The organism is Aureimonas mangrovi (assembly GCF_014058705.1).
GTDB classification, from domain to species: Bacteria; Pseudomonadota; Alphaproteobacteria; order Rhizobiales; family Rhizobiaceae; genus Aureimonas; species Aureimonas mangrovi.
On sequence record NZ_CP059692.1, the window covers coordinates 169,990 to 283,689 of the forward strand.

Below are 113,700 nucleotides of genomic sequence, written 5' to 3' on the forward strand. Positions count from 1 at the left end.
TGCTTCATATCGATGTTGACCACCAACTTACCAACCAACCAGACGACAGGAGAAACATGACCACAGAGAACGACGCCGCGCAGCCTGACGAGGGCTCGACGCAGGCGGCGGGAGGGAAGCCGAGCGTTGATGCCTTCGTGGCGTACGCCGATGGCTCCTCGCTCTTCAATCCCGGCCCCTCGGGGTGGGCCGCAACGATCCTCACGGAAGACGGCACGCGCACGACGCTGGCAGGATCAGAACCCTACGCGACCAACAACCAGATGGAATTGACGGCGGCCATCAAGGTGCTTGAGGCCGTCCCCGAGACCGCATGTGGGGAGGTTCGATGCGACAGCCAGTATGTCGTCCTCGGCGTGAACCAATGGCGGAAGTCGTGGGAGGCGAAGGGCTGGCGCACCAGCGGCCGGAAAGCCGTTGCCAACAAGGAGCTTTGGGTCCGGCTCTACGCCCTCGCGGATGCTCGGCCGGGGGTGTCCTTCGAGTGGGTGCGCGGTCACGCCGATGACCCCGAGAATTGCGCCGTGGATGCCCTCGCGCAGGCGGAGGCGAAGAGGGAGCACGCGAAGCAGCGTAATGCCCGAGCGGGCGTGAAGGCGGCGTGATGGCGGACAAGGAAGACTTCGCACCCGCTGCCTTGATGGCTGGCCTTGCGGCGGAGATGGAGAAGGAGGCGGGCCCGTGCGGTCCGCTTCCCCCGGCCCTGCCCTTGGCGGACATCGAGACCATGCCGGCACTGTTCCAGGTGCGAGAGCTTTACGACCAGCATGCGGAGGACATAGCGCGGGCGCTGCGGGATGGCGCGGAGGTTCCCCCGTTGCTGGTGCTGCGGGCCGGGCGGCGGGTGATTGTGATCGATGGCCACCACCGCCTTGAGGCGCATCGCTTGGCGGGGAAGCTGGCGGCCGTGCCTGTGGTTGGCTTCGAGGGGACTTTGCGGGAGGCGGTCCTGGAGGCGTGCGCCCGAAACTCCGTCACCAAGCTGCCCATGACGGCGGGCGAAAGGCAGGACGCAGCGTGGCGTTATGTTTGCTTGGGGGTGGGCTCGAAGGCGCAGATCGCGAAGGCTTCGGGTAGCTCCACAGCAACGGTTGCGAGGATGCGGGAGGTTGCTAAGCGGCTTGGCCCGGAGGCATTCGAGACGCGGTCTTGGTGGCACGCGATGCGGCTCGACAGGGAAGCCGAGCGGGGAGACCAAACGGAGGAGGATCGGCTGGTGTGGATCGAGGCCACCGCCCAGCGCTACGCCGACACCATGGCGCGGACCTTCGGGAAGAAGCTGACGGGTAACGCCGAGATTGCTGCGAGGGCCATGGCGATCCACTTCGGGCGGCGGCTGGAGAGCGTGGTCCAGCACCTTGGAGAGTGGCTCCCGGACGAGCGCGAAGGGGACTATTGAGGCGGCGGGCTGTGTCACCACTAGGGTGTGTCAATGATACAGGCAGAAGGGTGGGCGCCCTCCTGTCTCGCGCCTGCACTCGCGGGGTCGAACCTCGGGAACCTCTCGAAAGCCGCCGCCTGCGCCTTCAAGCTGACAGACCCGTAGCTCCCCCCGATTGATCCAGGCGCGTGCCCACAGATCGCATCAAGCACGCTATCCTCTATGCCGGCCTCGCGGCCCAGCGTCTTGAAAAGATGCCGCCACCCGTGGTTCGGGGCCACTCCGGGGTCCGTCACAGTCTCTCGGGCGAAAACGGCAAGGCGGTTCTTCGTGGCCCGGCGTTTGCCCTCTGTGTCTTCGCCAGCCTTCGCGGAGAAGAACAGATGGCCAGCCTTGGAGCCGGTCACGAAGTCCGGGAAGCCCATCTCCACTAGATGAGCGTGAAGCACCACCTCCCGTAGCTCCTTGTCCTTCACAGTGCCGGCCTCGGGGGTGATCGTGATAACCCATAGACCCCCTTCCTTCCGAACGTCTTGACGGCGCAACTGGACAAGCTCGCCTACGCGGGCTCCGGTGTAGGCGCATAGCCACGGCACCCAACGCTTCGCCGCCGCCGTCTGTGCGTTTTCCCACGGGGTCCTACGATGTGCGGACGCGGCGGAGAGGAGCGCGGCGGCTTCCTTTGCGGTGAAGCCCTTCGGGCGCGTCTTGATGGCCTTCGCTCGGATGACCTTGATTCCATCGGCGGGGTTGGTGGGGAGGACCCGATTGGCGACCGCGACCGCGAAGACGGACTTGAGGCCGGCAATATCGCTGTCCTTCACCGTCTTCGTGCTCACGCCGCTAGCGAGCCGATGAGCCTTAAAGCTGACGATGTCCTCGGCCGTCACCGCCCGCGCGTCGTCGTGCCCGAGGAGAGCAGAGAGGCGCTTGAAGATCGCCTCATAGGTGGTGCGCGTCTTGTCCGTCCGGCCTGCCGGTTTCGCCTCCTCCCACCACGAGCCTACAAGGCCCACCAGCGAGAGCTTCGCGCCGGGAGCGGGATTGGCAGGGCTCGGAGCTTCTCGTGCTTCCGGGACCTCCCATTTCGGAAAGCGGTCCTGTTCGTCAGCGGGGGAATAGTCTCCTGCAGCTTGCCTCCTACGAACTGCAATGGCGTCTAGCTGGGCTCGGCGGAACTCCCGAAGGATCATAGCGCGGCTTTCGGCGTCGATGGCTCCAAGCCCACGGCGCCGCAGAACACTATCTATCAGCGGTCCAAATGCCGGCTCCAGGCGCTCCAAGTCCTCTTCGTCGGCAATGGCTTCGAGGTGCTCGGCAACCGACTGCCAGCCCTCGGGCGGAATGAAGGTATCCTCCACTAGCTCCATCTTGCCTGTCGCTGGCTGGAACTCAACTGCAAGCGTTCGCCCGCCTCCCGAAGTGCCTGCCCGGAAGAGGTCTCCCGCAAGCGCTACACATTGGCGATGAGTGAGGGACACCGGCTCTACCGCTCGGAGCGATTGCCAGACGGTCTCAACGTAGGCGGCAACCTCCGCCAACCGGACCTTTGCGGTGCTGGGGTCAGATGTTCGGAGCGAGACACGGACGGTCTCCATCGCCTCCGTAATTTGCAGCGTGACCGCCTCCGAGCCGACCGGGATGGCCAGCCGCAGGCCAACCGCACGCTCGCGGACAGCCTTCGGGATGCGTTGCTGAAAGTAGGCTTGGGTTGAGCCGGATCGCTTCACGGAGGCTACCAGTCGAAAGGCCATTGTGTGCCACCTTTGTAGCACAGGCTTTCGGCCTCAATCGACTGTCACGGCTTAACTATCGGGCTTCCCTGAACAATCAGGGGAATTGGTGCCCAGGAAAGGACTCGAACCTTCACGCCTCGCGGCACACGGACCTGAACCGTGCGCGTCTACCAATTCCGCCACCTGGGCACGGGCGCGACCTTTATGGGGGCGTCATCGACCTGTCAACGATTCCCTTGGGCTGGGACCCAGCAATCTTCACCATGCGCCTTTCCGAGTCATCATCGAGCCGCTAAATCGGTGCGATCGGTTCGAACGGTTCCAAAGGCCCCGGCGGCGGAACACCGCCCGCGGGCTCGGCAGGCACGAGAAGGCTCCATCATGAAGATCGACAACAGGAAGCTCGTCACGGTCTTCGGCGGTTCGGGCTTTCTCGGCCGCTACGTGGTGCAGGCGCTGACCGACCGCGGCCACCGCGTGCGCGTCGCCTGCCGCCGGCCGGACCTTGCCTATCACCTGCAGATCGCCGGCCGCATGGGCCAGGTTCACGCGGTGCAGGCCAATCTGCGCTATCCGTGGTCGGTCGAGCGCGCCGTCGATGGCGTCGATCACGTCGTCAATCTCGTCGGCATCCTCGCCGAGAGCGGCCGGCAGCGCTTCAACGCGATCCAGGCCGAGGGCGCGGCCACGGTCGCGCGCGCGGCGGCCGCGCAGGGCGCCGGCCTCGTGCAGATGTCGGCGATCGGCGCGGACGAGAATTCCGCCAGCCGCTACGCGCGCACCAAGGCGCTCGGCGAGCGCGCCGCGCTCGAATCGGTGCCGGACGCGGTCGTCCTGCGCCCCTCCGTCGTCTTCGGCGCCGAGGACCAGTTCTTCAACCGCTTCGCCGGCATGGCGCGGTTCTCGCCCGCGCTCCCGCTGATCGGCGGCGGCCACACCCTGTTCCAGCCGGTCTTCGTCAACGACGTCGCCCAGGCCGTCGGCGAGGCGGTGGACGGCAAGGTCGCGGGCGGGCGCGCCTACGAGCTGGGCGGGCCCGAAGTGCTCTCGTTCCGTCGCCTGATGGAGGAGATGCTCATCGTCATCGACCGCAAGCGCGCGCTCGTGCCGATCCCGTTCTCGATCGCGGACCGCATGGCGGGGCTGATGGGCCGCCTGCCCGGCGCGCCGCTGACGCGCGACCAGGTGGAACAGCTGCGCCACGACAACGTCGTCTCGCAGGAGGCGATCTCCGAGGGCCGCTCCTTCGAAGGGCTCGGCATCGTGCCGCGTTCGCTCGAGGCGATCCTGCCGACCTATCTCGTGCGCTTCCGCCCGCAGGGGCAGTTCACGCGCGGTGCGCCGACGAGCGACAAGACCGTGGACGAGGAGATTGCGCCCCGCGCCTGAGCTCGCGCGCTTCGGCTTCGAAGCCGGTGCGCCGATCCGAAGGGTTCGAGCGCTCTCTCAGCCGAAGGCGATGATCGCGATGAGCCCGATCGTGCCGACGCCGATGCGCCAGTAGGCGAAGGGCGCGAAGCCGTGCCGGGACACGAAGTCCAGAAGGTAGCGCACGACGAAGATGCCCGAGACGAGCGCCGCGACGAAGCCGACGGCGATGATCACCGCGTCGTTGGCCGAGAGGATGTCGCGGTTCCTGAAGAGGTCGTAGGCGAAGGCGCCGGCCATCGTCGGCATGGCGAGGAAGAACGAGAACTCCGCCGCCGCGCGCTTCTCCGCGCCCAGAAGCAGCGCACCCGCGATCGTCGCGCCCGAGCGCGAGGTGCCGGGGATCATCGCCAGGCACTGGATGAAGCCGATCTTCAGGCAAAGAGCGGGCGGAAAGGTCATCGCGTCGTCGTAGCGCTTCTCGATCGCCATGCGGTCGACGGCCAGCAGTATGAAGCCGCCGACGATCAGCGCGATGCAGATGATGGCCGGTGATTCGAACAGGACGCTCTTGATGAAGTCGTGCGCCAGCGCCCCGATCACCGCCGCCGGCAGGAAGGCGAGAAGGATCGACAGGACGAAGCGCCGGCTCTCGGCGCTCGATGGCAGCGTGACGAAGAGATGCCAGAGCTTGGCGAAATAGACCGAGACGACGGCGATCACCGCGCCGAGCTGGATCAGCACCTCGAAGCTGTTTCCGGTGGATTCGAAGCCGATCGCGCGCCCCACCAGGATGAGATGGGCGGTCGAGGAGACCGGTATGAATTCGGTCAGCCCCTCGATCACCCCGAGCAGCGTCGCTGAAAAGATTTCCGGCATCGTCCACACTCTCCTTTCGCTCCCGCAATATGCGTGTTGCCTTGCGGGAGAATGAAGGCAAGCGCACGTCCAGCGGAGATCGCGGCCGCCAATCTCTTTCGCGGTGTCGCCCTCGTGCATCGCCGCCCGTGGACGAGGCCGGGGCTTGCGAAAGACGGCTGTTCGGCTATCTCCGAGAGACGCGCCCGGGCGGCCCCGCATCGCCGGGTGCGCGCAATTCATACGGGAAAGGCGCCGCGTCCCTTCATGCTGAGGCTTCACCACCATCCGATGTCGGCTTCCTCGCGCTTCGTGCGGCTGGTGCTCGGCGAATATGGCGAGCGCGTCGAACTGATCGAGGAGCGTCCCTGGGAGCGGCGGCGTGAGCTTCTGGCGCTGAACCCGGCCGCCACGGTGCCGATCCTCGTCGAGGACAACGGCCCCCCGGTCGTGGGCGGCATCGTGGCCGGCGAGTATCTCGACGAGACGCGCGGCGCCTTCCAGCGCGAGCGCCGGCTCTTCGCCGACAAGCCGGCCGAGCGCGCCGAGATCCGGCGCCTGGTCGAATGGTTCCTCGGCAAGATGGACGCGGAGGTCACGCGCTATCTCGTGCGCGAGCGTGTCTTCAAGCGGGAGATGCACGCCGATCACGGCGGCGGGGCTCCCGATTCGTCCGCCATCCGTGCGGCGCGCACCAACCTCAAGAACCACATGCGCTATCTCGGCTGGCTGGCCGAAAGCCGCAACTGGCTGTCGGGGCCGCGTCTGTCCTATGCCGATCTCGCGGGCGCCGCGAGCTTCTCGGTGCTCGACTATCTGGGCGAGGTCGCCTGGGAGGAGGAGCCGGGCGCGAAGGACTGGTACATGCGTCTGAAGTCGCGCCCGTCCTTCCGCCCGCTTCTGGCCGAGCGCATTCGCGGCGTCTCGCCGGCCGGGCACTACGCCGAACTCGACTTTTAGAGCCTTTCAGGCTGGTTCCGTATCAGTCTGAGAGGCTTTCATTGCCCAAGCACGGTGCGCCGTCTATCTGACGGGCGATGAGCCAGAGCCTTCGACGCTTCCTCGACGACGACGCGCGCCGTCTCGGCTTCTCGGCCGTGGGCGTCGCGCTGGCGGCCGAGAATGCGGCGGCGGCGAGCGGGCTCGACGACTTCATCGCCGCCGGCCACCACGGGACGATGGGCTGGATGCCCGAGACGGCCGAGCGCCGGCGCTCTGTCCCGGCGCTGTGGTCGGACGCGCGGACCGTCATCGCGCTCGGCCTCAATTACGGCCCCTCCGGCGACGCGCTCGCCAATCTCGCACGGCCGCAGATCGGCAACATCTCCGTCTACGCCCGGCACCGCGACTATCATGACGTCGTCAAGGGCAAGCTGAAGGAGCTTGCCGGCCGGCTGATCGCGCGGGCGCGTCAGTCGGGCCTCGGCGAGCACGACGCCAGGGTCTTCGTCGACACCGCGCCGCTGATGGAAAAGCCGATGGGGCAGGCCGCCGGTCTCGGCTGGCAGGGGAAGCACACCAACCTCGTCAGCCGCGACTACGGCTCGTGGCTCTTCCTCGGCTCGATCCTGACGACGCTGGAATTGTCGCCAGATGTCCCCGGCCGCGACGCGTGCGGCTCCTGCCGCGCCTGCCAGGACGCCTGCCCAACCAACGCCTTTCCGGCCCCCTACAAGCTCGATGCGCGGCGTTGCATCTCCTACCTCACCATCGAGACCAAGGCCGTCGTCCCGCGGACGATGCGCCCGGCCATGGGCAACCGCATCTATGGCTGCGACGATTGCCTTGCCGTCTGCCCCTGGAACAAGTTCGCCGCCGAGGCCCGCGAGGCCAAGCTGCGCGCACGCGAAGACCTGATGGCACCGCCGCTCGAAGAGCTACTCGCGCTCGACGACGCCGCCTTCCGCGCGCTCTTCTCGGGCTCGCCGGTCAAGCGCGCCGGGCGCGACAAGTTCGTCTCCAACTGCCTGATCGCGGCCGGCAACAGCGGCGCGGCGCGTCTCGTCCCCGCCGTCGAGGCGCTGCTTGTCGACGAGGCGCCGCTGGTGCGCGCGATGGCGGTCTGGGCGCTGGCGCGCCTTTCGCCCGCCTCGGCCTTGGAAAGGCGCGCCAGCGCCCTCCATAGCGAGGAGGACGAAATCGTGAGGAGCGAGTGGCATGCTCTGGAAACAGAAGGCTGAAGCCGTGAAGGAGACCGCGCAGGAGAAGGGCGCGGCGGTGGCGGAGGCGTTCCGCCATGTGTCCCACGGCGATATCGAAAAGGCGCAGACCTCGCTGGCGGCGGGCGGCGTCGCCCTGCCGGATGCGCTGCGCGAGACGCGCGGGCTCGGCGCCGTGGCTGTCGGAGCGCTCGCCTTCGGGGCGGTCGCGATCGGCGCCTTCGCGATTGGCCGCCTGTCGGTCGGGCGTCTGGCGATCGGAGACGCGTCGATCCGCCGCCTGCATATCGGGCAACTCGAGGTCGATTCCTTCGACACGCCCCGGCTCGCGGCGCTTCGCGCGCGCCGCCGTGCGCTTTTCGGCGGCGAATGAAGCCGCCGGTCCCGGCCAACGACCGGCCGGCCGCCTTCTTCATCTTCGGCGGCGGCTATTCCGCCGGCGCCTTCGCGCGCGCGCAGCCCGCCGGGAGCATTGTCGGCGTGACGACACGCGGCGAGGAAAAGGCGTCGGATTTCGCCGCGCATGGCTGGAAGCCCTTCGTCTTCGACGGAGAGCGCCCCGGCGACGGCATCGATGGCGCGCTGCCGAAGGCAACGCATCTTGTTATCTCAGTGCCGCCCGGCCATGCGGCGCCCGAGGGCGTGTCGCGGGCCGGCGGCGCTGGCGCTGCGCCCGGCGACCCGGTTCTGCGCTGGTATCGCGACGAGATCGTCCACGGCATGCCCCGCCTCGAATGGATCGGCTATCTCTCCACGGTCGGCGTTTATGGCGACCATGACGGGGCGTGGATCGACGAGAGCGCGCCCTTGTCCGGCCAGTCGGAGCGCTCGCGAGAGCGCATTGCCGCCGAGGAAGCCTGGGGCGAGGCCGCGCGCGAGGCGGGCGTGCCGCTCGCCATCCTGCGCCTGCCCGGCATCTACGGGCCGGGCCGCTCGGCCTTCGACAAGCTGGAGAGCGGCAAGGCGCGGCGCACGGTGAAGCCCGGTCAGGTCTTCAACCGCGTCCATGTCGACGACATCGCCGGCGCCATCGCTCATCTCGCGGTCCGGCGCATCGGCGGGGCGTTCAACGTCACGGACGACGAGCCCGCGCCGCCGCAGGACGTGATCGAGCATGCCGCGCGCCTCGCCGGACTGCCCGTCCCGCCGGACGAGCCCTTCGATCCGGTGGCGATGAGCCCGATGGCGCGCTCCTTCTGGAGCGAGAACAAGCGCGTCTCCAACGCCGCGCTGAAGGCCACGGGCTACGCGCTGCGTTACCCGACCTATCGCGAGGGACTGGCCGCGATCACCCCTCGATCCGGTCGATGAACCAGCGCGTCAGGCGCGTCCAGACCTCGTCCTTCTCGGCCGCGTCCTCGACGCCGTGCTCCAGGTTCGGGTTGTCGTTCACCTCGATCAGGAAGACGCCGCCATCGGTCTCCTTCAGGTCGACGCCGTAGAGCCCGTCGCCGATGCAACGCGCGGCGCGCAGCCCCGCGTCCAGCACCTGCGGCGGCGCGTCGGCGAGCGCCACGGCCTCGAAGCCCCCCTCCATCGGCCGCCCGCCCGCGTCGTGGTTGATGATCTGCCAGTGCTCCTTGGCCATCAGATATTTCACCGCGAAGAGCGGCTGGCCGCCGAGAACGCCGATGCGCCAGTCGAAGGCGGTGGGCATGAACTTCTGCGCGATGAGAAGATCCGAATCCTCCAGCCAGCCGTGCGCCAAGGCCTCCAGCGCCTTCATGTCGGAGAGCTTCTTCACCCCGCGCGAGAAAGAGCCGTCGGGGATCTTCAGGACCATCGGAAAGCCGAGCGTGTCGGCGGCGCGAACGAGGTCCTCCTTGCCGCCGATCATCACCGAGGGCGGCACGCACACGCCGTTGCCGAGCATCAGCTCGTTCAGGAACACCTTGTTGGTGCAGCGGATCATCGAGACCGGATCGTCGATGACGGGCATGCCCTCCTGCACGGCGCGCCGGGCGAAGCGATAGGTGTGGTTGTTGATCGAAGTCGTCTCGCGGATGAAGAGCGCGTCGAAATTGGCGAGGCGCGGCAGATCCTTGCGGGTGATCGGCTCGACGTCGACGCTCATGCGCGAGGCGATCTTGGCCCAGTGCTTCAGGCTGTCGACGGAGGTCGGCGGCAATTCCTCGCGCGGATCGTAGAGCGTGGCGAAGGCGTATTTCGAAGGGCTCTTGGCGCGCGCGTCGCGCCATTCGCGGGCGGTGTAGCGCTCCATGGCCGCCATGAGGCGCCCGGTCTCGGCCTCGTCGAGCTTGCCCAGCGAGGCGAAGCCGATCCTGCGGATCCGCAAGCGCTCCTTCCATTCGAGGAAGACCTCCAGTGCAGGCGCGCGGAACCAGTCGAACAGGAGCTTGGCGAAACGGTCGAGGCGATGGTCCTCGGCATAGCCGAAATACACCCGCAACGGGCCGTCCGGCATCTCGGCTTCCTCGCGGAAGACCTTGGAGAGCGCCGATTCCAGTTCGGGGAGCGAATTCTCGTAGAGCTTCTTCTCCGAGAGGTCGATCATCGTCTCGACCGAGGGGATGACGCGGTGCCCGCGCGCGCCGGCGAGCAGCGAGGCGTAGTAGCCCCGACTCTGGTAGGCGTAGGAACGCGAGAGATTGATGACCTTGGGCCGCTGGCCGCCGAACAGGTTCGGGCGGGCGAGATAGTCCCGGCTCGTCATGATCTTGTGCGGCGTGGCGGCGTTGTCGATGTCGGCGCTGCGGCCGACCAGGACGACCCATTGGGACATCGGGCTCTCTCGGGAAAACGATCAGGCCGCACGCTTCTTCAGGAAGACGGCGGCGCGAAGGCCGATCTTGCCGAAACGCGCGATGCGGTCGAAGGCGGAATAGGGAATGGGCAACGAGGCAGCGTCGGCGATGGTTTCACCACGCTCGTCCTCCACCCAGGGATCGTGGACGATCAGGTGTCGCCCGTCGTCTCCGTGGACGAGAATCCAGTGCGGTACCTTCTTGCCGAACATCTGGTAGCCCGAGACGAGGACGATCGCCGTGCCTCCCTCATGGACAACATCGGCGATGTCGGCGATCGTGAAGGGGCGGATGCGCGCCTCGATCCCGTAGGCTTCCGCGCGGGTGCGGAAGTCCTCCTGCGCCAACGCCATGACATGACGCTTCTCCTCGGATCTCACACCCTCGAGGAAGAGATCGCCCGGCTCCGAGACGTGGATCTCGGCGCCGAGCCCGGCCTCGTGCGCCGCGACCGCCAGCCCATAGGGCTCGCAGCCGCCGGGGCCGGACATCATGAAGATCGTGGTCGCCTCGCGCCACAGCCGGATCTCCATCACCGGGCTCATCACCGTGCCCGGCACGTCGCGCGCCAGCGCCATCATCAGGCAGCAGGAGCCGCAGGTGAAGTCCGTCGTCTGTTCGTAATAGGGAACGCCCGTCTCCACGGGATGCTCGCCGCGCAGCGTCTTTTCGAAACGCAAAGCGGGCATGTGGTCGGCGTAATAGTCGAGGTAGCGGCCGATCGGGCGATAGCCCGCCTTGCGGTACAGGCCGATCGCCGCGTCGTTGTCCTCGCGAACCTCGAGGCGCAACGCGATCCGGTCCCGCTCGAACGCTTCGAGCTCGGCGCGCTTCAGGAGGGCGGATCCCACACCGCGACCGGAGGCATCGGCCGCGACCGCGATCGAATAGAGCCGGGCGAGTGCCGTGCCGGCGCGAAACAGGATAGCGGCATAGCCGAGGAGAGGCGCGCCGTCACCAGCTTCACCCTCGGCGACGACGATGGCCGCGCTCTTCGAGGCGAGGAGCGCGCGGAAGGAGCGGCGCGAGATGCGATCGGCGTCGAACGCGGCGTTCTCGAGCGCGACGAGGCGGTCGAGATCGTCCGCCACCGCGACGCGCAGACCTGGAGCGGGGCGCTGTGCGGATTGGGGGATGGGGGAGCGGAGGGACATGAGCATATGCCGAGTAACGCGCCACAGCATCGGCCCGAAAACCGCTTTCGGTTTTCGGAAAGCCTGATGCGTGACTTGACCTTGCCAGAGCGACCTTTGTGCGTCCGGACGGACGCACGGCGCTCTGGGTAACGCGCAGGCCGATTATCTCACATCCCGGACGGCGCGGCGAGGCCCGCCTTGGCACCGTTGGTGATGGCGGCCAGAAGCCTCGCGGCAAGCGCCGGATAGTCGCCGTCGAAATGGTGGCCGCCGTCGAGCCCGAGGATCGCGACGCTCGACAGGGCCGGGTTCGTGCAGGCCGTCCCGTCCTCGTCGCGCCCGTAGACGCACAGCACCTTGGCCGGCGGCAGCGCCTCGATCGCCGGCACCACCTCGTTCTCACCGGTGGCGAAACCCAGCCACCCGCCGACGGAAATCTCGAAGCCCGTCGCCGTGCCCGGCGCGAGAAGCCCGATCAGCGAGACGCGGTCCTGAAGATCACCTGGCAGATGCGCAAAGGCGAAGGGCAGCGTGTCCGCGCCGAAGGAATAGCCGAGAAGCGCGACAGGCATGCCCTGCGGCGGGGCGGCGCCCTGCACTATCTGCGCGATGTCGGCCGCCATCGCCTCCGGCGTCTTCTCCGACCAGAAGTAGCGCAGCGAATCGACGCCGATGACATGCACCCCGTGCGCCTGAAGCCATTCGCCGGAAATCTTGTCGAGGTCCCGCCAGCCTCCGTCGCCCGAGAAGAACACGGCGACGGCGATGGGCGGCCCGTCCGGCGGCAGGTCGACGACGGGCAGCGCGCTGGCGTCGGCCCGCGCGATCGCCGCGACCGCCTCGGCGAACCGCTGATCGGCCTCTTCGCCGGCCGGCGCGCCGGTTTCCTGCACCGCATATTGCGGGCCCGGCGCGACGGGCGGCAGATCCCCGCCGCCCGCCCCCGGCGTCACCGCCAAGAAGGGCTCGGGCAGGCCGTCCGAGGCGTCGTAGGAGAAGCCCCCCTCCCCCTGAGGCGCGGGCGTCGGCGTCGCCCCGGCGCAGACCGGCAGCGTGGTGGAGAGAAACGGCGCGGCGCCGAGCGAAACGCCGCCCGCCATCGTCGCGGCGGGCGCGTCGGCCACCGCCGCGAGCGCCAGCGCCCCGCCTTCGCCGCGCCCTGCGACGACCGGGTGGAAATAACTGTCGAGGTCGAGCGCGCGCTGGGCGTCCTTCGCCAACCCCTCGATCGCCGAGCCGAGATAGACGCAGGTGCCGCTCTGCGTGTTCAGCGCGCCGCGCCATGCCTCGAGATCAACGGGGAGCACGACGAGATTCTCGTCGAGGAGCCGGGCTGCGAGGTCGCGGTCGGCCTGCGCGATGCCGCCCCGGTCCGAGACGAGGATCACCAGCCCGTCCGGGTCGTCGCCCGGCGAGAGGATCGAGATGTTGGCGAGCGGCGGCGAGGAGGCCGTGCCGACGGGTTCGAGGCTCGGCCCGCGCGTCGCGCGGTAGACCGCAAAGCCGGCCGCGATCACCGCCAGCGCAGCCAGGCCCGCGATGAGAAGGCGCAGCCGGCGGGTCATGATGCGCGCGCCTTCACGCGGCGCGAGACGAGGGTCGTCACGTCGACCAGCGCGCGGGCCGCGTCCAGCCCCGGCGGGCAGACGAGGTAATGCGGCGTCCAGACGGGGCCGAATTTCTGCTTGAAGCCTCGCAGGCCGTCGAAGCGGTAGAAGTCTCCGCCACGCCGGTAGAGAAGGCTGCCGAAGCGGTTCCAGCGCGAGGCGCCCGGCCGGTCCGTCAAGCCCGAAAGCGGCGCCGCGCCGAGGTTGAACCAGCGATAGCCTTCTTCTCGCGCGTTCAGGATGAGCTTCACGAACAGCGTCTCCATCACCGCATGGGATGCGCTCGGAAGGTGCCGCATCAGGTCGATCGACATCTCGTTCTTCCCGCCCGAGCGCCACAGATTGGCGAAGGCGACGATCTCGCCGTGCTCCTCCAGCACCGCGACGTCGAAATAAGAGAGATAGCGCTCGTCGAAATAGCCGAGGGAGAAGCCCTTCTCGCTGCCGGACTTCGATTCCAGCCAGGCGTCGGAGATGCGCCGCAGCGTCGGCATCAGCTTCGGCACTCCATCGCGCGGCACGATGCGGAAGGTCATGCCCTCGCGCTCGGCGCGGTTGACGGCGCTGCGCAGCGACTGGCGCTTGGAGCCCTTGAGGTCGAAGGTCGCAAGGTCCACCCGCGCCACCTCGCCGAGCTTGAGCGCCGTCAGCCCCATGTCGAGGAAGAGCGGCAGGCGCGCGGCGCCGACCTCGTAGAAGACCGGGCGCAGGGCCTGCCGGTCGGCGCTGGCGCGGAAGGCCCAGGCGAGTTCCTCGGCCGCGGCCGGCGCGCCCACCGGCTCGCCGAGCGCGACGAGGCTGCCGCCCGAGCGCGCATACATCAGGAAGGCGTCTCGCTCCGGCGAGAGCATGAAGGCCTTGTCGCCCAGGAGCGCGAGCCACGCGGCCGTCTCGCTGGAGGCTTCCACCAGCGGCAGCACCTCGGGCGGGATCTCGCTCGCAGGCGCGGCGCGCGGACGCCCGTTCACCCAGAGATAGACGGCGGCGACGACGACCACGGCGACGACGAGGACACCGGCCCGCAGGAAGCGCGGCGCGTCGTCTTCCACGGCGAACTCCCACCACAGCGCGTTGGAATAGGCGACGTCCGAATAGGAGAAGAAGCCGAGCCAGACAAAGGCGACGACCACAGCCGCGATGCCCGCCAGCCAGCGCCAGCTCAGCGCGAAGGGGCCCTCCTGCGTGCGGCGGTAGAAGGCATGGCGGAAGATCGTGAGCGCCAGTGCCACGAAGGCGAGCGTCAGCGCCTCCTCCCAGTCGAGGCCCTTGGCGAGCGCGAAGACCGCGCCCGACAGAAGCAGGCACAGAGCCAGAACGAAGGCCCGGTGCAGGCGCAGCGCGAGCCCGCGCGCGATGACGAGAAGCACGACCCCGACGAGGCTCGACAGGAGATGCGAGACCTCCACGAAGGGCAGCGGCAGGATGTCCCGCAGAACCGCAAGGCGGGTGTCGATCGTCGGCGTCGAGCCCGAGATGAGGAGGACGACGCCGCCCGCGAAGGTGATCGCGGCCGAGAGCGGCGGGATCATCGGCTGCACGGCGCGCGCCGCGTCCGCCACCTTGCTGCGCTGGCGCACGAGTTCGGCTCCCGCCAGGACCACCACCGCCACCACGAGCGGCAGCGCGGTGTAGATCAGGCGATAGACGATGAGCGCGGCGATCGCGTTCGGATCGGCGCCGAGGCCGAGGCCGGCCAGGATCGTCGCCTCGAAGGCCCCGAGGCCGGCCGGCGCGTGCGAGGCCATGCCCGCGACGGTCGCCAGCGTGAAGATCAGCGCAAAGATGAAGAACGACGAGACGCTGCCCTGCGGCATCAGCACGTAGAGCGCGGCGGCGGCCGCCGTCAGGTCGACGATGCCCGCCACGATCTGCGCCAGCGCATGTCGCGAGGAGGGCAGCGGCATGACCGAGCCGCGAAAGGCGAGACGGCGCGGCGCGCGGCCGAGCCAGACGAGAAGGCCGCCGACCGCCGCGATCAGGACGATCCCGATGGCGATGTCGATCGCCGGGTCGATCCGGTCGAAGAAGGGTACGGCCCGCGGATCGGCGATGAGCGTGAGCCCGACGAGGACGGCGAAGGCGAACCACAGCGCGAAAAAGGAGGTGCCGACGATCTTCCCGATCGAGGCCGGATCGAGGTCGGCCGCACGGTAGAGACGGTAGCGCAGGGCGCCGCCGGTCAGAAGCGGAAAGCCCAGCGCGTTGGAGACCGCGTAACCGGCGGCGCCCACCAGTGCGGCGGTGGAGGGCTTCACCTTGCCTGGCACCACGGTACGCGTCGCGATGACGTCGTAGGTCGACATCGCCAGGAAGGACAGTGCCGTGAAGAGGAGGCAGGCAAGGATCGCGCCCGGCGGCATCGCGGCCACCGCGTCGCGCACCTCGTCATAGGAGACGTGCGTGACCACGATGTCGAGTGCCACGAAGGCGATGACGGTGAGCGCGAGGCCGAAGACGAGCGGCAGGATGCGCTTGATCCGGCTGGCGGGCCGGGGCCTGCCGGCCGCCTCCTGCGATGCGCTGTCCGCCACGGGTGTCACGTCTGGAAAGGCTCCGGCCTCGGAGAAGGAATCGTAGAGGGCGGAGGGAGCAAATCCAGCGCCCCCTCGCGAAAGCTTGCGTGGGGGCGCCCTCATGACACTTGCACTGTGGTCGGATCGCTTCCTAAACGCTGGCGCGAAGGGGCGGCCGGCGGGCGCCGGGCGATGCGGGACGGTGATGGATTCGGGCGGGCGACTTTTGGGCAAGGTGGCGCGGATCGCTTTCGCCGGCTTCGCCCTCGCGCTTCTGGGCGCCTGCGCCACGCCGGTCTGCGGGCCCTTCGAGGGTCGCCCCGCCCATCACGGCATCGGTGGCTTCTGCAACGAGCCCGGCGCGCCGAAGCCGGAAGCCGGCCCCGCCCTCGCCGCGATCGACGGCGTGAGGCTGGCGACCGCGCGCTATCGCGGCCCGGTGCCCCTGCAATATCTCGCCGACCCCGCCGAGACGCTCGCCGAACTGCGCCGTCCCGCCGCGCAGGACCGCGCGACCTGGCTCGGCCATGCGACGGTGCTTCTCGAGATCGACGGCAAGCGCGTCCTCGTCGATCCGGTGTGGTCCACCTACGTCACGCCGCTGCCGCCCTTCGGGCCGAAGCGCATCGTGCCGCCGCCCGTGCCGATCGCGGACCTGCCGCCGATCGACGCGATCCTCGTGACGCACGACCATTACGACCATCTCGACCGCGCGAGCCTCGACGCCATGCCCGGCAAGGACAGGATCGAGGTCGTCGTGCCGCTCGGCGTGGGCGCCAGGCTTGCCTCGATGGGCTTTTCCAGGATCGTCGAGACGGACTGGTGGCAGGAGCGGGAGGTCGCGGGGCTGAGGCTCGTCACGCTGCCGGCCTCGCACGAATCGGGGCGGACCGCCTTTCGCAAGGACGATACGCTCTGGGCCTCCTTCGCGCTGTTCGGGGCCGGCGCGTCGGGCTCGCGCGTCTATCTGACGGGAGACAGCGGCTACCACACGCATTATGCGCGGATCGGCGAGCGGTTCGGGCCGTTCGATCTCGCCGTGATGAATCTCGGCGGCTACGCGCCGCTGCCGGTGGCTAACGCCTATCACTTCACGCCGGAGCAATCGATCGCGGCCCTGCGCGACCTCAGGGCGAAGATCGCCGTCCCGGTTCACTGGGCGACTTATCCGCTGGGCTCGGAAGACCCTTTCGAACCCGGCCCCGCCTTCCTGCAGGAAGCATTTCGGCAAGGGCTCGACGCGGGCCGGGCGCGGCTGATGCGGATCGGCGAAACGCTGAGGATCAGTGCGGCACGAGGCTCATGAGCGTGAGCGGGCCGTTGCCCCTCACGTCGCTTTGCGAGGCGATCGGCCCTTCGTGCTCGCGACGGTTCACCTTCTCGTAGAAGGCGTTGCCGCCGGCGATCGTCACGTAGTTCATATTGCCGTAGCCGAAGGTCAGCCCGGCCTGGTGGAAGAACATGGCATTGTTCTCCTCCACGTCCGGGTGGCGCGCGCCGGCCAGCACGTCGGCGGCGACGTCCATCGCCAGATCCTTGCCGTTGGCCATCTCGCGGGACATGACGCCCGGCGCGAACTGGTTCCTTTGGCCGACGACGGCGCAGACGCTGTCGGGATACTGGCCCGACTCCAGCCGGTTCATCACGACGGAACCGACGGCCAGCATCCCCTCCTGGCTGGATCGGTTGCTTTCGAAATACATCGCGCGGGCGAGGCATTCCTGCTCGCGGGCATCGACCGGCGGCGCATAGGACAGCGGCATCGCGTCCTTGCTCTGCTGGCAGGCGCCGAGCGCCAGAAGCGAGACGAGACCGAGTGCGGCCTTACGCATGGATCATCCCCCGATGACAAATCCCCTGTGACGCCGTCCTAGGGGGAGTGTCGGGCGTGAAGAGGGCGAAGGCGACGCGATCTTAAGGTTAACGAGGCCGCTGTTGCCGATAGGCCACAAATCGCCTGCGGAAGCAGCCCGGATCCCTGCCGCACAGGCGTTCACGCCTTTCCGCCACGGCACACTGGCACGGCGCTCATGGGTGGGGCATCAACATCGCCCCAAGAAGGCGGAGGCCCCGCCTTTGCAGGCGTTCAAGGACGATTTCCACGTCTTAACAAGAGGTTAATCGTGCAACTGAAAGGTTCCCACCGCCTCTAAATGACCTCTTTCACGCCCCCTCGCCTCCCCATTCTCGCCCGCTCGGGCGTCGATGTGCGGGTCATCGTCAACAACGAATGCCACCAACGAATGAAGCTGACCGCAAAGATCGTCCTCGCGACGGCCGCCATCACCTGCGCCTTCAACGCACCGTTCACTACCGCCGCGCAGGCCGACCCCGTCATCGTGCGGACCATCTCCGGTCCTGCTTCCTGGTACGGCCCCGGCTTTCAGGGCCGCAAGACCGCCAATGGCGAGCGCTTCGACATGAACGAACTCACGGCCGCGCATCGCTCGCTGCCCTTCGGCACCAAGGTGCGTGTGACCTGCCGCAACACGGGCAAGTCAGTCACCGTTCGGATCAACGATCGCGGGCCGTTTCACGGCAATCGCGTGATCGATCTTTCGCGCGCGGCAGCCAGCCAGATCGGTATTACGAACGCCGGCGTCGGCGCGGTGAAGATCGACGTCCTGGCCTGAGTAACATTCGGGCGCTGGGCCCGTCAGGGCATGATGAGGGCCTTCGCCAGAACGGCGGCGCCTCCCGCCATGGCGAAGAAGGTCACGTTCACGAAGACGGTGACGAAGGTTTCGATCTTCATCGGGCTCTCCAGTCCTTAACGCTTCCTTAACGTCGCGCGCGGCGCAGCGTTCCCCTCGAACGGCTCGCTCCCACGGCCCGGCGCGCTAGTTGCACCGTCTGCGAGGCGGAAGAGGGTCGAGGATGAGCAGTGACAAGGACGCGCCGGGCGCTGACGAGGAACAGGCGCAGGTCGAGGCCGAGCCCGAACGCATGTCGTGGTTCGCTATCGGCTTCATGGCGCTCTGCGTTCTGATGACGGCTGCCCTCGTCTACTATGTCTGGATCGTCTACGAGGGTGCCGTATGAACGGGGCGACGCGAGCATCACCTGCGCGCGCAGGCAGCGACGAGGGCGAAGAGGTTCGCTTCGACAGCCTCGGCGAGCTCCTTGACGCCATCGACGCGCGATCGGACCGCGACGACGGCGTGACGCTGGACACCGTTCAGGACATGGCGGGCCGCTCGGCCTTCGGGCCGATGATCCTTCTGCCCGGCCTCATCGCCCTCTCGCCGCTCTCCGGCATTCCCACGCTTCCCACCATCCTCGGGACCATCGTCATCCTGATCGCCGCCCAGCTCGTCCTCGGTCGGCACGAGATCTGGCTGCCGCGCCGCCTTCTGAACGCGCGGCTGTCGCGCGAGCGCGTCGACAAGGGCATGCGCTTCCTGAAACCCGTCGCGCGCACCGTGGACAAGGTCATCAAGCCGCGTCTTGCCTTCGCGACGAAGGATTTCGCCCAGCGCGGGGCCGCGCTGATGTGCATCATCGTGGCAATGACCATGCCGCCGCTCGAGCTCCTGCCCTTCATGGCCACTTCGGCCGGGCTGATCCTCTCGATCTTTGGCCTCGCCATCACCGTGCGGGACGGCGTCCTGATGCTTGTCGCGCTGGCGCTCACATTCGCGGGCGCGGGCGGCCTCGTCTACTGGTTCTTCTTCTGAGGAACGCTCGCCAGCCCGCGCAACCAGGCATCGGCCACCGCATCGGAGGGCGCGCGCCAGTCTCCGCGCGGTGACAGCGCCCCGCCGGACGAGACCTTCGGCCCGTTCGGCATCGCGGTGCGCTTGAACTGGCTCGTCTGGAAGAAGCGCACGAGGAAGCGCTCCAGCCAGTGCCGGATGGTGGCGAGGTCGTAGGCGTTGCGCGCATCGGCCGGCATGTTGGCAGGCCATTGGCCGGCCTCCGCGTCGCCCCAGGCGTGCCAGGCGAGAAAGGCGATCTTGGCCGGAGACTGGCCGTAGCGCAGCGTGTGGAACAGGAAGAAGTCGTTCAGCTCGTAAGGGCCGATCTTCTCCTGCGTCGACTGGATCGTCCCATCGGCGCCCGCCGGCACGAGCTCGGGCGAGATCTCCGTGTCGAGGATCGCCGTCAGGATCTCACCCGTCGCTTCGTCGAACTGGCCGGAGGCGACCGTCCATCGGATAAGATGCTGGATCAGCGTCTTCGGCACGCCCGGATTGACCCCGTAATGGCTCATCTGGTCGCCGACGCCGTAGGTCGCCCAGCCGAGCGCGAGTTCCGAGAGATCGCCGGTGCCGATGACGAAGCCGCCGCGCTGGTTGGCGAGCCGGAAGAGATAGTCGGTGCGGAGCCCCGCCTGCACGTTCTCGAAGGTGACGTCGTAGACCGGCTCGTCCTTGGCGAACGGGTGGCCCATGTCGGCGAGCATCTGGCGGGCGGCGGGGCGGATGTCGATCTCATCGGCCGTGACGCCGAGCGCGCGCATCAGCGCCCAGGCGTTCGCCTTCGTCGCCTCGCCCGTCGCGAAACCCGGCAGCGTAAAGGCGAGGATGTTCTCGCGCGAAACGCCCATCACGTCGCAGGCCTTGGCCGCGACGATCAGCGCGTGGGTGGAATCGAGGCCGCCCGAAACACCGATCACCATCGTCTCGCCCGGCGTTGCCTCGAAGCGACGGATCAGCGCATGAACCTGGATGTTGAACGCCTCGTAGCAGTCCCGGTCGAGGCTTTCGGGCGCATTCGGCACGTAGGGGAAGCGCCGCGCCGGGCGGATCAGCCCACGATCCTGAAAATGCGGGCGATGCTCGAAGGCGATCCGGCGAAAGCGCGTCTCGGGATGGCCGGCCGCCGCCGCGCCGTCGTTGAAGGTACCGGTGCGCAGGCGCTCCAGCCGGATGCGCTGGAGGTCCACATCGGCGAGGATGTGCTGCGCCTCGCGGCGGAAGCGCTCGGATTCGGCGAGGAGATCGCCGAGTTCATGCACGGTCCCCTGCCCGTCGAAGGAGACGTCGTTCGAACTCTCGCCCGGCCCGGCCGCCGAATAGACATAGGCCGAGACCGTGCGCATCGCGTGGCTGGCGCACAGGAGGTGCCGGTCCGCCGCCTTGCCGACGGTGATTGGCGAGCCGGAGAGGTTGCACAGGATCAGCGCCCCGGCCAAGGCGCCGTTCGTGGAGGGCGGCGCCGGCGCCCAGACGTCCTCGCAGATTTCCACGTGAAACACGAAGTCGGTAAGATCGCTCGCGGCGAAGACGAGGTCCGGCCCGAAGGGCACGCGCGCGCCCAGAAGCTCCATCGAGAGGCCGGCCAGGCCGATACCGGGCGCGAACCAGCGCTTCTCGTAATATTCGCGGTAGTTCGGCAGATAGGATTTCGGAACGACGCCGAGGATCGCCCCGCGCGAGACGACGACGGCACAGTTGTAGAGCCGGCCCTCGCGCCGGACCGGGGCCCCGACGAGAAGGACGGCCGAAAGTTCACGGCTTGCCTCGACGACGCGTCCGAGCGCGGCCTCCACGTCGTCGAGCAGCGCCTCCTGCATCAGGAGATCGTCGATCGCGTAGCCCGACAGGCCGAGTTCGGGAAAGACGACGAGATCGGCGCCGTCCTCGCAGGCGCTCTTCGCCTCCGCGATCGTCCCCGCGGCGTTGGACGCGGGGTCGGCTACGAAGACGCGCGGCGTCGAGACGGCGACGCGCACGAAGCCGTGGCTGTGGAAGGCCTCGAAAGGCGCGCGCCCTTCCTGCGACATGCGATGCGTCCTTGCCCGAGCCGGCGTGCGCCGGCGCCGGCACTCCCTTAGCATCTTGTCGCGGCCTGTCCCACAGAGGGACGCGCCCCGTGGTTACTGCGCGGCCTCCATGCCGTCACCCTCGCGGCCGAGTTCACGCCGCACGATGTCCCGGATCTCGGTCTTCAGGAGCTTGCCCGTCGCCGTGTGGGGCAGCGCCTCCACCACCACGAGGTCCTCCGGCACGCTCCATCGCGCGATCTTGCCCTCGTAGAGCGCGGCCATGTCGGCGCTCGAGAGGCTGGCGCCCTGGGCCGGGACGACAACGAGAACCGGGCGCTCGCCCCATTTCTCGTCCGGTCGCGAGACCACGGCCGCCTCCTTCACGCCCGGATGGGTCATGGCGATGTTCTCGAGGTCGATCGAGGAGATCCACTCGCCGCCGGACTTGATGACGTCCTTGGAGCGATCGACGATGCGCACGTATCCGTCAGGGTCCATCGAGACGACGTCGCCCGTGTCGAACCAGCCCTCGATGGCATGGGCGGACGTTCTCTCGCTCTCGTAGTAACGCTCCACCACCCAGGGGCCGCGCACCAGCAGCGAGCCGAAGGCGACGCCGTCGCGCGCCACGTCATGGCCCTCGCCATCGACGACGCGGAACTCGACGCCGTAGATCGGCCGCCCCTGCGTCGCCTTCACGGCGAGCTGCTCGGCGAGCGGGCGGTCCCGATACTTCGCGGTCAGCGAAGCGACGGTGCCGATCGGGCTCAGCTCCGTCATGCCCCAGGCGTGGAGCACCGTGACGCCTTGCTTCTCGAAGCGCTCGATCATCACCGGCGGCATCGCCGAGCCGCCGACAGCGAGGCGCTTCAGCGTGGAGAACGACTTGCCGTTGGCTTTCGTCCATTCGAGGAGCGCGAGCCAGACGGTCGGCACGCCGGCGGTGAAGGTCACGCCCTCGGCCTCGATCAGTTCGTACAGACTTTCGCCGTCGAGCCTCGGTCCCGGCAGCACAAGCTTGGCGCCCGCCATCACCGCCGAATAGGGCAGGCCCCACGCGTTCACGTGAAACATCGGCACGACGGGCAGGACGCAATCGCCCGCCGAAAGCGCCAGCGCGTCCGGCATCGCCGAGGCCATCGCGTGCAGCACCGTCGAGCGGTGGCTATAGAGAACGCCCTTCGGGTTGCCGGTGGTGCCGGAGGTGTAGCACAGGCTCGATGCGGTCTTCTCGTCGAGGTCCGGCCAGTCGTAATCCTCGCTCTCGGCGGCCAGGAGCGTCTCGTAGCAGAGAAGGTTCGGCAGGATGTCCGAGCGCGGCATCGTGGCCTCGTCGGTCATGATGACCAGCGCGAGGCCCGTCAGCCGGTCGGCCAGCGATTCCAGCAGCGGCAGGAAGGTGCCATCGGCGAAGATGACGCGGTCCTGCGCGTGCTCGACGATATAGGCGATCTGCTCCTTGAAGAGGCGCGGATTGATCGTGTGGCAGACCCGGCCCGATCCCGAGACGCCGTAATAGAGCTCCAGATGCCGGAAGCCGTTCCAGGCGAGCGTGCCGACGCGCTCTCCAGGCTTGACGCCGAGGCGCTCCATCATATTCGCGACACGTTGGCTGCGCCGCCAGAGCTCGGCATAGGTGGTGCGGTGGATCGGCCCCTCGGCCGTGCGCGAGACGATTTCCGTTTCGCCGTGGTAGGTCGCGGCGTGCCTGAGGATCGAGGTGACGAGCAGCGGCACGTCCATCATCATTCCGAGCATGTGGTTCCTCCCTGCGGCGGTGCGAACGGCCGCTCCTCGAAGGGCGTGCCCGTTTCCTCCCGGGGCGCGCCGTTCGTCCAATGAGGGATATAGGGCCCGATCGCTTCCCGCCTGGCAAGAAGTCTTCCGCCCGATTCGCGGCCGGCGAAATCAGGCCTCCGCCGTCTTGCGGCCGGCGCGGGAGCGGCGCGCGACCTCGTAGCCGACCGCACCGAGGATTGTCACGATAATCATCACCAGCGCCAATGCGTTGACGGCCGGTGTCAGGCCGGTGCGCACCTGCGTTGCGATATAGACCGTGAGCGGCGTATCGAAGCCGCGCACGAAGAGCGTCGTGTTGTAGTTCTCGATCGACTGGAGGATCGCCAGCAGCGCCGCCGCGATCAGCGCGGGCCGAAGGAACGGCAGCAGCACGCGCCGGAACACCATGAATTTCGAGGCGCCGAGCCCGAGCGCGGCCTCCTCCTGCGTGCGGTCGAAGCGCTGGAGGCGCGCCGTGATCATCAGCATCACGTAGCAGGCGATGAAGCTCGTCTGTGCGACGACGATCAGGAAGACGCCGCCGCCGACCCCGAGGCTGCGCCACAGGATCAGGGTTGCGATCCCGATGACGACGCCGGGGGTCAGCAGCGGCGAGACCATCACCGCGTACATGAAGCCCCGCGCCCGCGCGTGGAGGCTGGTGAGGACGAGCGCGGCGGCCGTGCCGACCGGCAGCGCGACGGCGACGACGCAGAGCGCGACGAGGATCGAGGTGCGCAGCGAGGCCCACATCGCCGTGTCGGCCCAGAGCGCGTCGAACCATTGCAGCGTCGTGCCCTGCCAGGGGGTCACGGTCGGGAAGCGGCTGGTGTTGAAGGTCGCCGCGCCCATCACGGCCAGCGGCACGAAGAGATAGAGGAAGAAGGCGAGCGCGTAGAAGCCGAACAGCGCCTTGCGGATCGTCTCGGCGGCGTTCACTTGGCAACGTCCGTCAAATTGACGCGCGCGAGCTTGAGCGTGACGAGCACGACCGCGAGGCAAAGGACGAGCAGCACCAGCGCGTAGGCCGCGCCTCGGTTCCAGTCCCCGCCCTCGAAGAACCAGTTGTAGATGATCTGCGTGAACCAGCGCGAACCGGGGGCGCCGAGCAGCGAGGGCGCGACGTAGGAGCCGGCCGCCAGCATGAAGGTGAAGACGCAGCCCGTCGCGATGCCGGCCTTGGCGTGCGGAATGACGATGCGCGTGTGGATCTTCCACGTCGAGGCGCCGAGGTCCCGCGCCGCCTCCACCTGCGCCTTCTCCAGGCTCTCGATCGAATTGTAGATCGGGAAGAGCATGAACAGGATGTAGGCGTAGATCATGCCCACGAGGACGCCCGTGTCACCGTACCAGCGCACCGGTGAATCGATCAGCCCGATCTCCATCAGAAGCGCGTTCAACGGCCCCCGGAAGGCGAGGATGATGTACCAGGCGAGCGTGCGCAGCACCTCGTTGATCCAGAACGGGATCGTCAGCGCCAGGAGCACCAGCGCCGTCTGGTTCCGGCCCGCCGTCTGCGCCAGCCAGTAGGCCAGCGGGTAGCAGACGAGGAAGGTCGCGAAGGCGACGAGCGCGCTCGCCCACACCGTCTTGAAGAAGATCGCGCGGTGCGTCGCCTCGCCGGCGAGGTAGAGGACGTTGGAGAAGGTGTAGACGTCGTCCGGGCCGCCGATCGCGGCCGGCGGCAGGTTGGGCCGCAGCGCGTAGTCGATCATCATCAGGTTCGGCGCCAGCACCATGCCGGCGAGCCAGGCGCCGACGAGCGTGAGGAAGAGGGTCGACAGGCCCGCGCCGAAGCGCCCGAAGAGATCAGACATCGGGCAGGATCACCGCATGGGCCGGCGCGAAGGAAAAGCGCGCCGGGGCGCCGACGGGCGGCGCCGCCCCGAGATCGGCGTTGGCGAGTGAGGCGATCAGCGGCGCGCCGCCTTCCGTGCGGCCGTGGACGAGCGCGAAGGGGCCTTCGAAGTCGATCCGCTCGATCTGCGCCGACACGATGTTGGCTGCGCCCTCGCCGCTTGCCGGCTTCAGCGATTCCGGCCGCACGTAGAGGCGCGCGCTCATGCCGGACGACAGGCCGTGCCCGCCGCGCGCCAGCATCCGCCCGTGCGCCGTCTCGATCGCCGCCTGCCCGCCCGAAATGTCGCCCACCGTGCCGGAGATGACGTTCGTCTCGCCGACGAAGGAGGCGACGAAGGGCGTCTGCGGATTGTCGTAGAGATCGCGCGGCGCGCCGACCTGCTGCAAGACGCCCGCGCTCATCACCGCGACGCGGTCCGACATCGCCAGCGCCTCGGACTGGTCGTGCGTGATGTAGATGAAGGTGACGCCGGTGCGCTTCTGGAGCGCGCGCAGCTCGGCGCGCATGTGCTGGCGCAGCTTCAGGTCCAGCGCCGAAAGCGGCTCGTCGAGGAGGAGCACCTGCGGCTCGACGGCGAGCGCGCGGGCGATGGCGACGCGCTGGCGCTGGCCGCCGGAGAGCTCGCCCGGCATGCGATCGCCGTAGCCCTCGAGCGCGATGAGCTTCAGGAGCTCGTCGGCCTTCCGGCGACGCTCCGCCTTTGCGACGCCCTTGGCTTCGAGCCCGAAGGCGATGTTCTCCCACACCGGCATCAGCGGGAAAAGCGCGAGGCTCTGGAAGATCATCGCGGTCGGGCGCTGGTTCGGGCCGAGGCCCTTCATGTCCCGCCCGCCGATCAGGACGCGGCCCTCGCTCGGCTGCAGGAAGCCGGCGACGATGCGCAGGAGCGTGGTCTTGCCGCAGCCGGACGGGCCGAGGATCGAGAAGAACTCGCCGCCCTCGACCGTGAAGGAGACGTCGCCGACGGCGCGCGAGCCGCCGAAGCGCATGCCGACGTCATGAAGCTCGACGGAATGGGACATGGTTCCTCGTCGTCTGGAGAGAGGGGCGGCCGGCCAGCCGCCCCCGTCCGTTCGCAATCAGGCCGAGAGGAAGCGGTCCTGGTACTCGTTGCGCCGGGTGACGAACCAGTTCTCCTGGATCGGCCACCACCACAGCTTCTCCAGCGCGTCGCCCGGATAAGCGGCGGCGAAGAAGGCCTTGGCGTCATCGGAGATGAGGTCGGCCGCGCCGACCGCCGTCGAGTTGATCGAGGTCGCGTTGGTGTACATGGCGCCGGCTTCCGGCGTCAGCATCCAGTTGATGAACTCGTAGGCGCCGTCGACATTGGCGGCCTCACGCGGGATCGAGATGCCTTCCATCCAGGCAAGCGCACCCTCGACCGGGGCGAGGAAGCCGACCGGCAGGCCTTCCCTGGCGAGCGCGGCGCCCGTCGAATCCCACGTCTGGCCGACGGCGCAGCCATTGACGCGGAAGGCGCCCTGCGCCTCGTTCTCGTTCGACCAGAACTGGGCGATGTTGGCCTTGCGGGCGATCGCCTCCTCCAGGATGACGTCGTAGACCGCCGTCATGTTCTCTTCGGAGACGAAGGCCTCGCGCATCGGCATCGGCAGGCGACCCTCCGCCTCCAGCCACAGGCCGAGGCCGACGAGGCCGGAATGGCCGCGCACGGTCGCCAGACCCTCGGCCTCGGGCTTCCAGATGTCGCCGTAGGAGGCGGTGCCGTATTCGAGCGGCATCTGGTCGCGGTCGAAGGCGATGCCCTCGGTGCCCCAGTCGGTCGGCACCTGGTAGCGCTGGCCGTCGATCACCGCGCCGAGATCGCGCGAGCTTTCCCAGGCGCTCGGCAGGACGCGATCGACCTCGATGCGGCTCTCGTCGATCGGCTGGACGAGGTCGAACTCGACATAGTTCGGCACCCGGTCGACCGTCGGCCAGACGATGTCGAAGCCGCCGCCATTGTTGGCGCGAAGCTGGTTCAGGAGCTCGTCATTGGTGCCGTATGGCGTGAAGTTGGCGGTGAGGCCGGTGGCCTCGTTGAAGGCGGCCAGCATCTCTTCGTTGATGTAGCCGGCCCAGGCGAAGATGTTCACCTGGCCCGCGCTCTGCGCGAAGGCGCGGCGGGAAACGTAGGGCGCGGCGAGCGCGAGGCCGGCCACGGAGGCGGCGCCCTTCAGGACGGCGCGGCGTTTGATCATCGTCATCTCGGTTTCCCTCGCGTGAGTTGCAGGTTGGCGCGCTCGCTTAGGCGTGTTCTGTCACAATCGGATGACGCGCCACGATGTCAACGCTTCCCCGCCGGATCGCCGCCGCTTTTCGCGTGACTTACGCCGCAGCGTCGAACTCGAGGATGACGGCGTCGACCATCAGGCTGTCGCCAGGCGCGACCTCGACCTTGGCGACGGTCGCGGCCTTCTCGGCGCGCAGGATGTTCTCCATCTTCATCGCCTCGACGGTGGCGAGCGACTGGCCGGCCTCGACGCGATCGCCCTGTTTCACGTGAATCTGCGTCACGACGCCGGGCATCGGGCAGAGGAGGAAGCGCGACAGATCCGGCGGCGCGCGCTCGATCATGTGATGGGCGAGTGCGGCGACCCTCGGAGGCATCACCGTGACGGCATGCGCGGCGCCGCGCGTCGTCAGACGCCAGCGGCCCCGCTCGCGGTGAACGCGCACTGCCAGCGTCTCCTCGCCGAAGCGTGCCTCGGCCAGCCGGTCGCCCGGCCGCCAGTCGGTCACGACATCGAGTCTTTCCTCGCCGACGTACACGCCATCCTGCGAAACCGAGACGCGGTGCTCGCTCCCGCCGAGCCGCACCACCCAGTCCGCGCGCGGCGCGGGCCGCTTGCCGAGCTGCCCGTCGATCATCCCCGCGCGTTCGCTCTCGCGCGTCTGGAGAAGGGCGGCGATGGCCGCCAGCCGCGATGTCAGCGCCTCGTCCGCCGGCGCGCCGAAAAAGCCGTCGGGATATTCCTCGGCGATGAAGCCCGTCGTCAGCCGCCCGTCGCGGAAACGCTCGTGAAGCATCAGGGCCGAGAGGAAGTCGATGTTGTGGCCGATGCCGTCGATCTCGAAGCGGTCGAGCGCGTGGACCTGCGCGTCCACCGCAGCCTCGCGCGTCTCGCCATAGGTGACGAGCTTGGCGATCATCGGATCGTAGAACATCGAGATTTCCGAGCCCTCGATCACGCCGTCGTCGACGCGCACGGTCTTGGTTTCGACGGGCGGACGGTAACGCGAAAGCCGCCCGATCGAGGGCAGGAAGGAGCGGTACGGGTCCTCCGCATAGATGCGGGACTCCATCGCCCAGCCCCTCAAGGCGACATCGCCTTGCGCGATGCGCAGCTTCTCGCCGGCAGCCACCCGGATCATCTCCTCGACAAGATCGAGGCCGGTGACGAACTCGGTGACAGGGTGCTCCACCTGCAGGCGGGTGTTCATCTCCAGGAAGTAGAAGGAGCGGTCGGCCCCGGCGATGAACTCCACCGTGCCGGCCGAATGATAGCCGACGGCCTTGGCGAGCTGCACGGCCTCCTCGCCCATCGCGCGGCGCATGTCGGGTGTCACGAAGGGCGACGGCGCCTCCTCGACCACCTTCTGGTGGCGGCGCTGCACCGAGCATTCGCGCTCGCCGAGATGGAGCACCGTGCCGTGCGTGTCGCCCAGAAGCTGGATCTCGATATGGCGCGGGTGTTCCACGAACTTCTCGATGAAGATGCGGTCGTCGCCGAAGCTCGCCTTGCCCTCGCGGCGCACCGCCTCGAAGCCCTCGCGCACGTCCTTCTCGCGATAAGCGAGGCGCATGCCCTTGCCGCCGCCGCCGGCGGACGCCTTCATCATCACCGGAAAGCCGATCTCGGCGGCGATCTCGACAGCATGTTCGGTGTCGCGGATCTCGCCGATGAAGCCGGGCACCACCGAGACGCCGGCCTCGCGCGCCAGCTTCTTGGACTGGATCTTGTCGCCCATCGCGGCGATGGCGGCGGGCGGCGGGCCGATGAAGGCGATCCCCTCGTCCTTCAGGAGCTGCGCGAAGCTCTCGCGCTCCGACAGGAAGCCGTAGCCCGGATGCACGGCCTCAGCGCCCGTCTCGCGGCACGCGTCGAGGATCGCCTGCGCGTTCAGATAGCTCTCGGCCGCCGGGGCCGGGCCGATGCGCACCGCTTCGTCGGCCATCTCGACATGGGGCGCGCGCGCGTCCGCGTCGGAATAGACGGCGACGGTCGCGATCCCCATGCGGCGCGCCGTGCGCATGACCCGGCAGGCGATCTCGCCACGATTGGCGATCAGTATCTTCTTGAACATCGAGGGTCCGGTTCGGTGAGAGGTCAGGCGGCGTCGTCTTCGGCGGGCGGCATGTTGTGGCCGAGAAGGCGAAGGACGCGTCCGCCCGCGTCTACGAGATTGGTGCCCGGCCCGAAGATCTCGGCGACACCGGCCGCGCGCAGCGCCGCATAGTCCTGCGCCGGGATGACGCCGCCTGCCACGACACGGATGTCCGGCCGCCCGGCATCGCGCAGGCGCTCGAGCAGCTCGGGGATCAGCGTCGCGTGGCCGGCCGCCAGCGAGGAGGCGCCGACGACGTCGACATCCTTCTCCAGCGCCAGCGCGGCCACCTCCTCGGGCGTCTGGAACAGAGACCCCGAGGTCACCTCGAAGCCGATGTCGGCGAAAACGGAGGCGACGAGATTGGCGCCGCGGTCGTGCCCGTCCTGGCCCATCTTGGCGACGAGCATGCGCGGGCGCCGGCCGTTGCGCCGGGCCACCGCCTCGACGCCGTCGAGAAGCGACTGCCAGCGCCGGTCGTCCTTATAGGCCCCGCCATAGATGCCCTTCACCGGCGTCGGCTTCGTGCCGTAGCGCTCGAAGGCCTGTTCCATCGCACCGGAAATCTCGCCGAGCGTGGCGCGGGCGCGCGCCGCCTCGACCGCGAGTTCGAGGAGGTTCGCCGAACCCTCGGCACCTGCCTTGAGGGCGTCCAGCGCGGCGCGGCACGCCGCCTCGTCCCGGTTCGCGCGGTTGCGCTCGATGCGGGCGATCTGGCCCTGGCGGACGCGATGATTGTCGACCGCGAGGATGTGGAGCTCGTCCTCCTCGGGGCGTCGGTACTTGTTGACGCCGACGATGACGTCCTCGCCCCGGTCGACGCGCGCGGCGCGCGCGGCGGAGGCTTCCTCGATCATCGCCTTCGGCCAGCCCGCCTCGACGGCCCTGGCCATGCCGCCCTCGCGCTCGACGCGCTCGACGATCTCCCACGCCTTGTCGGCGAGTTCCTTCGTCAGAGCCTCGACATAGTAGGAGCCGCCGAGCGGATCGACGACCTTGGTGATGCCGGTCTCCTCGGCGATGACGAGCTGCGTGTTGCGCGCGATGCGGGCCGAGAAGTCGGTCGGCAGGGCGATCGCCTCGTCGAGCGCGTTGGTGTGGAGCGACTGGGTGCCGCCGAGGACGGCCGCCATCGCCTCGACCGTGGTGCGGATGACGTTGTTGTAGGGATCCTGCTCGGTGAGAGAGACGCCGCTCGTCTGGCAGTGGGTGCGCAGCATCTTGGAGCGCTCGGACTGGGCGCCGAGCTCCGTCATCGCGCGGTGCCACAACAGGCGCGCGGCGCGCAGCTTCGACACCTCCATGAAGAAGTTCATGCCGATGGCGAAGAAGAAGGACAGGCGCCCCGCGAAGGCGTCCACGTCCAGCCCCTTGGCCTTGGCTGCGCGCACATATTCCATGCCGTCGGCGATTGTGAAGGCGAGTTCCTGCACCTGCGTCGCCCCGGCCTCCTGCATGTGGTAGCCGGAGATCGAGATGGAGTTGAACTTCGGCATGTGCGCCGAGGTGTAGGCGATGATGTCCGCGACGATCCGCATCGAAGGCTCCGGCGGATAGATATACGTGTTGCGGACCATGAACTCCTTCAGGATGTCGTTCTGGATGGTGCCGTCGAGCTTCTCCTTCGGCACGCCGCTCTCCTCGGCGGCCACGATGAAGAAGGCGAGCACCGGGATGACCGCGCCGTTCATCGTCATCGACACGCTCATCGCGTCGAGAGGGATGCCATCGAAGAGGATCTTCATGTCCTCCACGGTGTCGATCGCGACGCCCGCCTTGCCGACGTCGCCCGAAACGCGCTCGTGATCCGAATCGTAGCCGCGATGGGTAGCGAGGTCGAAGGCGACCGACAGGCCCTTCTGCCCGGCCGCGAGGTTGCGGCGGTAGAAGGCGTTGGATTCCTCGGCGGTCGAGAACCCCGCATATTGCCGGATCGTCCACGGCCGGCCGGCATACATCGTGGCGCGCACGCCGCGCGTGAAGGGCGCGAGACCCGGCATGCCGGGGTCGAGGCCGGCGACGTCCTCGGCCGTGTAGAGCGGCTTGACGGCGATGCCCTCCGGCGTCTCCCAGGTGAGGTCGCGGTCCTTCGCCTCCTTGGCGGCCAGCGCCTTCCAGTCCTCAACCGTGGGCATCGGGCGCCTCCATGATTTCAGTGAGCACGCCGCCCATGTCCTTGGGGTGGACGAAGGCGACGAGCGTGCCGTGCGCGCCGGGGCGCGGCTCGCCGAGGACGCGCTTTCCCTCCGCCCGCAGTGCCGCCACGGCCTCGGCGACGCTCTCCACCTCGAAGCAGAGGTGGTGCTGGCCGCCGGCTGGCGCCTTCTGCAGAAACGCGGCGAGCGGGCTCTCGGTGCCGAGCGGCGCGATCAGCTCGATCTCGCTGTCGCCCGCGCGCACGAAACAGGCGGTGACGCCCTGCGCGGGCAGGTCGATCGGTTCGCCGACGGCACCCTCCCCGAACAGCGCCGCGTAGCGCGCGCGCGCCTCCGCCATCGCCGACACCGCGATGCCGACATGGTTCAGCCTGCCCAGACGCATCGCGCCGTTCTCCCTCACAGCGGAATGTTGTCGTGCTTCTTCCACGGGTTCTCCAACCGCTTGCCGCGCAGCTTGCGAAGCCCGGTGGCGATCCGGCGGCGCGTGGAATGCGGCATGATCACCTCGTCGATGAAGCCCATCGAGGCGGCGACGAAGGGGTTGGCGAAGCGCTCCTCGTATTCCTTCGTCAGCGCGGCGATCTTCTGAGGATCGCCCGCATCCTTCCGGAAGATGATCTCGACGGCGCCCTTGGCGCCCATCACCGCGATCTCGGCCGTCGGCCAGGCGTAGTTGAGGTCGCCGCGCAGGTGCTTGGAAGCCATCACGTCGTAGGCCCCGCCATAGGCCTTGCGGGTGATGACGGTGATCTTGGGCACCGTCGCCTCGCCATAGGCGAAGAGCAGCTTGGCGCCGTGCTTGATGATGCCGTTGTGCTCCTGCGCCACGCCCGGCAGGAAGCCCGGCACGTCGACGAAGGTGACGATCGGGATCTCGAAGGCATCGCAGAAGCGCACGAAGCGCGCCGCCTTCTTCGAGGCCGCGATGTCGAGGACGCCGGCCAGCACCATCGGCTGGTTGGCGACGAAGCCGACGGTGCGGCCCTCGATGCGCCCGAAGCCGACGATGATGTTGGCGGCATGGTCCGGCTGGAGCTCGAAGAAATCGCCCTCGTCGGCGACTTTCGCGATCAGTTCGCGCATGTCGTAGGGCTTGTTGGAGCTGTCCGGCACCAGCGTGTCGAGGCTCGGCTCCAGCCGGTCCGCCGGATCGCTCGTCTCGCGCTCGGGCACGCCGGAGCGGTTGGAGGCGGGCAGGAAGTCGAAGAAGTCGCGCGCGGCGAGAAGCGCCTCGATGTCGTTCTCGAGCGCGAGGTCCGCGACGCCCGAGCGCACTGAGTGCGTGACGGCGCCGCCGAGATCCTCCTGGCTGACCACCTCGCCCGTCACCGTCTTGACCACGTCCGGCCCGGTGACGAACATGTAGGAGGAGTGCTTCACCATGAAGATGAAGTCCGTCATGGCGGGCGAGTAGACCGCCCCGCCCGCGCAGGGGCCCATGACGAGGCTGATCTGCGGCACGACGCCCGAGGCGAGAACGTTGCGCTGGAACACCTCGGCATAGCCGCCGAGCGAGGCGACGCCCTCCTGGATGCGCGCGCCGCCCGAATCGTTCAGCCCGACGACCGGCGCGCCGACCTTCAGCGCCATGTCCATGATCTTGCAGATCTTGGCGGCGTGGCGCTCCGACAGCGAGCCGCCGAAGACCGTGAAATCCTGTGAGAACACGAAGACGAGCCGTCCGTTGATCGTGCCCGAACCCGTCACCACCCCGTCGCCCGGCACGCGCTGCTCGGCCATGCCGAAATCGGTGGCGTTGTGCTCGACATAGGTGTCGAGCTCCTCGAAGGAGCCCTCGTCGAGAAGGACGTCGAGGCGCTCGCGCGCCGTCAGCCGGCCCTTGGCGTGCTGCGCCTCGATGCGCTTCTGCCCGCCTCCGAGCCGCGCCTCAGCGCGCTTCTCCTCGAGCCTTGCCACGATTTCCAGCACCGCGGTCCTCCTCCTGCCGTACGGACGCCTGTTGTTCCAAGTCTCGTGCGCCATTGCAAACGCGAAGTTGGCGGGCGGCCCGCGACGCGATATGAGCGCGAGCCGATGCGCGGCGGACGAGGCCTTCAATCCGCCGGCTTCCGAGCCCACCCGCCCGCCCGGGGCTGGAGGGTCGCGGCATCCCCGCAGCGCGGCGCCGACGAACCGGAGGACGAAATCCTGCTGCGCATCCTGCAACGGCAGTTCGGCCGGCAACAGATAGCGCTTCTCGGTCGCGCCCTGCGGCCGGGCGGGTCCGGCGCGCGGGACGTCCTGTTCGCCGCGATCCGACGCCGGCTGGGGGGTGCCCTGCGCGCCGCCCCGCCGCCGCCCGTGCCCGAGGCGATCAACGACGAGGACCGCCGCATCCTGCGCGCGCTGCATGCGCGCGGCGACAGCCCGGCGACCTCAGCGCTGATCTTCTGCGATCGGTCCGCAGGCGCCGCCGACCTCGACCGCGCTCTGGCCGCCGCCCGCGCGCAGATCGTGCCCTTCGAGACGATCGTCCTCGCTGTGCGCGAAGGCTCGCCGCTTGCCGCCCGCGCCGCGGCTCTCGCGCAGGGCACGCCGGACGTCGTGAGCAGCCTCCAGGACAGCCGCTTCCCGACCGGCGCCTGCGTGATCCTCGACGCCTCCGTGACGCTGCGCCCGGAGGCCGGCGCCGTCCTGGCCGCGACGATGGGCGTCGCGGACGCCGAACTCGTCTATGCCGACCACGCGCTGCGCGCGCCGGACGGCTCGTGCGGCGAGCCCTTCCACAAGCCCGTCTATTCACCGCGCCTCGCCGAAGGCTCCCATTACATGGGGCCGTGCGCGCTGGTCGCGGTCCGGGCCGGGACCACGGCCGCTGCTCTTGCGGGCGAGATCGAGGCGGCGGGCGGCGTCGCGCCCTTCATCACGCGGCGCGCAGCCGCAAGCGGCACCGACAAGGTGCATCGCGCGCCCTTCGTCCTCTTCGAGGAGAGGGCGGCGCGTCAGGCGGCGCTTCTGCCGCCCGCGCCCCGCGCCCCGGCGCCTTCTGCCGCGAACGCGCCCACGGTCGCGATCATCATCCCCACGCGCAACCAGTTGGCCCTTCTTCGCCCCTGCATCGCGTCGGTCCTCGCGCGCACCGACTATCCTCGCGAGGCCATCTCGATCATCGTCGTTGACAACGGTTCGAGCGACGAGCCGACGCTGCGCTATCTGCGCGAGGGCGAGGCCTCCGGCTCCTTCGCCGTGATGCGCGATGCGGGCGCCTTCAATTACGCGCGGCTGAACAACCGCGCCGTGCGCCGGACCGAGGCCGAGATCCTCGTGCTCCTCAACAACGACACGCTGATCACCCAGCCGGACTGGCTGGCGCGCATGGTCGAGGCTGCGGCGCAGGAGGGCGTGGGCGCCGTGGGCGCCAAACTCCTCTACAGGGACGACACCGTGCAGCATGGCGGCGTGATCCTCGGCATTCAGGGCGTCGCCGCCCATGCCGACGTCAACATCGCCGCCGACGCGCCCGGCTATCACGGCCTCGCCTGGCACGACCGCGAGGTTTCGGCGGTGACGGCGGCGTGCCTCGCCACGCGCCGCGCCGTGTTCGAGGCCGTCGGCGGCTTCGACGAAACGCTGGCCGTCGCCTTCAACGACACGCTCCTGTGCATCCGAATGCTGGAGGCCGGCTACACGAACCTGCAGCTCAATTCGGTCCGCGTCACGCATCTGGAATCGAAGTCGCGCGGGCATGACGAGGCGCCGGAAAAGCGCGCCCGCTTCCTGCAGGAGACGTTGCACGCGCGCCGCGAGGGCAACGGCTTCTTCCTGGACGATCCGTTCTACAGCCCGCGCCTCTCCCTGCGCAGCCCCTACCAGGCCGCCGCCGTTCCGCGCCATCGCAAGCCATGGCGCGCGCCGCGCTTCTCGCCTGTGCCGAGCGTCCTCCTCCTCGCCGACATGCAGGACGAGGGCGTTGCCGCCGCGGTCCGCGATCAGGCCACCGCCCTCGCCGCGGGCGGGTTCACCGTGCATGTCGGCGGGATGGGCGGGCCCACGGATGGATGGGGTCAGACCGTGCTCCGCCTGCCCGATCCGCTGCACGCGGCCGCCTTTGCGGCGGCGCAGGACATCGACGTCGTCATCGCCCACACACCACCCTTCCACTCGGTGGTGCGCTGGGCCGGGGCGCGGCCGATCGTCCTGTGCGTCGACCACGCGACGCAGCCGCGCGACGAGGAGACGGCCTTCGCCTTCGCCGCCGCGCGCCGGGTCCTGCGGCCCGACGAGCCGGCCGATAGCCTTGCGGGCGACCTGATCGCGCTCTGGCAGGAAAGCTGAACGCTCAGCTTTCGCGGAAGGCGCGGCCGAAGCTGTCGAGGATCGGGCGGCTGAGATACTCGAAGAAGGTGCGCTCGCCGGTCTGGATGAAGCTCTCCACCGGCATGCCCGGATAGACCTGCTCGCGGGTGATCTCGGCCGGCAGCTCGCGGGTGATGGCGATGCGAGCGAGATAGTAGGGCTGATTGTTGGCCTCGTCGACGAGACGGTCGGCCGAGACGTAGGCCACTTCCCCGTCGACGCTCGGCGTCACCCGCGCGTTGAGCGCGCTGAACTGCAGGCGGGCCGGCTGGCCGACGCGCACCGAGTCGATGCTCTGGATCGGGATGCGCGCCTCAACCACGAGGTCGTCGGTCGTCGGCAGGATCTCGAGCAGCGTCTCGCCCGGCCGCACGACGGAGCCGACCGAATTGTGCGCGATCTGCACGACGACGCCCTTGGTCGGCGAGCGCACGCTGGTGCGCGACAGGACGTTCACAGCCGTCGTCAGCGCCTCCTCGGCCTGCTCGATTTCGCCGCGCACGGTGTTCAGCTCGGCCGAGGCGGTCTCGATGCGTTGCGTGTCGAGCCGCGCGATCTGCTCGTGCGCCTCCACCACCTGAATGTTGGTCGCCAGGATGTTGGAGCCGAGCTGGCCGGACTGGCCGACGAGATCGGCCTCCGAGCGCAGGAGCGCGGTGTACTCGGAGCGATCGGTCAGCCCGCGCTCCAGAAGCGAGAGCTTGCGTGCGCTTTCCTCGCGCACGACGACGAGCTGGCGTTCCACCGCGTCCTGCTGGGCCTTCAGCCCGACGGTCTGCTCCTGCAGCGCCTCCACGCGCTGGAACAGGATCGCACGCTCCTGGCGGAATCGCTCGAGCCGCACATCGAACTCGCGCGTCTGCTCGCGCAGATGCAGGGTCATGCCGGTGTCCTCGCCGGCCGTCTGGAGGGCCTCGCTCAGTTCCAGCCGCTCGGCGCCGTCGCGCTCGGCGACCAGGCGTTCGGCACGCGCGCGAAGCGAGACGGACTGCTTGAGAAGCCGGTTGCGGTCGGCGAGCGCGGCCGTCGGGTCGAGTTCGTAGAGGATCTGCCCGTCCTCGACGCGCTCCCCCTCATGGACGGCGATCTGCGAGACGATGCCGCCCTCCAGATGCTGCACGCGCTGGTTCTGGCCCATCGCGGAGACGAAGCCGCTGGCCACCGTCGCCCCCGCGAGCGGGGCGGTGACGCCCCATGCCGCGAAGCCGCAGAGGAAGACGCCCGTCAGCGCGAGGCCGAGGATGACGGGTCCGCGGGTGCCCGTCCTGATGTCACGGGCCCAATTGGCTTTCGGCGCGCTCACGATGCCGCCCCTCCGCTGACCACGCTGGTGAACCGCCCGCCGACGAGCGGCTGCGGCGGACGGACCTGTCCGCCCGCATTGGCGGCGGCCGCTTCCTGCGCCTGGCGCACACGCTGGGCCTGGCGCTCCAGCACCTCGGCGCGCGTGCCGTAATCCTCGATCGCGCCATCGCGCATCATCAGGATGCGATCCGCCACGTCCGCGACCTGGCGGCGCTGCGTGACCACGATCACGGTCGTCCCGTCGGCCTTGGCGGCGGCCAGAGCCCTGTCGAGCGCCTGCTCCCCGGCCATGTCGAGATTGGCGTTCGGCTCGTCGAGGACGAGAAGGCGGGGCGTGCCGAAGAAGGCGCGGGCAAGGCCGACACGCTGGCGCTGGCCGCCCGAAAGCTGGATGCCGCCCGGGCCGAGCATCGTGTCGTAGCCTTGAGGGAAGCCGAGCACGAGGTCGTGGACCTGCGCCTTGGTGGCGGCCGCGACGATATCGGCGTCGGATGCGTCGGGATCGAAACGGGCGATGTTCTGCGCAATCGTGCCGGGCAGCATCTCGACCTCCTGGGAGAGGTAGCCGACATGGCGGCCGAGCGCCTCGCTGTCCCAGTTCGCCATGTCGGCGCCGTCGATGCGCACCACGCCGCTGTTCGGTACGAGCGCGCCGGCCAGAACCCGTGCGAGCGTCGACTTGCCGGCGCCCGAGGCGCCGACGACAGCCACGCAGGCGCCCTGCGGAATCACGGCCGAAACGCCCTTGAGGATCGGGTCGCCGCGCTCGTTGCCGCGCGCGGCCACGATGACCTTCTGCACTTCGATGCGGCCGGTCGGCGTCGGGAGTTCGGTGCGCGTCTCGCCCACCTTGGCCGAGGCCAGCGCGGCCGAAAGGCGGCGCCAGGCGGCGCGGAAATCCACGAAGCCCTTCCAGCCGCCGATGACCTGGTCGATCGGCTGCAGGCCGCGCCCGGAAATCAGCGATGCGGCGAAGATCATGCCCGCCGTCATCTCGCCAGTGACGACGAGATAGCCGCCATAGCCGAGGATGGCGATCTGCAGGCCGAGCCGCACGACGCGCGAAAGCCCGCCATAGAAGGACGCGACGGAGTTGGCGCGCTCCTGCGCGGCCATCGCGCGGCCCTCCTGGCGGCCCCAGGCCTCGGTGACGTTGCCGCGCATGCCCATGGCGGAAATGCTCTCGCCGTTGCGGGTGAAGGCCTGCGCCATCAGCGAGGCGCCGATGCTCTCCTCGCCCGACGCGCCGAGTGCGCGATCACCGGCCCACTGGTTGGCGAACGCGACGGCGAAGAGGACGACGGCGCCGCCGGCCGTCAGCCAGAACAGGTGCGGGTGGATGAGATAGAGGATGCCGATGAAGAAGGGCGCGAAGGGCATGTCGAGAAAGGCCAGCAGCGTGCGCCCGCCGACGAAGCCGCGCACGGTGGACAGATCGCGCAGCGGCTGGATATCCCCGAGCGAGGCGCGCTGGCCGGCGATGGAGGCGAGAAGAGCCGAAGAACCGCCGGCGACCCCGATGCGGGCGGCGAGCCGCCCCGCCATGATGCTGCGCAGCGCGTCGATCGCGCCCAGGAGCAGGATCGCGCCGGCCGCGATCAGCGAGATGAAGGCGAGCGTCTCAAGAGAGGATGAGACGAGCACCCGGTCGTACACCTGCAGCATGTAAAGCGGCTGCACGAGCAGGAGGACGTTCGTGACGAAGGTGAAGAAGAAGAGGCCGGAGGCGCCGGACCACGCGATCTTCGCGATCTCGTCGATGGGTTTCTTCTTCACGGCGATACCTGGAAAACGGACGAAGAGCATGCCGTCGGCGGGCGTCCGGCGGCCGACGGGATACGCCGCGCAGATGACAGTTGGATTACGGACGCGACCTTCGCCCGTTCCGGCTGACGATGCGTCAGTTCGTCGTCCGCGTGTTAAAAAACCGCAACATGAAGCTGGTTAGTAGCCGTCGCGATCGCTGCGGTGAGCCGGATTCGATCGCGGAAGCCGAAACCCTTTCGCGCATCCGAGCCAGCACTGTCGACACCTCGAAACCGGCAAACGTGACAGGCCGGCGTTCGAGGCGAGTCTTTCGTGCGCGCGGATCCGCTTTCTCGTGGAGACCAAAATGCCGACGACACTGTCCGCGGGCGATATCGCCTTCGTCGACTTCGCTTCCGACAATCCGAAGAGCTTCGCCTTCGTCCTTCTGACGGACGTTGAAGCGGGCACCGCGATCAACTTCACCGACAATGGCTGGCGTGCCGACGGCAGCTTTCGCGCCAACGAGGGCGTCATCGGCTGGACCGCGGAAGCAGCGTTGACGGCCGGGACGGTCGTCCGCCTCGAGGGCGTCCAGGGAGGCTTCAACCTCTCCACCTCCGGTGACCAGATCCTCGCCTACCAGGGTGATGCCGCTTCGCCGGCCTTCATCTCCGCAATCCAGTTCAACGGCGCCGATTGGGACGCCGACGCGACCAACTCGAACTCGTCCGCTCTCCCCGCTGGCCTGACGGACGGCGTCAACGCGGTTTCGATCGCCAACGTCGACAACGGCTTCTATTCCGGCCCGACCTCCGGCGACCCTGCCGCGATCCGCGCGGCGCTGAACGACGCCGACAACTGGACCGTCAACGATAATGCGCCCGTCGCCTTCGACGGTTCCTTCGCCTTCGTCGGCTCCGACGAACCGGCCGTGTCGATCAGTGTCGATCCGGCGAGCGCGGTTGAAGCCGACGGCGCCTTCACCTTCACGATCGAGGCCACCAACCTCACGGAAGAGATCGAGGTGACGGTCAGCTTCTCCGGCACCACCGATGCCGACGACTTCGCAGGCACCTTCCCGGCCGACCGCGTCATCACTCTCGGGCCCGACAATCTGAGCGAGAGCTTCACGATCACCGCCAGCGACGACGACGTCTCCGAAACCGATGAGACGCTCGTCGGCACGATCGCCGTCACCAGCGGCACCGCGACCGTCACGCGAGCGAGCGCCACCGCGACCATTCTCAACGATGATTTCGACGATTCCGACCTGACGCTCATCTCCGCGATCCAGGGTTCGGGCGCGGCGTCTCCGATGGTCGGCCAGACGGTCACGGTCGAAGCCATCGTCGTCGGCGACTTCCAGGACGGCGACGCCGATGCCGGCCGCGACATGCGCGGCTTCTTCCTCCAGCACGAGCAGGCCGACTGGGACGATGACGCCTCGACCTCCGAAGGCATCTTCGTCTTCGAGGGCGGCAGCTTCCTCACCGACGTCGCGATCGGCGACCGCGTGCGCGTCACGGGCGTCGTCGGCGAGTATTTCGGCCAGACGCAGCTCACCGCACAGAGCGTCTCGGTCGTCGAGGCCGGAGCCGTCGAGGACATCAACACGATGGCCGTCGACGTCGACCTGTCGGCGATCACCAACACGACGGTCAACCAGGACGGCGACTTCCAGCCCGACCTCGAGGCCTACGAGGGCATGCTGATCCGCCTGCCGAACACGATGACGGTCACCGAGCAGTTCCAGCTCGACCGCTTCAACGAGATCAAGCTGTTCGACACCAACGGCTTCGAGCAGGTCGGCGCGAACGGCGAGACGATCACCGGCGAGCGCCCCTTCACCTTCAGCCAGCACAACACCCCCGACGCCGCCGCCTACCAGGCCTACCTGCAGGAGACCGGCGCGCGCACGATCACCTATGACGACGGCCTGAACTTCCAGAACCAGCCGATCGACAATCTCTTCCCCGACTACGGCACCGCGACCGCGCCGCGCATGGGCGACACGATCCAGGGCCTGACCGGCGTCCTCGACTACCAGTGGGCCGGCAACCAGGCTTCGGGCGCAACCTGGCGCGTGCGCTCCGTGGAGAACGAGGCGAACGAGTTCACCCGCGGAAACGGCAACCCCGAGCCCACCAAGGTGACGGCGGACGGCACGGGCCTGAAAGTCGCCTCCTTCAACGTCCTGAACTTCTTCACCACGCTGGACGGGGGTGGAAACACGATCGACAACGGCCAGGATCCGCGCGGCGCCAACAACGCCGTGGAGTACCAGCGCCAGCTCGACAAGCTCCTCGTTGCCCTTGAGCAGCTTGATTCCGACATCATCGGCCTGATCGAGATCGAGAACGACTTCGACCTCGAGGGCAACACGCCCGCCGTTGCGACTCTCGTCGAGGAACTGAACGCGCGCGCCGGCTCCGATGTCTGGGCATGGGTCGATCCGGGCCGCCCGACCATCGGTGACGACGCGATCGCGGTCGCGCAGATCTACCGCACCGACACGGTCCAGATCGCCGAGGGCAACGGCCCGAACGGCCAGGCCATCGCCATGCTCGAGACGGCCGGCATCTTCGATGCGACCGGCGGCAATCGCGTGCCTCTCACCGTCACCTTCGAGGAACTCGCGTCCGGTGAGGAGATCACCGTCACGGTCAACCACTTCAAGTCGAAGGGCTCGGCTTCGCCCGGCGAGGGCAACGCCGACCTCAACGACGGCGCCGGCGCCTCCAACGGCACGCGGATCAACGCGGCCATCGCCCTGAACGAATGGCTGGCGACCAACCCGACCGGCTCCTCGACCACCAACCAGGTCATCCTCGGCGACCTCAACTCCTACGCGGCCGAAGAGCCGATCCAGCACCTGCTCGACTCCGGCTGGGTCAACCTCGCCGCCCGCTTCCTCGACAACCCCTACGGCTATATCTTCGACGGCTTCGTGGGCACGCTCGACTACATCCTGGCGAGCGGCGACATGTTCGCTGACGTCAACGGGATCATCGACCGCGTCGAGGACTTCGTGATCGGCAACATCAACGCCGACGAGGCGGACGCGCTCGATTACAACACCGATTTCGGCCGCGACCCGTCCTACTTCGACGGCACTTCGCCGATCCGCGCGTCGGACCACGACCCGCTGGTCGCCAGCTTCAACCTCGGCGCCGACCAGCAGCCGGGCAACTACACGCTCCAGATCCTGCACTTCTCCGATGGCGAGGCCAGCACGCTGGCTCCCGAGACCGCTCCGCTCATGGCGGCGCTGGTCGAGGCGTTCGAGGAAGAATACGCCAACACGATCGTCCTGTCGGGCGGCGACAACTTCATCGCCGGACCGTTCCTTTCGGCCGGTGCCGATCCGCGCCTCGACGCCATCCTCGGCGTGACGGCCGGCGGGCGGGCCGACATCGAGATCCACAACCGCATCGGCGTGGACCTCTCGACGGTCGGCAACCACGAGTTCGACTTCGGGCCGGACTTCTTCGACCGGGCGATCTCGGGCGAAGGCAGCTGGACTGGCGCGCTCTTCCCGTATCTGTCGGCGAACCTCAACTTCGAGGGCACCTCGCTCGAGGACAACTTCATCGACACCTTCGCAGGCACCGGGCCGATCCCGACCGCCGGCTCGCTTCCGGCGGGTGCGATCGCCCCGATCACCGTGCTGGAAGAAGGCGGCGAGCGCATCGGCTTCGTCGGCGCCACCACGCAGATCCTCGAGAACATCGCCTCGGTGGGCGGTGTGACGGTGGCCGATCCGGGCGCCGGCACGGACGACATGGCCGCGCTGGCCGCGTATCTGCAGCCTTATATCGACCGCCTCACCGCGGACGGCATCAACAAGATCATCCTCACCTCGCACCTGCAGGACATCGCCAACGAGCGTGAGCTCGCCACGCTCCTGACCGGCGTCGACGTGATCCTCGCGGCCGGCTCCAACACGCGTCTCGGCGACGAGAACGACGTGCCGCGCGAAGGCGAGGAGTTCGCCGACACCTATCCGCTCGTCATCGAGGACGCGGCCGGCGGGACCACGCTGATCGTCAACACGGACGGCCAGTACAAGTATCTCGGCCGCCTCGCGATCGAGTTCGACGCCGAGGGCAACGTCATCACCGACAGCTACGATCCGGCGGTCAGTGGCGCCTACGCCTCGACGGTCGAGAACGTCGCCGCGGCCTGGGGCATCAGCGTCGAGGAAGTCGAGACGATCGCGCTGGCCTCCGGCACGAGGGGCGGTTCGGTCAAGGAAGTCACCGACGCGGTCAACGCCGTCATGGAAGAGATCAACTCTGAAGTGATCGGCTACACCAACGTCGCCCTCAACGGCGAGCGCAATCCGGGCGTGCGCTCCGAGGAGACAAATCTCGGCAACATCACGGCGGACGCGAACATCGCAGCGGGTCGCGCCGCGCTCGAGACCATGGGCGAAGATGCAACCTTCGTCGTCGGCATCAAGAACGGCGGCGGCATCCGCGCCGGCATCAATGCGGGCGAGATCACCCGCGGTGAAGCCAACGCGGCGCTGGCCTTCAACAACGCGCTGATGGTCTTCGACACGACGGCCGAGGGACTGCTCAACATCCTCGACGCCGCCGCCGGCGTCACCAAGGGCAACGGCGCCTTCATCCAGCTGGGTGGCCTGCGCTACTCCTATGACGAGGGCGCAGCTTCCGGTGATCGTGTTAAGAGCGTCGCGCTGATTGCCGAGGACGGCTCGATCGTCCCGATCGTCGAGAACGGCGCCATTCTGGAAGGCGCTCCGTCCCTCATCCGCGTGTCGATCCTGAACTTCGTCGCCGAGGGCGGCGAACTCCCGGTGTTCAAGGACAATGGCGAGAACTTCCGCTTCATCATGGCGGACGGGACCCTTTCCGAGGTGATACCCGAAACGGCGGACTTCAGCGACGCCTCGACGCTGCGTGACCAATCCATCCTGGAGCGGTCGCTTGGCGAACAGCAGGCCTTCGTCGACTACATCACGGCGAACTACGGTACGCCGGAGACGGCCTACAATGAGGCTGACACGCCGGAGGCTCAGGACGAGCGCATCCAGAACCTCGACCTGCGCGAGGACACCGTGTTCGAGCCGGCTCTCCCGCCGGTCGGCACACCGGGGGACGACATCATCGTCGGGACGCCCGGCGACGACATCATCGATGGCGGTGCAGGCTTCGACAGCTTCGTTCTCGCCGGCAACCTTGCCGACTACTCGGCCGAGGATTTCGGCCAGTACGTCACCATCGTCGGTGACGGCACGGACACGCTGCGCAACATCGACCGGCTCGTCTTCGCGGACGGCGAGATCGTCGTCAACGACGGCGACATCCTCTTCGACTCGCTCTTCTACATGCAGCAGAACGCCGACGTGTACGCCTCCGGCTTCACGGCGATCGACCACTACCGCATCTTCGGCGCCAGCGAAGGCCGGGCTCCCAACGCCCTCTTCGATAGCGTCGGGTATCTGGCGGCCAACGCCGACGTCGCGGCGGCGGGCTACGACGCCTTCGAGCACTTCCGCACCTTCGGCAACAGCGAGGGCCGCGATCCTTCGCTGAACTTCGACGCCCGCCTGTATCTCCAGGCCAACCAGGATGTCGCCGCGGCGGGCATCGATGCCTTCACCCACTACATGCTCTTCGGGCGCGGCGAGGGTCGCGAGACCTTCACCGCGGTGGGCGACGCGATCGAAGCCGACGGCTTCGACGCCCAGTACTACCTCCTCGCCAACAACGACGTGGCGGCGGCGGGCTTCGACGCCCGCACCCACTACGAGATCTTCGGCCAGTTCGAGGGTCGCGACACGAGCATCCTGTTCGACACGTCCTACTACCTCGAGAACAACGCCGACGTGGCGGCATCGGACATCAACCCGCTCCTGCACTACCAGACCTTCGGCTGGCGTGAGGGCCGCGACCCCTCGGCCGCCTTCGACAGCTCGGCCTATCTGGCGGCGAACGACGACGTGGCGGCCGCGGGCGACTTCAACCCGCTCACTCACTACCTGACCTTCGGCATCTACGAAGGTCGCGCGATCGACGACGTCCTCGTCGCCTGATCGCAGCCGAATGGATGAAGGACGGGGCCCTCCGGGGCCCCGTTTTCGTTTGGGGCCTCAGAGCGTGCTAACGACGACGCATCAGCGCCTTCAGCGCCCGTCTCGCCGGCCCGGGAAGCCCCCGGAACACGGAGACGACGAAGGGCAGGCGTCGCACGAGGAAGCCCGTCAGCGCATCGGGCTTGCGGTTGAAGGTGCGATCGGTATCGACGCTGGCGAGCACCGCGGCGCGGATCGTCGCCCGGGGCGTATCGAGCGTCGAAGTGAGCGCGACGTCCACCGGGACCGCGAGGCTGCCCGCCCCTTCCGCGATGGCAGCGAAGAGCCGTTCGAAGGCATGCGCGGCGGTGCCGTCGATCTGGCCCGCCTCCTCGGCGAAGAGATCGTCGAAGGCGGCCGACCGGAGCCCATCGAAGGCATCGCGGCGGAACCAGAACATCGTGCCGGCCGCGAAGAAGGGCGTCGTCTTCGGCAGCGCCGCGCCGCCGTCCTCCAGCCGCGCCGCCACGGCCTGCGTCACCGCCGCGTTCGGGCCGAGAAGCCGTGCGGTCGCGTGCAGCGATCCGCTCGGCGCCAGAAGCGCAAGGCGCGGATCGGCGGCCATCCGCTCGACGATCGGCCGGGCGCCCGTCTCCGGAAGGAGTTCGCCCACCAGCCAGTCGCGCCAGGCGTCGCCGTCCGGCCGGTGGACGGAGCGCTTGCCGTGCAATTTCAAGCCGAGATCGAACTCGCCCGCGGCTTCGAGCGCCTTGAGGAACGGGCGCACGTCACGGCCGCGGTTCTCCACCGTCAGGAGCGTGAAGCCGTTAAGATACGGAGTTTCGGGCCTTTTGATCGAGACATCGGGCCGGCTCGCCGTCACGAGCAGTCGGAACGGAATGTCGAGCGTTTTCTCGATGCGCGCGCGTAAGGAGGGCCAGACGTCCTCGTAGTGGATATGGACGAAGACCACGACCCGCGCAGGATCCCGCCTTGTGTTCCGATCGTTCAGGGGGGTGACGGGCGCGGGGTTTACAGGCAAATGCAGGGGCTCATGAGGCGTCGCGGCCGGGGCGCTGCGGCGCGGGTTTCGAGGCGGCCATCGAACGGCCATCGTCGACCCAATCTATGCCGCCCTCGCACGGCAGGAAAGCGCGCAGCCTGCGCTGCGCCGAACTGAAGGGAGCCGGATGCGGATCGGCGTGGACGCCCGGAACCTCGTCACGGGCATGAACGGGATCGCGCGCGTCGTCGCGCAGACGAGCCGGGCGCTCGCCGCCGCTGGCTGCGACGTGCGGCTCTATCTGCCCGAGCCGCCCCACGCGCAGGTCCCGCAGATCAGCGGCGTCTGCGTCCGGACCCGGCGTTTCAGGGGGCCGATCGCACGTGTCCTGTGGGGCCACGGCGCGCTTCCCAAGGCGGCCCTTGATGAGGACGTGGACGTTCTCTGGGGCCCGGCGCACCGCCTGCCCGGCCGCCTCGACCGCAGGATCGCCCGGGTCGTGACGATCCACGATCTCGTCTGGGTCCACGCGCCCGAGACGATGCGCCGACGCGGCCTGATGGGCGAGCGCCTCTTCATGGGCAGCGCCGTGCGCGGGGCCGACATCGTGACCGCGGTCTCGGCTTCAACGGCCGAGGACATCGGCGCGCGCTTCGGCGCGCTCGAGCAGCCCGTGGCGGTCGTCCATCCCGGCGTCGACATGCCCGCCCCGCTCGCCCCGGATGCGGACGCGGCGCGCGCGCGCCACGGCATCGACCGGCCCTATGCGCTCTTCGTGGGAACGCTGGAGCCGCGCAAGAACCTGCCGCGGCTTCTGGCCGCCTATGCGCGGCTTCCGGCCGCCATCCGCCAACGCTGCATGCTCGTCCTTGCCGGCGGCCACGGCTGGGGGGAACGTGATCTCGGTGCGCTCGTCACCGAACTCGGCCTTGCGGGCGACGTGCGCCTGACCGGCTTCGTGCCGGATGCCGACCTCGCCGCGCTCTATGCGGGCGCGCGCTTCCTCGCCATGCCCTCGCTCTACGAGGGGTTCGGCCTGCCGATCGCGGAAGCGCATGCGCGCGGCGTCCCGGTTCTGACCTCCGACCGCTCGAGCATGCCCGAAGTGGCAGGCGAGGCGGGTCTTCTAATCGACCCGACGGACGAGACCTCGATCGCGGCGGGCCTCGGCGCTCTCGCCTGTGACGACGCTCTGCATGCGAACCTGGCCGCCCATGCGCGGAAGAACGCCGCGCGCTTTACCTGGCGCCGTTCGGCCGATGCCCTTATCGAGGTGTTCGAGCGGGCGATCGCGATGAGAAAAGGGCGCTGAACCAGCGGATGCATGTCCTGCATTTCTTCAAGACCTACTGGCCCGACAGCTTCGGCGGCGTCGAGCGCACCATCCACGCCATCGCCAGCGCGAGCGCGCGCCACGGCGTCGGCACCACCGTCCTCTCGCTCAGCCGCGCCCCGCAGGCCCGCTCCGTCACCTTCGACGGCCACGAGGCGCCGAAGGCCCGGCTCGACCTCGAACTTGCCTCCACGGGCCTGTCCCTGTCCGCCATTCCGGCCTTGTCCCGCGCGGCCGAGAAGGCGGACATCGTGCACTATCACTTCCCCTGGCCGATGATGGATGTCGCGCATTTCGCCGCGCGGCACGGCAAGCCCAGTATCGTGACCTACCACTCGGACGTCGTGCGCCAGCGCCTGCTGGGCCGGTTCTACGCGCCCCTGATGCACGGCTTCCTCCAAAGCGTCGACCGGATCGTCGCGACCTCACCGGCCTATGCGCGGACGAGCCCGGTGCTCCGGCGCCATGGCGAGAAAGTCGCGGTCGTGCCGATCGGCCTTGCCGACATCGAGGCCGCGGACGAACAGTCGGAGGCGAAGTGGCGCGCGCGCTTCCCGCGCCCGTTCTTTCTCTTCACCGGCGTCCTTCGATACTACAAGGGGCTGCAATATCTCCTTGAGGCGGCACCGCTGGTTCCGGCGGAGATCGTCATCGTCGGCGCCGGCCCGATGGAGGCCGAATTGAAGGCGCAGGGCGAGGGCGCGGGCCTCTCCAACGTGCATTTCGTCGGTGCGGTGGACGACGCCGACAAGAACGCTCTTCTGGGCCTTTGCGCGGGTTTCGTGTTTCCGGCCAGCGAACGGTCCGAGGCCTTCGGCCTCGCCCTCCTCGAGGCGTCGATCGCCGGGCGCCCGCTCATCTCCACCGAGGTCGGCTCGGGAACGAGCTACGTCAACGCCGATGGCGAGACCGGTATCGTGGTGCCGCCGCGCGATCCGCAGGCTCTGGCGGGGGCGATGAACGCGCTTCTCGCCGACCCCGTGCGCGCCGCGGCGTTCGGACGCGCGGCGCGTCTGCGCTACGAGGCGCTGTTCACGGCCGAGCGCATGGGCGCGGCCTATGCCGCGCTCTACCGCGAGCTCGCCGGCCGCAGGTCCTGATCGCGATGTGAAAACGGCGGGCCGCATGCGGCCCGCCGACGCAGTCCGTCAGAAGCGGTAGGAGACGTTGAGCTTGAAGGCGCGGCCGGGCTCCGAATAGTAAAGGTCCGGCTGCGAAGGGCTCAGCGGCATATTGGCCGCGTCGTAATAGGTCTGGTCGAGGATGTTGAATACGCCACCGGCGATCTTCAGCCCCGGAAGCGCCTCCGGCTCGTACCAGGCCGTTAGGTCGACGATGCCGTAGCCCGGCGTCTCGACGCCCTCGTCCACCTTGTCGCGGCGCGCGGCGAGCTTCGTCGACACCTCGCCGCCCCACTGGTTGCGCTCGTAGCCGAGGGCGAGGATAGCCGTCAACGGCGAGATCGAGTCGAGATAGACGTCGTCGGTGCGGTTGCGGCCCTCGATGTAGGAGAGCGAGCCCCGCGCCGTCCAGTAGTCCGCGAAGCGAACGAAGCCCCCGAGCTCGACGCCCGAGATCCGCGCATCCGGGATGTTCGTATAGGTCGAGACGCCGCCCTGCGGGTAGAGCGGATTGCAGTTGACGCGATCCACGAAGCAGGACGGCGAGAGCTGCACCACGTCGATGAAGTTCTCGTAGTCGGTGTGGAAGACGTTGATGTTGGCACCGTAGGTTTCGCGCTCGAACCTGAGGCCGACATCGAAGCCGTTGCTTGTCTCTGCCTCGAGGTTGGGGTTACCGCCGCGCAGATAGGTGCCGACCGCGCCGAAGCGCGAGTAGAGCTCGCCCACCGTCGGCGCGCGGAAGCCGCGCGACCATTGGGCGTAGGCGGTCAGCTCGGGCAGGAGGTCGTATTCGACGAGCAGCTTTGGCGAGACTGCCGTGTCGCTGGACGAAGGCGGCAGCGTGCCATCATACGCGGCGCTTCGCTCGAACTCGGCCGTCAGCTGCGGGTTCTCCTCGTACCAGTCGAAACGCAGACCCGGCGTGATGCGCAGGCGACCGCCGGCAAGGCCGACCTCGTTCTCGGCGTAGAAGCCGACCGCGCTGCCGTCGACCTCGGGCGTGTCGGCCTGGTTGGTGTGGAGGTTGTTGCAGGTGGAGACGAAGACGACGCTGCAATTGTCGTAGCCGGCCGAATACTGCGTCGTCGTCGTGGTGCGAAGCTCCGTGCCGAGCGTCAGCTTCTGCGAAACCTCGCCGGTGATGAAGGTGCGCGAGCCGAAGCCGTTGAAGCCGAAGGATTCCTCATCGTAGCTGTTGTCGCGCCCATAGGGGCCGACGACCGAGACGGAGCGGTAGGCGTCGACCGTCGAGTTGCGCTCGTCCTTCTGGTAGTAGAGCACGGCCGAGGCCTCGTCGACGAAGGCCGTGCCGAGTTCCGGCGTCGCGTAGTCGTAGGTGAGCGTGATGCGCTCACGCCTGACGTCCTCGCCCGAGGCATGGTCGCCCGGCCGGTAGTTGTCGCGCGGGCCGGTTCCCTGCGAGGTCCGCGTGTCGATGTCCTCTTCGCGGCTGAAGATTTCGCCGGTGATGCCGAAGCGATGGCCCTCGCCGGCATATTGGTGGAGCTTGGCGAGGACGTTGTACTGGTCGTAGTCGAGCGGGTTCGGCGCGGTGCGTGTCGCGCCGTAGCCATCGAAGGTGCCCTGCGTATCCGTCTCGTTGCCGCCGCGATAGCCGCCCTGCAGGAGCAGGTAGGTATCGCCGTGGCGCACGGCGCCGGCATGGCTCGTGAACCAGCTGTCGTCGGTGGAATCGTAGCCGTTCTTCGTGAAATAGCCGAGCTGCCGGCCGCCGAGCAGCAGGTCCTCGGGGTCCAGCGTGCGCAGCGCCAGAACGCCGCCGAGCGCGCCCGAGCCGAGCATCGGGTCGGCGCCGCGCGTCAGGTCGAGCGCCGACAGCGTGTTGAAGTCGAAGCTGTCGGCACCGCCGGTCGCGCCGCGTGTCGCGTCCGCCAGATAGGGCACGCGGATGCCGTCGATCGTGGTCAGGACACGCGGCCCCTCAAGGCCGCGGATGTTCACCGAACGCGTGTTGCGGTTGAAGGTGACGCCGGCCTCCTGGCTGCGGCCGAGATCGTCGATGGAATCGATGAGCTGGTTGTCGATCGTCTCACGCGTGGTCGTCGAGGTCGTCACGGTTCCGGCCGCGCCATCCTGAGCGCCCTCGGTGCCCGCATCCACCACCACTTCGCGCAGGACGACCGTGCCGTCCGGCGCTTCTTCGGCCACCGTCTGCACGGTCTGGGCGCTGGCCGCGCCCACCGAAAGCGCGCCGAAAGCCGCGCCGATCCACAATCCGGCCAATACCCTGTTCATAACGAAGACCCCTCTGAATGCACCCCGGACATTCCTCAGCGGCGATCCCCCCAGATCGTCGACCTTTGAATCGTTCCAGATTTAGACTTGACGCACGGTCACAAAACGGCCGTCTATTGCGAGTCATCAATTAGAGTCAACTTACAATTTGCTTTCTGGAGACGTTTCAATCTAGACTTACTCTAATCTGGAACGGTTCTAGACTTGTTTATCGTGCGTATTTGCTTGACGCATGAAAGTCGATGGGCCTATCGAGGCGCCATCGTCCCCGCCCTCCAGCCCAAGGAGCCACGATGCGCTCTCGTCTTCTCGCCGGCTTCGCCCTCGCCGCAGCGCTCGGAACGGCGCCGGCCTTCGCGCAGTCCGTCGCGTCGCCCGAGCGCATCGTCTCCATCGGGGGCGCCGTCACCGAAATCCTCTACGCGCTCGGCGAGGAAGATCGCGTGGTCGCGGTCGATACGACGAGCCTTTTCCCGCCGCGCGCGCTGGCCGAGAAACCCGATGTCGGCTACATGCGCGCGCTTTCCGCCGAAGGGGTGCTCGCGCTCTCGCCGGATCTCATCCTGATGGACGAGGGCGCCGGCCCGCCGGAGGCCGTTGCGCTGATCGACCAGGCGGGCGTTGCCACGCAGCACGTGCCGACCGGGCTGACGGTCGAGGATCTGCTGGCCAAGATCCGCGCGGTCTCGCAGGCTGTCGGCGAGGAGGAGGCCGGCGAGGCGATGGCCGGCGAGGTCGCCGAAAAGTTCGCGGCGCTCGATGCCGATCTCGCCAATGTCGGCGAGAAGAAGCGCGTCCTCTTCATCCTTTCCCTCGCGGACGGGCGGCCGAACGCGGCGGGCAGCGGAACCGGCGCCGATGCCGTGATCCGGATGGCCGGCGCGGAAAACGTCTTCGGCGACGTCGAGGGCTACAAGGCGCTGTCGAGCGAGGCCGCAGCCGCACTCGCGCCCGACGTGATCCTCGTGGTCAGCCGGGGCGGCTCGACCGTTGATCCGCTGTCCGTGCCGGCTCTCGCAGCAACGCCCGCCGGCCAGGCCAACGCCGTGATCAGCATGGACGCGCTCTACCTCCTCGGCTTCGGCCCGCGCACGCCGGACGCGGTACGCGAGCTCGCGGCCCAGCTCTATCCCGAGGCGGGCCTTGCCCGCTGAGGCGACAGCCGGCGCCCCCGCCGCCGCGCGTCTTCGTCTTGCGGGAGACCGCAGCGCGCGCGCCCGGGTCGCCATGGCGCTTCTCGGCCTCCTCCTCGTCGTCTCCGCGCTCGGCGCGCTCGCCGTCGGCCCGGCCATGCTGCCGCCCGGCACGGTCGCGCGCATCCTGCTGGCAGGCCCGAACGGGCAGGCTTCCAGCCTCGCCGACACGGTGATCGTCTGGCAGATCCGCCTGCCGCGCATGCTTCTCGGCGCCCTCGTCGGGGCCTCGCTCGCCACCGTCGGGGCCATGATGCAGGGGCTCTTCCGCAATCCGCTGGCCGATCCCGGCCTCGTCGGTGTCTCGGGGGGCGCCGCCTTCGCGGCGGTCGCCACGATCGTCCTGTCGGGCTCGGTGCTCGCACCCTTCGCGGCCCTCTTCGGCATCTGGGCGCTGCCCGTCGCGGCCTTCTTCGGAGGCCTTGCCGCCACGCTCCTCATCTACCGCATCGGCACGCGCGCCGGGCGCTCCTCCATGGCGCTGATGCTGCTCGCGGGCATCGCGCTCGGCGCCTTCGCGGGCGCCGGCACGGGCTTCCTCGTCTTCATGAGCGACGACGACCAGCTTCGCACCCTCACCTTCTGGAGCCTCGGGGGCCTGGGCGGCGCGACATGGGGCAAGCTTGCGGCCGGCGCGCCGATGATGGTCGCGGCCCTCCTCCTGGCGCCGCTCGTCGCGCGCGGTCTGAACGGCATCGTGCTCGGCGAGGCGGAGGCCTACCATCTCGGCGTCGACGTACAGCGCCTGAAGCGCTTGACGATCGTGCTCGTCGCGCTCGCCACGGGCGCGGCCGTCGCGGTGTCGGGCGCCATCGGCTTCGTCGGCATCGTCGTGCCGCACCTCCTGCGCCTTGCCATCGGGCCGGACCATCGCGCGCTGCTGCCGGCCTCGGCGCTTGCGGGCGCAAGCCTGCTTCTGGTGGCGGACATGGCCGCGCGCACGCTCGTCGCGCCGGCCGAGCTGCCGATCGGCATCCTGACGGCCGCCATCGGCGCGCCGGTCTTCCTGTGGATCCTCCTGCGCCGCCGGGGCCTCGCCGATGTCTGAGGCGAATACGATCTGGCTCGAAGGGGCGAGCGTGCGCCACCGCACGCATCTCGCCCTCGCCCCGACCGATATCGCGATAAGGGCCGGCGAGCTCACCGTCGTCGTGGGTCCGAACGGCGCCGGCAAGTCGACGCTCCTGAAACTGATGACCGGCGAGCACGCCGCCGACGGTGGCCGCGTCCTCATCGACGGCGAGGACGTTTCCCGCCTCTCGCCTCTCGCCCTGTCGCGCCGGCGCGCGGTGCTGCCGCAGAGTTCGGCGCTCGCCTTTCCGTTCACGGTCGCCGAAGTCGTGCGCCTCGGCCTGGAAGCCGGCGGGCGCGGCGGGCGGGCCGCAGACATCCTCGCCGCGCTGTCGCGCGTCGACCTCGCGGGCTTTTCGGGACGGTTCTACCAGGAGCTGTCCGGCGGCGAGCAGCAGCGTGTGCATCTGGCGCGCGTCCTGTGCCAGATCGGCGCGCCGGTGCATGGCGGGCGGGCGCGCTTCCTGTTCCTCGACGAGCCGATCTCCTCGCTCGACATCCGCCACCAGCTTGCAGTCCTTGCCATCGCCCGCGATTTCGCGCGCGGCGGCGGCGGGGTCGTCGCGGTGCTGCACGACCTGAACCTCTCCGCCGGCTTCGCCGACCGCATCGTCGTCCTGTCGAAAGGCGAGGTGGCGGCGGACGGCGCGCCCGGCGCGGTCCTCACCGACGCGCTCCTGCAAAGCGTCTTCGGCGTGTCGATCGGCGTGCGCGCCGTGCCGGACGCCCCCACACCCTTCATCCTGCCGCAGGTCGCGGCCGCCTTCTGAGGAACCTCACCTTGTCCGATACCGCCCCGTTCAGCGAAAACACCGTCCCCTTCTACGCCACCGGCAGGCGCTCGCGCGATCTGGCGAAAGAGCTCGACCTTTCGGAAGCGGGCCTCCTCGCACGCCACGACGGCCCGGAGGTCGTACGGCTGCGCCCGGAGATGGCCGCTATCCTGGAGGCGCTGCCCGCGTTGGGCGAGGTGATGGCGCTGACGCGCAACGAGGCCGCCGTCCACGAGATCGTCGGCACCTTTGGCGGCATTTCCATCTCCGGCGCGATGGGCCTCGTCGTCCACCCGCCGCTCGACCTGCGCCTGTTCCTCAAGCACTGGCACCACGCCTATGCGCTGGAACTGCCGGACGAGAAGGGCCCTCGCCGCTCGATCCAGATCTTCGACGCGGCCGGCGAGGCGGTGATCAAGATCCATCTGCGCCCGGCCTCGGACGCGGCAGCCTTCGCCTCCCTCGTCGAGCGTTTTCGCGCGCCGGCCGGCGAGGAGCCGCCCGCCTTCGAGCCCTATGACGACACGCGCCCGGCTGAGCCGAGCGCCGAGGAGGCCGAAGCCTTCCGCACGGCCTTCGCCGGCATGGCGGATGTCCACGAATTCGTGCCGCTCCTGCGCCGCCACGGGCTTGACCGGCGCGGCGCGCTGCCCCTGATGGGCGAGGCGAACGTGCGCGCGCTGGCGCCGGGCGCGGCGCGCGCCGTCCTGGAAGGCGCCGCCGAAGAGAAGCTGCCGATCATGGTCTTCGTCGGCAATCGCGGCTGCATCCAGATCCACACCGGCCCGGTCGAGCGGATCAAGGCGATGGGGCCGTGGATCAACGTGCTCGACCCCGGCTTCGACCTGCATCTGCGCGAGGATCTGATCGCCGAGGCCTTCGCGGTCAGGAAGCCGACGGCCCACGGCCACCTCACCTCGATCGAGCTCTACGACGCGGCCGGAACGCTGATCCTTCAGTTCTTCGGCGTGCGCGAGCGCGCCGCGCCCGAGGACGAGCGCTGGCGCGCCCTCGTCGCCGATCTGCCGGCTGCAGAGCGCGTCGCCGCCGAGTAAGTGATCAAGCGCCCGGCGGGCCTTGTCGCTCGCCGGGCGCGCCGTAGCGCAGGCCGTCCATAAGAAGCCCGACGAGGCGCTGCGAGCGCTCGCGCCACTGCGGCCCGTCCGAGGCCGAGTAGATGCTCGAAAGCGCGTGCATCACGTCGCCGGAATCGGCGTCGGCGCGGATCGCCCCGGCCGCCGCAGCCGCCTCGACGAGGCCGCCCAGCGCCTGCGGTATCAGCCCCGAGGTCTGCGCGAACAGCGGCGAGTTGGATTCCATCAGCCGCTTCAGGCTTTCGCGCATGCCACGCTTGGTGGCCATGTAGTCCACGAAGCGCTGCATCCAGAGCGCCAGCGCCGCATCCGGCGCATGCGCCTCGCCCAGCGTGACGGCGGCTGCCGCCAATGCCTCCACCTCGCGGCGATAGGCAGCCTCCACCAAGGCTTCGCGCGTCGGGAAATGGCGGTAGAGCGTGCCGATGCCGACACCCGCCTCCCGAGCGATCCCCTCCAGCGAGGTTTCCACGCCGTCCCGCGCGAAGGCCTGTGTCGCCACCGCCATCAGCCTGTCGCGGTTGGCGCGCGCGTCGGCGCGCAACGGCCGCGCCGCCTTTCCCGCTCCCGGACCGGATGCCGGCGTCTTGCCCTCGCCGCTGTTTCTTGGAATCTTTCTCATCGAACCTTGAACCGCGGTGCGCCGGGTCTATCTCCAGTGCAAGCGGAGGCCCCTCCGCTTATCGATGTCCGCCCTCGCGCCCGCCACAGCCGCCGGGCCGCGCCGGGCGATGCGATCGCATCATGGGGACGATGTTCATGGACCATATTCGACAGATCGAGCTTTCGATCAACGGCGCCGCGCACGCGATGTCCGTCGAGCCGCGCGTCACGCTTCTCGACGCGCTGCGCGAAAGGGCCGCTCTCACCGGGACCAAGAAGGGCTGCGACCACGGCCAGTGCGGCGCCTGCACCGTGCATGTCGACGGAGAGCGCACGCTCGCCTGCCTGACGCTCGCCGTTCAGGCGGAAGGGCGCGAGATCACCACGATCGAGGGCCTGGCGGACGGCGACGGCGTGCTCCACCGCGTTCAGCAGGCCTTCCTGGAGGAAGACGCCTTCCAGTGCGGCTACTGCACGCCCGGCCAGATCATGTCGGCCGTCGCCTGCATCCGCGAGGGCCACACGGGCTCGGACGCCGAGATCCGCGAATACATGGCCGGCAACCTGTGCCGCTGCGGCGCCTATAACGGCATCGTCGCCGCCGTGCGCAAGGCGGCCGGAACGCATGCCGCCGAAACGAAGGTAGAGGCCGCATGATCGACTTCGACTATGCCCGCGCGGCCAGCCTGAAGGACGCCAGCGCCCGCAGTGCCGAGCCCGGCGCGATGCTGCTCGCCGGCGGCACCACGCTCGTCGATCTCGCCAAGCTTGACGTCCTGCGCCCGAGTCTCCTCGTCGACATTACCCGTCTTCCCGGCCTCGACGCCGTCGAACACGGGGCGGACGGCGTCACGCTCGGCGCCATCGCCACGATGGGACGCGTGGCGGCAGACCCGCGCATGCAGGCCGACTATCCGGCGCTGGCGGAATCGCTCCAGCTCGCCGCCTCCGCCCAGCTTCGCAACATGGCGACGCTCGCGGGCAATCTCATGCAGCGGACCCGCTGCTCCTACTATCGCGATCCCGCCGCCTACCCGGCCTGCAACAAGCGCGAGCCGGGCTCGGGCTGCTCGGCGCTGGAAGGCCCGGCCGGCGCCCATGCCGTCCTCGGTGCCAGTCCGTCCTGCATCGCGCTTTATCCGGGCGATTTCGCCGTCGCGCTGACGGCGCTGGACGCGCTCATCCGCACAGACCGGCGGGCGCTTCCCGTCGCCGACCTCTTCCTCGAGCCCGGCGACACGCCGCAGCGCGAGACGGTGCTGGAGCCCGGCGAGGTGATCACCGCCATCGAGGTCGCGCGCACCAAGCTCGCGGCCCGCTCCACCTATCTGAAGGTGCGTGAGCGCCAGTCCTACGAGTTCGCCTCGGCGAGCGCGGCCGTGGCGCTGGAGCTGGAGGAGGACGGGCGCACGGTGCGCCAGGCGCGCGTCGCGCTCGGCGGCGTCGCCACGCGCCCGTGGCGCGCGGTCGCCGTCGAGAAGGCGCTTGCCGGACGCACGCTGAGCGAGGCGACCGTCCGCGAGGCAAGCGCGCTTGCGATGGAGGGGGCCGTGCCCGTCGAGGGCAGCGCCTGGAAGATCGAACTCGTCCCCCGCGTCGTCGCGCGCGCCATAATGAAGATCGGAGGCCTGCAATGAGCCTGGTCGAACCGCAGACCAAACGCGGCGACGCCGCCGACGGCGGCAGCCTCGGCCGCGCGCTGATCCGCGCCGACGGCCCCGCCAAGGTGCAGGGCGCGGCGCGCTACGCGCTGGAGCATCCGGTGGAAAACCCGCTCCACTGCGTCATCGTCCAGGCGAGCGAGGGCGCGGGCCGCGTGGTGCGGGTGGACCGCTCTTCGGCGGAGGCCAGCCCCGGCGTGCGCCTCGTGCTCGACGCGTCCAACTGCCCGAAGATCGTCCCGCAGGCCGACTTCTTCGGAAACGCGCCGCGCGAGGACGAGGACACGCCCTTCGCACGGCACGTGCGCCACAACGGCGAACTCGTCGCAGCCGTGGTCGCCGACACGATCGAGCAGGCCCGCGAGGCCGCGCGCCTCGTGCGCGTCGAGATCGAAGCCGAGCCGGTGATCGCCGGCCTTGGCGATCCGCGCGCCGGCGCCGGCAACCCCGTGCCGATGGACAAGGACTGGGGCGATGTCGACAAGGCGCTCGCCGAGGCGCCCGTCACGATCGAGGCGAGCTACGACACGCCGCGCGAATACAACCTGCCGATCGAGCCGCACGGGCTGATCGCGCACTGGGAGGCCGATGATCGTCTGACGGTCTACGAGCACAGCCAGTGGGTCGACGGCATGGCGAGCCACTACGCCAAGCTTTTCGGCCTGCCCTTCGAGAACGTGCGCATCGTGTCGCCCTTCGTCGGCGGCGGCTTCGGCTCCAAGGCACAGGTGCTGCCGCACTCGGGCGTGGCCGCCATCGCCGCTCGCGTGCTCGGCCGGCCGGTGAAGCTCGCCGTCACGCGCCAGCAGACCTTCACGGCCTATGGCGGGCGCCCCGCCACGCACCAGACGCTGCGGCTCGGCGCGGCCGCGGACGGCACGCTTCTCGCCATCGACCATGACGGCGCGAACGAAACCGCGAGCGCCAAGAACTTCGTCGAGACGCTCGGCGTCGTCACCGCGATGATGTACGCGGTGGCGAACCTTCGCTCGCGCCAGCGCATCGTGCCGGTGAACACGGTGATGCCCGGCGCCTTCCGCGCGCCCGGCAAGAACCCGAGCGGCTTCGCGCTCGAAAGCGCGATGGACGAACTGGCGATCGCGCTGAACATGGACCCGGTGGCGCTGCGCCTGAAGAACGAGCCGCAGACCGACCCGGAGAGCGGCAAGCCCTGGTCCTCGCGCCGCCTGCGCGAGGCCTACGAGGCAGGCGCGAAGGCCTTCGGCTGGTCGCGCCGAACGCCGGAGCCGCGCTCGATGCGGCAGGGGCGTGAATTGATCGGCTGGGGCATGGCGGTGGGCACGCACCCCGTCTATTCCAGCCCCGGAGAGGCGACCGTGCGCGTTCTGAACGACGGCAAGGTCGAGGTCCTGTCCAGCGCCATCGACATGGGCACCGGCACCTATACGATCCTCGCGCAGACCGCCGCCGACGCGCTCGGCGTGCCGGTGGAGGACGTGAGCGTGAAGCTCGGCGATTCGACGCTCGGCCGCGCGCCCGTCGCGGGCGGCTCGCAGCTCGCCAATCTCATGGTCGGCGCGGTCCACAAGACGGCGCAGGCCGCGCGCGAGGAACTCGTGACGCTCGGCCTGTCGGACCCCGCCTCCCCGCTGCGCGACCAGGCCAACACGCTGTCCGTCGAGGGCGGGCGCATCGCGCCGCCGCGCGGCGAGGGGATGACGCTCGGCGCCTTCATGCAGGCGCTCGGCCGCGAGGTGCTGGAGGTGACACGCGACACGCTGCCGGAGGCGGACCGCACGCCCGAGGAGCGGCGTGCGATGTTCACCTCCACGGCCGGCATGGAGCGGGGCACCAACGTCCCCTATTCGCGCCATTCCTTCTGTGCCCATTTCATCGAGGTGCGCGTGGACGAGGATTTCGGCACGGTGCGGGTGTCGCGCGTCGTCTCGGCGATGGATGCCGGGCGGCTCTACAATCCCAAGCTCGCCGAAAGCCAGTTCAAGGGCGGCATCGTAATGGGCATCGGCATGGCGCTCCTGGAGGAGGGCGTGGTCGACCCGCGCAACGGGCGCATCCTCAGCGCCAATCTCGCCGACTATCGCATTGCCACCAATGCCGACGTCCCGGAGATTCAGACGATCTCGGTCGGCGTGCCGGACTTCGACGCGACGCCCCTGGGCGGCAAGGCGGTGGGCGAGCTGTCGATCGTGGGCGTCGCGCCGGCCATCTGCAACGCGGTGTACCACGCCACCGGAAAGCGCATCCGCCGCCTGCCGATCCGCCTCGAAGACCTGATGTGAAAAAGAAGGCGCCCGGTGGTTATCCGCTGCCGGGCGCCTTTTGCCGACGATCAGGCTGCGTCGAGGGCTTCCACGATGACGTTGTCGTTGGTGTAGATGCAGATCTCGGCGGCGATCCTCATCGCCTTGCGGGCGATCTCCTCGGCGCCGAGGTCGGTGTCGGCGAGCGCGCGGGCGGCCGCCAGCGCGTAGTTGCCGCCGGAGCCGATGGCGATCACGCCGTCCTCGGGCTCCAGCACGTCGCCGTTGCCGGTCAGCGTCAGCGTCACGTTGCGATCGGCGACGATCATCATCGCCTCCAGCCGGCGCAGGTAACGGTCGGTGCGCCAGTCCTTGGCGAGCTCGACGCAGGCGCGCATGAGCTGGTCCGGATACTGCTCGAGCTTGGCCTCCAGGCGCTCCAGCAGCGTGAAGGCGTCGGCCGTGGCGCCCGCGAAGCCCGCGATGACCTCGCCGCCCTTGCCGATGCGTCGCACCTTGCGCGCATTGCCCTTCATCACCGTGTTGCCGAGCGAGACCTGCCCGTCGCCCGCGACGACGACCTTGCCGCCCTTGCGGACCGTGACGATCGTCGTTCCGTACATCGTGGCGGGGTCGTGCTTTTCCATGGCGGTCGTTTCCGTGAGGTGGCGCGGGGCCCGGGAGCCTCGCCGTTTGAAGGTCGTCGCGCCCCATATGGGATCGCGGGGCTTCGACGCAAAGCCGTCCCTTCCGGCCGATTGGCGAAAGGCCACGCCTTGCGCTATGAACGCGCGAACCGTTCCGCGCGCGAGAGGCGACGACATGGCCCAGACAGCGGATGCCCGCGCCGCGAGCATCGAGCGCAAGACCAAAGAGACCTCGATTCGGGTCCGTGTCGATCTCGACGGCACCGGCACCTCGACCGTGTCGACCGGTGTCGGCTTCTTCGACCACATGCTCGACCAGCTCGCCCGCCATTCGCTGATCGACATGGAGATCGAGACGAAGGGCGACCTTCACATCGACGACCATCACACCGTGGAGGACACCGGCATCGCGCTCGGCCAGGCGATCCGCCAGGCGATGGGCGAGCGGCGCGGCATCCGCCGCTACGCCTCGCTCGACCTCGCGATGGACGAGTGCCTGACGCGCGCCGCCGTCGATGTCTCGGGCCGGCCGTTCCTGGTTTTCAAAATTGCCTTCCAGACCCCGAAGATCGGCACCTTCGACACCGAGCTCGTGCGCGAGTTCTTCCAGGCCTTCGCGATGAATGCCGGGCTGACGCTGCACGTCGAAAACCTCTACGGCGAGAATTCGCACCACATCGCCGAAACCTGCTTCAAGGCCGTGGCGCGCGTTCTCGGCGAGGCCATCGCCGTCGATCCGCGTCAGGCAGAGCGCGTGCCCTCCACCAAGGGCATGCTCGCGTGAAGCGCTTCGTCGTGATGGAGCCGGAGGGCGCCCTCGCCCCGAGCGAGGACGCGCGCGTCGTCCGCGACGGCTTCACCTGGGCGGCGGTGCCGATCCCGGCGCTGTGGCTGGCGGCGAACCGCGCCGTCCTGCCCACGCTCCTCGTCCTCGTCGCGGACATCGCGCTTCTCGTCGTCAGCGCCTCGCCGGTGCTCGGCAACGCCGCGTTCTGGCTGGCGATCCTCCTGCGCGTCGGCGTTGCGCTGGAAGGCCCCCGCCTCGTTCTCGCAAGCCTGCGCCGCCGTGGCTGGCGCGAGGCCGCCACACTCCATGCCGGCAACCGGACAGAGGCGGAGGTTCTTTATTACGATTCCGGTCCGAGGCCCGTGCGCAAGTCGATCAACAGCCGGTGGCAGGGGCTCGTCGACCTTCTGTGGCAGCCGAGGTCGAAGCTCGGGCGGCTCGTGCGATGAGCGAGCGCGTCGCCATCATTGACTACGGCTCCGGCAATCTGCATTCGGCGCTGAAGGCTTTTCAGCGCATGGCGCGCGAGGGTGGCACGGGTGCCGAGATCGTCCTCACAGGCGATGCCGCGACCGTGCGCGCTGCCGACCGCATCGTGCTGCCGGGCGTGGGCGCCTATGCCGATTGCCGGGCGGGCCTCGCGGCCGTGCCAGGCATGGAAGACGCGCTGCGCGAGGCGGTAGAGACGCACGGCCGGCCCTTCCTCGGCATCTGCGTCGGCATGCAGCTCATGGCGACGCGCGGCCTCGAAAAGACCGTGACGCAGGGCTTCGACTGGATCGCCGGCGATGTCGGCCCGATCGTGCCGAGCGATCCGGCGCTGAAGATCCCGCAGATCGGCTGGAACACGATTCACGTGAAACGGGCGCATCCGCTTCTCGACGGGATCGAGACCGGCGAGGACGGGCTGCACGCCTATTTCGTCCACTCCTATCAATTGCAGGCGCGAAAGGCCGATCAGGTGGTGGCCGTCACCGACTATGGCGGTCCGGTGACAGCCATCGTCGCCGACGGCAACAAGGCCGGGACGCAGTTCCACCCGGAGAAAAGCCAGCGGCTCGGCCTCAGCCTGATCGCCAATTTCCTGCGCTGGAAGCCCTAAACAGGTAGTTCAAGCTGTTCGGATATACTGACTCTACGAAATTTCGGTTGGTGAACGGCAAATCGGCCGACTAAGCTTAATCGAGGAAAGCGCGCCTTAAAGACCTCGATGGCCTTCTTCCGCGAGCCACGATGGGTCTTTTCCTTCCAAGCATCGTACAAACGGCGCGGGTCAACATCGAACCTCGCACCTATCTCTCGGATCTTGAAGCCCGCCTCCTTTAGTATCCAGGCTTCGACGGCTTCCTCGAAGGTCAACTTTTTTCCAGCCATTATCCACACTTCCTATCGATCGGTGGATACGCTCAAAGCCCTTACTCGCGCATAGCCGATGGATGTGATTACTCGGCTTGGCATCTCTCAGATGCGAGCCCCAGGGCACGGAGGTATCCGTCTCAGGGGGAGAAGCCGGGGCTCCTAACCCCCGGCTTCTCGTTAGCAAACGATGTTTACATCGATTCGCCAAGACGAGTCCCTTGCGGCAACTGTGCCGGGAGAGCTATCCACCGATTCAACTTCGGTTTGATTAGCTTGCGACCACAATGCCCACTCTCTTTCCCGCCATCGACCTGAAGGACGGCCAGTGCGTGCGCCTGAAGCTCGGGCTCATGGACCAGGCGACCGTCTACAACGACGATCCGGGCGCACAGGCGCGCGCCTTCCGCGACGCCGGCTTCACCCATCTGCATGTCGTCGATCTCAACGGCGCCTTCGAGGGCCGGGCCGTGAACGCCTCGGCGGTCGACGCGATCCTGTCGGTGGTCGGCGGCGCGATGAAGGTGCAGCTCGGCGGCGGCATCCGCACGATGGCCGACATCGAACACTGGCTGGAGCGCGGCCTGTCGCGCGTTATCCTCGGCACGGTCGCGGTGCGCGACCCCGAGCTGGTGCGCGAGGCCGCCCGGCGCTTTCCCGGCCGGATCGCCGTCGGCATCGACGCCAAGGGCGGCCTCGTCGCCGTCGAGGGCTGGGCGGAATCCTCCGAACTGACGGCCGTCGAGCTCGCCAGGCAGTTTGAAGACGCCGGAGTGGCGGCGATCGTCTATACCGACATCGATCGCGACGGCATCCTCGCCGGCATCAACTGGGATTCGACGATCGCGCTGGCGAATGCCGTCTCGATCCCCATCATCGCCTCGGGCGGGCTCGCCTCGATCGCGGATGTGGAACGCCTAACGCAACCGGACGCCGCCATCCTCGAAGGCGCGATCTCCGGCCGCGCGCTCTATGACGGGCGGCTCGACGTGCAGGAAGCGTTGGCGCTCCTCCAGGGCGCGGCCTGAAAATGTTTCACGTGAGTCACGATCGGCCCCGGCCATGAGCTTGAAAGCCCGCATCATCCCGTGCCTCGACGTGAAGGACGGCCGCGTCGTCAAGGGCGTCAACTTCGTCGACCTGATCGATGCGGGCGATCCCGTCGAGGCCGCGAAGGCCTATGATGCCGCCGGCGCGGACGAGCTCTGCTTCCTCGACATCACTGCCTCGTCGGACGCGCGCGACACGCTCCTCGATCTCGTCTCCCGGACCGCAGACCAGTGCTTCATGCCGCTAACCGTGGGTGGCGGGGTCCGCGCCGTCGCCGACGTGCGCCGGCTGCTGCTCGCCGGCGCCGACAAGGTGGCGATCAACACGGCGGCGGTGAAGCGCCCTGAACTCGTCGCCGAGGCCGCCGACAAGTTCGGCAACCAGTGCATCGTCGTCGCCATCGACGCGCGCCGCGTGAGTGCCGAGAACGAGGCGCCGCGCTGGGAGATCTTCACCCATGGCGGGCGCGAGGCGACGGGCATCGACGCTGTCGAATTCGCCCGGCGCGTCGCAGCCCTCGGGGCCGGCGAAATCCTTCTCACCTCGATGGACCGCGACGGCACCAGGTCCGGCTTCGACATCGAACTGACGCGCGCCGTGAGCGATGCCGTCGACGTGCCGGTGATCGCCTCGGGCGGCGTCGGCAATCTCGATCATCTCGTCGCGGGCGTTCGCGACGGCGGCGCATCGGCGGTGCTCGCCGCCTCGATCTTCCATTTCGGCACGCACACGATCGACGAGGCCAAGCGCCACATGGCCGCGGCGGGCCTGCCCATGCGCCTGAAGGTCTGACGCCATGAGCGACTTCACCCTCTCCGATCTCGAGGCGATCGTCGCGCGGCGCGCGGCCGAGACGGACGGCTCGTCCTACACGGCCAGGCTCGTTGCCGGCGGGCCGGAGCGCGCCGCCAAGAAGCTCGGCGAAGAAGCCACGGAGGCCATCATCGCCGCCGTTGCGCAGGACGAAAAGGCCCTGCGCGACGAGGCGGCCGACCTCCTCTATCATCTTCTCGTCGTCCTGAAGCTGCGCGGCGTGCCGCTCGCCGAGGTGATGGCCGAGCTGGAGCGCCGCACGGCGCAGACCGGGCTTGAGGAAAAGGCCGCGCGCGGCGCGCCCGGAGCGGGCGGACACTGAACCCGATGGACCAGATGACGCCCTCGGTGCTCTCCCCCTATCGTTTCTTCTCGGCGGAGGAGTGGAGCGGCTTCCGGGCCGGCACCGAGCTGACGCTGAGCGCCGAAGAGGTGAAACGCCTGCGCTCGCTCGACGATCCTGTGGATCTGAACGAGGTGGCGCGCATCTACCTGCCGATCTCGCGCCTGCTTTCGGCCCATGTCGAAGCCTCGCAGCACCTCTTCCGTGAGCGCCAGCGCTTCCTGCAGGCGCCGGACGCGGCCAAGACGCCCTTCGTCATCGGCCTTGCGGGTTCGGTCTCGGTGGGCAAGTCGACGACGGCGCGCCTTTTGAAGGAGCTTCTGGCGCGCTGGCCGACCTCGCCGAAGGTCGATCTCGTGACGACGGACGGCTTCCTCTACCCGAACGCCGTGCTCAACGCCGAAGGGCTGATGCAGCGCAAGGGCTTTCCCGAGAGCTACGACGTCGGCGCGATCCTGCGCTTTCTATCGGCGATCAAGGCCGGCGTGCGCAACGTGCGGGCGCCGGTCTACTCGCATTTCAGCTACGACGTCGTGCCCGGCGAGACGATCGCCGTCGACCAGCCCGACATCCTCATCTTCGAGGGGCTGAACGTCCTGCAAGTGCGCGACATGCCCAAGGACGGCAAGGTCGTGCCCTTCGTTTCGGACTTCTTCGACCATTCCATCTATCTCGACGCCGACGAGGCCGATCTTCGGCGCTGGTACATCTCGCGCTTCATGCGCCTGCGGCTGACGGCCTTCCGCCAGGAAGGCTCGTTCTTCCACCGCTATTCGAAGATCGGCGAGGCCGAGGCGCTGGAGATCGCAGAGGGCCTCTGGCGCGAGATCAACGCGCGGAACCTGCACGAGAACATCCTGCCGACGCGCCCGCGCGCAGACCTCATTCTGCGCAAGGGGCCGGACCATCTGATCGAGCAGGTTGCGCTGCGGCGAATCTAGGTCGATTCGAGTTGCAGTGCGAAAGTCGTGATCTATCTGCCACGCTGACGCCGCGATCCGCTTTATTCTGCCGAGCATCACGCCGCAGTGATAGCTAACTCGTCGTACGAGGGACAACGCATGATCGAGATGAACCGTCGCCAGCTCATGGCCATCCTGGCGGCCGCCGGGCTGCCGGCCGGCCTGCGCAGTGCCGAGGCCGCGGAGGGCCTCTCCTTCGGCCCCGCCCGCCCGTTCTCCTTCGATGCGCTGGTGGAAGACGCGCGCCAGCGCGCAGCCGCACCCTACGCGCCCGACCCGATCCGCGCCGGCGAGACGCTGAGCCGTATCGACTACGACCAGCACTGGCGCATCAAGTACCGGGAAGACCGCACGCTGCAGCTCAAGGGCGGCAACGCCCCGGTGCGCTTCTTCCATCTCGGAAGCTACTTCCAGGAGCCAGTCGGCATCCACGTCGTGGAGGACGGGCAGTCCCGCGACGTCCTCTACGACCCCACCGTTTTCACCATCCCCTCCGACAGCCCGGCGCAGGAATTGCCGGACGATATCGGCTTTGCCGGTTTCCGCGTGCTGGAGCCGGGCCGCGAGGCGGACTGGATCGCCTTCCTCGGCGCCTCCTACTTCCGCACCTCCGGCGAGGAGGACCAGTTCGGCATGTCGGCGCGCGCCGTCGCGGTGGATGTGGCGATGCCGACGCCCGAGGAATTCCCGCGCTTCACCGACTTTTACCTCGCGCCTTCGCAGAACGGGCGCATCCTCGTCCACGCGTCGCTGGAAAGCCAGCGCATCACCGGCGCGCTGCGCATGGACATCGCCAAGGACGGCCCCGTCGTCATGGACATCGAGGCCCGCTTCTTCGCCCGCGAGGCGATGGAGCGCGTCGGCCTCGCCCCGCTCGTCTCGATGTTCTGGTATTCCGAGACGGACCGGCGCCGCCGAGAGGACTGGCGCCCCGAGGTTCACGATTCGGACGGCCTTGCCATGTGGACGGGCGGCGGCGAGCGTATCTGGCGCCCGCTGAACAACCCCGAACAGGTGATGACCTCCTCCTTCGCGGACGAGAACCCGATGGGCTTCGGGCTCCTTCAGCGCGACCGCGATTTCCAGAACTACGAGGACGACGGCGTCTTCTACGAGAGGCGCGCGGGCGTCTGGGTCGAGCCGAAGGGCGACTGGGGCAAGGGCGCGGTGCAGCTCGTCGAGATCCCGACGGACGACGAAATCCACGACAACATCGCCGCCTACTGGGTGTCGGACACGCCGGTCGAGCGCGGCGACGCGATCGCCATCGACTATCGCCTCACCTGGTCGAGCCAGGAGCCGTATCTGCCGGCCGTCGGCCACGTCGTCGCGACGCGCCTCGGGCGCGGCGGCGTCACCGGCCAGCCCCGTCCCGAAGGCATCACCAAGGTGGTGATCGACTTCGACGGCGGCATGATCGCCGATCTCGACCGCGACATCGACGATGTCGAGACGATGGTCTCGGTCTCGTCCGGCACCGTCAGCCTGGTCGACAATTATTCGGTGAAGGTCGGCACGGCCTGGCGCGCGAGCTTCGACTTCGAGCCCGAGGGCGACGGTCCGGTCGACATGCGCCTGTATCTGAGGCGCGGCGACACGGTGCTGACCGAAACCTGGCTCTACCAGTTCCACCCGGCCGAGCCCGAACGCGGCTCCTGAAGCGGCTCTGGTTAGGGCTTCGTCACGCGGCGCAGCGTCAGGTTGATGCGCCCGCCCTTCTTCAGGAGCGCCGAGGTCGAGGGGTAGATCCGGTCGACGCCGTGAAAGGCGAGCCGGCCCTCCCCGCCGAGCACAACGACGTCGCCCGACATCAGCCGGATGGACGTCGTGCGCCCGCCGCGCGTGTTCTCGCCGACGCGGAACAGGCACTCGTCTCCGAGCGAAACCGAGACGACGGGCGCCTTCAGGTCCGCCTCGTCACGGTCCTGATGGAGGCCCATTTTCGCCTTGTCCTCGTAGAAGTTGACGAGGCAGGCCTCGGGCTCGGCCTCGTAATTGGCCACCGTGCGCCACAGCTCCATGAGCGCCGGCGGGATGGGCGGCCAGGGTTCGCCCGTCACGGGATGCAGCGGCTGGTAGCGATAGCCCGCCTTGTCGGAGACCCAGCCGAGCGCGCCGCAATTGGTCATGCGCACGGAGAAGGGCTTTTCGGTGCGCGGCATCACCGGGCGATAGAGCGGGGCGGCGGCCACGACCGCGCGGATGTCCTCGACGAGCGCGCGCTGCGCGTCCGTCGTGAACCAGCCCGGCATGTGCCGGACGCCGCGTGGCAGGACATTCACGTCGTGATCGACCGACATGGCAAGAGAAGCGCCGCCGTCAGAACCAGGGCCGATCGCGCGTCGTCCCAATATAGAGCAGGCCGGCCATCACGAGCGCGCCCGCTGGCACAATCATCCAAAGAAGAAAAAATTCCCACTCGCTCATCTTCGGTATTCCCGTCTGAGGATTCCGCGGGCCACCAGATGAAAGATCGCTCCGGCCAGTACAGATATAATCCCTGTGGCCGCCGTCGCCAAACCCGAGCCCATCACAAACTGGCCATTCGCCGACGTGGCGAGCGGTGTCAGAGCTCCGACGGCGACGATCACGATCCCAAGTCCGTTGAGGAACGTCGCCGTCAGCTTGGCCAGTTCGCGTCGCGTCTCGCGATCGCGGCCGGAGGTGCCCACGTCGAGGACGGGTGCCGGCGGCCGAGCCCGCCGCCTTGCGCCGTCATTCGTCGGCAGGCTCAGGAAAGATATCCGAGCTGGGCAGCCAGCGCGACCGCATGCGTGCGGTTGGAGGCGTTCACCTTCTTCGTCGCCGAGGCGAGATATTGCGACACCGTGTATTCGGACAGCGACAGGATGGTGCCGATTTCGGATGAGGTCTTGCCGAGCATGGCGAGCTTCAGGCAATCGCGCTCGCGCTGCGAAAGCGGGTTGCGGCGCCGGTTCTCCTCAAAGCGCGAGGCAGCGAGGATGCCGAAGACGGCGAAGGCGGCCAGATGCAGCTCCTTCACCTCCGCCTCGCTCGGCGGCGCGCGGTCGCCGGCCAGGAACAGCGCGCCGTTGAAGGTCGTCAGACCGTGCACGGGGAAATAGGCTCCCGCACGGCAACCGGCGGCGATCAGGAGCCGGACCTGCGGTCCCGCCTCCTCCGGCTCGTCGGGATCGAAGCCGTAGAGCGTCTCGATGTCCCAGACGAGCGGCAGCGGATCGGCCTTCAGCGCGCGCAGGACCGGCGAGAAGCGCGTCAGCCCCGCCCGCTCGAAGGCATGGCGGAACTCGTCGGACCAGTTGGCGATGACGGGCTTCATTTCCTCGCCGGCGTCGTCGGACGAGGGGATCGTGACCACCGCGACATGGCTGAAGCCGTAGGCCTCTGCGATCGCTTCCAGGCAGTCACAGAGCGCGGGCTCGCTCCAGGGGCGTTCCAGTTGGCCGATGATCTGGTGCGCGGCGGACATGGAAGCGGCGGCGATCCCTGGAAGGTGCTCGGGTTTCGCGCGGGGGCCGCCTCGCCGGACGGTGCGAATCACCGCACGTCCCTATCCATACAAAATGCCGTGGAATCGGAAAACTCTCACGGCGCGAAAGCCCGTGGACGACGCGCGAAATACAATCGCTGGCGATTTTCGCATAGCCTTCCCATGTATCGCCGGCAGGGCCGCTTCGGCGGCCGCCCGACAGCCCTTTCCCGCGAAAGCTTCCGCCCGATGACCGACTTTTCTCCCCGCGAAATCGTCTCCGAACTCGACCGGCACATCATCGGCCAGAAGGACGCCAAGCGCGCCGTGGCCGTGGCGCTGCGCAACCGGTGGCGGCGCCAGCAGCTCGACGGTTCGCTGCGCGAGGAGGTGATGCCGAAGAACATCCTGATGATCGGCCCCACCGGCGTCGGCAAGACGGAGATCTCGCGCCGCCTCGCCAAGCTCGCGGGCGCGCCCTTCATCAAGGTCGAGGCGACGAAGTTCACGGAGGTCGGCTATGTCGGCCGCGACGTCGAGCAGATCATCCGCGACCTCGTCGAGATCGGCATCGGACTGACGCGTGAGAAGAAGCGCGAGGCGGTGCGCGCCAAGGCCCACCAGGGCGCCGAGGAACGCGTCCTCGAGGCGCTCGTCGGCAAGAACGCCTCCCCGGCGACGCGCGACTCGTTCCGCAAGCGCCTGCGCGCGGGCGAGCTCGACGACAAGGAGATCGACATCGAGGTGGCCGACACGTCCAACCCGATGGGCGGCATGGACATTCCGGGCATGCCCGGCGCCAATATCGGCGTCCTCAACCTGTCGGAGATGTTCGGCAAGGCGATGGGCGGGCGCACCAAGTCGCGCCGCACCACCGTGAAGGAGAGCTACGAGCTCCTGATCGGCGAGGAATCCGACAAGCTCCTCGACAACGAGGCGCTGGTGGCGGACGCCATCGCTTCGGTCGAGAACAACGGCATCGTCTTCCTCGACGAGATCGACAAGGTCGCCAACAACGGCGACGGACGCGGCGGCGCCGGCGTCTCGCGCGAGGGCGTCCAGCGCGATCTGCTGCCGCTCGTCGAGGGCACGACCGTCGCCACCAAGCACGGCCCGGTGAAGACCGACCACATCCTGTTCATCGCCTCGGGCGCCTTCCACGTCTCCAAGCCGTCGGACCTCCTGCCGGAGCTGCAGGGTCGCCTGCCGATCCGCGTCGAGCTCCGCGCGCTGACCAAGGAAGACTTCCGCCGCATCCTGACGGAGACCGAGGCCTCGCTGATCAAGCAGTATGTGGCGCTGATGAAGACCGAGAACGTCGACCTCGAGATCACGGAGGACGCGATCGACGCGCTCGCGGATCTTGCGGTCGCGCTCAACGGCTCGGTCGAGAACATCGGCGCGCGCCGCCTGCAGACCGTGATGGAGCGCGTTCTCGACGACATCTCCTTCGAGGCACCGGACAAGGGCGGCCAGACCTACAAGGTCGACGCGGCCTATGTTCACAAGGCGCTGGACGGCATCGCCGGCAACACGGACCTGTCGCGCTACATCCTCTGACGGCCGCGGACTCGACGAAACAGGCGTTCGAAGGGCGGGCGGGATAGCTTTTAGTTGAACGGGCAGGCACCCGGTTGCCCGTTTCCTCCGGTCGCCCGGGCTCCATTTGGCTCTCATCCGAATTCGTTCGACGAGGACCGAAATGACCAAACGCCTGTCCCTGCTTCTGGCCGGCACCATCATCTCCGCCGGCGCCCTGATGGCGCCGGCGATCGCGCAGTCGACCGGCGACACCTCGCCGCTCGACCATGTGGACGGCGAACCGCCGGCCACGGGCGAGGAAGCCACGGCCGCCGGCGAGCCGGTGGAGACCGAGCCCGCCAACGCGCCGGACCAGGAGCCGGCCTTCCCCGAACAGACCCGCGCGCCGCAGCCGGCCGAGATGCCGGAAGTGATTGTCGAGACTGTTGCCGAGGACCTTCCGCAGCTCTGGTCGATGGAGTTCCTGCCGGACGGGCGCATGCTCGTCGCCGCCAAGGAAGGCGTGATGCACATCGTCTCGGCCGAGGGCGAGGCCGGTGCCGAGATCGAGGGCGTTCCCGAAGTCGACGACGCCGAGCAGGGCGGACTTCTGGATCTCGCGCTCGCGCCGGACTTCGAGACGTCCGGGCGCATCTTCTTCACTTTCTCCGAGCCCGTCGATGGTGGCAACCACACATCGCTCGGCACCGGTGTCCTTTCCGAGGACGGCGATGGGGGCGGCACGCTCTCAGACGTGGAGGTCGTCTGGCAGCAGAGCCCGGTCTATGACGGGCACAAGCATTTCGGCTCGCGCATCGTCTTCACGCCCGAGGGCAATATCTTCATCGGGCTCGGCGAGCGCTCCGACGACCCGATCCGCGAGATGTCGCAGGATCTCGGTGCGACGCTCGGCAAGGTGATCCACATCACGCCCGAGGGCGAGCCGGTCGAGGGCAATCCGTTCGCTGACGGTGCGCAGGGCGCACTGCCGGAGATCTGGTCCTACGGTCACCGCAACATCCAGTCCGCCGCGCTCGACGGCGACGGCAATCTGTGGACCGTCGAGCACGGGCCGCGCGGCGGCGACGAGCTTAACATGCCGGAAGCCGGCCTCAACTACGGCTGGCCGGTGATCACCTACGGCGTGGAGTACAGCGGCCAGCCGGTCGAGGAGGGCATCACCGCGCAGGACGGCATGGAGCAGCCGGTCTACTACTGGGACCCGGTGATCGGCCCGTCCGGCATGGCGTTCTACGAGGGCGAGGAGTTCCCGACCTGGGATGGCGCCTTCCTGATCGGCGGCCTCGTCTCGACCGGGCTCGTCGTGGTCCATCTCGACGGGAACCGCGTCGCCTTCGAGGAGCGCGTGCCGCTCGAGGAGCGCATCCGCGACGTGAAGGTCGGGCCGGACGGCGCGGTCTACGCCGTCACCGAGGAAGACGGCAGCTCGCGCATCCTGCGCGTCTCCAACGCCGGCTGATACCCGGTCGGCGGACATGAAAGGGGCGGGCGCCGCATCGGCGCCCGCCCCTTTTTCGTTCGCAGAGATCGTGCCGTTCAGAAGATCAGGCCGACGATCTCGTTCAGGCACAGGACGATGAACAGCGCCGCCGCAACGCCCAGAAGCCCGTTCGAGACCCAGCCCGAACGCCATTCCGCGGGCACGCGCTTGGAGTTCAGCAGCCAGATCAGCGTCAATGCCAGGAAGGGCATGAAGAACGCCCCGAAGGCGCCATAGGCGATGATCAGCGCGAAGGGCCGGCCGATCAGGAAGAGCAGCATCGGCGGGAAGGTCAGCCAGAGGACATAGAAGCGGAAGGCGTTGGTGGTCTCGAGGTCGCGCCGGTCGCGGCCGGCATTGCCCCGCACATTGCGCACGAAGTCGGCGAAGAGCAGCGAGACGCCGTGCCACACGCCGAGGATCGAGGAGAAGGTCGTCGCCACGAAGCCGATCAGGAACATCGTCGAGACGAAATTGCCGAAGCGCTCGCGCAGCACCTCGTCGAGGTCGAGAAGCCCGCGGTCGCCACCCTGCAGGGTGATCTGCGCCGTGTAGAGAAGCTCGGCACCCACGACGAGCATGGCGATCACGAAGATGCCGGTGACGATATAGCCGACCCGGTTGTCGAGCCGCATCAGGCCCATCCATTCGGGCGTGCGCCAGCCCTTCGCATTCACCCAGTAGCCGTAGGAGGCCATGGTGATGGTGCCGCCGACGCCGCCGATGAGGCCGAGCGTGTAGAAGATCGAGCCCTCGGGAACGGTCGGCACGAGGCCCGTCAGCGCGTTCCCGAGATTGGGCGAGACGTAGATCGCCAGACCGACGACGATGACGAACATCAGCCCGATCATCAGCTTCATCGCGTTCTCGAAGACCTGATAACGGTTCATCAGGACGAAGGCCGCGCCCAGGATGCCCGAAATCGCGCCCCAGGCCCAGAACGGCAGCACGTCCGGGAACAACGCGGCGAGAGGCAGGGCGGTCGCGCTCATGGCTGTCGCGCCGTAAACGAAGCCCCAGATTACGATGTAGATGCCGAAATACCAGGAGGTCCACTGGCCGAGCGAGCGCCAGCCCTCCAGCATCGTCGAGCCGGTGGCGAGGTGATAGCGCGCCGAGCCCTCGGCCAGCGCGATCTTGACGACGCAGCCGACGACGGCCGCCCACAGGAGCGCGTAGCCGAAGCGCGAGCCGGCGATCAGCGTCGCCACCAGATCGCCCGCGCCGACGCCGGTGGCCGCGACGACGATGCCGGGGCCGATCAGCTTCCAGCGGGCCGCCGTTCCGCTCGGCGGGGCGGCCTGCGTCTCCGCTTCCATCGTATGGGCGGGACGCCCGTTCGTATCGCTCATGCCTGTTGGCTCCTCGACTCGGCAGGATATCGCCGTTCGCTACTGCGAAATGAATTGATGTGAAAGAGCCGGAGCCGAATGCCCGTCAGGCGGCACGCGAGCGCGCGGGTGCCGTGACGCGCGCGGGATCGAAGGCGCGCATGTGCGCCGCGCCGTCCCGGCCGACCTCCAGCACGCAGCCGGGCGGCAGGGCGGTCCATTCGCCCGATGGCCCCTCGCACGGCTCGGAAGCGACGAGAAGACCTTGGCCTTCCTCGCGGCAGTAGAGGGAGGGCGGACGGCCATCGCTCGCCCACCGGAAGGCGTGCAGCGTCTTGCCGTTGCTGATCACTGCCGAGAAGCGCAGCGGCTCGGCACCGGCCTCCGTGACGCCGGGAAGCGCTAGAATCCTCGCCAGCGTGGCCTCCAGCGCGGACACCGGGTCCTTCTCCAGCCCATGCGCGAAGGCGGCGAGGAAGATCGCCTCCGAATCCGTCGTACCGCCCCGCGCGCCGTAGAGCGCGTCGGGGATCATCGCCTCCACGGCGCGCCGATGGCGCGCGTAGTTCCCGATCTGGCCGTTGTGGACGAAGAGATGCCGCCCGTTGGCGAATGGATGGCAGTTGTTTGTGGAAACGCCGCCGCTCGTCGCCGCGCGCACATGGGCGAGGAACAGCCCGGAGCGGATCTGCCGGCAGAGCGAGACGAGATTGGCGTCCGACCACGCCGGCTGGACCGCCCGGTAAAGCCCCGGCTCCTCGCGCTCGCCGTACCAGCCGAGGCCGCAGCCGTCGCCGTTCACCACGGTCTTTGCCTCGCGCGCGGCGCGCGACTGCGAGATCAGCGAACCCTCGGGCCGCTCCAGCAGCGTGTCGAGGAAGATCGGCGTTCCGCCATAGGCGAGGAGACGGCACATGAGCGATCGGGTCTCCGTGGGTCGGGCTCGCCCGACGCTACGCCGCGACGCGTTCGCGAGGCTGACGCGCGCTAAGCGCGAAATCCACCGCCGCCCGCGCGTGGATGCGGGTGGAATCGAATCCGGGAAGCGGCAGGGCCTCGGGGTCGAGCAGGAGGCAGATCTCCGTGCAGCCGAGGATGACGCAATCGGCGCCCTCGGCCCTGGCCGTCTCGATCAGCGCCGTCATCGCGGCGCGCGACGAGTCGCGCACGATACCGGCGCACAACTCGTCGAAGATCACCGAATGGGCGAGCGCCCGCCCCGCCTCGTCCGGCACGAGCGGGGTGATGCCGGCGTCGCGCTGCATCCGCTCGGCGTAAAAGCCGTGCTCCATCGTGTAGCGCGTCGCGAGGAGCAAAGGCTTCCTGTAACCGGCCTGCGCGATCGCGCGCCCTGTCTCCTCGATGATGTCGACAAGGGGCACGCCGGCGGCTTCCTCGACCGGCCGGGAGACGAGATGCATCGTGTTGGTGCAGATGAGCACGCAGTCGGCGCCGGCGGCGGCGAGCTTTCGGCCGCTGGCGGCGAGGAGCTCGGATGCCAGATCCCAGCGCCCGGCCTTCTGATGGGCCACGACGCGCTCGAAATCGAGCGAGTGGAGGAGGATCTCGGCCGAGGCGAGACCGCCCCTGGCTTCGCGCACCATCTCGTTGATCTGGCGGTAATAGACCGCCGTCGATTCCCAGCTCATGCCGCCGATCAGACCGATGCTGCGCATGGTGCCAGCCTCCACAATATTCGATGCGTCGACTATCGCACGCACCCGACGCATTCGGATCGCAAGTTTGCGGAGTTCGGCGAAAACCTCCACGATCCATTTGCGCGAAGGGCCGGCGCGATGCATTCTGCGCGCGCCGAAGTTTGGGGGAAAGCACTGAGAGAGCATGGATGATCGCGATCGCACGATCCTGACGCTTCTGCAGAAGGACGCCCAGACGCCGCTGGCGCAGATTTCGGAGGCAGTGTCCCTTTCGCCGTCCGCCTGCTCGCGGCGCATCCAGCGCCTGGAGGAGGAAGGCTACATCGCCAGGCGCGTCGCCGTGCTCGACCGGCGGCTCGTGAAGCTCCCGACGACGGTCTTCGTGCTGGTGCGCACGAGCCGCCATTCGGGCGAATGGCTGGAGCATTTCCGCAAGGCCGTGACGGCGATCCCCGAGATCGTGGAGGTCCACCGGCTGACCGGCAATGTCGACTACATCCTCAAGATGGTGCTGCCGGATGTCGAGCATTACGACATCGTGTACAAGCGGCTCATCGGCCGGCTCGAGCTCTTCGAGATGTCGGCCTACATCTCGATGGAAACGCTGAAGGCCGGCACCGAGGTGCCGACCTCCTATGCCTGAGCGTCAGTGGCCGGCCTGTTCGCGGGCCTTGCGCACGGTGTCGGTGAGCGTCTGCAGCGCCGCGTCGAAGCGCCCTTCCCGCTCGGCGTCTCGCAGGAAGCCGACCGACTTCACGAGGATTTCCGGCGGCGTCGGCTGCTTCTCGAACAGCGCCATCACCTCGTCGATGAAGTCGGCGAGCGGCAGGTAGCCCTCGCGCGTCTCCTGGCCGGGCGTCAGCCCCGTCTGGACCGCCGGCGGCGCCAGCTCGATCACTTCCACCTTGCCGCGCAGGAGCTCGCGCAGCGAGACCGTGTAGGAGTGGATCGCCGCCTTCGTCGCCGAATAGGTGGGCGTGAACACCAGCGGCACGAAGCCGAGCCCCGACGAAACGTTGACGATGACGGAATCGGGCCGACCCGAGAGCTGGTCGACGAGCGCGTTGGTCAGACGGATCGGGCCGAGGAGATTGGTCGTGATCGTCTCCTCCGCGTCCTTCAGGTCACGGCGCGCCTCTGCGTTTTCGTAGCGCATGATGCCGGCATTGTTGATGACGACGTTCAGCTCGGGATGCTCGGCGATCAGGCGCGCGGCGAAATCCTCGATCGCCTGCGCGCTCTCGACGTCGAGCGTCATCGTGTGGATGCGCTCGCGGCCCGCCGCCGCCTTGTCCAGCGCCTCCTGTCGCCGGCCGGCGATGATGACGGTGTTGCCGAGATCGTGGAAGCGATGGGCGAGCTGTTCGCCGATGCCTGAGCCGCCGCCGGTGACGAGAATGGTGTTTCCTGAGAGTTTCATGATGAGCCTCCTTCAACGTGGCGGGCCTGATGTACTCGCTTGCGCGCCGATGGTAAGAAGGCACCTGAAATATCCATACCCACCAGAAAGAGAGTGACTGCGATGCCGGCCCTTCGCTTCGATGAAAACGACATCGAGACCGCTCGCCGGGTGGCAGAAACCGCGCCGCCCGCCGAATTCGATCCGCAGGTGGAGGCACTCGTCACCGATCTCATCGGCCGCGTCGCCGACAAGTGGACGATGCTCGTCCTCGAAGTTCTGGAAGAACACGGCGAGCAGCGTTTCACGCAGATCGCGCGGCGCGTGCCCGACATCAGCCAGAAGATGCTGACGCAGACGCTGCGGCAGATGGAGCGCGACGGGATGGTGGTGCGCACCGTCCATGCCGTCGTGCCGCCGCGCGTCGACTATCGGCTGACCGAGCTCGGCATGACGCTCGGCGCGGCCTTCTGCGGCGTGTGGATCTGGGCCGAGGAGAATCTGCGCAAGGTCGAGGAGGCTCGCCGCCGCTTCGACGAGCGGTGACGCGCTTCGAGGTGCGCGACAGTCTTCAGCGCCGGCGCCGCTCGCGCTGCGCGGTTTCGGCGCGGGTGGCCGCCTCCTCGAGCTGGCGCAGCAGCGCCTCGACATCGGCAGGGGCGAGGATCGAAATCGATTCGGCGAGCCGGTTCGCCAGCGCGGTTGCCGCCGGGCCGAGGCCGCCCGTGTCCACCGTCACGCGCGGATGCGAGAGTTCGGCGAGGCGCTGCAGTTCCTCGGCATCGTCCCAGATGACGTTCAGATAGAGGATGATGCGCTGGAGCATCTGCCATGTCGGGCGCCCGCGCCGCCCGTGCTCCAGAGCCGAGAGATAGGCACCGGAGACGCCGAGCGCCTTAGCCATATCGCCCTGCGTGACGCCGCGCGTCTTGCGCAGTTCGCGGATCTTCGCGCCGAACGGGGTCATCTGCGCCGGATCCTCAGATAGAAGGCGCCCTCGCCGCCATGCGCGCGCTCGGCCGGCTCGAACCCCGCGACGAGAGTGCGGAACTCGCCGGTGTGCAGCCAGTGTGGCAGGGCGCGCTTCAGCGTCCCCTGCGAGCCGAAGGAGGCGCCACGCCCGGTGATGACGAGGACGTGCCGCAGCCCGCGCGCCTGTGCCTGTCGCAGGAAGCCGAGGAGCACGGTGTGGGCGACGGCCTCCGTGCGCCCATGCAGGTCGATCCGGTCGTCGATGGGGATGCGCCCCTTGCCAAGCCGGCGGCGCACCGGGCGCTCGATCGGGTGGAGCGGCAGGCTCGCCCTGGTTTTGCCCGGCACCGCGATCGACGTCGGCGCGACGCTCACCATCGCGATCTTCGGCGCGGCCGGCAGCGGGGCGACCGGCATCGGCACCGGCTCCGGCACGGCCGTTTCCGCATCGGGCGCAGCCTTGCCCGGAAGCGGGCGCGCGGTGCGCGCGATCTCGCCCCACAGGCGCTTTTCCTCGGCGCTGAGCTGGCGGCGGCGCCTCATGGCGCGGGCGCTTTCGGCAAAAGCGCATAGAAGTCGGCCGCGTGGCGGACCGCGCCGGCGAGGCTGCCGGCCGCTGCGCCGGAGCCAACGAAGATGTCGCCGCGCGCCGGCCCGGTGATCGCCGAGCCGGTGTCCTGCACCACCATCGGCCGGGCGAAGGGGACGCCTTCGATGACGAGCGAAGGCGCATGGAGGAAGAGCGGCATGCCGAAGGTGTGCAGGCGGTGGTCGAGCGCCAGCGAGGCGAGGGGCGTGAGCGGCACGCCCGCCGCACCGGGCGGGCCGAGGCTTTCGTCCTCGATCTCGCGCGGCTCGAAAAAGATGTAGGAGCGGTTGCGGTCGAGAAGCCCGCGCACGCGGTCGGGATTGGTTGCGAGCCAGGCGCGGATGCCGTCCATGTCGGCCTTTTCCAGCACCAGCTCGCCTTCGTTGACGAGGATGCGCCCGATGGCGGTGAAGCCGTGGCCCGTCTTGGCGGCGTAGCCGACGCGGATCGTGCGCCCGTCGGTCAGCTTCAGGCGCGCCGAGCCCTGGACGTGGATGAAAAAGGCGTCGACCGGGTCTTCCAGCCAAGCGATCTCGAGGCCCCGCCCGTCGAGGAAGCCGCGCGCGATGGCGGCGCGGTCGGGATGCTCGACGAGGCTGCCATCGGCCTGCCGGCGCGCGAAGGCGAAGCCCTCCGGCAATCTTCCGGGGGTTTCCCCGCGCACCGGCACAAGATCGGGCGGCGGACGGTGAAGCGGTACAGTGAAGCGCGCGGTGCGCTCGGCGGACGCCTCGATCACCGGCTCGTAGTAGCCCGTCACGAACCCCCGGCGGCCGCCTTCCGGCACGACCAGGGCCGGTGAGAAGAAGCGCTCGAAAAATTCACGTGAATCATCGACGGGCCTGAGGGCCGCATGCGCCGCCGGCCGCAGGGAAGCGGCGGAGACGCCGAGCGCGCCGCTCTTCGGCGGCGCATCCGAGAGGATGCGTGCCGCGGAACGCCGAAACGCGTCGAGCGCCGGCGCGAAATCCGCCGCACGCCAGCCGGGAAGCTGCTCGAAGGCGAGGGGGCGAAAGGCCGCGTCGTTCATGGCGCGCGGGCCTTCAGCCTATTCGTCTTCGGATTCGGTCTCGACGAGCTTCCAGTTCGGATCGCGGGCGCGCGTGTCGCGCGCGAAGGTCCACACGTCGCGGACCTCGACCACGGTCTCCGGGTCGCCCTCGATCACCTCGCCGCTCGGCTTGACCACCGCCGAGATGAGCTGAGAGACGATGCGCACCGTCACCAGCGCCTCGCGGTCCTTCAGCTCGGCGCCGACGATCTTGGCCTCGTCGATGCCGACGAAGGAGGACTGCATGCGCTCGCCGCGCTCCTCGCGGCCGGCGATCGCCGCCTCGAAGCCCTGGTAGACCTCCGGCGACAGAAGATTGCGCAGGAGCGCGCGGTCACCGTCCGCGAACGCGGTGACGACCATCTCGTAAGCGGCCTTGGCGCCTTCCATGAAGGCCGGCACGTCGAAATCGGGATCGGCATCGCGGATGCGGCGCAGTTCGCTGTTCAGAGGCGTGCCGACTTCGGCGACCGCGTCGATCGTCTCGTAGCTGGCGCGCGGCGCCGCGCCCGCCTGGCCGGCACGCCGGTTCGGCAGCGTCACCACGTTGCCGGGCTGGGCGCTCGGCTGCTCGTTGCGCGAGTATGGATCATAGGGCGGACGCTCGTTGCCGGTGCGCCGGCCGAGCACGGAGCGCAGCTGGTAGAGCACGATCACCGTGACAACAATGAAGAAGATCGTGCCAAAACCCATCCTGCCGTCTTTCGCCCGTATCGTGGAAAGAAGTTCGCAGGATATAGTCGTCCCACGTCGCGCATTCAAATTCGCGCCGATCCATCCTATCTCGGAGTTCCGTGGCCGCGACAAGGCATTCCAGCTTCGCCGGCGATCAAAACCTCGTCGCAGCGCGAACGACCAGCGAGATCCTTCCATGCCTCTCCTTCTGGCCCTTCTCTCCCTTCTGGCGCTGCCGCTGGCCGAGATCGCCGTGTTCATCGCCGTCGGATCCGAGATCGGTGTCGGCTGGACGCTGCTCCTGATCGTCGCCTCCATGCTGGTCGGCATCCTTCTCGTGCGCCGCCAGAGTTTCTCGACGCTGCAGGCCGCCCGCGCCCAGGCGCGCGCCGGCAATGTCCCCGCCCGCGAGATGGCGCACGGGGCGATGATCGTCTTCGCCGGCATCCTCCTGATCCTGCCGGGCTTCATCACCGACGTCCTCGGCCTTCTCCTCATGGTGCCGCCGATCCGTGACCTCGTCTGGGGTTGGCTCTCGCGCCGCGTCGTCGTCACCAGCGTCCGCGGCGGGCCGGCAACGGCCTCTCGCGGTTCCCCGCGCGGCCCTTCGCGAGGCGGCGTGGTCGATCTCGACGAGGGCGAGTTCACGCGCCGTCCCGACCTCGACGGCGGCGAACCGGATCCGGACAGCCCCTGGCGCGACGAGCCCCGCACGATCGGGGACGATACGCCGCGCGAGGGTCGCTAGGCCGATCGTCCTTTCGGCCGCGCAGAGGTCTCTGACCTATCGAACCGACGCTTCAGGCTTTGCGAAAACCGTGTTCGGTTTTCGGGCCGATGCCGTAGCGGGTTCTGAAACCTTGTAAGGTCACGCGCGCGCGTGCTAGCAGCCCGCGCGAGGAGGCCCGGCGGCCCCTCGAGGCGCGACAAGCGCGAAACCCGTAGAGGAAGACCCGATGTCCGACACCGCGAACACGCCGAACGGCGCGCAGGCCAACGGCGGGGCTCCGGCGTCCGCCACGCCGGCCAAGGCGCCCTCCGTCAACATCCTCGCGCAGTACATCAAGGATTTGTCCTTCGAGAGCCCGAAGGCGCCCGCCGCCCTGCGCACGCAGACGAAGTCTCCCGCGATCAACATCGGCGTCAACGTCGCCGCCAATCCGGTCGCAGGCACCGAGAACGAATACGACGTCAAGCTCACGCTGAACGCGCGGGCGGGCGAGGGCGACGACACGCTCTTCCACGCCGAGCTCGTCTATGGCGGCGTCTTCCGCCTGACCAACCTGTCGAAGGAGCACGTGCTGCCGGTGCTCTTCATCGAGTGCCCGCGCCTGCTCTTCCCCTTCGCGCGCCAGATCATCGCCGACGTTTCGCGCAATGGCGGCTTCCCGCCGCTGATGATCGACCCGATCGACTTCACGGCACTGTTCCAGCAGCGGCTGGCAGAGGAGCGCGCCAAGGCGCAGGTCCAGCCGAGCGCCAACGCCTGAGGGCGGACGATCTTCGAGACTTCGGCGGCGCCCTTCGGGGCGCCGTTTTCGTTTCGGCGCTTATTCGGCCGCGACGGCTTCAGGCGCGGCCCAGAAGCGTGGCCAGGCCGGCTCGTCGCCGAGCGTTGCGACGAAGGCGCGGTGCGCGGCGTCCTCCTGCGCGGTGACGCGCGAGGGCAGGGGCACGGGGCGCGGTTTGGCCCGGCGCCAGTTGCGCGCGTGCCCGCCGCCCACACCGCCGCGCTCGTCGTCGGACAGGAGCAGCGCGGCCTGCCGGCCGCCGATCAGCTCGATATAGACCTGCGCCAGAAGGTGCGAATCGATCAGCGCGCCGTGCTTGTCGCGCCGCGTCGTGTCCACCGAGAAGCGCGAGCAGAGCGCGTCGAGCGTCGCCGGGGCCATCGGAAACTTGCGCCGTGCCATCGGCAAAGTGTCGATGATCCGCGTTTCGGGAATCGGCGGACGTCCGAGGCGCTCGAGCTCGGCGTTGAGGAAGCGCATGTCGAAGGTGGCGTTGTGCGCGATCAGGACGGCGTCGTCGAAGAAGTCGCTGAACTCCTCGACGATCTCTGAGAACAGCGGCTTGTCGGCCAGGAATTCGTCGGAGAGGCCGTGGACGTCGAAGGCGCCGGGATCGACCTTGCGGCCTGCGGGCCGCACGAAGCAGTGGAACTCGCGGCCCGTCGGGATGTGGTTCCACAGTTCCACGCCGCCGATCTCGATCACGCGGTCGGCCTCGAAGTCGAGGCCGGTGGTCTCGGTGTCGAAGACGATTTCACGCATGGAGCACTCCCGGTCTTCGCCCGGTGTGCCGCAGCGAGCCGCCGCGCGCAAGAACGCGGCGCGCTTATCAAACGGCTTAAACCGATGTTCCTGCTTTGTTTTCGATCACGGGACCGTGAGGATCGCCTGATGCACCGCTTCGATCTGGAGGCGCGTCTCTTCGACAGGCCCGGAGGTGTCGATCACATAGTCGGCGCGCGCGCGCTTCTCGGCGTCGGGCATCTGCTTCTCCAGGATCGCCTCGAACTTCTGCGCGCTCATGCCGGGGCGCGACAGGACGCGCTCGCGCTGGATGTCGGCCGGCGCCGAGACGACCACGATCTTGTCGAGCGCCTTCTCGCGCCCGGTCTCGAAGAGAAGCGGGATGTCGAGGAGGATGGCGGGCGTTCCCTTCGCGCGCTCTGCCGCGATGAAGGCGGCTTCCTCCTCGCGCACCATCGGGTGTACCAGCGCCTCGAGCGCCGCGAGCGCTTCGCCGTCGCCGAGAACGCGGGTACCGAGCGCGGCGCGGTCGACGACACCGTCCCGGACCGTGCCGGGAAACAGGGACTCCACCTTCGGCGCCGCGCGTCCGGCATAGAGCGCATGCACCGCGTCGTCGGCCGAATGGACGGGCATGCCGAGCGCGGCGAAGGCTTTGGCCGCCGTGGTCTTTCCCATGCCGATGGAGCCTGTGAGGCCGACGAGGATCATCCGGGCCCTCAATCGTTGACGACGGTGACGATGCGCCAGTCGTCCCCTTCGGTGAGGACGAGCGTGTAGTGGCACCGGAAGGACAGCGCCTCCTCCCCGTCCTCGCGCTCCTGTCGCCAGTCGAGGACGGCAAAGGCGCAGGTGCCTTCCACCACGATGTCGACGATATCGAAATCCGAGCGCACGATTTCCTCGCGCTCCAGAACGGAGAGAAGCGCCTCGACATTCTCCATCAGCTCGTCGCGGTCGGCGAAGACGTTGCCGCGGCCGAACTGCCAGATCGTCGCCGGATAGAGGAAGCAATCGGCGATCGCCTCGCCATCGAAATCGTCGAAGCCGTCGCGATAACCGATGAAGACGTCCTCGACCCCCGCCTCCTGCGTGTCCACGCCGTCCAGATCGCCTTCGGCGTCCATCACCCTGTCGTCCATCTCCGCCTCCTCAGGCGCCTGCGTCCTTCGTCACCAGCGCGCGCAACGCCTCGCTGACCTCGGGGCGGACCCCGAACCAGCGCTCGAAACCCGGCACGGCCTGGTGCAGCAGCATGCCGAGCCCGCCGGCCGTGCGCAAACCCCGCGCGGCGGCCGCCGCCAGAAGCGGCGTCACCGCCGGCACGTAGACGATGTCGGTGACGAGCGCATGGCCGGGCAGGGCGTCGAGCTCAGGCAGCGCGCCGTCGCCGTCCAGACCCGCACCGGTCTTCGGCGAGGGCCGCGTGTTGACGAGGAGATCGCAGGCGCGAAGACACTCGGCCTCGCGATCGAGGCCATGCGCTTCGACGGCCGGGCCGAAGGCGCTCGCCAGCGCTTCGGCCCGCGCCGCATTGCGGTTCACGACGCGCACGCGCCCGATCCCGGCTGCGATCAGCGCGTGGACGACGGCGCGCGCGGCGCCCCCCGCCCCCAGCACCACCGCCTCGCCGGCATCGCGCCAGCCGGGCAGGAGTTCGTCGAGATTGGCCGAAAAGCCGTAGGAATCGGTGTTGCCGCCGATCAGAACCCCGTCCTCGAACCAGAGCGTGTTCACCGCGCCGATCGCTTGCGCCGCGCCGTCGCGGCGCGCGACCGCGGCGACCGCGGCCTCCTTGTGCGGAATGGTGACGTTGCCGCCGGCATAACCCGCCTGCCGCAGCCCGCCGAGGAAATCTGCGAAGTTCTGCGGCTCCACCGCCAGCGCCTCGTAGCGCCCTGCAATGCCGTATCGCTCGAGCCAGTGCCCGTGGATCAGCGGCGAGCGCGAATGGGCGATCGGCCACCCGGTGACGAAGGCGCGCGCACCGCTTTCAGACATCGAGGGCACCGAGTTCGCGCAATTTGCCCAGGAGCGGCAGGAGCGGCAGGCCGACGATGGTGAAGTGGTCGCCCTCGATGCGCTCCATCAACGTGATGCCTGGCCCCTCCACCTGATACGCCCCGACGCAGGACAGCGCCGCCTCTCCGGCTTTGGCCAGATAACGCCCGATCTCCGGCGGCGTCAGCTTTCGAAAAGTGATATCGGCGCTGTCGGCGAGACGCCACAGGACCTCGCCGTCCCGCGCGATGACGACGGCGCTCGTCAGGCGGTGCGTGCGACCGGACAGCGAGAGGAGCTGGCGGCGCGCCTCCTCCATGTCGGCCGGCTTGTGCAGCGCCGCGCCGCCGAGGTCCAGCGTCTGGTCCGCACCGATGACGAGGGCACCCGGAGAACGCTCGGACACGTCGACCGCCTTCGCTTCCGCCAGCACCTCCGCGATATCCGCCGGGCTCGCGCCGCTGCGCTCCAGCGGAGCCTCCAGTTCACGCTCGTCCAGCGTGGACGGGCTGACGGTGAAGGCAAGCCCGGCATTCCTCAAGAGCGCCGCGCGGTGTGTGCTGCCCGAAGCCAGCACGATCTTTTGGCTGCTCAAAACGGTCTCCTCCGGTGTCAACGCACCCCTTCCGGGGTCCTTAAGTTTTTATTCAAACTTCCCGGCCTAGTTTTAGGAGTGCCGATGGAACGATTCCATCGCTCGTGGATTCGATTTGAGCGCCGCGCGCAAGGGACGTCGTGCGAACGGCCCCATGATTCTGCGGTGCATGTGGGAATCGGTGGGCGACGGCCCCAAGCGAAATCGATCGATTTCGCGCCTGCGGATAAGCCGGTCTGTCATCCACAGGTCACATGCAGGCGCGGCTTGTGCCGGGCGCTTCTGTGGATCGTGGACGAATCGCCCGCCGGGTTCGCCCAGCCGAGACACTCTTCCACGACTGTCCCCGCAGCCTCTCCCGGCAGATCGCCTTGAATCTGCTAGCAACTGGCCTGTTTTCCGCAGCGCGTGTCCGCACGGCGCAGCGCCGGCCCGACGGCCCCTGCGTCAGAGGGGACAGCCTCGCTCGCGGCTGTGAATTCCCGTGATCCACCGAGTCATAGAATCAGAAATCTCTCTCTTTAAGAATTTCTTTTCTATGGGAGCCTGTGCGAGACACGCTGGCGTCCGGCATCCCTCAGCCGGGAAACGAGCAGGACCTTCATGACCAGCCGCAAGCTTCTTCGCGTCCTCGAGGGCGAGAGCCTTCTCCCGCCTCCGGTCTGGCTGATGCGCCAGGCGGGGCGCTACCTTCCCGAATACCGGGCGACGCGTGAGAAGGCCGGCGGCTTCCTTGAACTGTGCTACAATCCCGATCTCGCGAGCGAGGTGACGCTCCAGCCGATCCGCCGCTTCGGCTTCGATGCCGCGATCCTCTTCTCCGACATTCTCGTCATCCCCGATGCGCTCTCGCGCAACGTGCGCTTCGTGCAAGGGGAGGGGCCGCGCATGGACCCGATCGCCGCGCACGAGATCGCCGCGCTCGATCCCTCGCGGGCTGAGGCGCATCTCGCCCCGGTCATCGAGACCGTCGGCCGCCTGCGCGCCGAACTTCCGGACGAGACGGCGCTGATCGGCTTCTGCGGCGCGCCCTGGACGGTCGCGACCTACATGATCGCGGGGCGCGGGACACCGGACCAGGCGCCCGCGAGGCTCTTCGCCTATCGCGAGCCCGAGGCGATGGAAAAGCTCCTCTCCCTCCTGGCCGAGATGAGCGCGGACTATCTGATCCGCCAGTTGAAGGCTGGCGCGGACTGCGTGCAGATCTTCGATTCCTGGGCGGGCGTCCTCGACGAGATTTCCTTCCAGCGCTTCTCCGTCGCGCCGACGCGCGCGATCGTGGAGCGCGTGCGCGCCGCCGTGCCGGGTGCGAAGATCATCGGCTTTGCCAAGGGCGCCGGGCCGCTTCTTTCGGCCTATCGCGAGGGCACGGGCGTCACGGCGATCGGGCTCGACTGGTCGGTGCCCTTCAGCCACGCGGCCGAACTCCAGAGGCAGGGCCCCGTGCAGGGCAATCTCGATCCGCTCCGCCTCATCGCCGGCGGGCGGGCGCTGGAGGAAGGCGTCGATGCCATCCTGGAGGCGCTCGGCGGCGGCCCCCTGATCTTCAATCTCGGCCACGGCATCACGCCTGACGCACCGATCGCCCATGTCGAGGCGCTCTTGAAGCGCCTGCGCGGATAGCGCTGCGGGACTGGCGTCGGGCAAAACGCCCCGTTGGATTCCCGCCGGCGGCGCGTTACTCAGTCTCGAACCGTTCCAGGATATTCGCGAGACATCGATGACCGCCGCCCATGACACAGACCGTCCGGCCCCTGATCGTCCCGCGAGGGATCGCTCGGGCATGATCGCCGGCATTGGCGGGCTCGTCCTCGCCGTCGTCCTGTTCGGCTTCGTGCCGCTCTCGGCCTCGCTCTGGGTCACCGCGCTGCATGTCGTGGCGGTGATCTCCTGGATGGCGGGGATGCTCTATCTGCCGCGCCTGTTCGTCTACCACGCCGAGGCCGGCCCCGGTTCGCCGCTGTCCGCGACCTTCAAGGTCATGGAGCGGCGCCTGATGAACGGCATCATCAACCCCGCCATGATCGTCACCTGGATCGCCGGTCTCTGGCTCGCCTGGAACGTCTTCGCCTTTCAGGGGGGCTGGCTGCACGCCAAGATCGCGCTCGTCGTCGTGCTCTCGGGCATCCACGGCTATCTCTCGGCCTCGCGCAAGCGCTTCGCGCGCGACCGCAACGTCAAGTCGGCTAGACACTGGCGCATCCTGAACGAGGTGCCGGCGGTCTTGATGGTCGCGATCGTCATTCTCGTCATCGTCAAGCCGTTCTGAGGCTTTCGCCTCGCACCACAGCGGCTCTGGCTGCTGCTCGGCCAGGCCTCCGAAGCCGGGAAGCCGAAGATCGTTGGTGCCGAACGATCTCGATGGCTCCGTGGACTTCTTCGACGAGGCGTAGGATGGAGGGGGGGCCCGGCGTCGACCGGGCCCTCTCCTTTTGTGAGCCTCCGCGATGATCTCCTGGCCCGCGCTCGCGCCGATCCTGCTTCTCCTCGCCTCCAACGTTTTCATGACCTTCGCCTGGTACGGGCACCTGAGGTTCGAGAACAAGCCGCTGATGCTCGTCATCGCTGCGAGCTGGGGCATCGCCTTCTTCGAATACTGCCTGGCCGTGCCCGCCAACCGCATCGGCCATCAGGTCTATTCGGCGGCCGAACTGAAGACGATCCAGGAGGTGATCACCCTCCTCGTCTTCGCGATCTTTTCGGTGTGGTTTCTCGGCGAGCGCTTGACGTTGAACCATTTCGTCGGCTTTGGCTTGATTTTTGCCGGTGCCGTCTTCGTTTTTCGCGGACCGCTCTGAGCGGGAAGGGAGAGACATGGCGGACAGCAGACCCGAACGCTTCTCGATCATCGTGATGGGGCCGTCCGGCGTCGGCAAGACGACGACGGCCGAAGGCATCGCGAACCACCTCGGGCTCGCCTTCGCCGAGGCGGACGAATTCCATCCGCCGGCAAATATCGAGAAGATGTCGAACGGCATTCCCCTCGACGACGACGACCGCGCGCCCTGGCTCGAGACGCTCCGGGACTGGATCAGCGAGAAGGCGCGCGGCGGCGAGGATACGGTGCTGACGTGCTCGGCGCTCAAGCGCCGCTATCGCGACGTTCTGCGCGAGGCGGACGCGCGCGTGCGCTTCCTGGAGCTCGTGATCGATCAGGAAACGGTGGCGGGCCGGCTTGCCAAGCGCAAGGGCCACTACATGCCCGCCTCGCTTCTCGCCTCGCAGTTCTCCGCGCTGGAGGAACTCGGCGCGGACGAGGACGGCGTGAAGGTGACGGTCGATGCCGCGCCCGAAATCGTCATCGAGCGCGCCATCGAGGCCATGGGCCTTGCCGGCAAGGACTGACACTCTCGCCTTCGGGTGCAACATTCCGGCCCGCTAGAGGCCTTTCGGAGGGATATGCCGTGAACGGCTTCGAACAGACCATGGGCGCGGGGCCCCTTCTGGGGATCGCCGCGGGGGCGATCGCCCTGATCCTCGTCCTCATCATCTATTTCCGCATCCACGCCTTCATCACGCTGATCCTCGTCAGCCTCCTGACGGCGCTCGCGGCTGGCATTCCGGGCAGCCAGATCATCTCGACGCTGACGACGGCCTTCGGATCGACGCTCGGCGGCGTGGCCCTGCTCGTGGCGCTGGGCGCCATGCTCGGCCGGCTTCTCGAGGTTTCGGGCGGCGCGCAGGCGCTGGCCGACGGGCTGATCGCGCGCTTCGGAGACAAGCGCGCTCCCCTCGCGCTCGGCATAGCCTCGCTGATCTTCGGCTTCCCGATCTTCTTCGACGCGGGCCTCGTCGTGATGCTGCCGATCGTCTTCACCGTCGCGCGGCGCCTCGGTGGGGGTCTCCTGCGCTACGGTATTCCCGTCGCGACGGCCTTCTCGGTCATGCACGTCTTCGTGCCGCCGCATCCCGGCCCCGTCGCCGCCTCCGAGCTTCTGGGCGCCGATGCCGGCCTCCTGATCCTCGTGGGCCTCCTCGTCGCTATCCCGACCTGGATCGTTGCCGGTCAGCTCTTCGGCCTGTGGATCGGCAAGCGCATCGTCCTGCCCGTGCCCGACATCCTGTCCGGCGGCCCGCAGGTCGAGGATCGCACCGATCCGCCAAGCCCGGCGACGGTGGTCGGCCTGCTGCTGCTGCCCTTGGCCCTCATCTTCCTCAACACTGGCCTCGACTTCGCCCGCGCGCAGGGCTGGGTGAACGCCGACGCCGAATGGTTCGGCATCGCACGCGCCGTCGGCTCGACGCCGGTCGCGCTGCTCGTCGCGGTGCTGGTAGCGTCCTACGTCATCGGCGTGCGGCGCGGGCGCAGCGCCAACGAGGTCGAGTCGAGCCTTGATTCGGCGCTCGGCCCGGTCTGTTCCATCATCCTCATCACCGGCGCGGGGGGCATGTTCGGCGGTGTCCTGCGCGCTTCCGGCATCGGTGACGCGCTGGCCTCCGCGCTGGATGGCGTCGGCCTGCCGGTCTTCGTCGCGGGCTTCGTCATCGCCACTGCGCTGCGTGTTGCACAGGGCTCGGCAACCGTTGCTCTCATCACGGCGGCCGGCCTCGTCCAGCCGGCGATCGCGGCCTCCGGCTACGAGGGCGTGCAACTCGCCGCGATCGTCCTGTCTCTCGCGGCGGGATCCGTGATGCTCTCCCATGTGAACGATTCGGGCTTCTGGCTTGTCGGCCGCTTCTTCCAGATGGACGTGAAGACGACCTTCAAGACCTGGACGGTGATGCAGACCCTCGTCGGGCTCATGGGCTTTGCCCTCTCCGGCCTGATCTTCTTTCTCGCCTGAGACGAGCTCGCCGGCACCGCTCCGGCTGATTCACGTGAAACGACGCCGGCTTGCGCATGCGCATGGCCGGCGTTATATCATGGGCTCCCGCCTTTCGAACGCGTCGGGCCGGCATCCATGCCCCCGATCTTCGCGTTCACTTTGCATCGCCGACAGTCGCTTACGCTTTCAGGCCTGCAATCCATTCCCCGCGATCACTTGTCCCCCGATCCGACGGATCGCCGGGACGGAGCCTAGACGAACATGCCTGAGATCAAACTCCAGGACCTCAAGAACAAGACCGCCGCCGAGCTGGTGGCCTTCGCCGAGGAGAACGAGGTCGAGAACGCCTCGGTCCTTCGCAAGCAGGAACTTCTTTTCGCCATTCTCAAGCGCCTTGCGGCGCAGGAGATCGAGATCATCGGCGAAGGCGTCGTCGAGATCCTGCAGGACGGCTTCGGCTTCCTGCGCTCGCCGGAAGCCAACTATCTGCCCGGCCCCGACGACATCTACATCTCGCCCTCGCAGCTTCGCCGCTTCCAGCTCAAGACCGGCGACACCGTGGAAGGCCCGATCCGTGGGCCGAAGGACGGCGAGCGCTATTTCGCGCTTCTCAAGGTCAACACGATCAATTTCGACGACCCCGAGAAGATCCGCCACAAGAGCCATTTCGACAATCTGACTCCGCTCTACCCGAACGAACGCTTCAAGATGGAGCATCCGGATCCGACGAAGAAGGATCTGTCGGCCCGCGTCATCGATCTCGTCGCGCCGCTCGGCAAGGGCCAGCGCGCACTGATCGTCGCCCCGCCGCGTACCGGCAAGACGGTGCTCCTGCAGAACATCGCCCACTCGATCACCGCCAACCATCCGGAATGCTACCTCATCGTGCTCCTCATCGACGAGCGCCCCGAGGAAGTGACGGACATGCAGCGCTCGGTGAAGGGTGAGGTCGTCTCCTCCACCTTCGACGAGCCGGCGAGCCGGCACGTGCAGGTCGCCGAGATGGTCATCGAGAAGGCCAAGCGCCTCGTCGAGCACGGCCGCGACGTCGTCATCCTGCTCGATTCGATCACCCGCCTCGGCCGCGCCTACAACACCACCGTGCCCTCTTCCGGCAAGGTGCTGACGGGCGGCGTCGACGCCAACGCCCTGCAGCGCCCGAAGCGCTTTTTCGGCGCCGCGCGCAACATCGAGGAAGGCGGCTCGCTGACGATCATCGCGACCGCGCTGATCGATACCGGTTCGCGCATGGACGAGGTGATCTTCGAGGAGTTCAAGGGCACCGGCAACTCCGAGATCGTGCTCGACCGCAAGGTCGCCGACAAGCGGACCTTCCCGGCGATGGACATCCTCAAGTCCGGCACGCGCAAGGAGGACCTCCTGGTGCCGCGCCAGGATCTGCAGAAGATCTTCGTCCTGCGTCGCATCCTCGCCCCGATGGGCACGACGGACGCGATCGAGTTCCTCAACGACAAGCTCAAGCAGACCAAGACGAATTCGGACTTCTTCGATTCGATGAACACCTGATCGCGTAGAGCGCCGTGCGTCCCATCGGGCGCACAAAGGTCGCTCGACCACTTTGCATCCATGCGCCGTGCGTCCTTTCGAACGCGCAACGCTTGGTCTATCGAAGGGCGCCCGCTTTCGAGCGGGCGTCCTTTTTCGTTCAAGGAGCCTGCGATGAGCGACCCGACCGACCTGCCGGACGCCGTGCGCCGTGTCGAGATGGCGGCGATGCAAAAGGGCCTGCCGATCCGCGTGGTGAAGACGGCGACGAGCGCCCGCACCGCACAGGAGGCGGCGGACGCCGTCGGCACCTCGCCCGCGCAGATCGTGAAGAGCCTCGTCTTTCGTGGCGCTTCCAGCGGCCGGGCGGTGATGATCCTCGTGTCGGGCGCCAATCGCGTCGACGAGGCCCGCGCCGCCGGCTGGCTGGGCGAGGCCGTAGAGCGCCCGGATGCGGCTTTCGTCCGCGAGGCGACGGGCTTTGCCATCGGCGGTGTCTCGCCGCTCGGCGCCTCGGGCGCGCTGCCTATCTATATGGACCGCACGCTTCTCGGCTTCCCAGCCGTCTGGGCCGCGGCGGGAACGCCGTTCCATGTGTTCGAGGCCGTGCCCGACAGCCTGCGATCCGTCCTGGACGCGACAATTGTCGATCTCTGAAGCCTTCAACTCCGGCGCTGGATTCGCCGGCGAAACGATCGTCGCCTTGTCCAGCGGCGCCCTTCCCTCGGGCGTCGCCGTCCTGCGGGCCAGCGGCCCCGGTGCGCGCGATCTCCTCGTGAACCTTGCCGGAGGCGTCCCGGAAGCGCGCCGCGCCAGCCTGCGCACGATCCGCGACAGCGACGGCCAGACCGTTGATCGCGGCCTCGTGCTGTTCTTTCCAGGGCCGAATTCGGTGACAGGCGAAGACCTCGCCGAATTCCATCTCCACGGCAGCCGCGCGACCGTTTCGGCCTTCATAACGGCGGCCTGTGCGGTGCCGGGCGTCCGCCTCGCCGAAGCCGGCGAGTTCACCCGGCGCGCCTTCGTCAACGGCCGCATCGACCTGACGGAGGCGGAAGGTCTCGCCGATCTTCTGGCCGCTGAAACGGACGGTCAACGCCGCCGTGCGCTGACGCAGACCGGTGGACGGTTGCGCGCGCTCTACGAGGGCTGGGGCAGCCAACTTCTCGAAGCCCGCGCGCTTCTCGAGGCCGACTTCGATTTCGCCGACGAAGGCGAGGTCTCGGACGAGGTCGCGGAGGGTGTCGCCCAGGCGGTGGAAACGCTCGCTTCCGAGATCGAAGCTCACCTTGCGGGTGCCGGCCGCGGCGAACTGATGCGCGAGGGTTTTCGCGTTGCGCTCGCCGGTTCACCCAATGCCGGCAAGTCCAGCCTTCTCAACGCGCTGGCGGGGCGGGAAGCCGCCATTGTCACGGACATTCCCGGCACCACCCGCGATCTGGTGGAGGTGACGCTCGACCTCGGCGGCGTCCTGGTGCGGCTGACCGACACGGCGGGCCTTCGCGACACTTCCGACGCGGTCGAGGCTATCGGGGTCGCGCGGGCACGCGATGCGATGGCGCGGGCCGACCTCGTTCTGCTGCTGGTGCCGCCGGGAGAGCCGCTCGCCGAGGCGCAGATTCACGTGAAACAGATCGAGCCGGACCGCCTCGCGATCCTGCGGTCCAAGGCTGACCTTGACGGTGAGGAGTTGTCCGGGCTGGCGATCTCGGTCAGGACCGGTAGCGGCCTCGGCCAACTCGAGCGTCTGATCGCGGCGCGCGCCCAAGAGGCCGCCGGCGATCCCGACCTGCTGGTGCCGACCCGCGCGCGCCACCGCGCGGCCCTGGAGGCGGCGCTGGCGATCCTGCGCGAAGCCCCGCCGGCTTCGCTTCCCCCGGAAATTCTCGCCGAAAACCTGCGCCGCGCCGCCGGCGCGTTGGAGGCGCTCACCGGCCGCCAGGGCGTGGAAGACCTTCTCGACGTGATCTTCTCGCAGTTCTGTATCGGCAAGTGATGCGTCGCCATCGTTGACAAGGCGGGGCGCGCGCGGCTTCTACGCGGGCATGGCTCAGGATCACCACTTCGACGTCGTCGTCATCGGCGGCGGACATGCCGGCTGCGAGGCGGCGGACGCCGCCGCGCGCGCCGGTGCGCGCACCGCGCTTCTGACACATCGCTTCGAGACGGTGGGTGCGATGAGCTGCAATCCGGCAATCGGCGGCATCGGCAAAGGGCATCTGGTCCGCGAGATCGACGCGCTGGGTGGTCTCATGGGCCGCGCGGCCGATGCGGGGGGCATCCAGTTCCGCATCCTCAACCGGCGCAAGGGCCCGGCCGTTCACGGCCCTCGCACGCAGGCCGACCGCAAGCTCTATCGCTCGGCGGTCCAGCACATGATTCGCGCCCGGAACAATCTGGCCGTGGTCGAGGGCGATGCGGTGTCATTGGCGCATCGTGACGGTCGCTGGACGCTCGGCCTGCGCGATGGCGGGGAGCTCGGCTGCGCCGCCGTCGTGCTGACGAGCGGGACGTTCCTGAACGGCCTGATCCATATCGGCGAGACGCAGATCCCGGCGGGGCGGATGGGCGAGGCTCCTGCGACCGGGCTTTCCGACGCGCTGCGCGGTTTCGGCGTTTCGCTTGGGCGTCTCAAGACGGGCACGCCCGCACGGCTCGACGGCCGGACGATCGATTGGGCCGGTCTCGATCGCCAGCCGCCCGACGACGAGCCGGTGCCATTCTCCTATCTCACGCAGAAGATCACCAATCCACAGATCGATTGCGGCATCACGCGCACCACGGAACGCACCCACGCGATCATTCGCGACAACCTGCACCGCTCGGCAATGTATGGCGGGCGGATCGCGGGTACCGGGCCGCGCTACTGCCCGTCGATCGAAGACAAGATCGTGCGGTTCGGCGACCGCGAAGGCCATCAGATCTTCCTGGAGCCGGAAGGACTGGACGATGATACGGTCTACCCGAACGGTCTTTCGACATCGCTTCCCGAGGACGTGCAGGATGCGTTCCTGCGCTCCATTCCGGGGCTGGAACGGGTGCGCATCCTGAAGCCCGGCTATGCCATCGAATACGACCATGTCGATCCGCGCGAACTCTCGCGCTCGCTCGAGGTGAGGAAGGCACCGCAGGGGCTGTTCCTTGCCGGGCAGATCAACGGCACGACGGGCTATGAGGAGGCCGCTGCACAGGGTCTCGTCGCCGGCCTGAACGCCGCGCGACGCGCGAGTGGGCAGGAGCCCGCCGTTTTCGGCCGCGAGGAGGCCTATATCGGCGTGATGATCGACGATCTCACGCGGACCGGTGTCACCGAGCCCTATCGCATGTTCACCTCGCGCGCCGAGTTCCGCCTTTCCCTGCGGGCCGACAATGCCGATCGCCGCCTCACGCCGCGCGGGAGCGCGCTCGGTTTGGTCGAAGCAGAGCGGGAACGCGCTTTCGAGGCAAGCGAAAGGCGGCTCGCGGAAGCGCGCGCCACGCTCGAAGGGTTGACCCTGACGCCTAGCGAGGCGGAAAGGAACGGTCTTTCCATCAACCAGGACGGCCGTCGTCGCAACGCCTTCCAGCTTCTGTCGCATGGCGATGTCGACCTCGATCGGCTGCAACGCATCTGGCCGGAGCTGAGCGGGATCGAGGGCCGGACACGAGAACGCATCGCCATCGAGGCGACCTACGACGTCTATCTCGATCGTCAACGCAACGAACAGCTCCGTCTCAAGCGCGACGAGCAGCGGGTGATCCCGCAGGATTTCAATTTCGCGGCGCTCAAGGGCCTGTCTCACGAACTGCGTGAAAAGCTCTCCCGCCGGCGGCCATCGAGCTTGGCCGAGGCGGAGCGGATCGACGGAATGACGCCGGCTGCGTTGGCGATCCTGCTGATGGCTCTCCGTACACCGAAGCGCGTGGCGGCATGACGACAGGCCTGGCACAGGACCGCGCGGCAGTTCTCTCCCGCAACGGCGTTTCACGTGAAACGCTGGAAAGGCTGGATCACTACGCTGATCGTCTGAGAGCTTGGCAGAAGACGACGAATCTGGTCGCGCCATCGACACTGGATGCGCTGTGGTCGCGGCATCTGGAGGAAGGGTTGCGGCTCTATCCGCTGGTCGGAGCGGCGCCGAAGATCGTCGATCTCGGCTCGGGCGGCGGGCTGCCGGGTCTTGTCCTCGCGATCAAAGCGAAAGACGCACAGCCCGGCCAGAGCGTCACGCTGGTGGAGAGCAACAGCAAGAAGGCGGCCTTCCTGCGCACGGTGATTCGCGAGCTGGCCCTCCCGGCGGACGTTCGTGCCGAGCGGATCGAGCAGGCGGGAGCGGCATTGGCCACGGCCGATGTAGTGACCGCGCGCGCTCTCGCGTCGCTGGATGTCCTGCTCGGCTTCGTTTCAGGCCATATCGGCGACCACACGCGGTGCCTTTTCCCCAAGGGGCGCCAACATGAGGCCGAAATCGCAGAGGCCTCTGCCCATTGGCGTTTCGACATGGTAAAGCATCCGTCAACGGGCGAAGAGGGCTCGGTCGTCCTGGAGCTGCGCTCCATTCGACCCATCGGCGCCTGAGGGCCGCCAGACGGCGCTCGAACCGCCTGCGGTTCGATCATCGGGAAACGTGAAGTGGACATTCCGACACGGCCTGCGATGCGCGTCATTACCATCGCCAACCAGAAGGGTGGCGTCGGCAAGACGACCACGGCCATCAATCTCGCGACGGCGCTCGCCGCGATCGGCAAGCGTACGCTGCTGATCGACCTTGACCCGCAGGGTAACGCCTCGACGGGCCTCGGGATCGACAAGGACGACCGCGCGACCTCTTCCTACGACGTTCTCGTGGAGCGCGCCTCGATCACGCAGGCGGCGATGGCGACCGCGGTGCCCGATCTCTCCGTCGTCCCATCGACGCTCGACCTTCTGGGCGTCGAGATGGAGATCGCTGGTGCCGGCGGTCGTGCCTACCGGCTGCGCGATGCCCTGCACTTCCACGGGATGGAGGATGCGGCCTTCGATTTCGTCTTGATCGATTGCCCCCCCTCGCTGAACCTCTTGACGATCAACGCGATGGCCGCCGCGGACGCGATCCTCGTGCCGCTGCAGTGCGAGTTCTTCGCGCTGGAAGGTCTGAGCCAGCTTCTGGAAACCGTGGAGCAGGTGCGTGACACGCTGAACCCCACGCTCGGCCTGCATGGCATCGTCCTCACCATGTATGACGGCCGCAACAATCTCGCCGCACAGGTGGTCAAGGACGTCCGCGCCTATATGGGCCGGCATGTCTACGAGACGGTGATCCCGCGCAATGTGCGCGTTTCGGAAGCGCCGTCCTTCGGCAAGCCGGCGATCCTCTACGACATGAAGTGCACTGGCAGTCAGGCCTATATTCGACTCGCCTCCGAAATCATTCAGCGCGAACGCGAGCAGGTCGCCGCATGAGATTTCGATTCACGTCCGTTTCGATCCAGTTCCACAAAGTTTCACGGAGGTCCGGCCGATGAGCGAGGACACGTCGCGCGCGCGCCTCGGGCGCGGTCTGGCTTCGCTGATCGGAGCGGGCGGCACTGCGGGCGCGGGGCCCAGGACGCCCCTGCCCTTCGCGGGACCGGGAGGCGCGGGCGAGCGCAAGGTCGAGATCGGCCGCCTTTCGCCGAACCCGAAGAATCCGCGTCGGCAGTTCACGCAGGCCGACCTCGATGACCTTACGGCGTCGATCAAGGTTCACGGCGTCGTGCAGCCGATCCTCGTGCGCCAGCTTTCGGGCGGCGAGACCGGCTATGAGATCGTGGCGGGTGAGCGTCGCTGGCGTGCCGCCAAGGCGGCGGGGCTCTCCGAGGTTCCCGTGGTGGTGCGCGCCATCGGCGACCGCGAGTCGCTCGAGATCGCGATCATCGAGAACGTCCAGCGTGCCGACCTCAACGCCATCGAGGAGGCGCGCGGCTACCAGATGCTCGTGGACGAGCACGCCTACACGCAGGCCGATCTCGCGGAAGTGCTGGGAAAGAGCCGAAGCCATGTCGCCAACACGCTGCGCCTGCTGAAACTGCCGGAAGCCGTCCTGACGATGGTCGAGCGCGGCGAGCTCTCTGCGGGCGCCGCGCGCACGGCGGTCTCGATGGACGACCCGGAAGCCTTCGCACGCCGCATCGCCGATGGCGGGCTCAGCGTGCGCGAGGCCGAGGAGGCGGCACGCACCGAGACGGCCGCTCCGCCCAAGGCGCGCCCACGCGGCGCGAAGGCGAAAACACCGCAGCCGGTGGCGCCGGTGGGCGTGATGCCCGCGCCGCAAGCGCCGGCCGTCGTGAAGGACGCCGATACGCTGGCACTGGAGGCGCTTCTGACGGAAGCGCTGTCGATGCCGGTTTCGATCGATCTCGCCGGACGTGGCGGGCGGCTGTCGCTGAGCTTCGCCGATCTCGACCAGCTCGACGACATCTGCCGGCTTCTGCAGGCGCGCCGCACCGCGTCGGAACCGCGCATCCGCGAACTCTGACGATCAGCGTCGCCGCGTGCGGTTGCGCGCGGCGCCGACCCCGATATCGACGAGCGTGCGCCGCATGATCGTCGTCGACAAGGCGGCCTCCTTGCGGCTGACGAGAATGTCGGCCTCGATCCGCGACAGGACATCGGCGATCTCGTCCTCGCTCCAGGCGCCGAGCGCCGTCTCCATCGCCTGACGACGGCGGAAATGCGGGCGTCGGCGCTCGACGACGGAGGAGAGCGTCGCGCCCGAGCGCTCGACCTCCTGGCGCATCGAGAGGAGCCCGTGGAAATAGCGCATCAGCCCCTGATGGAGCTGGAAGCTCGCCGTCCCCGAGGAAATCAGCCGGTCGACCAGCTCGGGGATCTTGCGCACGTCGCCGCAGGCCGCCGCGTCGATCGCCTCGTCCACCGTATCGAGCGAAACGTCGCCGACCACGGCGATGACGTCCGCCTCGGTGATCCCGGCCTGGCCGCGCGCATAAAGGCACAGTTTGCGGACCTCGCCGCGCGAAGCGAGGCGGTCCGCGCCGAGGCGCTGGCGCAGCGCCTCCCGGGCGGCGCGCTCGATCACGAGACCGGACAGGTCCAGCTCCTCGTCGATCATGCGGTCCAGAGCGCGGGCCTCGTCAGGAAAACACGGCAAGGCGATCGAAGCGCGGCCGCGCTCGGCGTTGACGCGCAGCGCTGAATTCTTCTTCAGATCGCCCGCCTCGATGACGATCGTGGTCTCGGCCGGCGGCGCGGCGGCGAGATCGGACACCGCATCGGCGAGGTTCTTGCCGTTGCCGGCGTGGCGCACGCGGATAAGCCGCCGCCCGCCGAACATCGAAACGGTGCGGGCCTCGTCGAAAAGGCGGCCGATGTCGCGCTCCAGTTCGTCCGCGTTCATCGAGACGGCGGCGAAAGCGTCGGAAAGGTCGGTGCCGGACAGCCGCGCGACGGTGTCCGCGCGCTCGGAAACGAGACCGGGATCGGGGCCGTAGAGGAGGACGATCGGGAAGCTGGTGTCGGGGCGGGAGAGGAAACCGTCGACCTCGCCCGCCTTTTTCTGCGCCATTGATCAGCTCGGCGGCGCGGCGAAGGCCTCGCGCTGCAGGATGGGTAGAACGGCGGCCGCCACGCGGTCGGCGAGATCGCGGCCGGCATTGTCGCGCGCGTCGAGAAGCGCGCGGCGGGCGGCGTAGAGCTGGTCGGAACGGTCGAAGGGCGCCGTCGTCGTGCGCGACCCGGTGCCGAGCACCACGCGGTCGGAGACGCGTCGCACCGTATAGGTGGCGCGCATGGAATAGATGCTGGCCGTCGGCACGCCCGAACCGCCGCCCTGCACCGACACGCCCTGTTCGGTGCCGGACACGGCGAGGTCGACGACGTAGAGCGGGTCGCGCACGCCTTCGGCGCCGTTCAGGCGGAAGAGCAGCGAATTGCGCACGATCTGCGCGGTGCGGGTCGTGGCGAGCTGCACGTCGATGCGCCCGGCGAGCTGGTCGAGAACGCTCTGCCCCTGCCCGGTCACCGGATCGACGCTGGTCGGCCCGTAGAGCGGCCCGGCCGTGCAGGCCGACAGCGCGAGCGCAAGACCGAGCGCCGCGAGGCGCAGGCCGGACGACGAGGGGCCGGGGTGCGACCTAGAGAACGACATTGACGATCCTTCCCGGAACGACGACCACACGCTTGGGTGTCGCACCATCCAACAGGTTCTTCACCGCGTCGAGAGCCAGCGCGGCACGCTCCACGTCTTCGCGCGCCGCATCGGCCGAAACCCGCAGGTCCGCGCGTTTCTTGCCGTTGACCTGGACGGGCAGGACGATCTCGTCATCGACGAGGAGCGCTGGATCGACCGTCGGCCATGGCGCCTGCGCCGCAAGTCCGCCTTCGCCGAGCACGGCCCAGCATTCCTCGGCCAGATGCGGCATCATCGGCGCGACGAGCCGCGTCAGGATGGACAGCGCCTCGCGGGCAGCCGTGCGCAGCGCCGGATCGCGCTCCAGCGCTTCGGGCTTGAGGCTCGCGGCCAGAAGGTTCACCAGCTCGTAGAGCCGCGCCACGGCCTTGTTGAAGGCGAGGCGCTCGATGTCGTCGCCGACGCCGGCGGCCGTGCGATGCGCGGCGCGACGAACCTCGTCGGCCGCCGGGCTCGCGCCGGTATCGCCGCCGCCGGTATCGCCCAGCGCCTCCGCCGTCTCGGCGACAAGGCGCCAAACGCGCTGTACGAAGCGGTGGGCACCCTCGGCGCCGGCCTCGGTCCAGATCACGTCCCGCTCGGGCGGGGAGTCCGACAGCATGAACCAGCGCGCCGTGTCCGCGCCGTAGCCGGTGATGATGTCGTCCGGGTCGACGACGTTCTTCTTCGACTTCGACATCTTCTCGATGGAGCCGATCTCGACGCGCTCGCCTGTCGAGAGGCGCCGCGCGGTGCGCACGCCGTCCACCTCCTCGATGGCGATGTCGGCCGGCGCCACCCATTCGCCGCGGCCGTTCTCGCCGACGATCCGATAGGTCTCGTGGACGACCATGCCCTGCGTGAACAGGCCCTTGAAGGGCTCGTCCAGCGAAAGGTGGCCGGTGGCGCTCATCGCCCTGGTGAAGAAGCGCGAATAGAGGAGGTGCAGGATCGCGTGCTCGATGCCGCCGATATACTGGTCCACCGGCAGCCAGCGATCGGCGATCGCGGGAACGGTGGGCTCGGGCGCACGCGGCGCGGTGAAGCGCGCGTAGTACCACGAGGAGTCCACGAAGGTGTCCATCGTGTCTGTTTCACGTGAAGCATCGCTGCCGCACTGCGGGCATTTCGCTCGGCGCCAGGTGGGGTGGCGATCCAGCGGATTGCCCGGCTTGTCGAAGTCGATGTCGTCCGGCAGCCTGACCGGCAGGTTCTCGCGCGCCTCCGGCACGGTGCCGCAGGCTTCGCAATGCAGGACCGGGATCGGGCAGCCCCAGTAGCGCTGGCGCGAGACGCCCCAGTCGCGCAGGCGGAACTGCGTCTCGCGCTGGCCCCAGCCGGCCTTCTCGAAGATTTCGAGAGAGCGATCCATCGCCTGCTGGCAGGTCTGCACCGTGCCCGGCTCGCCGACCCAGCGCACGTAGCGCACTTCCTGCGTCTTCGGTGGCACGAAGGCGGTGTCTGTGACGCGCTCATCCGAATCCAGCGGCACGAAGACGTCGAGAACCGGAAGGCCGTATTTGCGCGCGAAGTCGAGGTCGCGCTGGTCGTGCGCAGGGCAGCCGATGACGGCGCCTGTGCCGTAGTCCATCAGCACGAAATTGGCGATGTAAAGCGGCAGCTCCCAGCTTGGGTCGGCCGGATGCGTGACCTTGATGCCGGTGTCGAGGCCGAGCTTTTCGGCGGTGTCGATCTCGGCCTGCGAGGTGCCATGGCGCCGGCATTCCTCCGCGAAGGCGGCGACCTTGGGGTCGCGTTCGGCGAGCGCCCTGGCCAGCGGGTGGTCGGCGGCGATCGCCGCGAAGGTCGGCCCGTACATGGTGTCGGCGCGGGTGGTGAAGACCGGCAGCGTCTCGAAGCCCTCGGGCGCACCCTTCAGGCCGAATGCGAAGGAGAGGCCCTGCGACTTGCCGATCCAGTTCTTCTGCATCACACGCACCTTCTCCGGCCAGCCCGGCAGGTGGTCGAGCGCGGAGAGGAGATCCTCGGCGAAATCGGTGATGCGGAAGAACCACTGCGTCAGCTCGCGGCTTTCGACGAGCGCGCCCGAGCGCCAGCCGCGCCCGTCGATCACCTGCTCGTTGGCGAGCACGGTCATGTCGACCGGGTCCCAGTTGACCTTGGACTTCTTGCGGTAGGCAAGGCCCTTCTCCAGCATGTCGAGGAAGAGCATCTGCTGGCGGTGATAGTATTCGACGTCGCAGGTGGCGAATTCGCGGGACCAGTCGAGCGACAGGCCCATCGACTTCAGCTGCTTGCGCATCGTCGCGATGTTCTCGTAGGTCCACTTGGCCGGGTGGACCTTGTTCTGCATCGCGGCGTTCTCGGCCGGCATGCCGAAGGCGTCCCAGCCCATCGGATGCAGGACGTTGAAACCCTTGGCGCGCTTGTAGCGGGCGACGACGTCGCCCATCGCATAGTTGCGTACATGCCCCATGTGAATGCGCCCGGAGGGATAGGGGAACATCTCAAGGACGTAGTAGGTCTCGCCGGGCGCTTCCGCGTCGGTCTCGAAGATGCGTGCCCCGGCCCAGGCCTCCTGCCACTTCGGTTCGGCGCTGCGCGCGTTGTAGCGTTCGATCGGCATGAGGCGGTCTTGGGTCTCGATATGGGGAAGCGATTGAGGGTAGGTAAGCATTACCTGCGCAGGAGGGCATACGCGCTCCCCGCGTCGATTTCCAGACGATACGAACGGCAGCGGCATGACGAACGAATCCACTGAGCGCCTGAAGAACATCCGCGAGCGGGTGGAGCGGGCGACCGAGGCGAGCGGCCGAGGGGATGGCGCGGTGCTGCTCGTCGCCGTCTCCAAGACCTTCGAGGCTGAAGACATCCGCCCGGTTCTCGCGGCCGGCCAGCGCGTCTTCGGGGAGAACAAGGTGCAGGAGGCGAAGGCCAAATGGCCGGGCCTGCGCGAGGAGTTCGACGGGGTCGAACTGCATCTCATCGGGCCGCTGCAGTCCAACAAGGCCGGCGAGGCTGTGGCGCTGTTCGACGTGATCGAGACGGTGGACCGCGAGAAGATCGCCCGCGAACTCGCCAAGGAGATGACGAAACAAGGGCGGCGCCCGCGCCTCTACGTGCAGGTCAATATCGGGGAGGAACCGCAGAAGGCCGGCATCGCGCCCGGCGAGGCGGCGGCCTTCGTGGAGCGCTGCCGGACGGTGCATGGGCTGGAAGTGGAAGGGCTGATGTGCATTCCGCCCCTCGAAGGCGATCCCGCGCCCTTCTTCGACACGCTGGCAAGGCTCGCCACGAAGGCGGGCGTCGAGAAGCTGTCGATGGGTATGTCCGGCGACTTCGAGACGGCCATCGCTCACGGCGCGACCAGCGTGCGCGTCGGCTCGGCGATTTTTGGCGAGCGGTAGCGAGCTGTTTGGTTTGCAGGCTGCGACACGCTATATTGTGGTCGAGCAAGGAACGGATCATGACCATCGGCGCAAGACCTATTACGCATCAGGTGGCGAAGCCTCAGAAGCGAGGTTCGGGCAACGGCAACGTTGGAGACGTTAGCCAAGAGAGCCGGGCCGACGCCGTCGAAAGGGCTCTTTCTGCCACGGTGCGTAAGCATGGTGAGGCTTTAAAACGTCTCGCCAAGGCGTGAGCGAGCGCATCTTTCTTTCAGCCGGCGATATCGTTCGCATTCACGACGACATGGTCGAGCGGTACGGCGGACTTCGCGGAATCCGTGACGAGAACGCGCTCGGGTCGGCTGTTCAACGCCCAGATGATAAGTCGTATTACGAACCGGACGCATCCCTGCCCGAGCTGGCAGCATCGCTCGCCTACGGGCTCGCAAAGAACCACGCGTTCAACGATGCCAACAAACGAGCGTCCTTAGCTGCGATGAGCGTTTTCTTGAACCTCAATGGCTTCGAGCTGGACGCCGAAGCGGATGTCGTCATCGAGACCTGGGTCGCGCTGGCGGCCGGCCGTCTCTCCGAGGCCGAGCTCGCCGCGTGGATCGCGGCGCATTTGGCCGCCTTCTCCGACGCGCGGGAATAACGCCCTTCGCCTGTACTGCGGCGCAACCGGCGCCCTAACTAGCCTCGCGCCGGCCTGAAGGCGCGCGCCGCGCGTCGCCGAGCCCCCGCGAAGGTGCGTTCGATGTCCGTAACCCCTACCAAGTCTGAAATCGCGCGCCGCACGGTCGTCGTCACCAGCATTGTCCTCGCCTTCCTGTTGATCGCGACGGTCATCTACGCGAGTTCGACGGCCTTCTTCCTGCTGTTCGCGGCATTGATTCTCGCGGCGATCTTCGACGGGCTCGCCTCGCTCCTCGGCCGGCTCGGTGTGCCACGCAAGGTGGGGCTCATCCTCGTCTTCCTCCTGACGCTGGTCGGGCTGGCCGCGTTGTTCTTCTTCGGCGGCGCGACTCTCTTCCAGCAGGGCAGCCGGCTGGTGCAGGCGGTCGTCTCGCAGGCCGAGAGCCTGCTGACGCGCGCACAGGAGGCCGGCCTGCCGATCGACTTGGAAAGCATCAACGCCCAGAGTCTCGGCAACATGCTGCCGGCGCCCGGCGGCATTGTCGCCTCCGCCGGCAACGCGCTGTTCGCGCTCGGCGGCGCGTTCGGCAACATCTTCGTGATCTTCTTCCTCGCCGCCTTCTCGGTCTGGGAGCCCGGCGTCTACAAGCGCGGTTTCCTCTCGCTCCTGCCCAGGGACAAGCGCCAGAAGGTCTCGAACGCCATCGACGACGGGGCCCAGAACCTCAAGATGTGGCTGCTTGGCCAGGGGTTCTCGATGCTGACCGTCTTTGTCGTCAGCTGGTTCGGCCTCTGGCTCATCGGAATGCCCTACGCCTTCCTGCTGGCGCTCCAGGCCGGTCTTCTCGCCTTCGTGCCGACGATCGGCGCGTTCGCGGCCGGTGTGCCGATCATCCTCACGGGCCTGTCGGTCAGTCCGTCGATGGCGTTGTGGGGCCTTGGCGTCTACGTCCTCATCCAAGGCGCCGAGAGCAATATCTCGACGCCGATCGCCCAGCGCTGGGCGACCTCGCTGCCGCCGGCTCTGACGCTGACGGTGCAGCTCGTCTTCGGCATTCTCTTCGGCCTCGGCGGCTTCATTCTCGCTGTGCCGCTCATGGCCGTGATCATGGTGATCGTCCAGCGCCTCTACGTCGAGGACACGCTCGGCGGCGGCGTGCCCTCGCCCCGGGACTGAACGCGCACGCACTTCAAAACCGGTCGCGACCTGTTAGAACGGAGACGACACAGCCAAGGGAGGGCGCGTATGAGCGAGGCGATCGTCGAGATCAAGGACGAGTGGAAGAACGGGGCGCTGATCTCCGAGGCCCAGTATCGGGAATGGTACGAGAAGAGCCTCGCCGACCCGGACGGGTTCTGGGGCGAGCAGGGCAAGCGTGTCGACTGGATCAAGCCGTTCAGCAAGGTGAAGAACACCTCCTTCGCGCCCGGCGCCGTCTCGATCAGATGGTACGAGGACGGCACGCTCAACGTCTCGGCGAACTGCATCGACCGGCATCTCACTGAGAAGGCCGACCAGACCGCGATCCTGTGGGAAGGCGACGACCCGAAGGATTCCAAGGCGATCACCTACCGGGAGCTCCACGAGGAGGTCTGCCGCATGGCGAACGTCCTTAAGGCGCGTGGCGTCAAGAAGGGCGATCGCGTCACCCTCTATATGCCGATGATCCCCGAGGCAGCCTACGCGATGCTGGCCTGCGCGCGCGTCGGCGCGGTGCATTCCGTCGTCTTCGGCGGCTTCTCGCCGGACGCGCTCGCCGGGCGGCTGGAGGGCGCCGGCTCGTCGGTCCTGATCACCGCCGACGAGGGCTATCGCGGCGGGCGCACGGTGCCCCTGAAGAAGAACGCCGACCGCGCGATCGAGATCGCGAAGGAGGCCGGCCAGAGCGTCGAGACGGTGCTGGTGGTGAAGCGCACCGGCGGCGACGTCGGCTTCACGGACGGGCGCGACGTGTGGTGGCACGAGGCGCGCGAGGCCGCCTCCACCGACTGCGCGCCCGAGGAGATGAACGCGGAGGATCCGCTGTTCATCCTCTACACCTCGGGCTCGACCGGCAAGCCGAAGGGCGTGCTGCACACCACGGGCGGCTACCTCGTCTACGCCTCGATGACGCACCAATACGTCTTCGGCTACCGGCCGGGCGACGTCTACTGGTGCACCGCCGATGTCGGCTGGGTCACGGGCCACAGCTATATCGTCTACGGCCCGCTCGCCAACGGCGCGACGACGCTGATGTTCGAGGGCGTGCCGAACTATCCCGACCAGTCGCGCTGCTGGCAGGTGGTGGACAAGCACAAGGTCAACATCTTCTACACGGCGCCGACGGCGATCCGCGCGCTGATGGGCGCGGGCGACGAGCCGGTGAGGAAGACCTCGCGCGCCTCGCTGCGGGTGCTCGGCTCGGTGGGAGAGCCGATCAATCCGGAGGCCTGGACTTGGTACTACCGCGTCGTCGGCGAGGAGCGCTGCCCGGTGGTCGACACCTGGTGGCAGACCGAGACGGGCGGCATCCTGATCACGCCGCTGCCCGGCGCGACGGCGCTCAAGCCCGGTTCGGCGACGCTGCCCTTCTTCGGCGTGCAGCCGCAGATCGTCGACAACGAAGGCAAGGTGCTGGAGGGCGAAGCCGACGGCAATCTGTGCATCGTGGACTCGTGGCCCGGCCAGATGCGCACGGTCTACGGCGACCACGAGCGCTTCGAGCAGACCTATTTCGCCACCTACGAGAACAAGTACTTCACCGGCGACGGCGCGCGGCGCGATGCCGACGGCTATTACTGGATCACCGGCCGCGTCGACGATGTTCTGAACGTCTCGGGCCACCGTATGGGCACGGCCGAGGTCGAGTCCTCGCTCGTCGCCCATCACAAGGTCTCGGAGGCCGCCGTCGTCGGCTATCCGCACGATCTCAAGGGGCAGGGCATCTACTGCTACGTGACGCTGATGGCGGGTGTCGAACCCTCCGACGAGCTTCGCAAGGAGCTTGTGTCTCACGTGAGACAGGACATCGGCGCCATCGCCTCGCCGGACAAGATCCAGTTCGCGCCCGGCCTTCCGAAGACGCGCTCGGGCAAGATCATGCGCCGCATCCTGCGCAAGATCGCCGAGGATGATTTCGGCGCGCTCGGCGACACCTCGACGCTGGCCGACCCCGCCGTTGTCGACGATCTGGTGGAGAACCGGCAGAACAAGCGGGGATGAGCTAACCGGGCGGACCCGGGCCGGCGCACCCGCCTCGCCCAGTTGCGCCGGGATGGACGGATCGCCGACCACCCCCTTGCGCAATGCGGGATGAGGCCCCATCCTTCTTCTCGTGTTCAACGTAATGGAAGGAGGTGATCCGATGTCGAGTGATTTCCCAATGCCGGCCGGGTCTTTCATGTCTCGTGGTGCGGAAGGGGCAGCCTCCTTCTGAGCTTCGGACTGTCGATCCAGCGGGTCAGCCCGCCGGCATGACAGACATCACGGAGGCCGCTTCCCGGGACCGGGAAGCGGCCTTTTCGTTTGTCACGGCTCCTGCGCGCTCGTCAGTGGATGAACCGGATCGCGGCGAAGCCGCCGATCAGGAGCACCAGCCCAAGCGTGAAGACGAGGCCGAGGCGGCGCTCGATGAAGTCACGGATCGGCGGGCCGATCCAGCGCAGCAACCCTGCGACGAGGAAGAAGCGCAGGCCGCGTGCCGCGATCGAGGACAGGACGAAAACGAGGAGGTTGAAACCCGTCGCGCCGCTGGCGATGGTGACGACCTTGAAGGGGAAGGGCGTCAGCCCGCCGATCAAGACGATCCACGCGCCCCACTCGTTGTACATGGCGGCGAATTCGGCAAACTTGTCGCCATAACCGTAAAGGGTGAGGATCGGCCGGGCGACGCTCTCGAAGAGCAGCGCGCCGATGAAATATCCGGCGACCGCTCCCGCGACCGAGGCCGCCGTGCAGACGAAGGCGAGCCACCACGCGCTCTTCGGGCGCGCCAGCACCATCGGCAGGAGGAGCGCGTCCGGCGGGATCGGGAAGAACGAGCTTTCGGCGAAGGAGACGATGCCGAGCGCGTAGGTCGCGCGCGGGCGCGCGGCGAGCCGCATCGTCCAGTCGTACAGGGCACGGATCAAGGCATTGCTCGCTGAAGCGTTGCATGGGGGCCGAGCCCGTGGCCCTGCCGCGCCCGCTCCTAGCGCAGGATCGCCGTGCGATGAACCCCTCGAGGCGGGAAGAGCCGGGCGGGCGGCCTCAGCTATAGAGGTCGCGGCGCGTGGGCGGCAGGCCCGAGGGGCCGCGCTTGCGCTTGGAGGCGAGGGTCTGGTTGATCATCGCCGTCGAGGAATCGAAGCCGAGCGAACAGCCTGCGAGATAGACCAGCCACAGCCGTGCCTTCGGCTCGCCGATCTCGGCGACGGCCGTCTCGAAATTGGCCTGCAGGCGCTCGGCCCAGAGCCGGCAGGTGCGGCCGTAATGCTCGCGCCAGTTCTCGACGTCGTGGACCTCGAACTTGTGCTCCTCGAGCTTCTGGACGGAATGGCCGATGAAGTCGAGCTCGCCACCGGGGAAGATGTAGCGCGTGAGCGCCTTGTATTCGCGCGAGCGCTTGGTTCGGAATTCGCGAAGGGTGCGCCGGGCGCTGCGGGTGATGGCGTGGTGGAGATAGAGCCCGCGCGGGCGAAGGAGGCGATGGATCGCCTTGAAGTATTCGTCGTGGTGCTCGAAGCCGACATGCTCGAACATGCCGATCGAGGCGATCTTGTCGAAGGTGCCGGTCAGTTCCTGGAACGGCTTCAGCTCGATGGTGACGCGATCGGACAGGCCGGCGGCCGCCACGCGCTCGGTGGCGAGGTCGAACTGGGCCTGTGAGAGCGTCACGCCATGCGCGGTGATGTCGCGCGTGGAGGCGGCGTGAATGAGCAGCGCGCCCCAGCCGCAGCCGACATCGAGGAAGCGATCCCCGTCCGCAAGGCGCAGCTTGCGGCAGATCATCTCCAGCTTGTCGGCCTGCGCCTTGTCGATATCGTCGTGCCAGCCGTCGAAATAGGCACAGGAATAGACCATCCGTTCGTCGAGGAAGGTCTGGTAGAAGCGGTTCGACAGATCGTAGTGGAACTGGATCGCGGCCTTGGACGAGCCGCTGGCGCGCGCGTCGGCGCCCTCCTCCGGCGCGGCGTAGCGCTCCTGCCTGTGCAGGCGGAAGAGCGAGGGCAGCGAACGCGCGACCATCCACTTGTCGAGCTTTCGCAAGGTCTCCCGCGTCTTCACCTTCGGACGAAGCTCGGCGATGTCGAAGATCGACCCGTCCTCGATGTCGATCGCCTTCTCCATCCAGAGTTCGATCAGCGTGTCGATGCGGGGCCGAAAGGGGAGATGGGCGAGGGCCAGCGGATCGTTCAGCGTCACCACCGGCCCGTCCGGTGGGCCGAGGCGCTCGCCGGTCCACAGCCGAACGGCGAAACGCGGCTGGAACACCTCCACCGCGTGCCGGACCAAGGCCTCAAGCCGCCGCAACGGGCCGGACGCCGTCTTCGGGTCGAAATGCTTCATCGCCATCACCTCCGCAGAACATGCCAAGGACGCTGGGGAAACCCTTTGCCTCGCTTACGATAGCGCCGTTCGCGCCGCTCGCCAATCGGGCTCGATCACGATGTGGAGGCGAGCTTCATCAATGCGATGCCGCCGACGATCATCGCGGCTGCCGCAAGGCGCATGGGTGAAGCGCTCTCGCCGAAGAACGCGATGCCGACCACGAGCGCGCCGACGGCGCCGATGCCTGTCCATACGGCATAGGCCGTGCCGAGCGGCAGGGTGCGCATGGCGCCGGCCAGAAGGAAGAAGCTGGCGAACATGAAGACGATCATCGCCGCTGTCGGCACGGGGCGGGTGAAGCCCGCCGAAAGCTTCATCGCGCTCGCCCAGACGATTTCGAACATGCCGGCCAGAAGAAGAAGGATCCAGGCCATGAGGGCCTCCCTCGCAAAAGCGGGCCGTCCCGAAGCGCTGTCCCGAAATGGGGGAGGTCGTCCTCTCTGCGATGCGATCTGGCACCGGGCGCGTGCCCGGTCAAGAGCCGCGCGTAACGCACCAGTCCCGCCGCCGACCGCCCTCGTAAGGCGCGACGAGGCCCTCGGCGAGGAGGCGGCGCGCGACGTCGGGCTCGCCGGCACTGGAAATGTCGGCGAGGACGCGGCCGAAATACTTGTCGCCCGCGATGCGATGGAGATGCACGGGGCCATCGCCGATCAGCGCGACAAGGCGCGCCTTCGCCTTTTCGGCGGCGTCGCTTTCGGCCTCGCAGCGCGCGCGCAGTTCCGGCGCGTCGATGCCGCGCAGGCGCACGGCGACATGCACGGCCTGCATCGGCCACACATGGGCTGCGACCTCCACCGTGTCGCCGTCGCGCACCCGGATCACCTGCGCCTCGACCGGCCCGGCGATCTCGCGCGGCGGCGCCTCATAGGCCGCGCCGGCGGCGAGGAGGGTGACGAGAAGGGTGGAGCGAAGCAGCATCGCGAGCCGACCGTGATAAAGGACAAAAATCCTATATCAGATTCGACGGCGCGATGAAAGCGGGGGAGCACCCGAGGGTCCCGCGCATTAAATCCTACAGAAGACGTCAGAAGTCGGAGATGATGCCGTTCTTCTCCCAGTCGCCGAAGCGCGTCGGCTCGGGGCCGTCGCGACCGTTCACCTCCTCGGGCTTGCCAGGCCCGGGCGTGGCCTTCGCGCGGCGTTCGTTCGCCTCCTCCAGCGCGCGGCGGGCAGCGGGGGAGAGAGGGCGCGGCGCGGTTCCGTCTGCTTCGCGCGGACGGGCGCCGGGCAGGTCCTCGGCAGGGGCGTTGTCGTTGTCGGCCACGGTCTGATTTTCCTCTTGCGGCGGAGCGGGCGCTCACGTTGAAGAAGACGCGCCCGCGCACCAGATCATAGCCGTCAGATCGCTCTTCAGGGCGTCGCACGCAAGCGGAGATGTCCAAGGCCCATGAACACCGTCAAGACTGCGATGCTCATTGCCTTCATGACAGTCCTTTTCATGGGCGTCGGTTTTCTGATCGGCGGCAGCCAGGGCATGATGATCGCCTTCGTCATTGCCGCCGGCATGAATCTCTTCTCCTACTGGAACGCCGACAAGATGGTGCTGCGCATGCACCATGCGCACGAAGTGGACGAGCGCACGGCGCCCGACTACTACCGCATGGTGCAGGGGCTGGCGCAGAACGCAGGCCTGCCGATGCCCAAGGTCTTCATCATCCAGAACGACCAGCCGAACGCCTTCGCGACAGGCCGCAACCCGCAGAACGCGGCGGTGGCCGCGACGACGGGGCTGCTCCAGCGCCTCACGCCGGAAGAGGTGGCGGGCGTGATGGCGCACGAACTCGCGCATATCCAGAACCGCGACACGCTGATCATGACGATCACCGCGACGCTCGCCGGCGCCATCTCGATGCTTGGCAACTTCGCCTTCTTCTTCGGCGGCAACAGCGGCGACAACCGCAACCCGCTCGGCATCATCGGCGTGCTTCTGGCGATGATCGTCGCTCCGCTCGCGGCGATGATCGTGCAGATGGCGATCAGCCGCACGCGCGAATATTCCGCCGACCGGCGCGGCGCGGAGATCTGCGGCAACCCGATATGGCTTGCCTCGGCGCTGGCGAAGATTTCGGCGGCGGCAGGGCGTACGGTGAACGTCGATGCCGAACGCAATCCGGCGACGGCGCACATGTTCATCATCAATCCGCTGAACGGGCAGCGGATGGACAATCTCTTCTCCACCCACCCCGACACCGGCAACCGCATTGCCGCGCTGCAGGCTTTCGCCGCCGAGATGGGCGGCGGGCATGGCGGTCCGTCCGTCGCGCGCGACAGCGCCTTCGGCGCCGGCCTTCGCCACACGAGCGAGCGCGGATCGTGGACGGGCGGCCGAGGCGGTCGCGGCAGTGGCGGTCCGTCGTCGCGCGGCGGACGCGGGCCCTGGGGTTGAGCGAGACGAGCCCGAAGGGGCCCAGGACCAAGCGCCCCGCCGGCCGGCGCAGCCAGCCGGCCCCCACCCCGAAGACGGCCGCTCCAAGGGCGCCGGGCGTCGCGGCACGGGCGGTTGCCGCAAGGCTTCTCTCGGCCGTCACCGATGCGCGCACCTCGCTCGACGGGCTGACCGACCGCACGGGCGGGCACCCCGAATTCCGCAAGCTGGAGGCCCGCGATCAGGCGCTCGTCAAGGCGATTCTGATGGCGGCGCTGCGCCGCCGCGGCACGATCGAGGCGATTCTTTCCGCCTGCCTTGAGCGCCCGCTGCCGAAGCAGGCCGCCTCGCTTCGCGCGCTCCTGCATGTGGGCGCGGCGCAGATTCTCTTCCTCGACGTGCCGGATTCGGCTGCCGTCGACACGGCGGTGGAACTGGCCGGCGCGGATCCGCGCAGCGCCCGCTTTTCGGGACTGACCAACGCGGTCCTGCGGCGCATCGCGCGTGAAAAGGACGCGTTCCTCGCCCGTTTCGACGACCCGATGATCGATCTGCCGGACTGGCTCGCCGCGCGACTGGCGGCGGCTTATGGCGAGGAAGCGACGCGCCGGATCGCCGCGATCCATCGCACGCCCGCGCCGATCGATATCACGATAAGGAGTGACGGAGAGGGCTGGGCCGGGCGCCTGCGCGGCACGCTCGTCCTGCCGCGCACCGTCCGTCTCGAGAACCCCGAAGGCGCGATCGGCGAGTTGCCGGGCTTTACGGACGGCGAATGGTGGGTGCAGGACGCGGCCGCCGCGATCCCCGCACGGCTGTTCGGCGAGGTTTCGGGCCTTCGCATCGCCGACCTGTGCGCGGCACCCGGCGGCAAGACGGCGCAGCTCGCGAGCGCCGGGGCGCAGGTGACGGCCTTCGACATCTCCGCCAACCGCATGAAGCGGCTGAACGAGAATTTCACGCGGCTCAAGCTCGACGTCGAGACACGCGTCGGCGACATCCGCGCACTGGAGCCGGGCGACGGGTTCGACGGAGTCCTTCTCGACGCGCCCTGCTCCTCCACGGGAACGATCCGTCGCCACCCGGACGTCGCCTACACAAAGGATGCGGCCGAGATCGGCAAGCTCGCCGGCGTACAGGCTGGGCTTCTGGAAAGCGCCGCTGCCTTCGTGAAGCCGGGCGGGCTCCTCGTCTTCTCCAACTGCTCGCTCGACCCCGAGGAGGGCGAGGCGGTGGTCGGCGCGTTTCTCGAGGCTCATGCCGATTTCGTCCGCGAGGCGGTGCGCGCCGAAGAGCTGCCGGGGCTGGAGGCGGCATTGACGCCGGCCGGCGACGTGCGCACCACGCCCGCGATGAGCCTCGGGGAGGCCGCCATCGCACAGGGCCTCGACGGGTTCTACGCCGCCCGCCTGCGCCGCGCCGGCTGACGCGAAACGACGCGCGCCGTCACGCGATCTTAGCGAAGCGTTTACCTCGATCGTCGAAAGTTCGTCCTCGGGCATGACGCGCGCTCGGGCACCGGCCCGATGCCGCGCGAGGGGCGAAAGGTGTCGGTATGGCGGCCGAACTCATCGATGATCCGCGGCTTGCGGGACTGATGCTGAAGGAAGCGTGGCGCCGTGCGCGCCACGGCCTGCGCACCCATTCGCTCACCGCCCTCCTGCATCGCCGCGCCGGCGAGGCCGATCGCCTCGCCGTCCTGCCGCGCGACCTCGAACGCAGCCGCCCGGCCGGGGCCGAGGCGATCTATTGCGGCGTCTTCGACTTCGCCGGCCATCGCCTGGAACTCGCCGGTGCATCGCCCTTCGAGCACGTGAACGCGCCCGTCGCCTGGCGCGAGGCGCTGTTCTCCTTCGAATGGCTGCGCGATCTGTCCGAGGTGGAAGACGCGCTCGCCTGCGAGAACGCCCGCGCGCTCGTCGACGATTATCTCTCGCTGAAGCGCTCGCGCCGGCCTGCGCTGGCCGCGCGCCCGGAGATCGCCGCGCGCCGGCTGATCGCGTTCCTTTGCCATTCGCCCGTGGTGCTGGCGCGCGCGGAAGGGCCGTTCCGGCGGCGCTTCCTCGACCACATGGCGCGCGAGGCGCGGCTCCTGCGGCGCGTCGCGCCCGAGACGAGCGACGGCGTGCCGCGCCTTCTGGTGCGCATCGCGCTCGCCTACGCCGCCCTCTGCCTGCCGGGCGGAGGTGGGCAGATCCGCCTCGCGGGTGGGCATCTTTCGGCCGAGCTCGACCGGCAGATCTTCGCCGATGGCGGCCATGTCTCGCGCAACCCGCAGGCGATCGCGACGCTGCTGCGCTATCTTCTGCCGCTGCGCCAGCTCTTTGCAGCGCGCAACCAGCCGGTGCCGCGCGGCCTCTTCGCCGCCGTCGATCGGATGCTGCCCTCCCTGCGCTTCTTCCTGCACGCCGATGGCGGCACCGCGCTCTTCAACGGCGCGGCCTCCGTGCCGCTGCCGCTTCTGGCCGCGCTCGTGCGCTACGACGAAACGCTGGGCGAGCCGATGGGCCATATGCGCCAGTCCGGCTACCAGCGCCTTTCGCAGGGCAGCACCGTGCTGATCGCTGATACCGGCCTAGCGCCGCCGACGCCGGTCTCCGGCGAAGCCCACGCCGGCACGCTGGCCTTCGAGTTCTCCTCCGGGCACCAGCGCTTCGTCGTCAATTGCGGCGCGCCCCGCGCGCGTTCGGACGCGCTGCGCCGCATGGCGCGCATGACGGCCGCCCATTCGACCCTCACCCTCGCCGACACGTCCTCCTCGCGCTTTGCCCGATCGCGTGCGCTCGACCGCTTCCTCGGCGGGCCACTCGTGGCGGGACCGACGCGCGTGCCTTCCACGCGCGAGGACACGGCCGAGGGCCAGCGCCTCTTCGCTGCCCATGACGGCTACCGCGCGAGCTTCGGCCTCGTCCATGAGCGCGAGATTCTCCTTGCGGAAGGCGGCATGGCGATCGAGGGCACGGACCGGCTGCACCGGGCCGCGAACCGCAGCCGCTGCCAGGAGCCGAAGGACGGCGCGGTGGTGCGCTTCCACCTCCACCCGGACGTCGTGGTGGAGCAGGCGGGGCGCGGAATCCGCCTTGCGGGTGGCGGGGAGATCTGGTGGTTCTTCTGCGATCAGCCGGCGCATCTGGAGGATTCGATCCTCTTCTCCGACCCCTCCGGCCCGCGCGCGACGACGCAGATCGTCGCCGAGATGGCGCCGGGGGTGAGCGAGGCGAACTGGCGCTTCGAGCGCCAGCGTTGACGGGCGGGGCTTCGCACCCCACCTCGGCTCCATGCGCATCACGATCCTCTGCCTCGCCGCGCTTCTGGCGCTCTCCGCCTGCGGGATGAACCGG

The 113,700-nt window shown here is 68.3% G+C and carries 103 protein-coding genes, 1 tRNA gene and 1 pseudogene (1 of these 105 only partly in view); 57 read left to right on the forward strand and 48 right to left on the reverse strand.

The window, feature by feature from the left end:
• Positions 1-56 precede the first annotated feature (56 nt).
• Entirely contained in the window at positions 57-605 is a 549-nt protein-coding gene (locus H1343_RS00820) for a ribonuclease H family protein (protein ID WP_185984114.1), read from the forward strand.
• The gene (locus tag H1343_RS00825; RefSeq protein WP_185984115.1) at positions 605-1,399 is read left to right on the forward strand and encodes a ParB/RepB/Spo0J family partition protein; all 795 of its coding nucleotides are present in this window, start codon (positions 605-607) and stop codon (positions 1,397-1,399) included. Before H1343_RS00820 ends, H1343_RS00825 begins: the two co-directional genes overlap by 1 nt.
• A gap of 20 nt (positions 1,400-1,419) precedes the next feature.
• Here H1343_RS00825 and H1343_RS00830 read toward each other — a convergent pair whose 3' ends face one another.
• Both H1343_RS00830 and H1343_RS00835 read right to left on the reverse strand, forming a co-directional pair.
• Positions 1,420-3,135, reverse strand: a complete 1,716-nt coding sequence (locus H1343_RS00830) for a site-specific integrase (RefSeq protein ID WP_185984116.1) — start codon at positions 3,133-3,135, stop codon at positions 1,420-1,422.
• Positions 3,136-3,221: 86 nt separating this feature from the next.
• A tRNA-Leu gene (locus H1343_RS00835) sits at positions 3,222-3,306 on the reverse strand.
• A gap of 192 nt (positions 3,307-3,498) precedes the next feature.
• On the opposite strand from H1343_RS00835, the gene H1343_RS00840 reads away from it, so the two are divergent.
• Positions 3,499-4,506, forward strand: coding sequence for a complex I NDUFA9 subunit family protein (locus H1343_RS00840; RefSeq protein ID WP_185984117.1), 1,008 nt, complete (start codon positions 3,499-3,501; stop codon positions 4,504-4,506).
• A 57-nt stretch (positions 4,507-4,563) separates the two neighbouring features.
• Here the strand turns inward: H1343_RS00840 and H1343_RS00845 are convergent, their stop codons facing one another.
• Complete coding sequence (locus H1343_RS00845; RefSeq protein WP_185984118.1) at positions 4,564-5,364, reverse strand: undecaprenyl-diphosphate phosphatase; 801 nt, start codon at positions 5,362-5,364, stop codon at positions 4,564-4,566.
• A 246-nt stretch (positions 5,365-5,610) separates the two neighbouring features.
• Between H1343_RS00845 and H1343_RS00850 the strand changes: the two genes are divergently transcribed.
• The 4 genes from H1343_RS00850 to H1343_RS00865 all read left to right on the forward strand — a co-directional run bounded on the left by H1343_RS00850 (position 5,611) and on the right by H1343_RS00865 (position 8,813).
• A complete protein-coding gene (locus H1343_RS00850; RefSeq protein WP_185984119.1) occupies positions 5,611-6,303 on the forward strand; it encodes a glutathione S-transferase family protein in 693 nt (230 codons plus the stop codon).
• Positions 6,304-6,380: 77 nt separating this feature from the next.
• Entirely contained in the window at positions 6,381-7,523 is a 1,143-nt protein-coding gene (gene queG / locus H1343_RS00855) for a tRNA epoxyqueuosine(34) reductase QueG (protein ID WP_185984120.1), read from the forward strand.
• On the forward strand, positions 7,501-7,875 hold the full coding sequence (locus H1343_RS00860) for a hypothetical protein (protein ID WP_210270122.1): 375 nt from the start codon (positions 7,501-7,503) through the stop codon (positions 7,873-7,875). Before queG ends, H1343_RS00860 begins: the two co-directional genes overlap by 23 nt.
• On the forward strand, positions 7,872-8,813 hold the full coding sequence (locus H1343_RS00865) for an SDR family oxidoreductase (protein WP_185984121.1): 942 nt from the start codon (positions 7,872-7,874) through the stop codon (positions 8,811-8,813). Before H1343_RS00860 ends, H1343_RS00865 begins: the two co-directional genes overlap by 4 nt.
• On the opposite strand, the gene H1343_RS00870 is transcribed toward H1343_RS00865, so the two are convergent.
• The 4 genes from H1343_RS00870 to mprF all read right to left on the reverse strand — a co-directional run bounded on the left by H1343_RS00870 (position 8,791) and on the right by mprF (position 15,541).
• Positions 8,791-10,245 carry a RimK family protein gene (locus tag H1343_RS00870; protein ID WP_185984122.1) on the reverse strand — a complete coding sequence of 485 codons (1,455 nt, stop codon included), beginning with the start codon at positions 10,243-10,245 and terminating at the stop codon, positions 8,791-8,793. The genes H1343_RS00865 and H1343_RS00870 overlap by 23 nt on opposite strands.
• Before the next feature lie 21 nt (positions 10,246-10,266).
• Positions 10,267-11,421 carry a GNAT family N-acetyltransferase/peptidase C39 family protein gene (locus tag H1343_RS00875; protein WP_185984123.1) on the reverse strand — a complete coding sequence of 385 codons (1,155 nt, stop codon included), beginning with the start codon at positions 11,419-11,421 and terminating at the stop codon, positions 10,267-10,269.
• Between the two features lie 149 nt (positions 11,422-11,570).
• A complete protein-coding gene (locus H1343_RS00880; RefSeq protein WP_185984124.1) occupies positions 11,571-12,968 on the reverse strand; it encodes a virulence factor family protein in 1,398 nt (465 codons plus the stop codon).
• The gene (gene mprF / locus H1343_RS00885; protein ID WP_246333185.1) at positions 12,965-15,541 is read right to left on the reverse strand and encodes a bifunctional lysylphosphatidylglycerol flippase/synthetase MprF; all 2,577 of its coding nucleotides are present in this window, start codon (positions 15,539-15,541) and stop codon (positions 12,965-12,967) included. Before mprF ends, H1343_RS00880 begins: the two co-directional genes overlap by 4 nt.
• Before the next feature lie 103 nt (positions 15,542-15,644).
• On the opposite strand from mprF, the gene H1343_RS00890 reads away from it, so the two are divergent.
• A complete protein-coding gene (locus tag H1343_RS00890) occupies positions 15,645-16,829 on the forward strand; it encodes an MBL fold metallo-hydrolase (RefSeq protein ID WP_185984126.1) in 1,185 nt (394 codons plus the stop codon).
• A 61-nt stretch (positions 16,830-16,890) separates the two neighbouring features.
• Here the strand turns inward: H1343_RS00890 and H1343_RS00895 are convergent.
• Positions 16,891-17,286, reverse strand: a pseudogene (locus H1343_RS00895) (cell wall hydrolase); the annotation flags it as partial.
• Positions 17,287-17,766: 480 nt separating this feature from the next.
• On the opposite strand from H1343_RS00895, the gene H1343_RS00900 reads away from it, so the two are divergent.
• From H1343_RS00900 to H1343_RS00910, 3 genes are all read left to right on the forward strand, one after another.
• Positions 17,767-18,156 carry a septal ring lytic transglycosylase RlpA family protein gene (locus tag H1343_RS00900; protein ID WP_185984128.1) on the forward strand — a complete coding sequence of 130 codons (390 nt, stop codon included), beginning with the start codon at positions 17,767-17,769 and terminating at the stop codon, positions 18,154-18,156.
• Between the two features lie 244 nt (positions 18,157-18,400).
• Entirely contained in the window at positions 18,401-18,565 is a 165-nt protein-coding gene (locus H1343_RS00905; protein ID WP_185984129.1) for a hypothetical protein, read from the forward strand.
• Positions 18,562-19,200: an exopolysaccharide biosynthesis protein gene (locus H1343_RS00910; protein WP_185984130.1), complete on the forward strand. Its 639-nt coding sequence runs from the start codon at positions 18,562-18,564 to the stop codon at positions 19,198-19,200. The genes H1343_RS00905 and H1343_RS00910 overlap by 4 nt, the downstream gene beginning before the upstream one ends.
• Here H1343_RS00910 and H1343_RS00915 read toward each other — a convergent pair.
• The 10 genes from H1343_RS00915 to H1343_RS00960 all read right to left on the reverse strand — a co-directional run bounded on the left by H1343_RS00915 (position 19,182) and on the right by H1343_RS00960 (position 33,287).
• Complete coding sequence (locus H1343_RS00915) at positions 19,182-21,251, reverse strand: NAD(+) synthase (RefSeq protein ID WP_185984131.1); 2,070 nt, start codon at positions 21,249-21,251, stop codon at positions 19,182-19,184. The genes H1343_RS00910 and H1343_RS00915 overlap by 19 nt on opposite strands.
• A gap of 93 nt (positions 21,252-21,344) precedes the next feature.
• Complete coding sequence (locus H1343_RS00920) at positions 21,345-22,991, reverse strand: 3-(methylthio)propionyl-CoA ligase (protein ID WP_185984132.1); 1,647 nt, start codon at positions 22,989-22,991, stop codon at positions 21,345-21,347.
• Positions 22,992-23,141: 150 nt separating this feature from the next.
• Positions 23,142-23,951, reverse strand: coding sequence for an ABC transporter permease (locus H1343_RS00925; protein WP_185984133.1), 810 nt, complete (start codon positions 23,949-23,951; stop codon positions 23,142-23,144).
• Positions 23,948-24,829: an ABC transporter permease gene (locus tag H1343_RS00930; protein ID WP_185984134.1), complete on the reverse strand. Its 882-nt coding sequence runs from the start codon at positions 24,827-24,829 to the stop codon at positions 23,948-23,950. The genes H1343_RS00925 and H1343_RS00930 overlap by 4 nt, the downstream gene beginning before the upstream one ends.
• Positions 24,822-25,895, reverse strand: coding sequence for an ABC transporter ATP-binding protein (locus H1343_RS00935; RefSeq protein ID WP_185984135.1), 1,074 nt, complete (start codon positions 25,893-25,895; stop codon positions 24,822-24,824). Before H1343_RS00935 ends, H1343_RS00930 begins: the two co-directional genes overlap by 8 nt.
• A gap of 57 nt (positions 25,896-25,952) precedes the next feature.
• Positions 25,953-27,077 (reverse strand): extracellular solute-binding protein, encoded by a 1,125-nt coding sequence (locus H1343_RS00940; protein ID WP_185984136.1) that lies wholly within the window; start codon positions 27,075-27,077, stop codon positions 25,953-25,955.
• A 121-nt stretch (positions 27,078-27,198) separates the two neighbouring features.
• Positions 27,199-29,178 carry an acetyl-CoA carboxylase biotin carboxylase subunit gene (locus tag H1343_RS00945; protein WP_185984137.1) on the reverse strand — a complete coding sequence of 660 codons (1,980 nt, stop codon included), beginning with the start codon at positions 29,176-29,178 and terminating at the stop codon, positions 27,199-27,201.
• Between the two features lie 23 nt (positions 29,179-29,201).
• A complete protein-coding gene (gene scpA, locus H1343_RS00950; protein ID WP_185984138.1) occupies positions 29,202-31,334 on the reverse strand; it encodes a methylmalonyl-CoA mutase in 2,133 nt (710 codons plus the stop codon).
• The gene (mce, locus tag H1343_RS00955) at positions 31,321-31,740 is read right to left on the reverse strand and encodes a methylmalonyl-CoA epimerase (RefSeq protein ID WP_185984139.1); all 420 of its coding nucleotides are present in this window, start codon (positions 31,738-31,740) and stop codon (positions 31,321-31,323) included. The genes scpA and mce overlap by 14 nt, the downstream gene beginning before the upstream one ends.
• A gap of 14 nt (positions 31,741-31,754) precedes the next feature.
• Entirely contained in the window at positions 31,755-33,287 is a 1,533-nt protein-coding gene (locus H1343_RS00960; protein ID WP_185984140.1) for an acyl-CoA carboxylase subunit beta, read from the reverse strand.
• A 105-nt stretch (positions 33,288-33,392) separates the two neighbouring features.
• On the opposite strand from H1343_RS00960, the gene H1343_RS00965 reads away from it, so the two are divergent.
• The gene (locus H1343_RS00965; protein ID WP_185984141.1) at positions 33,393-35,633 is read left to right on the forward strand and encodes a glycosyltransferase family 2 protein; all 2,241 of its coding nucleotides are present in this window, start codon (positions 33,393-33,395) and stop codon (positions 35,631-35,633) included.
• A gap of 4 nt (positions 35,634-35,637) precedes the next feature.
• On the opposite strand, the gene H1343_RS00970 is transcribed toward H1343_RS00965, so the two are convergent.
• Both H1343_RS00970 and H1343_RS00975 read right to left on the reverse strand, forming a co-directional pair.
• Entirely contained in the window at positions 35,638-36,957 is a 1,320-nt protein-coding gene (locus H1343_RS00970; protein WP_185984142.1) for an HlyD family type I secretion periplasmic adaptor subunit, read from the reverse strand.
• Positions 36,954-38,735, reverse strand: coding sequence for a type I secretion system permease/ATPase (locus tag H1343_RS00975; RefSeq protein ID WP_185984143.1), 1,782 nt, complete (start codon positions 38,733-38,735; stop codon positions 36,954-36,956). The genes H1343_RS00970 and H1343_RS00975 overlap by 4 nt, the downstream gene beginning before the upstream one ends.
• Before the next feature lie 337 nt (positions 38,736-39,072).
• Between H1343_RS00975 and H1343_RS00980 the strand changes: the two genes are divergently transcribed.
• Positions 39,073-44,769 (forward strand): ExeM/NucH family extracellular endonuclease, encoded by a 5,697-nt coding sequence (locus H1343_RS00980; RefSeq protein ID WP_185984144.1) that lies wholly within the window; start codon positions 39,073-39,075, stop codon positions 44,767-44,769.
• 67 nt (positions 44,770-44,836) lie between these two features.
• On the opposite strand, the gene H1343_RS00985 is transcribed toward H1343_RS00980, so the two are convergent.
• A complete protein-coding gene (locus H1343_RS00985; protein WP_185984145.1) occupies positions 44,837-45,721 on the reverse strand; it encodes a rhamnan synthesis F family protein in 885 nt (294 codons plus the stop codon).
• 217 nt (positions 45,722-45,938) lie between these two features.
• On the opposite strand from H1343_RS00985, the gene H1343_RS00990 reads away from it, so the two are divergent.
• Positions 45,939-47,063, forward strand: a complete 1,125-nt coding sequence (locus tag H1343_RS00990) for a glycosyltransferase family 4 protein (protein ID WP_185984146.1) — start codon at positions 45,939-45,941, stop codon at positions 47,061-47,063.
• Between the two features lie 8 nt (positions 47,064-47,071).
• On the forward strand, positions 47,072-48,184 hold the full coding sequence (locus H1343_RS00995; RefSeq protein WP_185984147.1) for a glycosyltransferase: 1,113 nt from the start codon (positions 47,072-47,074) through the stop codon (positions 48,182-48,184).
• 48 nt (positions 48,185-48,232) lie between these two features.
• Here the strand turns inward: H1343_RS00995 and H1343_RS01000 are convergent, their stop codons facing one another.
• Positions 48,233-50,464 (reverse strand): TonB-dependent hemoglobin/transferrin/lactoferrin family receptor, encoded by a 2,232-nt coding sequence (locus H1343_RS01000; protein ID WP_185984148.1) that lies wholly within the window; start codon positions 50,462-50,464, stop codon positions 48,233-48,235.
• A gap of 293 nt (positions 50,465-50,757) precedes the next feature.
• Between H1343_RS01000 and H1343_RS01005 the strand changes: the two genes are divergently transcribed.
• From H1343_RS01005 to H1343_RS01020, 4 genes are read left to right on the forward strand one after another with little or no spacing between them, the layout of a single operon-like run.
• Positions 50,758-51,618 (forward strand): heme/hemin ABC transporter substrate-binding protein, encoded by an 861-nt coding sequence (locus H1343_RS01005; RefSeq protein WP_185984149.1) that lies wholly within the window; start codon positions 50,758-50,760, stop codon positions 51,616-51,618.
• A complete protein-coding gene (locus H1343_RS01010) occupies positions 51,608-52,705 on the forward strand; it encodes a FecCD family ABC transporter permease (protein WP_246333186.1) in 1,098 nt (365 codons plus the stop codon). The genes H1343_RS01005 and H1343_RS01010 overlap by 11 nt, the downstream gene beginning before the upstream one ends.
• Entirely contained in the window at positions 52,698-53,498 is an 801-nt protein-coding gene (locus H1343_RS01015; RefSeq protein WP_185984150.1) for a heme ABC transporter ATP-binding protein, read from the forward strand. Before H1343_RS01010 ends, H1343_RS01015 begins: the two co-directional genes overlap by 8 nt.
• 11 nt (positions 53,499-53,509) lie before the next feature.
• Positions 53,510-54,556: a hemin-degrading factor gene (locus H1343_RS01020; protein WP_185984151.1), complete on the forward strand. Its 1,047-nt coding sequence runs from the start codon at positions 53,510-53,512 to the stop codon at positions 54,554-54,556.
• Positions 54,557-54,560: 4 nt separating this feature from the next.
• Here the strand turns inward: H1343_RS01020 and H1343_RS01025 are convergent, their stop codons facing one another.
• Positions 54,561-55,103 carry a TetR/AcrR family transcriptional regulator gene (locus H1343_RS01025; protein ID WP_246333649.1) on the reverse strand — a complete coding sequence of 181 codons (543 nt, stop codon included), beginning with the start codon at positions 55,101-55,103 and terminating at the stop codon, positions 54,561-54,563.
• 251 nt (positions 55,104-55,354) lie between these two features.
• Between H1343_RS01025 and H1343_RS01030 the strand changes: the two genes are divergently transcribed.
• Genes H1343_RS01030 through H1343_RS01040 form a run of 3 tightly spaced genes read left to right on the forward strand, consistent with a single transcriptional unit; the run spans position 55,355 to position 59,120 of the window.
• Positions 55,355-55,855 carry a (2Fe-2S)-binding protein gene (locus tag H1343_RS01030; RefSeq protein ID WP_185984153.1) on the forward strand — a complete coding sequence of 167 codons (501 nt, stop codon included), beginning with the start codon at positions 55,355-55,357 and terminating at the stop codon, positions 55,853-55,855.
• Entirely contained in the window at positions 55,852-56,835 is a 984-nt protein-coding gene (locus H1343_RS01035) for an FAD binding domain-containing protein (protein WP_185984154.1), read from the forward strand. Before H1343_RS01030 ends, H1343_RS01035 begins: the two co-directional genes overlap by 4 nt.
• Positions 56,832-59,120 carry a xanthine dehydrogenase family protein molybdopterin-binding subunit gene (locus H1343_RS01040; protein WP_185984155.1) on the forward strand — a complete coding sequence of 763 codons (2,289 nt, stop codon included), beginning with the start codon at positions 56,832-56,834 and terminating at the stop codon, positions 59,118-59,120. The genes H1343_RS01035 and H1343_RS01040 overlap by 4 nt, the downstream gene beginning before the upstream one ends.
• Before the next feature lie 50 nt (positions 59,121-59,170).
• Here H1343_RS01040 and hslV read toward each other — a convergent pair whose 3' ends face one another.
• Complete coding sequence (gene hslV / locus H1343_RS01045) at positions 59,171-59,728, reverse strand: ATP-dependent protease subunit HslV (protein ID WP_185984156.1); 558 nt, start codon at positions 59,726-59,728, stop codon at positions 59,171-59,173.
• A 175-nt stretch (positions 59,729-59,903) separates the two neighbouring features.
• On the opposite strand from hslV, the gene hisB reads away from it, so the two are divergent.
• The 8 genes from hisB to H1343_RS01085 all read left to right on the forward strand — a co-directional run bounded on the left by hisB (position 59,904) and on the right by H1343_RS01085 (position 66,698).
• Positions 59,904-60,512, forward strand: a complete 609-nt coding sequence (hisB, locus tag H1343_RS01050; protein ID WP_185984157.1) for an imidazoleglycerol-phosphate dehydratase HisB — start codon at positions 59,904-59,906, stop codon at positions 60,510-60,512.
• Positions 60,509-60,964: a DUF2628 domain-containing protein gene (locus H1343_RS01055; protein ID WP_185984158.1), complete on the forward strand. Its 456-nt coding sequence runs from the start codon at positions 60,509-60,511 to the stop codon at positions 60,962-60,964. Before hisB ends, H1343_RS01055 begins: the two co-directional genes overlap by 4 nt.
• Positions 60,961-61,617, forward strand: a complete 657-nt coding sequence (gene hisH, locus H1343_RS01060; RefSeq protein ID WP_185984159.1) for an imidazole glycerol phosphate synthase subunit HisH — start codon at positions 60,961-60,963, stop codon at positions 61,615-61,617. Before H1343_RS01055 ends, hisH begins: the two co-directional genes overlap by 4 nt.
• Before the next feature lie 541 nt (positions 61,618-62,158).
• Positions 62,159-62,899, forward strand: coding sequence for a 1-(5-phosphoribosyl)-5-[(5-phosphoribosylamino)methylideneamino]imidazole-4-carboxamide isomerase (hisA, locus tag H1343_RS01065; protein ID WP_185984160.1), 741 nt, complete (start codon positions 62,159-62,161; stop codon positions 62,897-62,899).
• Between the two features lie 34 nt (positions 62,900-62,933).
• Positions 62,934-63,713: an imidazole glycerol phosphate synthase subunit HisF gene (gene hisF / locus H1343_RS01070; RefSeq protein WP_185984161.1), complete on the forward strand. Its 780-nt coding sequence runs from the start codon at positions 62,934-62,936 to the stop codon at positions 63,711-63,713.
• A 4-nt stretch (positions 63,714-63,717) separates the two neighbouring features.
• Entirely contained in the window at positions 63,718-64,056 is a 339-nt protein-coding gene (locus H1343_RS01075; RefSeq protein ID WP_185984162.1) for a phosphoribosyl-ATP diphosphatase, read from the forward strand.
• 5 nt (positions 64,057-64,061) lie between these two features.
• Positions 64,062-65,018: a type I pantothenate kinase gene (coaA, locus tag H1343_RS01080; RefSeq protein WP_185984163.1), complete on the forward strand. Its 957-nt coding sequence runs from the start codon at positions 64,062-64,064 to the stop codon at positions 65,016-65,018.
• A gap of 120 nt (positions 65,019-65,138) precedes the next feature.
• A complete protein-coding gene (locus H1343_RS01085; protein WP_185984164.1) occupies positions 65,139-66,698 on the forward strand; it encodes an OpgD/OpgG family glucan biosynthesis protein in 1,560 nt (519 codons plus the stop codon).
• Positions 66,699-66,709: 11 nt separating this feature from the next.
• Here H1343_RS01085 and H1343_RS01090 read toward each other — a convergent pair whose 3' ends face one another.
• The 3 genes from H1343_RS01090 to H1343_RS01100 all read right to left on the reverse strand — a co-directional run bounded on the left by H1343_RS01090 (position 66,710) and on the right by H1343_RS01100 (position 68,490).
• Positions 66,710-67,321 carry an alpha-ketoglutarate-dependent dioxygenase AlkB family protein gene (locus H1343_RS01090; protein ID WP_185985402.1) on the reverse strand — a complete coding sequence of 204 codons (612 nt, stop codon included), beginning with the start codon at positions 67,319-67,321 and terminating at the stop codon, positions 66,710-66,712.
• Positions 67,322-67,462: 141 nt separating this feature from the next.
• Positions 67,463-67,711, reverse strand: coding sequence for a hypothetical protein (locus H1343_RS01095; protein ID WP_185984165.1), 249 nt, complete (start codon positions 67,709-67,711; stop codon positions 67,463-67,465).
• A gap of 59 nt (positions 67,712-67,770) precedes the next feature.
• Complete coding sequence (locus H1343_RS01100) at positions 67,771-68,490, reverse strand: helix-turn-helix transcriptional regulator (RefSeq protein WP_185984166.1); 720 nt, start codon at positions 68,488-68,490, stop codon at positions 67,771-67,773.
• A gap of 249 nt (positions 68,491-68,739) precedes the next feature.
• On the opposite strand from H1343_RS01100, the gene hslU reads away from it, so the two are divergent.
• Together hslU and H1343_RS01110 are read left to right on the forward strand one after the other, a co-directional pair.
• Entirely contained in the window at positions 68,740-70,050 is a 1,311-nt protein-coding gene (gene hslU, locus H1343_RS01105) for an ATP-dependent protease ATPase subunit HslU (RefSeq protein WP_185984167.1), read from the forward strand.
• A 142-nt stretch (positions 70,051-70,192) separates the two neighbouring features.
• On the forward strand, positions 70,193-71,491 hold the full coding sequence (locus tag H1343_RS01110; protein ID WP_185984168.1) for a PQQ-dependent sugar dehydrogenase: 1,299 nt from the start codon (positions 70,193-70,195) through the stop codon (positions 71,489-71,491).
• A gap of 77 nt (positions 71,492-71,568) precedes the next feature.
• On the opposite strand, the gene H1343_RS01115 is transcribed toward H1343_RS01110, so the two are convergent.
• The 3 genes from H1343_RS01115 to H1343_RS01125 all read right to left on the reverse strand — a co-directional run bounded on the left by H1343_RS01115 (position 71,569) and on the right by H1343_RS01125 (position 74,519).
• A complete protein-coding gene (locus H1343_RS01115; protein WP_185984169.1) occupies positions 71,569-72,864 on the reverse strand; it encodes an Nramp family divalent metal transporter in 1,296 nt (431 codons plus the stop codon).
• An 85-nt stretch (positions 72,865-72,949) separates the two neighbouring features.
• Entirely contained in the window at positions 72,950-73,759 is an 810-nt protein-coding gene (locus H1343_RS01120; protein ID WP_185984170.1) for a class II glutamine amidotransferase, read from the reverse strand.
• Between the two features lie 37 nt (positions 73,760-73,796).
• Positions 73,797-74,519 carry an aspartate/glutamate racemase family protein gene (locus tag H1343_RS01125; RefSeq protein WP_185984171.1) on the reverse strand — a complete coding sequence of 241 codons (723 nt, stop codon included), beginning with the start codon at positions 74,517-74,519 and terminating at the stop codon, positions 73,797-73,799.
• Positions 74,520-74,685: 166 nt separating this feature from the next.
• Here H1343_RS01125 and H1343_RS01130 point away from each other — a divergent pair, with 166 nt between their 5' ends.
• Positions 74,686-75,144 carry an Lrp/AsnC family transcriptional regulator gene (locus H1343_RS01130; RefSeq protein WP_185984172.1) on the forward strand — a complete coding sequence of 153 codons (459 nt, stop codon included), beginning with the start codon at positions 74,686-74,688 and terminating at the stop codon, positions 75,142-75,144.
• Positions 75,145-75,147: 3 nt separating this feature from the next.
• Here H1343_RS01130 and H1343_RS01135 read toward each other — a convergent pair whose 3' ends face one another.
• Entirely contained in the window at positions 75,148-75,921 is a 774-nt protein-coding gene (locus tag H1343_RS01135; protein WP_185984173.1) for an SDR family oxidoreductase, read from the reverse strand.
• A 102-nt stretch (positions 75,922-76,023) separates the two neighbouring features.
• Here H1343_RS01135 and H1343_RS01140 point away from each other — a divergent pair, with 102 nt between their 5' ends.
• Positions 76,024-76,446 (forward strand): winged helix-turn-helix transcriptional regulator, encoded by a 423-nt coding sequence (locus H1343_RS01140; RefSeq protein WP_185984174.1) that lies wholly within the window; start codon positions 76,024-76,026, stop codon positions 76,444-76,446.
• 25 nt (positions 76,447-76,471) lie between these two features.
• Here the strand turns inward: H1343_RS01140 and H1343_RS01145 are convergent, their stop codons facing one another.
• Genes H1343_RS01145 through H1343_RS01160 form a run of 4 tightly spaced genes read right to left on the reverse strand, consistent with a single transcriptional unit; the run spans position 76,472 to position 79,205 of the window.
• Entirely contained in the window at positions 76,472-76,867 is a 396-nt protein-coding gene (locus tag H1343_RS01145; protein WP_185984175.1) for a helix-turn-helix domain-containing protein, read from the reverse strand.
• Complete coding sequence (locus tag H1343_RS01150; protein WP_185984176.1) at positions 76,864-77,415, reverse strand: Smr/MutS family protein; 552 nt, start codon at positions 77,413-77,415, stop codon at positions 76,864-76,866. The genes H1343_RS01145 and H1343_RS01150 overlap by 4 nt, the downstream gene beginning before the upstream one ends.
• A complete protein-coding gene (mltA, locus tag H1343_RS01155; protein WP_185984177.1) occupies positions 77,412-78,491 on the reverse strand; it encodes a murein transglycosylase A in 1,080 nt (359 codons plus the stop codon). The genes H1343_RS01150 and mltA overlap by 4 nt, the downstream gene beginning before the upstream one ends.
• A gap of 18 nt (positions 78,492-78,509) precedes the next feature.
• Positions 78,510-79,205 carry a Tim44/TimA family putative adaptor protein gene (locus H1343_RS01160; protein ID WP_185984178.1) on the reverse strand — a complete coding sequence of 232 codons (696 nt, stop codon included), beginning with the start codon at positions 79,203-79,205 and terminating at the stop codon, positions 78,510-78,512.
• Positions 79,206-79,383: 178 nt separating this feature from the next.
• Between H1343_RS01160 and H1343_RS01165 the strand changes: the two genes are divergently transcribed.
• Positions 79,384-79,935: an FxsA family protein gene (locus H1343_RS01165; RefSeq protein ID WP_185984179.1), complete on the forward strand. Its 552-nt coding sequence runs from the start codon at positions 79,384-79,386 to the stop codon at positions 79,933-79,935.
• A gap of 208 nt (positions 79,936-80,143) precedes the next feature.
• Positions 80,144-80,677, forward strand: coding sequence for a protein-export chaperone SecB (secB, locus tag H1343_RS01170; RefSeq protein ID WP_185984180.1), 534 nt, complete (start codon positions 80,144-80,146; stop codon positions 80,675-80,677).
• A gap of 60 nt (positions 80,678-80,737) precedes the next feature.
• Here the strand turns inward: secB and dnaQ are convergent, their stop codons facing one another.
• The 5 genes from dnaQ to H1343_RS01195 all read right to left on the reverse strand — a co-directional run bounded on the left by dnaQ (position 80,738) and on the right by H1343_RS01195 (position 84,038).
• Positions 80,738-81,460 (reverse strand): DNA polymerase III subunit epsilon, encoded by a 723-nt coding sequence (dnaQ, locus tag H1343_RS01175; RefSeq protein WP_185984181.1) that lies wholly within the window; start codon positions 81,458-81,460, stop codon positions 80,738-80,740.
• A 105-nt stretch (positions 81,461-81,565) separates the two neighbouring features.
• A complete protein-coding gene (gene coaE, locus H1343_RS01180; protein WP_185984182.1) occupies positions 81,566-82,153 on the reverse strand; it encodes a dephospho-CoA kinase in 588 nt (195 codons plus the stop codon).
• A gap of 8 nt (positions 82,154-82,161) precedes the next feature.
• Entirely contained in the window at positions 82,162-82,584 is a 423-nt protein-coding gene (locus H1343_RS01185) for a DUF4440 domain-containing protein (RefSeq protein WP_185984183.1), read from the reverse strand.
• 10 nt (positions 82,585-82,594) lie between these two features.
• Complete coding sequence (locus H1343_RS01190) at positions 82,595-83,443, reverse strand: shikimate dehydrogenase (protein ID WP_185984184.1); 849 nt, start codon at positions 83,441-83,443, stop codon at positions 82,595-82,597.
• The gene (locus H1343_RS01195; protein ID WP_185984185.1) at positions 83,436-84,038 is read right to left on the reverse strand and encodes a Maf-like protein; all 603 of its coding nucleotides are present in this window, start codon (positions 84,036-84,038) and stop codon (positions 83,436-83,438) included. Before H1343_RS01195 ends, H1343_RS01190 begins: the two co-directional genes overlap by 8 nt.
• A gap of 603 nt (positions 84,039-84,641) precedes the next feature.
• Here H1343_RS01195 and hemE point away from each other — a divergent pair.
• The 12 genes from hemE to H1343_RS01255 all read left to right on the forward strand — a co-directional run bounded on the left by hemE (position 84,642) and on the right by H1343_RS01255 (position 96,786).
• Positions 84,642-85,661 carry a uroporphyrinogen decarboxylase gene (hemE, locus tag H1343_RS01200; RefSeq protein WP_185984186.1) on the forward strand — a complete coding sequence of 340 codons (1,020 nt, stop codon included), beginning with the start codon at positions 84,642-84,644 and terminating at the stop codon, positions 85,659-85,661.
• A gap of 160 nt (positions 85,662-85,821) precedes the next feature.
• Positions 85,822-86,307: a protoporphyrinogen oxidase HemJ gene (gene hemJ, locus H1343_RS01205; protein WP_185984187.1), complete on the forward strand. Its 486-nt coding sequence runs from the start codon at positions 85,822-85,824 to the stop codon at positions 86,305-86,307.
• Positions 86,308-86,485: 178 nt separating this feature from the next.
• Entirely contained in the window at positions 86,486-86,836 is a 351-nt protein-coding gene (locus tag H1343_RS01210) for a DMT family protein (protein WP_185984188.1), read from the forward strand.
• A gap of 16 nt (positions 86,837-86,852) precedes the next feature.
• A complete protein-coding gene (locus H1343_RS01215; RefSeq protein ID WP_185984189.1) occupies positions 86,853-87,383 on the forward strand; it encodes a gluconokinase in 531 nt (176 codons plus the stop codon).
• A gap of 59 nt (positions 87,384-87,442) precedes the next feature.
• On the forward strand, positions 87,443-88,822 hold the full coding sequence (locus tag H1343_RS01220; RefSeq protein ID WP_210270058.1) for a GntP family permease: 1,380 nt from the start codon (positions 87,443-87,445) through the stop codon (positions 88,820-88,822).
• A 243-nt stretch (positions 88,823-89,065) separates the two neighbouring features.
• Positions 89,066-90,331 carry a transcription termination factor Rho gene (rho, locus tag H1343_RS01225; RefSeq protein WP_185984190.1) on the forward strand — a complete coding sequence of 422 codons (1,266 nt, stop codon included), beginning with the start codon at positions 89,066-89,068 and terminating at the stop codon, positions 90,329-90,331.
• A 153-nt stretch (positions 90,332-90,484) separates the two neighbouring features.
• Positions 90,485-90,967 (forward strand): YbaK/EbsC family protein, encoded by a 483-nt coding sequence (locus tag H1343_RS01230; RefSeq protein WP_185984191.1) that lies wholly within the window; start codon positions 90,485-90,487, stop codon positions 90,965-90,967.
• A gap of 46 nt (positions 90,968-91,013) precedes the next feature.
• Entirely contained in the window at positions 91,014-92,306 is a 1,293-nt protein-coding gene (gene mnmE / locus H1343_RS01235) for a tRNA uridine-5-carboxymethylaminomethyl(34) synthesis GTPase MnmE (protein ID WP_246333187.1), read from the forward strand.
• A gap of 49 nt (positions 92,307-92,355) precedes the next feature.
• Positions 92,356-94,224, forward strand: a complete 1,869-nt coding sequence (gene mnmG, locus H1343_RS01240) for a tRNA uridine-5-carboxymethylaminomethyl(34) synthesis enzyme MnmG (protein WP_185985404.1) — start codon at positions 92,356-92,358, stop codon at positions 94,222-94,224.
• The gene (gene rsmG, locus H1343_RS01245; protein ID WP_185984193.1) at positions 94,221-94,868 is read left to right on the forward strand and encodes a 16S rRNA (guanine(527)-N(7))-methyltransferase RsmG; all 648 of its coding nucleotides are present in this window, start codon (positions 94,221-94,223) and stop codon (positions 94,866-94,868) included. Before mnmG ends, rsmG begins: the two co-directional genes overlap by 4 nt.
• A gap of 78 nt (positions 94,869-94,946) precedes the next feature.
• Complete coding sequence (locus H1343_RS01250; protein WP_185985405.1) at positions 94,947-95,732, forward strand: ParA family protein; 786 nt, start codon at positions 94,947-94,949, stop codon at positions 95,730-95,732.
• 58 nt (positions 95,733-95,790) lie between these two features.
• The gene (locus H1343_RS01255) at positions 95,791-96,786 is read left to right on the forward strand and encodes a ParB/RepB/Spo0J family partition protein (protein WP_185984194.1); all 996 of its coding nucleotides are present in this window, start codon (positions 95,791-95,793) and stop codon (positions 96,784-96,786) included.
• A 3-nt stretch (positions 96,787-96,789) separates the two neighbouring features.
• Here the strand turns inward: H1343_RS01255 and holA are convergent, their stop codons facing one another.
• From holA to leuS, 3 genes are read right to left on the reverse strand one after another with little or no spacing between them, the layout of a single operon-like run.
• Positions 96,790-97,833 (reverse strand): DNA polymerase III subunit delta, encoded by a 1,044-nt coding sequence (gene holA / locus H1343_RS01260; protein ID WP_185984195.1) that lies wholly within the window; start codon positions 97,831-97,833, stop codon positions 96,790-96,792.
• Positions 97,834-97,836: 3 nt separating this feature from the next.
• The gene (locus tag H1343_RS01265; protein ID WP_185984196.1) at positions 97,837-98,415 is read right to left on the reverse strand and encodes a hypothetical protein; all 579 of its coding nucleotides are present in this window, start codon (positions 98,413-98,415) and stop codon (positions 97,837-97,839) included.
• Complete coding sequence (gene leuS / locus H1343_RS01270) at positions 98,402-101,023, reverse strand: leucine--tRNA ligase (protein WP_185984197.1); 2,622 nt, start codon at positions 101,021-101,023, stop codon at positions 98,402-98,404. The genes H1343_RS01265 and leuS overlap by 14 nt, the downstream gene beginning before the upstream one ends.
• A gap of 115 nt (positions 101,024-101,138) precedes the next feature.
• Here leuS and H1343_RS01275 point away from each other — a divergent pair, with 115 nt between their 5' ends.
• From H1343_RS01275 to acs, 5 genes are all read left to right on the forward strand, one after another.
• Entirely contained in the window at positions 101,139-101,804 is a 666-nt protein-coding gene (locus tag H1343_RS01275) for a YggS family pyridoxal phosphate-dependent enzyme (RefSeq protein WP_185984198.1), read from the forward strand.
• A 59-nt stretch (positions 101,805-101,863) separates the two neighbouring features.
• Positions 101,864-102,040, forward strand: coding sequence for a hypothetical protein (locus H1343_RS01280; protein WP_185984199.1), 177 nt, complete (start codon positions 101,864-101,866; stop codon positions 102,038-102,040).
• The gene (locus tag H1343_RS01285; protein ID WP_210270059.1) at positions 102,037-102,441 is read left to right on the forward strand and encodes a type II toxin-antitoxin system death-on-curing family toxin; all 405 of its coding nucleotides are present in this window, start codon (positions 102,037-102,039) and stop codon (positions 102,439-102,441) included. Before H1343_RS01280 ends, H1343_RS01285 begins: the two co-directional genes overlap by 4 nt.
• 102 nt (positions 102,442-102,543) lie before the next feature.
• Complete coding sequence (locus H1343_RS01290) at positions 102,544-103,599, forward strand: AI-2E family transporter (protein ID WP_185984200.1); 1,056 nt, start codon at positions 102,544-102,546, stop codon at positions 103,597-103,599.
• A 69-nt stretch (positions 103,600-103,668) separates the two neighbouring features.
• Complete coding sequence (gene acs / locus H1343_RS01295; RefSeq protein WP_185984201.1) at positions 103,669-105,624, forward strand: acetate--CoA ligase; 1,956 nt, start codon at positions 103,669-103,671, stop codon at positions 105,622-105,624.
• Positions 105,625-105,950: 326 nt separating this feature from the next.
• On the opposite strand, the gene H1343_RS01300 is transcribed toward acs, so the two are convergent.
• The 5 genes from H1343_RS01300 to H1343_RS01320 form a co-directional block, all read right to left on the reverse strand.
• Positions 105,951-106,532: a YqaA family protein gene (locus H1343_RS01300; protein WP_185984202.1), complete on the reverse strand. Its 582-nt coding sequence runs from the start codon at positions 106,530-106,532 to the stop codon at positions 105,951-105,953.
• Between the two features lie 118 nt (positions 106,533-106,650).
• Positions 106,651-107,949 (reverse strand): SAM-dependent methyltransferase, encoded by a 1,299-nt coding sequence (locus H1343_RS01305; protein ID WP_185984203.1) that lies wholly within the window; start codon positions 107,947-107,949, stop codon positions 106,651-106,653.
• 95 nt (positions 107,950-108,044) lie between these two features.
• Positions 108,045-108,365: a DMT family transporter gene (locus H1343_RS01310; protein WP_185984204.1), complete on the reverse strand. Its 321-nt coding sequence runs from the start codon at positions 108,363-108,365 to the stop codon at positions 108,045-108,047.
• Between the two features lie 100 nt (positions 108,366-108,465).
• Entirely contained in the window at positions 108,466-108,912 is a 447-nt protein-coding gene (locus tag H1343_RS01315; protein ID WP_185984205.1) for a thermonuclease family protein, read from the reverse strand.
• 106 nt (positions 108,913-109,018) lie between these two features.
• A complete protein-coding gene (locus H1343_RS01320) occupies positions 109,019-109,258 on the reverse strand; it encodes a DUF1674 domain-containing protein (protein ID WP_185984206.1) in 240 nt (79 codons plus the stop codon).
• A 123-nt stretch (positions 109,259-109,381) separates the two neighbouring features.
• Between H1343_RS01320 and htpX the strand changes: the two genes are divergently transcribed.
• From htpX to H1343_RS01340, 4 genes are all read left to right on the forward strand, one after another.
• A complete protein-coding gene (gene htpX, locus H1343_RS01325; protein ID WP_185984207.1) occupies positions 109,382-110,380 on the forward strand; it encodes a zinc metalloprotease HtpX in 999 nt (332 codons plus the stop codon).
• Positions 110,377-111,786, forward strand: a complete 1,410-nt coding sequence (locus H1343_RS01330) for an RsmB/NOP family class I SAM-dependent RNA methyltransferase (protein ID WP_246333188.1) — start codon at positions 110,377-110,379, stop codon at positions 111,784-111,786. Before htpX ends, H1343_RS01330 begins: the two co-directional genes overlap by 4 nt.
• Positions 111,787-111,914: 128 nt before the next feature.
• Positions 111,915-113,606, forward strand: a complete 1,692-nt coding sequence (locus H1343_RS01335; protein ID WP_185984208.1) for a heparinase II/III family protein — start codon at positions 111,915-111,917, stop codon at positions 113,604-113,606.
• Positions 113,607-113,637: 31 nt separating this feature from the next.
• Positions 113,638-113,700, forward strand: partial view of a hypothetical protein gene (locus H1343_RS01340; RefSeq protein WP_185984209.1) — the beginning only. Its footprint extends 84 nt past the window's final position; only the first 63 of its 147 coding nucleotides appear in the window; its start codon is at positions 113,638-113,640; the stop codon falls past the right edge of the window.

Bases quoted from the DNA above. Each gene is read 5' to 3' on its own strand.
- H1343_RS00980 (WP_185984144.1), top strand. From the start codon at position 39,073: ATGCCGACGACACTGTCCGCGGGCGATATCGCCTTCGTCGACTTCGCT.
- H1343_RS01125 (WP_185984171.1), bottom strand. From the start codon at position 74,519: ATGCGCAGCATCGGTCTGATCGGCGGCATGAGCTGGGAATCGACGGCG.
- H1343_RS00850 (WP_185984119.1), top strand. From the start codon at position 5,611: ATGCTGAGGCTTCACCACCATCCGATGTCGGCTTCCTCGCGCTTCGTG.
- H1343_RS01265 (WP_185984196.1), bottom strand. From the start codon at position 98,415: ATGTCGTTCTCTAGGTCGCACCCCGGCCCCTCGTCGTCCGGCCTGCGC.
- mnmG (WP_185985404.1), top strand. From the start codon at position 92,356: ATGGCTCAGGATCACCACTTCGACGTCGTCGTCATCGGCGGCGGACAT.
- H1343_RS01280 (WP_185984199.1), top strand. From the start codon at position 101,864: ATGACCATCGGCGCAAGACCTATTACGCATCAGGTGGCGAAGCCTCAG.
- H1343_RS00920 (WP_185984132.1), bottom strand. From the start codon at position 22,991: ATGCTCGGAATGATGATGGACGTGCCGCTGCTCGTCACCTCGATCCTC.
- H1343_RS01160 (WP_185984178.1), bottom strand. From the start codon at position 79,205: ATGGGTTTTGGCACGATCTTCTTCATTGTTGTCACGGTGATCGTGCTC.
- H1343_RS01120 (WP_185984170.1), bottom strand. From the start codon at position 73,759: ATGTGCCGTCTCCTCGCCTATGGCGGAACGCCGATCTTCCTCGACACG.
- H1343_RS00935 (WP_185984135.1), bottom strand. From the start codon at position 25,895: ATGTCCCATTCCGTCGAGCTTCATGACGTCGGCATGCGCTTCGGCGGC.
- H1343_RS01040 (WP_185984155.1), top strand. From the start codon at position 56,832: ATGAGCCTGGTCGAACCGCAGACCAAACGCGGCGACGCCGCCGACGGC.
- H1343_RS01290 (WP_185984200.1), top strand. From the start codon at position 102,544: ATGTCCGTAACCCCTACCAAGTCTGAAATCGCGCGCCGCACGGTCGTC.
- H1343_RS01190 (WP_185984184.1), bottom strand. From the start codon at position 83,443: ATGTCTGAAAGCGGTGCGCGCGCCTTCGTCACCGGGTGGCCGATCGCC.
- H1343_RS01305 (WP_185984203.1), bottom strand. From the start codon at position 107,949: ATGAAGCATTTCGACCCGAAGACGGCGTCCGGCCCGTTGCGGCGGCTT.
- H1343_RS01085 (WP_185984164.1), top strand. From the start codon at position 65,139: ATGATCGAGATGAACCGTCGCCAGCTCATGGCCATCCTGGCGGCCGCC.
- H1343_RS00830 (WP_185984116.1), bottom strand. From the start codon at position 3,135: ATGGCCTTTCGACTGGTAGCCTCCGTGAAGCGATCCGGCTCAACCCAA.
- H1343_RS00840 (WP_185984117.1), top strand. From the start codon at position 3,499: ATGAAGATCGACAACAGGAAGCTCGTCACGGTCTTCGGCGGTTCGGGC.
- holA (WP_185984195.1), bottom strand. From the start codon at position 97,833: ATGGCGCAGAAAAAGGCGGGCGAGGTCGACGGTTTCCTCTCCCGCCCC.
- H1343_RS01030 (WP_185984153.1), top strand. From the start codon at position 55,355: ATGGACCATATTCGACAGATCGAGCTTTCGATCAACGGCGCCGCGCAC.
- H1343_RS01275 (WP_185984198.1), top strand. From the start codon at position 101,139: ATGACGAACGAATCCACTGAGCGCCTGAAGAACATCCGCGAGCGGGTG.
- H1343_RS01035 (WP_185984154.1), top strand. From the start codon at position 55,852: ATGATCGACTTCGACTATGCCCGCGCGGCCAGCCTGAAGGACGCCAGC.
- H1343_RS01115 (WP_185984169.1), bottom strand. From the start codon at position 72,864: ATGAGCGATACGAACGGGCGTCCCGCCCATACGATGGAAGCGGAGACG.
- coaE (WP_185984182.1), bottom strand. From the start codon at position 82,153: ATGATCCTCGTCGGCCTCACAGGCTCCATCGGCATGGGAAAGACCACG.
- H1343_RS01145 (WP_185984175.1), bottom strand. From the start codon at position 76,867: ATGACCCCGTTCGGCGCGAAGATCCGCGAACTGCGCAAGACGCGCGGC.
- H1343_RS01250 (WP_185985405.1), top strand. From the start codon at position 94,947: ATGCGCGTCATTACCATCGCCAACCAGAAGGGTGGCGTCGGCAAGACG.
- hemJ (WP_185984187.1), top strand. From the start codon at position 85,822: ATGATCGCCGGCATTGGCGGGCTCGTCCTCGCCGTCGTCCTGTTCGGC.
- H1343_RS01150 (WP_185984176.1), bottom strand. From the start codon at position 77,415: ATGAGGCGCCGCCGCCAGCTCAGCGCCGAGGAAAAGCGCCTGTGGGGC.
- rho (WP_185984190.1), top strand. From the start codon at position 89,066: ATGCCTGAGATCAAACTCCAGGACCTCAAGAACAAGACCGCCGCCGAG.
- secB (WP_185984180.1), top strand. From the start codon at position 80,144: ATGTCCGACACCGCGAACACGCCGAACGGCGCGCAGGCCAACGGCGGG.
- mltA (WP_185984177.1), bottom strand. From the start codon at position 78,491: ATGAACGACGCGGCCTTTCGCCCCCTCGCCTTCGAGCAGCTTCCCGGC.
- hisA (WP_185984160.1), top strand. From the start codon at position 62,159: ATGCCCACTCTCTTTCCCGCCATCGACCTGAAGGACGGCCAGTGCGTG.
- scpA (WP_185984138.1), bottom strand. From the start codon at position 31,334: ATGCCCACGGTTGAGGACTGGAAGGCGCTGGCCGCCAAGGAGGCGAAG.
- H1343_RS00875 (WP_185984123.1), bottom strand. From the start codon at position 11,421: ATGTCCCTCCGCTCCCCCATCCCCCAATCCGCACAGCGCCCCGCTCCA.
- H1343_RS00940 (WP_185984136.1), bottom strand. From the start codon at position 27,077: ATGACGATGATCAAACGCCGCGCCGTCCTGAAGGGCGCCGCCTCCGTG.
- H1343_RS01075 (WP_185984162.1), top strand. From the start codon at position 63,718: ATGAGCGACTTCACCCTCTCCGATCTCGAGGCGATCGTCGCGCGGCGC.
- H1343_RS01000 (WP_185984148.1), bottom strand. From the start codon at position 50,464: ATGAACAGGGTATTGGCCGGATTGTGGATCGGCGCGGCTTTCGGCGCG.
- H1343_RS01110 (WP_185984168.1), top strand. From the start codon at position 70,193: ATGACCAAACGCCTGTCCCTGCTTCTGGCCGGCACCATCATCTCCGCC.
- H1343_RS01310 (WP_185984204.1), bottom strand. From the start codon at position 108,365: ATGGCCTGGATCCTTCTTCTTCTGGCCGGCATGTTCGAAATCGTCTGG.
- H1343_RS01005 (WP_185984149.1), top strand. From the start codon at position 50,758: ATGCGCTCTCGTCTTCTCGCCGGCTTCGCCCTCGCCGCAGCGCTCGGA.
- H1343_RS01230 (WP_185984191.1), top strand. From the start codon at position 90,485: ATGAGCGACCCGACCGACCTGCCGGACGCCGTGCGCCGTGTCGAGATG.
- H1343_RS01335 (WP_185984208.1), top strand. From the start codon at position 111,915: ATGGCGGCCGAACTCATCGATGATCCGCGGCTTGCGGGACTGATGCTG.
- H1343_RS00870 (WP_185984122.1), bottom strand. From the start codon at position 10,245: ATGTCCCAATGGGTCGTCCTGGTCGGCCGCAGCGCCGACATCGACAAC.
- H1343_RS00965 (WP_185984141.1), top strand. From the start codon at position 33,393: ATGCGCGGCGGACGAGGCCTTCAATCCGCCGGCTTCCGAGCCCACCCG.
- H1343_RS01185 (WP_185984183.1), bottom strand. From the start codon at position 82,584: ATGGACGACAGGGTGATGGACGCCGAAGGCGATCTGGACGGCGTGGAC.
- H1343_RS00865 (WP_185984121.1), top strand. From the start codon at position 7,872: ATGAAGCCGCCGGTCCCGGCCAACGACCGGCCGGCCGCCTTCTTCATC.
- H1343_RS00880 (WP_185984124.1), bottom strand. From the start codon at position 12,968: ATGACCCGCCGGCTGCGCCTTCTCATCGCGGGCCTGGCTGCGCTGGCG.
- hemE (WP_185984186.1), top strand. From the start codon at position 84,642: ATGACCAGCCGCAAGCTTCTTCGCGTCCTCGAGGGCGAGAGCCTTCTC.
- mce (WP_185984139.1), bottom strand. From the start codon at position 31,740: ATGCGTCTGGGCAGGCTGAACCATGTCGGCATCGCGGTGTCGGCGATG.
- hisH (WP_185984159.1), top strand. From the start codon at position 60,961: ATGAGCGAGCGCGTCGCCATCATTGACTACGGCTCCGGCAATCTGCAT.
- H1343_RS00930 (WP_185984134.1), bottom strand. From the start codon at position 24,829: ATGTCTGATCTCTTCGGGCGCTTCGGCGCGGGCCTGTCGACCCTCTTC.
- H1343_RS01255 (WP_185984194.1), top strand. From the start codon at position 95,791: ATGAGCGAGGACACGTCGCGCGCGCGCCTCGGGCGCGGTCTGGCTTCG.
- H1343_RS01210 (WP_185984188.1), top strand. From the start codon at position 86,486: ATGATCTCCTGGCCCGCGCTCGCGCCGATCCTGCTTCTCCTCGCCTCC.
- htpX (WP_185984207.1), top strand. From the start codon at position 109,382: ATGAACACCGTCAAGACTGCGATGCTCATTGCCTTCATGACAGTCCTT.
- leuS (WP_185984197.1), bottom strand. From the start codon at position 101,023: ATGCCGATCGAACGCTACAACGCGCGCAGCGCCGAACCGAAGTGGCAG.
- acs (WP_185984201.1), top strand. From the start codon at position 103,669: ATGAGCGAGGCGATCGTCGAGATCAAGGACGAGTGGAAGAACGGGGCG.
- H1343_RS01100 (WP_185984166.1), bottom strand. From the start codon at position 68,490: ATGTCCGCCGCGCACCAGATCATCGGCCAACTGGAACGCCCCTGGAGC.
- H1343_RS01015 (WP_185984150.1), top strand. From the start codon at position 52,698: ATGTCTGAGGCGAATACGATCTGGCTCGAAGGGGCGAGCGTGCGCCAC.
- hslU (WP_185984167.1), top strand. From the start codon at position 68,740: ATGACCGACTTTTCTCCCCGCGAAATCGTCTCCGAACTCGACCGGCAC.
- H1343_RS01140 (WP_185984174.1), top strand. From the start codon at position 76,024: ATGCCGGCCCTTCGCTTCGATGAAAACGACATCGAGACCGCTCGCCGG.
- H1343_RS01025 (WP_246333649.1), bottom strand. From the start codon at position 55,103: ATGGCGGTGGCGACACAGGCCTTCGCGCGGGACGGCGTGGAAACCTCG.
- H1343_RS00900 (WP_185984128.1), top strand. From the start codon at position 17,767: ATGAAGCTGACCGCAAAGATCGTCCTCGCGACGGCCGCCATCACCTGC.
- rsmG (WP_185984193.1), top strand. From the start codon at position 94,221: ATGACGACAGGCCTGGCACAGGACCGCGCGGCAGTTCTCTCCCGCAAC.
- H1343_RS01165 (WP_185984179.1), top strand. From the start codon at position 79,384: ATGCCTCTCCTTCTGGCCCTTCTCTCCCTTCTGGCGCTGCCGCTGGCC.
- H1343_RS01215 (WP_185984189.1), top strand. From the start codon at position 86,853: ATGGCGGACAGCAGACCCGAACGCTTCTCGATCATCGTGATGGGGCCG.
- hslV (WP_185984156.1), bottom strand. From the start codon at position 59,728: ATGGAAAAGCACGACCCCGCCACGATGTACGGAACGACGATCGTCACG.
- H1343_RS00995 (WP_185984147.1), top strand. From the start codon at position 47,072: ATGCATGTCCTGCATTTCTTCAAGACCTACTGGCCCGACAGCTTCGGC.
- H1343_RS00825 (WP_185984115.1), top strand. From the start codon at position 605: ATGGCGGACAAGGAAGACTTCGCACCCGCTGCCTTGATGGCTGGCCTT.
- H1343_RS00990 (WP_185984146.1), top strand. From the start codon at position 45,939: ATGCGGATCGGCGTGGACGCCCGGAACCTCGTCACGGGCATGAACGGG.
- H1343_RS00905 (WP_185984129.1), top strand. From the start codon at position 18,401: ATGAGCAGTGACAAGGACGCGCCGGGCGCTGACGAGGAACAGGCGCAG.
- H1343_RS00915 (WP_185984131.1), bottom strand. From the start codon at position 21,251: ATGTCGCAGGAAGGGCGCGCGCCTTTCGAGGCCTTCCACAGCCACGGC.
- H1343_RS00860 (WP_210270122.1), top strand. From the start codon at position 7,501: ATGCTCTGGAAACAGAAGGCTGAAGCCGTGAAGGAGACCGCGCAGGAG.
- H1343_RS00945 (WP_185984137.1), bottom strand. From the start codon at position 29,178: ATGTTCAAGAAGATACTGATCGCCAATCGTGGCGAGATCGCCTGCCGG.
- H1343_RS00820 (WP_185984114.1), top strand. From the start codon at position 57: ATGACCACAGAGAACGACGCCGCGCAGCCTGACGAGGGCTCGACGCAG.
- coaA (WP_185984163.1), top strand. From the start codon at position 64,062: ATGGACCAGATGACGCCCTCGGTGCTCTCCCCCTATCGTTTCTTCTCG.
- H1343_RS00910 (WP_185984130.1), top strand. From the start codon at position 18,562: ATGAACGGGGCGACGCGAGCATCACCTGCGCGCGCAGGCAGCGACGAG.
- hisF (WP_185984161.1), top strand. From the start codon at position 62,934: ATGAGCTTGAAAGCCCGCATCATCCCGTGCCTCGACGTGAAGGACGGC.
- H1343_RS01130 (WP_185984172.1), top strand. From the start codon at position 74,686: ATGGATGATCGCGATCGCACGATCCTGACGCTTCTGCAGAAGGACGCC.
- H1343_RS01135 (WP_185984173.1), bottom strand. From the start codon at position 75,921: ATGAAACTCTCAGGAAACACCATTCTCGTCACCGGCGGCGGCTCAGGC.
- dnaQ (WP_185984181.1), bottom strand. From the start codon at position 81,460: ATGCGTGAAATCGTCTTCGACACCGAGACCACCGGCCTCGACTTCGAG.
- hisB (WP_185984157.1), top strand. From the start codon at position 59,904: ATGGCCCAGACAGCGGATGCCCGCGCCGCGAGCATCGAGCGCAAGACC.
- H1343_RS01315 (WP_185984205.1), bottom strand. From the start codon at position 108,912: ATGCTGCTTCGCTCCACCCTTCTCGTCACCCTCCTCGCCGCCGGCGCG.
- H1343_RS00845 (WP_185984118.1), bottom strand. From the start codon at position 5,364: ATGCCGGAAATCTTTTCAGCGACGCTGCTCGGGGTGATCGAGGGGCTG.
- H1343_RS00890 (WP_185984126.1), top strand. From the start codon at position 15,645: ATGACACTTGCACTGTGGTCGGATCGCTTCCTAAACGCTGGCGCGAAG.
- queG (WP_185984120.1), top strand. From the start codon at position 6,381: ATGAGCCAGAGCCTTCGACGCTTCCTCGACGACGACGCGCGCCGTCTC.